Below are 100,105 nucleotides of genomic sequence, written 5' to 3' on the forward strand. Positions count from 1 at the left end.
TTGTCTACATATGCAAATTACTAATTTACAGTTTCTGTAAGCTGTGCAACGCTAGTGGGTCTGACCCCCGTGTCCCATTAACTTTCTTGAATTAGCTCTTTGATTTCATTTGTTTTGCCTTGGTGGAACAGATCGACGATTTTACTGCCTACAACGACCCCGTCACAGGCAGCACCTAATTCCCTTGCCTGTTCTGGATTGGATACACCAAATCCTGCCAAAACGGGTACGTGTGCATGTTGTTTTATTTTTTGTAAATAGGATTTGACCTCTGTTTGGTGTGAGCTTCTTGCGCCGGTAGTTCCCGTAACAGATACGGCGTATAGAAATCCCTCTGTACGTTTTGCAATTTCGGCTATACGTTCCTCTGAACTGGTTAAAGCAGCTAGTCGAATGAGTGCGATATCCTTATCCTGTAATACATCAGCAATCATAGCTTCTTCCTCAAGCGGCAGGTCTGGAACAATAACACCATCTACACCAGCCTTTACACAATCCAATGCAAACCTATCAATTCCGTAGATAAAAATCGGATTGATGTACGTCATTAAAATAATAGGTATTGCTCGTTCTTCCTTGAATTGTTCAAGTTTTTCCAAGACAGATTGAAGCGTTGTATCGTTAGCCAATGCCCGAACACCGGCATCTTGAATAGTAGGGCCATCTGCAACAGGATCAGAGAAGGGAATTCCAAGCTCAACAGCCGTTGCACCACATTCATGTAAAAACGATAAACGCTCCTCCATATTGTTCAAGCCGCCATCACCAGCCATAATATACGGCACAAATATTTTTTCGTTTGCGGAAAGCTTGTTGTTAAAAGCTTTTTCCAGGTAGTTTTTACCCATTTTTATTTCCCCCCAATGCTGCTTTGACTTGTTCAACATCCTTATCACCACGTCCAGATAAACAAATGACAAGGGATTGGTCTTCATTCATTTCTTTAGCCAGTTTCATTGCATACGCAACTGCATGGGCACTCTCTAATGCAGGAATTATTCCTTCCGTTTTCGATAAAAATTGAAATGCTGCTAATGCCTCTTGATCTGTGATCGATGTGTACATGACCCGTGATGTATCATGTAAATAGCTGTGTTCCGGACCAACGCCAGGATAATCGAGCCCTGCTGAAATGGAGAATGCTTCCTGAATTTGTCCGTGTTTATCTTGCAGCAGGTGTGTCATCGTTCCATGTAACACCCCGACTTTTCCATCTGTCAGTGTTGCTGCGTGTTTTGATGTATCAACTCCAGTTCCGCCCGCTTCAACGCCATATAACGCAACATCCTCATCCTGGATAAAGGGATAAAACATTCCCATTGCATTACTGCCGCCGCCTACGCATGCAACCACGGCATCGGGTAATGTTTCGTTCTGTTCGTAAAATTGCTTCCTCGTTTCTTCACCAATAATAGCCTGAAAGTCACGTACAATTTTCGGGAAGGGGTGTGGACCGACAACAGAGCCTATAATATAATGTGTGTCTGTCACATGACTTGCCCAGTAACGTAACGCCTCATTAACAGCATCTTTCAATGTGCCGCTTCCTTGCGATACACTTCGGACCTCAGCTCCAAGCAGCTCCATCCGAAACACATTAAGCTTTTGCCTTCTTATATCCTCTTCACCCATAAAAACAACGCAGTCTAAACCAAGTAGTGCACAGACTGTTGCAGTTGCGACGCCATGCTGCCCGGCACCGGTTTCGGCAACAACTTTGCGCTTGCCCATTCGTACAGTTAATAAAGCTTGCCCGACTGTATTGTTGATTTTATGTGCACCGGTATGATTCAGGTCCTCTCGTTTTAAATAGATTTTTGGACCGCCAAGCTGTTTTGTCAGATTCTCCGCAAAGTAAAGTGATGTTTCACGGCCAACGTATTGTTTTAAATAATAGTTTAATTGGTTACTAAATTCGGGATCCTTTATTGCCTTTTCGTAAGCTTCTTCCAGTTCAATTAAAGCGGGCATCAGTAATTCCGGAACAAACTTGCCGCCAAAATTTCCGTAACGGCCTTTTTCATCAGGCATTGTGTATGGTTTCATCGTAAATCATCCTTTCTTTTTGCGGTTCTGATAAATGCTTTTATTTTAGCTAAATCCTTTTGTCCATCCGTTTCTACTCCACTGGAAACATCGACCCCTGCTGGTCTGGCAGCAGCCATTGCTTCTTGCACATTGTCGGGATTAAGTCCACCGGCTAAAATGACTTTACCTGGATCTAGATTTGCCTCGGTTAGTAAATTCCAATCGAAAGTAGTACCATTCCCGCCTCGATTCGTTCCTGTTGGACTGTCTATTAAATAAAACGCACAAGGGAATTTCTTTATTTCATTGATTGTTTCCGAACGCATTGGAACTGCTTTGATTATTGGGTAATTTAGCATCGCAGCAAATTCAGGTGATTCATCGCCATGCAATTGAATGTAATCGAGTCTAACGTGCGTGGCAATTCGCTTAATATTTTCCAATGATTCGTTTACAAAAACGCCGACTTTCTTAGTTGAAGCGGGAATTGTCTTTGCGATAGCAGCTGCATCATTTGGAGTAATTTCCCGTTTACTAGGTGCAAAAACAAAACCGATAAAATCAGCGCCGGCGTGAACAGCTGTCTGTGCTGCTTCTGCTGTTTTAATTCCACATATTTTAACGAGCATTTGGTATCGATCCTTTCATTCGAGGCACCTGTAAATGTTGAAAGGTTACTTGAAGATCATCGGAAAGCATCAGTGTTTCACCAACTAATATCCCGCTCACATCTGCTTTTGCCAGCCTCTCAACATCAACCCTAGATTTTATACCACTTTCCCCGATCAGCAGGGGGAGCTGGGACAGGGGGTCTGACCCCCTGTCCCGTTTTTTCACCATGGGGGCTAGGGTTTCTGTTACGCTTAGGTTAACGTTAAATGTTTTTAAATTCCGGTTATTTATCCCGATGATGTCAGCACCGAGCTTCAGTGCTGATTCCATTTCTGATTCGTTATGCACCTCGCAAAGTACATCTAAATCAAAGCCTTTTGCATAGGTGTACATTTGTTTCAACTGATCTTCGGACATGGCAGCAACGATCAGCAGGATGATGTTTGCCCCGGCTGCTTTTGCTTGATCAATCTGTATCGGATCAATGAAGAAATCTTTACACAATAATGGCAGATTGCAGGCTTCCCTAACCTCATACAGATCATCCATCGATCCTTTAAAAAATGTCCGATCAGTCAAAATAGAAATAGCGCCTGCTCCTAATGCTGCATAGTTTTTCGCCTGCTCAGCCGGATTAACATCCAGATCAATTGCGCCTTTTGATGGTGAAGCGCGTTTGATTTCAGCAATGACATTCATCGCAACGGATGAAGGAAATGTTTGTTTGATAGATGGTATGTTATGCTTAATTAACGGAAATTCCTTAATTCCGTTTGTTTTTAACTGTGCTATTTCTTTTTCTTTCTCAACTAAAATTTTTTCTAAAATGGACACTTATATCACCTCACTTGGAATTTTTTTGCTATAACTTATTAACCGCTGCAGTTTTTCTATTGCTGCTCCGGAAACAACACTTTCTCTAGCCATCTCAACTCCATCCTTAACCGATGCAGCAGTACCATTTGCAAATAATCCTAGACCAGCGTTTAACAGTGCTGTGTCAAGATGGGGACCAGGGTTTCCTTTTAAAACACTTAGCAGAATTTCCGCATTCTCTTTCGCATCACCACCACGGATTTGGTCGTTTGAATAAACCGGTAAGTCAACATCAGATGGATGAATTGTGAATGCTGTGATTTTGCCTTGATCTAATAAAGAAATATGGTTATCACCTGCAAGAGATGCCTCATCCATATAGCCTGCACCGTTGATGACAATTGCACGTTTCCTGCCAAGTTTTCCTAATGATTCTGCCATCATCGGCAATACATCCCGCTTATTTACCCCAAGTAACTGGGTATTTAGTTCAACAGGGTTTGTCAGTGGTCCAATCAAATTGAAAATCGTTGGAATCCGCAAATCCTTTCTGACTTTCATGAATCGCTTTATTTTCGGATGGACATGTGGTGCAAATAAAAAGGCGATGTTGTTTTCCGCTAAGATTTCTTCTACTTGTTCTTTGGATAAAGATAACGATATTCCCAAGTGCTCCAGTACATCAGCACTTCCTGTTTTGCTGGAAATACTGCGATTGCCATGTTTTGCAACGGTAACACCAGCCCCAGCAATAATAAATGCCGCCGTTGTACTGATGTTGAAGCTATTGGAACCATCTCCTCCAGTTCCGCAATTATCCATTACATTCGGAATTTGATTCGTTGCTTGTAGAGACTCTCTTCGAATGACTTCAACTATACCAGCGATTTCATCGGCAGTTTCACCCTTCGCTCTCAAGCCGATTAAAAGTGCGGCAATTTCACTGTCTGAAACAGTATCTCGAAAGCATTGCGTTGTAGCATCTTTCATTTCATCCAATGATAAATTCTGCTTATTCATTAGCTTTTCAAGATAATTTCTCATGTCTTGACTCCTCTCTAATTTCTTGTAAAAAGTTTCGAATAATTTTCTTTCCGGTATTGGTGCCGATAGATTCAGGGTGAAATTGCACTCCGAAAACTGGAAACTTGCGATGTTTTATTGCCATAATCACGTTATCATCCAATGACCTGGCAGCAACCTCCAATTGTGCAGGTAACGTTTCTGCATCGATAATTTGCGAATGATAACGCATGACCTCAAGCGGTTGGGATAAGTAACTAAATAGCCCCAAACTATTGTGTGTAATCAAGGAAGTTTTCCCATGTTTGATGATAGTTGCCTGCTTAATTTTAGCGCCAAGTGCAGCCGCAATAATCTGATGACCGAGACAAATGCCTAAGATGGGAATTTGTTTATGAAATGCTTTTACGATATCCAGGCAATTCCCCGCTTGTTTGGGTAAACCAGGACCAGGTGAAATAATGATCGCCTCTGGGTTTAACGCCTCAATCTCTGCCAAACTTAACTGATCATTCCGGAAAACTTCTACATCGATCGTCTCCTCTGAAAAATATTGATAAAGGTTATAGGTGAAAGAATCATAGTTATCCATGAGTAACATCATATAAGGTCACCTCCATTAAACTTTTAGCCTTGTGCAGCGTTTCTTCATACTCTTTTTGCGGTATCGAATCATGGACAATTCCAGCACCTGTCTGTAAATAAGCTTTGGAATCCTTAATGACAAGGGAACGAATCGTAAGGGCCATGTTTAGGTCGTGGTTAAAATTGATATAGCCAATTCCGCCCCCATATGCCCCGCGCTTCTTTTTCTCTAAATGGTTGATAATCTGCATGGCACGAATTTTCGGTGCTCCTGAGACGGTTCCTGCTGGTAAACATGACCTTAGCGCATCAATGCTTGTAAGGCCCGTTTTCAATTTTCCGTGCACTTCGGAAACAATATGCATCACATGCTGGTACTTTTCTATTTTCATATAGGTTGGAATCGTAATACTTCCAATTTCACAGACACGACCGAGATCATTTCTGCTTAAATCAACTAACATGCGGTGTTCCGCAATTTCTTTTTCATCTGCCAGCAGTTCCCGAACAAGTGCCTCTTCTTCAGCTTCTGTTTTACCGCGGGACCTTGTTCCTGCGATTGGATTGGTTATAACGGTGCTCCCGGATGTCTGGATTAAGCTTTCCGGAGAAGCGCCAAGTATCAGGTAATCGTCAAAGTCAATGTAAAACATATAGGGTGAAGAATTTGCTTTTCTGAGCTTTCGATAAAATGAAAATGGGTCGCCATTCATTGTTGCTTGCATTCGCTGTGACAGAACCACCTGAAAAATATCCCCTTCTCGAATATGCTTCTTGGCAATTTTTACGTTTTCCTTGAATATCTCTTCTGTAGCTTCTGGCTGAAACTGAACAGGATCCATCTTTTCCATTAATGCAGGCTGATTCGTTTTTAATTGATTCTCTAAAATCTGCAGCCGTTTGTTTAATGCCTTCTCCGATTGGTTCGTTATGTTGATGGCTACCAAGAAAATCATTTCGTTCGTGTGGTCATACACAATAACATCCTTGTACAGCATAAAATGAATGTCTGGCATGTCGAGTTCGTCCGGCAAGCTTTCCCCGATGTACTCGTATTGTCTGATCGCATCATAGCCGACATAACCAATTGCCCCGCCGTAAAAAGGAAAGGGGAGGTCGGTGTCTAGCTTGGGCAGCTGTTTTTGTAAATAATGCAATGGGTCTTCTGCAACTGTTTGTGAATATCCGGTTTTATGATCAATTATGGTAGTGGTATTTTCTATTCCGATAAGCTCCTGATATGGGTCTTTGCCAATAAACGAAAATTTACCTTTTTGTTCATGCTGAAATGAACTCTCTAGCAGAAATTTCTTCTTGCCGGTTAAACGGGTGAAGATTGAAATAGGTGTTAATGTATCAGCATTTTGTTTGATGATTTTATAGGGTTTCATTTAGTAAGACTCCTTTCTTAGATAACGATTTTTGTTTTTTTGTAACGGCATGCGATTTCAATGAAATTGGCCAATAAAAAAGTCCCCTATAAACACAGAATAATGTGATTATAGAGGACGATTGTGACCGTGGTGCCACCTCTTTTTTGAAAGGCGGGATATTCCTTTCATCTTAATTCAGATACGGGATTATTTTTATAATGTAGTCCGATATCCTATCCGTGTAACGGCGGAGCACCGGGTTTCCCTACTTCATTTGTTCTGGAAACCTCTCGTAAGGCCATTCAATATTCGTCCACGTACCGGAATCCCACCAAAACCCGGCTCTCTGTAACGTTTCACGAATACCTACTCTTCTTACTCAACGATTTAGATTTATTTAATTATACGATTCTGTTTTTTGTATTGTTGTTACGCAGTTTCCCATAAAATGCGATGTAGATACTTGTGGTGATTTCACATTATTTTGATTCTCTCTTGCCCCGCATCCCGTATACACGACGCTTTCCGTTATGCTAAGATAAGTAAATTTAACGCAAAAAAGTCCCTAATCCAAAAAGGACGAGGGACCGTGGTACCACCTTTATTAGCTGAAAAACAGCTCACTATGGCACTATCAAGCTAATTCGCTGAATAGTTGTCTCTTGTAACGATGAGACGTTCGCCAAAGCCTACTGCAGTTATGGTTCGGTTTGGAAGTTCAGAAGTCCATTCACCTATTTATCAACACTGGTTTGCACCAACCACCAGCTCTCTAAAGTTTCCAAATAGATTACTACTCTTCATCATCACTTTTCGTTCCATTAAGTTATTGAAATTAATGATAGGGAAATACAGCACAAATGTCAATAGTAAAATTAATTAAATACTGAAAATTTTTCCTCCACCGGTATGCGATCCTTTTTAACGGGGCCTTCGTCAAAATATCCAAGATGCAAAAATCCAACAATTTTTTCATTTTCACCAACATTTAGGATTTCTTTCACTTTCGGATCATAAATATGCGGATTTGTTTTCCACACGACACCGAGATTTTCTTCCCATGCAAGCAGCTGAAAGTTTTGAATCATACATGCTGTTGCACCAAAGTTTTCATCCCATTGCTTTTGTAATTCAGGCTCTTGCATGATAACAACTAGAAATGCATTTGGTTCGTTCAGATATTCCTCACGATTTTGCTGTCTTTCCTCCGGATATGTTGCAGCAATTTGTTTTGCGAAGGTTTTCTTTTTGTCAGACCCTACAAAAATAAACCGCCATGGCTGTCTGACCCCATGCGTGGGTGCCCAAATGGCGTCCTCTAATAATGCTAAAACAGTTTCTTGCGTTACAGATTTATTGGTATAGTTCTTTTTTATAGAGCGACGTTCACGGATTATTTTTTTCAGGTCAGTCTGGATTTTGGTTTGTTCCATCCCGAATCATTCCCTTCGTTGTGCTTTATTCTATATCTATTCTATTAAATGATAATTATTATCAATTAAATTGTAGCGGAATACCGATTGGAAAGCAACTGGAGATTGGATAATGGTGTGATTTTGATCACGTATTTTAATTGGATAATCCGCTATACTGTAGTTGATAAAAAATCGCAAGAAGGGTGTTGCTAGTATGGAACTGATTTCTGTAACACATGAATTAACAAAGCCTGTGGAGGGGAAAAAGATATTCAGTGATGATATGAGGGAAATTATGCATATCAAACTTAAGGAAGGGGGAGTGATTAACGAACATGATTCGCCAAAGCACGTTTTGATTTTTGTAAAGAGCGGGGAAGTTGCTTTTACAGTAAATAATGAGGTGCATACCATAAATGCTGAAACAATATTGCACATGGAACCATACGAAAAACATGCATTAAAAGCGTTAAGTGATGTTTCTATTTTAGTGATGAAATGCTAATCTTAACCTAAAAGGAGGGGCAAGATGGATAAATTCATGGAACGGGCAGTGGAACTTGCAGCGGGAAATGTGCGTGATGGAGGGCAGCCGTTTGGTGCGGTGCTAGTGAAGAATGGACATGTTGTGGAAGAAGGCGTCAATGAAACACATAAACGGTTTGATGTAAGCGCCCATGCGGAATTATTGGCAATCAGGCGGGCTCAAAAGAAAATGCATACGCACGTTTTGCCAGGCTATACGATGTATGCGAGCGGGGAGCCTTGTCCAATGTGTGTAACAGCAATGCAATTTGCCGGTATTGACAGCGTATATTATTGTGCTTCCGTTGATGATGCGGCAGAAGCAGGACTGGAAAAGTCAAAAATGATCTATGAGGAACTAAAAAAATCGCGGAATGACCGCACCATCAAAATGATGCGCATGCCACTAAAGGAAGGACAAGAAAATCCGATGGAGCTGTGGAAGAATCGTTCATAGCATAGTTGACAGATAGTGTCTGCATCAGTATGATAAAAGAAACATTAGAGAAGGAGGACCTATCCTGAAATGAAGTAAGCCCACGTTTTTTCAACCATGTTTGAATCATTTCAAACGAGCGTTTCTGTCTGAATGAAGCGAATGGGATACGTGTGCACTTTTTCAGGATAGCCGCCTTTATACGTTAACTGTACTTTTCCAGAATAGGTATATCCATATCTCTATTACATTCATTCACAGGCAGAATCCTGTGTTTTTTTAATTGGCTAAAATAAATGCCTGGGGGTATGGATATGTTTATTTTTAAAGCAAAAGGACTTATGAAAGATTGGAACGGGAAAACATTATTTGAAACGATTGATATTGAGCTGAAAAAAGGGGAGCATGCTGCATTATTTGGCCGTAATGGCTCAGGGAAGACCACTCTGTTAAATGGATTGTTAGGAAGAATTAATTTTGATAGTGGAAGTGTTCAGCGTTTTGTTTCGCTTGATGAGTGGGGTGTTCTGGAGCAAGGCCCTGCCGCTGATCCTTCCATTTCAACAATGGAATATGTGCAGTCAGCTTCTGTTCAGCGGTTTAAATTAAAACAGGAGCTTGAACAGATTCAATCACAAATGAACAGTTCGAATGAAGACTTGTTAGAAAAATATAACGAAATTTATAACAAATTTTTATCCGTGGATGGCTATAGCCTGGAAGCGGATGCGGAAAAATGTCTGCGTGAAGTTAGCATGGATGAATCCGTTTGGGGAACTCCATTCAGTCAGCTAAGCGGCGGGCAGAAAACACGAGCACAGTTAGCGCGTCTTGTTATGCAAGACCCGGCTTGTATCATAATGGATGAGCCAACTAACCATTTAGATAAGGAAACGATAGAATGGCTGGAAAGCTGGATGCAAAAATATGCTGGTGCAGTCTTGTATGTATCCCATGATCGTTATTTCCTAGATAAAACCGCTCATATTATTTATGAATTGAACGCCGATGAATGCAGGCGGTATTCAGGGGGCTATTCGGAATACCGGCAGCAAAAGGAGCTTGAACAGCGGACACAGGAAACACTTTACCGAAAACAAAAGCAAAAAAAGGAAGAGCTGCTGCAAACAATTCAGCGGTATCAAAAGTGGTTTCATCAAGCACATAAGGCTGCTGGACAAAACGATTTTGCACGGTCGAAAGCGAAAAAGAATGTATCGCGTTTTAAAGCAAAAGAGAAGGAATTGGAGCGTTTGGAAGACAAACAGGTGAAAAAACCTCAAGCGGAAAAGCAGCTCAACATGCAATTGGATGAAAGTGGATTTGCTGCAAGGCGGCTTTTGCATGTTGAGCATGTTTCTTTTTCTTACCGCGACACGGAGCCACTTTTTAATGACTTTTCAACATCGGTAAACAGGGGAGATCGTCTGGCGGTTGTTGGGCCAAATGGTTCTGGGAAAACAACGCTTTTAAAATTGCTGGTTGGCAAATTACACCCAACAATCGGGGAAATCAGACTGAATCCGCAAACGAAGATCGGTTATTTCGCACAGGAGCTTGAAAATCTGAATTTAGATCAAACGATTCTGGATAGCATGCTTGAGTTGCCGGATATGACGCAATCAGAGGCAAGAACGATCCTAGGATGTTTTTTATTTTCAAAAGAAGCGGTTTACAAACGAATAAAGGATTTAAGTATGGGTGAAAAATGCCGTGTAGCGTTTCTTCATTTATATTACAGTGATGCCAATCTGCTGGTATTGGATGAACCGACAAACTTTTTGGATGTTGATACGAAGGAAATCATTGAGGATGTACTTGTATCTTACCCAGGTGCATTAATTCTTGTCTCCCATGATCGTTATCTTGTTAAACAAGTTGCCAATCGATTGATTGAATTGGGCGGAGAGGATATCGTGGAATATCAAGGTGATTACGATTCGTTTGTAGAACACAAAGATACAAGGAAACAGGATACCACTAAACAAAATAAAATTCGGGAACTTGAGCTCAAATTGACACAATTAATGACATTGGATAAGGCGGCGGATGAAGGTGGTCGGGCAGATATTCTTAAGGAAATCAAAGCAACACAACAAAAACTTAGCAATTTGAAAAATTAGACACGAATCCGTCAAAAAATATGAGGAGGAATGTGTCGAATGTCACAGCGGCCCCTTTAGGTGTATGGTGTATGATAGTAGTGAAGGTAATTGGGGGTAAGAACATGACATTTTACACGTTTCTCGTATTCATACATATTTTTTCTGCGATTTTAGGGATGGGACCGGGCTTTGTAATGATTTATATTGTTACGAAAGCATCGACAATGACTGAGCTCAGGCATGCCTATGCAATCCGGAATCGGCTTCACATATTTGTAATGGCAGGTGGAACGCTGCTGCTTATTACTGGACTTTGGATGGGTGCCCTTAATCCGGCGTTGTTCCGGGCTGGCTGGTATGTATTGAGTTTGACGCTATTTTTGATTGCGTTAGGATTTGGTCCGATTGCACTTTCACCGAGATCAAAGCCAATCAAGGAGCTATTGAAAAATCATTCCGGTGATGAAATTCCCGCAGAATATGATGCATTAGCAAAAAAACTGTTTTTTTATGAACGGATTGAGAATGTGATTTTCCTAGTAGTGATTGGGCTGATGATTACAAAGCCGTTTTAGAAGTTAATCTCTAGTAAAAGCAATCTGGTTCCAATTAATAAAGATTCGTTTGAACAGCTAGAATACAGTCCTAATCAGGCGCAGTAGCATTATGACATGCGCCTTTTGTAATTCATTCGAAACATCGCCATATTTTTATTTGGTGTTTAATTGGATGAAATTTTGGTTAATACCTATTGTAAAGCTTGCTTGAGCATGCTATTGTATTAAACAATATATTTTTATAAAGAAAATCATTAAGAAGAAAGGAGACGATTTCAGGTGAGAAAGGTAACATTGGAGCAAATTTTTACACATCCGATTGCACAAAAATATTTACAGCGATCCGGAATTGCTCATGCTGTAGCGGCTGCAGAGCATGCATTTAGGTTTGCGCAAAAATATTATGTTAATCCCGATCTTGCTGCAAAGGCGGCTTTATTGCACGATGTTGGGCATTATACGTGGTATCGTGATGGTGAATGGGATTATGATTTGTACCGGGAAAATGATATTCACGCGATTAAAGGTGCCAGCCGAGCGCACAAGCTGTTGATTCGGATTGGTGAGGATCGTCACGCTGCTAAGGAAATCGCTGTGCCAATTTTACTCCATACCGATTCGTATTTGCCTGACGGACAGCTTCATTTAAAACCACTGCAGCATGTCGTAGCGTTAGCGGATGAAGCGGATGAAGAATTCGGCGGCAAGCATCATTACCGAAAGATCGATGAACAAGAAGCGCTTGAGCGATTACGCACATTAGATCGTAAAATTGATAGAAATTACAAATATCCAGATAGAGTTGTATAACATTGGCTAGTCGTATTCTTATAAGAGGAATAGGGCTTTTTTAATGGGGAGAAATAGTGCTTCTTTCTGAAAATCAATTAGACTGGTATAGTAGAGGAAATGAGTGTACTAGATAATGAGGTGGTTAGTCATATGAAAGAATGGACGAAGGATACGGAAATAAACGCCCCGATTGAGGAAGTTTGGAAGCTTTTCGACGGATCGCTTGAAGATATGCAAAAAGTAATGCCAAATGTAATTGAAAATGAACCGATTAAGGTAACCGAAAATGGTGTTGGCAGTATTTACCGGCAAAAGTATGAAGAGCGTAATAAGGTACAATCGTATGATGTTGAAACATTGGAATACCTAAACGAGCCTGACAAAAAGCGGCTGAAAATAGGTTTTTCCTTAGCGAAAATGTTTGATATTACCGCTACGTATGAACTGGAAAGGATAGACGAAACCAAAACATATTTCCGTTATACTACTACAAACAATCCGCTTAAGTGGTACATTAAATTACTGCTGACATTTGCCAGTGATAAAATTGTCGTTGGCTTTGTGGACAAGGTGAAAAAGGTTGCGGAAGAAGAAACGCAGGATAAACCTGAAGAAGCATAATCGAAAGCCAGCTGCCCTGCAACTGGCTTGATTAATTATTTTATATTGTACTTCTCTTTGAAAACAGTACTTAACTCGCTCCAAACATCAAACTTGTTCCCGTCTCTATCGGAAAATACAAAATTCCTTCCTGCATGTCCGCGGTTTTCAATTTCGCCAACTTGCACTTCTTGCTCTTTTAAGGTTTTATGTAAAGCTTCCAATGCGGGTAGTCCATTAACCTCAAATGTAATGGAAAATCGCTCAAATCCATTGCTATCAATAAAATTGGCATTTTCATTGTGCGTGGATTTGACTAAAAAAATACTTTGATTTGCAAGATCTAAAATGGCCTTGTCGTCATCTTGATAATTGCGTATTGCCCCCAATTTGGTTACATACCAATCTGAAGACTTACTTACATCTGTTACGGGGATATAAGTCGTTCCAATTCGTACTAGTTTTTCATTCATTTTTTCAACCACTCCTTTTGACGAATTCTTATTAACAATAACCTTAGCGAAGCGACTCATCCTGATCGGATAATTCGATCATTAGTGGATAAATGCCGATCAACAATATACCGCATCCCAGTAAAATACCTAGTCCGGCAAGAGCGGAAATATCAAAAACGATAGGAAGGAGCAAGGTAAGCGGGAGAATAAATGTGCATAAACCGCTTCGCTTTCTTGATTTAGAGGTTGGATATTGTTTCTCCCCGCAGTGTGGACACTTCATCCCGGTGTCCAGCGTAAACGATTTTTTTACTGTCTGTTTCCATCTCCATCTTTGATTGCAGTTTTGACAGGTTGGCATGTCGGTACTCCTTTCGTTTGTCCTCTAATTAAAAACTGTCTTGGGAATTTCCAATTTAGTTTAAATGTAGTAGCTCACAATACAGCTGCGAATATAACAATCTATTATTTCTCCAATTCCGATTTATCCAGAATCCTCATGAAATTGATGTGGTTGTCTCCGTTACTAAAGCCACTGCCGTTCACAGAGTTTTCAGGAAATGTTGTTTCATTACTATCATTTAATGGCATCCATCCGATATATACGCTGAGGTCCTGTATAAGACTGGAATTGTACCTATTAGGATTTTGGGCTAATGCTAGTTTATTTGATTGTGTCATAAAGGAGCACCAATCATCGGGAAGCTGTATGGTACCGTATGATTTACCCTCAAAACGAACATTTTTTTCCATTTGAATTTGCGGAACATAAGTATGTTCTCCGGATGAAATATGATAGCCTCGATCCCGAATCAAATAGAAATTGGCACGACTGATCTGGTCATCTGGGTGAATGTTCCAGACGATGTGAAAAGAAGCAGGATCGTCTTTATCAGTCTTCCAAACAACCGGTTCTCCGACTGTATCGATATAGGACGGCTTCCATTTATGTTTTTCCCATACCCAGTAACTAGTACCGTAATTATCTTCACCGGATATAAAAGGCACAAATGCATGTTCTGAATCCAGTTCAATGGTGTCCTGTATGGTTTCTGCATTTGCCTTAGGAAAAAGCGTATTTATCCGCGTTGCCAATTGTTTATTTGTTGGAAAGGCAGTCGGTTTCGAGAAATAAAACCAATACGTGAAAAACAGGGATAATAAAATAAGTATACTAACTACAATGAGTACCATTCTTTTTTTAGTCATGGACTCCCTCCCTAAACAGTGAGTCATCAGAACGGAAATAATATTGACCCTTTGGTGCAGTTATGAGTAAACCTTTTCCGTCCTTTTCGACATAAATAATGGCGTCAATTCCACTCCATCGCTTAGGTAACACATCAGCTAGCAGATAGGGAAATCGTTCTTTTATATTATTTGTATCAGCAGTGTTCATCGTTATTTCCTGATACCACTGATCACTAGCAATCGTCTTTCGTTTCATACTACCAATTTGGTTTATTAAATGGTTTTTATCAAGTGTTTGTTCTTTAGCCGAGGGATGTGTTTTAATAATCGATGCGTTTTCTACATTGGCGATATACGTTGAAAGTTCATCTTTGGGATAAAAAGCCTTATTCAACGGAATCGCCAGCAGCGTCATCAAGAGGAAGATAAACAGGGAAAAGAACCCCAACCATGCGAAGCGACGATAAACCTGCCATTCCTTCCCTCTAATTCGAAAAACAATGATTACGATCCAAACCCCCAGTGGTAATATTGGTAAACGAATTACCGTGTCCCGAAAATTCCAATTATAAGAGAAAGCAATCATTCCGATAAATACGATTAAAGCAACCTTCCACAGTTTTGGTTTCTCTTGTAGTTTTTTATAGTTTAAATAGACTAACATAACAATTACAAACCATGCCAAGATATTGGCTATGACGGTAATGGTACTCGTATATCCCATATAATTACCTCTTTTTCTATGCAAGACACCATAGTATTTCTAGAATTACCTATATACAAAATTAACTATAAAAATTCTACGGTTGGATATCTTGCTTATTCTCCCCTGATATTCTCGCCAATAGTGTAATCTTTTCTATAATCAGTTTCTGAATGTGATGATTTATTCTGATTAGGATTTGAATTGACCCTATTGCTTCGTTTTTTATCTGTTATAATACCGAGCATTACAATTGGAATGATAAAGATACCTATAATCAGCCAAAACATACAGTCCACCCCTTTTTGATAATTGGAATTACGATACGTTGTTGCACCATCCTTAATGTCAATGCCCTATAAAATTGCTTGTTGTTCCAAAACAGTTGCACATTCCCAGTCATTGGGTGATTTTCAGTTCATCATCATGTTTAATATAATTAGAAGAATGATTGAATGCTAAAAACCTACGTCACTCGGAGAATTTTTAGCCATTTTATGCAGAGTCCTTTGTTAAGCTTGTTTAGAAATTGGTTTGATGGCTGAAATTTTCACTTTGTTGATCTGTCGCGATATATAATCAATGTTAGGGCATTTAAAAGTATGGTACCAATGAGAAGAACTCCTGCAAAAAATGCCACCGCACCCATTGTGTCCATAAGAGCAGACCAATCCCTCACTTTTACAAGATGGGAATTATAGAAAATCTGGAAACATAACGAAATAGCACAAGCACTGATGCTTATTATGGTAGAAGAAATCCAATTTCTATGGCCATGTTCCTTATATCGCATGAGTGCAACTACAGGAAGTATCCAAGCAATTAGTCCAAGCACAAGACTACCTAAATTAAGCAAACCAATCATTCCGTCCCGCCCCTTTTTTTTGGTTAGTTAAAATTCACTGCTAAAGGATAACCTCCGAAAAATCTCCTTTAACTATTTCTTTCCCATTCTGATTTTTACATAGAAAGGTTGCAGCAATAGCTGTTCTATTATTTTCCTGTGTTTCATACTTCTCAATCTTTGCTTTACAAACAATGGTATCCCCTGTAAATACTGGCCTTAAAAACTCAAAATTCATATTACGGGCCAATACGTTATAATCCCCGCCTATTTTCGTTGGCAATGTTGCCGTTAATAGCCCTTGCACTACAAGCCTTCCTTGCTCGTCAGGGGTTATATGGTGAGTACCCTCATCACCGGAAACCTCAGTAAATAATTTAACATCCCTTACTGTAAACGTCCGTTCAAATGTAATGATATCTCCTGCTTTTAATGGCATATAAATCTCCTCCGCGAAAATGATCGGCAATTATATTAATTTTAACACAAAATTCAATTTATTTAGTTTTAAATTGTTTAGGAGCGGGCTATTCCAGCGTTTTTTTTCAACATCTTGCTAAATAGCTTCACTACGTCACCCCGATTAAACAGGGGATAATTCTTTCATAAAGCATGCTTTTTTGTAAATAATAGGACTGTTAAATAATAATAAGGAGGATTTGTATGCACCAAGATAAACAAGGAGAAAAAAATTTGAATTCCAGCCTGAAACCAGGATTTGCCGGAACCGATCCTAAAAAGGTAAAACAAGAAATTCAGAAAGATATAAGCGAAGGACAAGGTGCGATGACTTCCCGAGAGGCAGGAGCAATGCGAGATTAAAAAACCACTTTTTGTGGTTTTTTATTTAGATATCATTAGAACAATTTTTAAAGTTACAAGGTCTTCCCCTTTTTCTTAGCATCTGCATCTAAACCTGCTCCAATTGCCACCCCAATACCCATTCCGAGTGGTAATCCCATTCCGATATTATCAAATATAAGTAGTCCAAATACAACACCTAAACTTGTGCCAAGGGACATATATATACTCAAATAATAGCCGCTGCTTACTAAATTGTGTTTTTTCTGCAGATGAGAACTGATGGTAGCTAATGTTTGTTTCTGATAGTTAAAATCATTTTCTGCAAGTTGATCTAATTTATCTTTAAGCTGTATGATATGATTTTCCAAAGTAATAAAGTGTTGATAACATACTTCACAATCGGATGAAAAGGAACTCAGTCTTTGTATGAATCGATTACACATCTCTATTTCTAGCTTTGTGACAACTTGCTTATCGGCAGTATTTCCGATTTCTTCTAGAATCGTTTTAAGTTTATCAACTCGTTGACTTTCCATAGCGCGTCCCCCTGTTTTCTTGCTCGTCACCATCAATTATTACATTTAGGATGATATTAAATTAATACGTTTTATCGTGATATAAGGTTTCATAGTGATCAGACGTAAAAAAGGGATTAGCTGTATCGCTAATCCCTTTACTATTTATTTTTCCCGAAACTGTTACAAACTTATATTACGAACGCTTTTGTTTTTTTCTTGAGGAATCTGCCTTTTTGCTTCCTGTTTCTTTTCTTGTTGTACCCTGTCCTTCTACCTCCGGGGAACTTAACCCATCTGTTAATGGATTAACTTTTCGCTTTTTCATTCTAATCACCTCCAATTATAGTGTTCCTAAAAATAATGCAGGTATGTTATTTATCACTAATTCAATAAACTTTTAAAGTTAATTTTCCACAAGAAAAAGACGATCAATTTGGTGATCGTCTTGGATTTTTGGCCACATAGTTAAACAAGCAGGTTATGCATCATCATTTTACGTACAGAAATAAACTTATTTTTATTATACTTTTAACACTCCTAAATACTCTTCAAGTGTAATTTGCTGTTCATATATTACCTTTGCAGCTTCTTTACCTACATAACGCAGGTGCCATGGTTCATATTGATATTCAGTGATTGCTTCCTTGCCTTTGGGATAACGTATGATGAAACCGAATTTGTGAGCATTCTCTCGTATCCACTTACCCTCATCAGTCTTACCAAAATCAGTGTTTAACTGAAATTTAATATCTGGGCTTGTAACATCCATCGTTAGTCCGGTTTGGTGCTCACTTTCACCAGGGCGTGCGCTAAATTTATTTGCCTCTTTCTCGCCATGCTGTTCAGAATAAGATGCGAAAAGTACTTGCTGTCGATTGTAGGAGCGGTAGCCTGATTGGGCGTATAATTCTAAACCTGCCTTTTCAGTTGCTGTAAACATTTTCTCGAGTGCCTTTGCAGCTTCTTTACGCATGTATTTTTTCGGCAGATCTTCTTTAAACGGGAATGGAACATCCGGCACAACAAGATCCTTAGGTTCAAAACCATCCGGAAGTTCATGCTGTTTATTAACAAGCACTAATTTGTCAGTTGGATTGGATACGGTTATGGTATCCGATTCTTTGACAGTTGCTTTGTTTTTAGCTATTCCTTTTCCTGGTTTTATGTTAAAAGAACCGTTCAATGCCTTTTCCAGCCATTCTTTAGTAGATTTATCGTATATACCGGTTGCAGCCAATTTTACCTGCTGTGATTGAAAGTCTTTAATAGCCCATTCAGTATCTGCATCGAACGTACCACTTGCTTTAATATCATAACCTAGTTTTTTAAGAATCGTTTGTAATTGTTGTACATCATTGCCTTTTGAATCAATTGTTAGTTTTTTATCTGGCAAGACCAGTTCATCTTTCTTTTCCTGATTAGTGCCATTGTTATTCTGAATCTCGTTATCTACTGTTTCACCATTCGTAGTTGCTGTTTGTTCGTTTGTACATGCAGACAAGACGAAAATACCCATTATCGTTAGGATGATGATAGGTAAGGACCCTCTAATCATGTTAAACTCTCCCTCATGTTGTGCGATTTCCATTTGACCATTCGGCAGAAAATAATTACCGGAACTTTTAATAGTATATCATGCTTAAAGCTTGTACCGTATTATTTTTTATAAAAGTCAACGTGAAACATCAGGGGAGAGAAGGGACATTAATGGGAGCAGCGAGATATCAACGCAAGCAGGTGAAACATCAGCCCGAGCAGCAAAACATCACCCCCCCAGGAAACAATTACCAAAAAAATTTAACCTAATTTAATCGAAAATGCCACCTTTTTGTATATCTTTTCGATAATAGTTATGACTCAAGCAGAAGGGAGGGGAAAAACATGAAAGAAAAGCCAATGACCGTAAAAGGTATGGCAGCATTTCTTGGTGTACACACGGACACAGTCTACAAGATGGTGAAGCAAAACAAACTACCGCATTTTCGAATTGGCGGCAAAATTCTTTTTTCACAAGCTACTGTGTTGGAGTGGATCCGTGAACAGGAAAATTGCAAATAAGGAAAGAAACAGTTTTTCAATAAAATGAATTCAGAGAGGAAATTACAAAAATGAATTATTTGAAAGAACTTAACGCATTCAGAAATTGGCTGTTTTTAAACGAAATGCCTACCGGCGCTATTGTACTGTGGCATGCATTAATTAGTGTTAACAATTCTGCCGGCTGGAAGAAACAATTTAATGCGCCCAATTCAGTTGTGCAGGCATTAACCGGCCTATCGAAGCAAGGTTTAATCAAGTCCCGGGGAAAGCTGATAGAGAAAAACTTTGTTCGTTATAAAAAAGGAAAACGAGGAAGTGCTCCCATTTATGAAATGGTGTCATTGATTAATATAATGGACCAATCTGGGTCCCAAACCAGTACCGAATATGATAACCAAACGAGTTCCTCTTCGTTGCCCATACCTAAACAGAAACTAAATCAAAAACAAAAAAGCAGCAGAGAAGAACAGGCGAAAAATCCATTTATCGTTTATGAACAAAATTTTGGCATCCTTCGGCCAATTGTCAGGGAGTCCATGATTGACTGGTGTAATGACCTTAGTGATCAAATCGTGATAGAGGCAATGAGGCTTACGGTGAAAAGAGGAGGGCGTACATTTGGCTATATTGAGGAGATTCTTAAAGAATGGAGCGATGCGAAGCTTGTATCCATCGATCAGGTAAGGGCATATGAAATGGAGAAGGCCGCAAAACGCCATAGGACTAATTCCATTCATAACCAAACTACAGAGAATACTAAATCTATGTTCGATGAATTAAGGCAGGAAGGGGCTCTGTCATGACACATGAAGAAGCTGTTCATATTTTAGAAATGATCAAGGATGCGTACCCGAAATTTCCAATATCCAAGGGAAAGGCTACCTTACTGATTCCGTCACTGAAAAAGATGGATTACAACGGTGTGATGGAGAAATTTTCCGATTTTGCAGCCAACCATCCTTATGCCCCGATGATTGCTGAAATTGCGTCCTATCCGCTGGAACCGAACCTGTATTTGGAAAAAATGAACAAGTGGAAAAGAGAGGCTGATAAAGTACCAGCTGAAATAAAGGAAAATTTTCGCCAGGCGATGCATGAACTCATCAAGGAGAAATCACAATCATGAATGTAGAAAACTATGAAGCAGAAGCAGCGGTACTTGGGGCGGTACTGCTTGATGGAACACTTTTTAAGGAGCTTGAGGTGGAGGAGGAATTCTTTTACCATGCCCGCCATAAACGGATTTACCGGGCAATGAAGGAGGCATTTGACAAGGGAGAATTTATTGATTGTGTTGTCACAACAACCTACCTGGGAGAGGCAATCAATCAGGTCGGTGGAACGGTGTATCTGCTGAAAATGACAGAATCTGTAGCGAGCACCGCAAGCATGAAGCATCATGAACGGTTAATTCTCGATGCCTATCGCCTTAGAAAATCTAGAGAATATACCATGAATTACAGCAAGCAGCCATCAGAGCAACAGTTGGAGCTGCTTATCTCTCAATTACAAACGATTCGAGAGGCAGGAATCGTCCATCAGGAGAAAACGACCTATGATTATTTGCTGGAAATTACCGATGAAATCGTTGCACCACCTGGGGAGGCAAAAGGATGCAGGAGCCCTTATAAACATCTTGATCAAATGACTGGCGGGATTCATCGGGGGGACCTGCTTATTGTAGCGGCAAGGCCTTCAGTAGGAAAAACAGCGTTTGCTCTGAACTTGGCAGCGGGACATTGCAAAAATGGCGGTACCTCCTCCATCTTTAGCCTGGAGATGGGAACAAAGCCATTGCTGAAAAGGATGATCTCATCAGAAGGAATAATTGATGCGCAGAAGTGGAAAAGCATGGCCTTTTCCAGTCAGGATTATGAAGAGGCAATCAAAGCAATCGGATTCATTTCGGATTGGAACTTATATATTTTTGATACCAAACGGACACTGATGGATATTCGGTCCACCATTCGGAGAAAAAAGTATGACGACCCGGATGGAAACCACCTGGTCATCATCGATTATTTACAATTAATCAGTCCAGCTGGAAAACGGGAGCGACGTGATTTGGAGGTGGGAGAAATCACAAGGGAATTAAAATTGCTTGCCATTGAGCTCGATATACCGATTGTGCTTTTGTCCCAACTGTCGCGTGGGGTAGAAGCTCGCCAGAACAAGCGACCGCTTATGTCCGATTTACGAGAATCGGGAAACATCGAACAGGATGCCGACGTTATTTTTCTTTTATACCGGGACGATTATTACAACAAAAATATCGAAAAAAACACAATGGAAGTCATCATCTCCAAGCAGCGGAATGGCCCAACAGGAACAGTGGAGCTGGCATTTTTAAAGGAGTATGGAAAATTCGCAGACAAGGAGAGATCAATGCAATGAATACATTTTACGATCAGGAGATGAAATCAATCGCGCAACAGACCTGGAAGCTGGATTATGATGACAATAGCAACACTGCAAAACTAGTAAACGAACGCGGGGAAGAGATGGATATTGCTGCATTGGGACTTTGTATCGATGCATTTAAACATACAATGTATCAAATGGAGGAAATGAAAATTGGTAAAAAAAACGTCAACCCGCTTGATGAGTTCACCAAAAAGCGCTTGGGTGTCCAGGATTACCAGTTGATCATTCATGAAACAGCTGGAGATAAGACGACGAGTGCATTTGAAGTTTACAGTGATGAATACAGGGTGTTTACGATGGACTATTATCACGTCGTGCATAATCGAAAAGTATATGACTATGGGTTTCTGGCATTTCTAAATGAATTTGACTGTAAAAAGTTGTTGAAGCCATTGAGTGATTTTGTGAATCGGTGTCAGTGAATATGTTGTTGGATGAAAGTATTGGAGTTGTAGAAACCGGAATTTTTATGGAACGTCACTCGCTTATATGGTACTATTTGGTTACAGACAATTCTAAAAATTATATAACCAATAATTATAAAATCAAGGGAATACAAACTAAATTGAACTCGCGCTTGTTTGGTTATCTTACATAAAAATCACCACCCTAATTAGATGGCTGATTTAATTAAGACCTTCCTTTGTAAAGTTAAAACCGTAAATATAGGAGGAGTTTAATGAGAAAACTCGTAAATTTAAATACGGTTTACGTTGTTGCTGCAATAGTGGCCATTGGTACTATAATCATCGTTTGGGCAAGTGAAATGAGTGGTATCTGGACAAAGGGTATCAGTCATGTAGCCAATGCAGTTGAGGAATATCATAATGCCGCATTCCCTGTTGATGGGGAATTTACGGTTGATATTGATTTAAGTGATTTAGAGAGTAATGAAGGAAAAGTGCTTTTTGATGATGGAAAAAACCAAATTTTTGTATCGAAAGTTGTTCGTAATGAATCGGATTATGAAGTGGTTTTTAGGTCAAGTGGGGATTTCAGCTTGGGCGGTGCGACTTTAGTTTCAGGTATTGAACACGTGCGTAACAGTAACGATCTTACAACTGATTTTCAGGCAGAGGCACAAGCTTCTTATATGGGCGATACGTATAAATTATCTCCCTCAGGATCTTCTGGGTTAGATTACCGTGATGGAGATGAATTTGGTTTTTATTTGTACCGACAAGACGAAACGATTGATATTGATTTAGAAAAAGAATCAATGATTGAGGTAACGGTTACAAATTTGTATATGAATTTATGGGCAGAGAAATCATAGATGGGGAGCAAAGTACTTGTGTTTAGCTGATTGTATCCTAAAAAAGAGACTGCGGCATATCTGGGACAGTTAGCAGCACTTTGTTCCACCGACGTATAGATTAAAAAAATAAGACAAGAAGTTAACGGTACTGATAACTTCTTGTTCGTCTTTTACTAATTATTAATGAAGCATCATTATTGGAGGATGAGATTATTGGTTTAATTGATGGATTTCCAAGTGAAGAAAATCAACAATACTATCTTTTAAAAAAACGGAGTTAATTGCCTTCTTCTAAAAGGTGCTTTTCTTAAATAAGGAAATTTCACTTTATTCCACCATTTTGGCTGGGTAGTAAATATTGGTATAATCTTATAATAAGAAGGGGGCTACATGATGAAAAATAATAGAAATATAGTAACAGTTATGATTACCATAGCATTGATCTTATTGGTTTCCTGTGACAACTCAACCGATGAGATAAGTGCTAAATCAAACAATCAGTCATCAACTAACAGCACAACTCAAAACGCAGACGGCGATGTAGCTAATAAAGATGTAGCAGATACAGATGAAAATACAACAGAAAAAGCTTCTGGAAGTACTGAAAACAACGAACAAAATAACCAGGAGGATATTTCTTCTGGTACATCTGCAAATGTCAATGATGGACAATCGAATTCCAGTAATAGTGACAATGAAAATAAAAAGAAAGAATATCTCCAGAAACTTAATAAAATGGAAGAATCAGATAGATATTCAGAAGCTGGAACAACAATAACAGAGTTAGAGGAACAAGAGGCAGAAAGATATAAAAATTGGGATGAGGAATTGAACGAAATCTATGGAGTGTTAAAAGAACAGCTTCCAGCAGAACAGATGGATAAATTAAGAGAAGAACAACGGAGCTGGGTAAAACACAGAGATGAAGCTGCTAAAGAAGCATCACTAAAATATAAAGGTGGTACTACGGAATCGTTAGAATATGTGGCAACACAAGCAAGTCTTACAAGAGAGAGGTGCTATACATTAGTTGCAAAATATATGAAGTAACTTTTTAATACATTCAAGTGCCGGATCTCCATTTACCATCATTTACCCTAGAAACTTGATACAGTGTACAGCCGATGACTTTCTGATTCAGAGTCGACAGATGTTTTTTAAGAGAGCATTTAAGATGCTTGTGAAGTATTGTATTATTGTACGTAAACAAACAGGTATAAAAAGTTAAATAGGAGTAATTGTTGCGGCAACTCCCGTCTAATGACCCTGGGTACTATAAGGAGGAAACGAATATGACAGAAAATAATAAAGAAAGCAAGGAACTGTCACAAGAACAACGTGAGGAATTATTCAAAGCATTAAAAGTCCGTTTTGAGAAAAACATGAACCGCCATGAAGGTCTTGAATGGGCTAACGTCCAGGCAAAACTGGAAGCTAGTCCTGAAAAACTGTGGTCGCTCAATGAAATGGAAAGAACTGGCGGTGAACCGGATGTTGTTGATCATGGTAAAAGTAAGAATGAATACATTTTCTATGATTGTTCAGCGGAAAGTCCCAAAGGCCGCAGAAGTATTTGTTACGACCGCGCCGCATTGGAGTCAAGGAAAAAGCATAAACCAGAAAATAGCGCCATGGATATGGCAACAGCGATGGGTATTGAACTATTAACGGAAGAAGAATATCGAACGTTGCAGAAACTTGGTAATTTTGATAAGAAAACGTCAAGCTGGGTGCAAACCCCCTCTGATATCAGAGAACTTGGCGGTGCTCTTTATTGCGACTTCCGCTTCGGTCACGTCTTCCTGTATCACAACGGTGCAGAGTCTTACTATGGTGCTAGAGGGTTCCGTGGCTCGCTAATAGTGTAACGAAAGCTTGGCTAATAACCAAGCTTTTTTTATAACTAAAATAAGAATATGTAAATAGCCTATCCAGTTAGGTTAGGCTATTATATATATGGTGGTAACCTGAGATTATCCAATGAACAATTAAAGCACAGTTCACCTTATCAGCTTTGATTCTCCGCAGCCATTGCCTCTGTTTTAGTGCGGTGGACTGTTCCGAATGGATGTTCTGGTGGTGCATATATGGAGTAAAGCTTCAAAGGCTCATTTCCTGTATTAATCACATTATGCCATTTTCCGGCTGGCACCATAATAGCGAAATCCTCAGTAACGTTCCGCTGAAAGGTTAAATTGCTTTCCGAATCACCCATTTTTACGACGCCCTCTCCCTCCTCAATACGTAAGAACTGATCAACGTCCGGATGAACTTCCAAACCGATATCGCCCCCAACTGGGATGCTCATCAATGTAACCTGCAGATGATTTCCTGTCCATAACGCCGTGCGGAATGTATTGTTTTGTTCGGCCGCCTCCTCAATATTCACCACAAATGGCTGCTTTCCATAATCCTTTAACGTAATCCGTTCATCCTCATATTGCGGGTACCAATATCCATTGCTTTCCCCGCGATCAAATGGGCCCGGAAAATATGGGTATACCGGCTGTCTGTCATACGCATACATGGGTGCGTTGGAGTAGTATTGATAAGGGTACATGTAAGAATAATAGTACAATCTTAGTCATTCCTTTCAATCGTTATCACATCTATCCTATGCAATGGAATGGGTAAGTGTACCATGTTTGCTGGGCTTTTGGCCAAATCATGTGAATCGTATAAATTCCAATGTGAAAATTGTGAAAATAGTGATAGAATAAAGGTTGATAAAGGGGGACGCAGAAATGTACACAAAAGAAAATTTGAATATAACGATGGATAGAACAGCGATGGATATAGATTTTGCGGGGGTAGTTAATGCATCAGATGCTGCAGGTTTAATTCATGAGTCAGCCTATGGTTTTTCAAACAGATCGGATGGGATTAAAAATACAACGGATACTAGATTTGGTATAGCTTCCGGGTGCAAATTGTTTACTGCGATAGGAATTTGTATGTTGGTCGAGCAGGGAAAGCTGACATTCGAAACCCGTTTAAAGGATTGCTTAACGGCTTCATTCCCTTTTTTTCATGAGTCCATTACGGTGCATCATTTGTTAACACACAGTTCGGGAATTCCTGATTATTTCGATGAAGCGGTGATGGATGATTTTTCAGAGCTTTGGGATGACCGTCCAATGTATAAGATGACTAGTTTACAAGACTTTCTGCCGATGTTCCAGGATAGACAAATGATGTTCAAACCAGGGGAAAGATTTCATTATAACAATGCCGGCTACATCATTTTGGGCCTTATAATCGAGCAGCAATCAGGTCTGGCATTTACAGATTTCATTGAAAAGCATGTATTCCAGAAAGCCGGTATGTCGGAATCAGGCTACTTCTCCTTGGATCAGCTTCCAGGGAAAACCGCAATTGGGTACATAGATGATGAAGAAGTGGCCGAATGGAAAACGAATATTTATTCCATCCCTATTAAGGGCGGCGCTGATGGCGGTGCCTTTGTAACAGCAGGTGATATGATCAAATGTTGGAATGCATTAGTCACATACCAACTTTTAAGTGAGGAAACAACTAATGTATTGCTGACACCACATATGCAGGAGGACAAGGATGAATTCTATGGTTATGGTATTTGGATAAAAAAACATGCTGACGAAATTGTTAAATACCATGTTATGGGCTATGACCCTGGGGTTAGTTTTCATGCAGCCTATTATCCAAACAGTGGTGTAAGGCTAGCGGTTACATCGAATAAAAGCATCGGTGCTTACTCGATGATGGAGGCATTTGAGGGTAGTGTGTAAAATCCAGCGAGTTGTCTTTTTCGCGCGTAATCCTATTAGAAATGGGGAGAAAAATATATATATAGGTTGAGGGATGCAGGTTGTTTTTTTGCAGAAGAGGAAACAAGAATACTTAATGCAGCAGCACGAAATCTTGAGGATTTAAAGAGAAAGGTGGAACTGCGGGCAGGTGGCTTACCTCTTGAATAGGAGAATAATCCAGCGATAGACTCTCTAGATAATTGTTCAAATAGATAAAATTTGGAGTGTGAATAGAAATGGTAGATTTAGGTAATAAACCCGTAATAGAGGGGGAAAAAGTTATTCTCAGACCCTTTAAAGATGAAGATTTTCCTTTCCTGGAAGAATGCCTGAAGGATAAGGAAGTTTTAAAACTGACAGGAAGCAATGCGGATTTTGATAAGGAGACCATTCTCGATTGGTATAACACACGAAATGATCAGACGGATCGCTTGGATCTTGCTATTGTTGATCAATCCCAAGGTACGCTTGTGGGAGAAGTGGTGGTCAATTTATATGATGAAAAAAATCACAGTATGAATTTTAGGATTCTTATTGGTCCAAGGGGAAGAAATCGCGGATTAGGGACGGAAGCGACACAGCTTATCATTGACTATGTATTTAAAGAGACGACAATTAATCAGCTGACATTAAGCGTTTTTGCATTCAATCCAAGAGCAAAGCATATTTATGAAAAGGTTGGCTTTGTTATGGATAGTATTGATGAAAACGATCTGGAATTTGATGGAGAGTGGATCGATTCTATCAATATGAAATTAACAAGAGAAAAATGGCTGGATATGAAATGACAGAAGATCGGCATTGCAGCCGATCTTCTGTCATGTATGATGGTTCAGATCCATTAATTACGCCTGCTCCTCAAACAGTCTGCAAATCTCAACAATCACGTTTGTTGCCTTCTCCATATTATCCACAGAAATATATTCAAATTTACCATGAAAATTTTCCCCGCCTGTGAAAATATTCGGTGTTGGCAGTCCCATGTAGGAAAGCTGTGATCCGTCTGTTCCGCCTCGAACAGGCTTGACAAGCGGCTTAATATCAAGATTCTCCATTGCCTGATAAGCGACATCAACAATTTCTTTTACAGGTTCAATCTTTTCGCGCATGTTGTAATATTGATCATTCAATTCCAATTGAACGCTCGAATCACCGTATTTCTTCTTCATTTCCATTACGTTTGCTTCCATCGTTTGTTTTCTTTTTGCAAAATTATCTTTGTCAAAGTCGCGGATAATATAGGAAACGTTTGTTTTTTCAACATCACCGTTTACAGAACTTAAGTGATAAAACCCTTCATATTTTTCGGTATGTTCCGGTGTTTCACTGGCAGGAAATTTACTGATAAATTCAGCTGCCATTGTCCCGGCATTAACCATTTTATTTTTTGCCGTACCTGGATGCACACTGTTTCCTATGAATGTAATTTTGGCAGCGGCAGCATTGAAGCTTTCATATTGTAATTCTCCAAGCGGTCCACCATCGATTGTGTACGCATATGCAGCATCGAATCGAGCAACATCAAATTTATGCGGTCCGCGCCCTATTTCCTCATCTGGTGTAAATGCTACACGAACTTTTCCATGTTTAATTTCAGGGTGGTCGATTAAATATGCCATGGCAGTCATAATTTCCGTGATTCCAGCCTTGTTGTCAGCACCGAGTAAAGTTGTTCCATCAGTTGTGATTAAGGTATGCCCTTTGTAGCTTACTAGCTCTGGGAATTCCTTGCTTGATAGAACTACGTTTAAATCTTTATTCAGAATCAAATCATTCCCATCAAAGTTCTCAACAATTTGCGGATTAACGTTCTTACCTGTAAAATCTGTCGCCGTATCAACATGCGCCAGAAATCCGATTGTTGGGATCTCCTTATCTGTATTGGCAGGCAGTGTTGCCATTACATAGCCATTGTCATCAATTGAAACGTCGACCATACCGATTTCTTTTAATTCGGCAACAAGCATATTGGCTAGTTCCAATTGCCCTGTTGTGGATGGAGTACGATCAGTGTCCTCGTTTGACTGGGTATCAACTTTTACGTATGTAGTAAACCGATTAATAAGTTCATTTTTCACTTTTGTATCATCTCCTAACATTATTAGAATAATCATATCATTTAGATTGCGCAAAAACCATACGTGAGCACGCAACTCCAACCCCCGCCCATAAGCACACAACTAAATTTCTCTTGAAAAAGGGGAAAAGCATTTTTTGTCGAATAAGATTAATAGATAGTTTAAAATCGAGGTGATAACACATTGATCAGGGAAGCACAAGCAAACGATGCAGAACAATTAGTGGAGCTGACTAAACAGGTGGATAGGGAAAGTAAGTATATGCTGTATGATATAGGAGAACGAAACATAACGATTGATAAGCAGCGCAACATGATTGCGGCCTTCCAAAATGAACAGAATTCAACGATTTTGGTAGCTGAACAAAACGATAGATTAATTGGATATCTGTTTGCGGTTGGCAGGAAAGTAAACAGGAAAAAACATGTCGCATACATAGTTATTGGTATCCTATCAGACCATCGCGGGGTTGGGTAGGTACTGCGTTGTTTTCGGAAATGGATACGTGGGCGCGGCAGCAAGGACTAAGCCGACTTGAGCTAACGGTCGTTGTGGATAATGAAGCTGGTCTTGCTTTGTACAAAAAAGCGGGCTTTGTAATTGAAGGGGTAAAAAAGCATTCGTTATTAATTAATGGAGATTTTTTAGATGAATATTACATGGGGAAATTGTTAGGATAGAGAAAGGGAGGAGAGGTTAAATGTCACATTTAGTATCTGTAAAGTGGCTGGCAGAACGTCTAAAGAAGAACCCTGAAACTGCGGTGGTTATTGATGTTCGGTTTTCTTTGACGGATGCCGAAGCTGGTAAAAAGGCGTATGAAAAGGGACATATTCCAGGCGCAATGTATTTGAATTTGAACAAGGATTTATCAAGCCCAGTCCAGGAGCATGGCGGAAATCATCCATTGCCAGATGTAGACGATTTTTCCACAAAACTAGGTGAAATTGGTGTTGATCGTGAAACGACTGTTGTGATCTATGATCAGCATAATGATATGTTTGCAGCAAGGTTGTGGTGGCTGCTCCAGTATATGGGTCATGAAAAAGCTTACGTATTGGATGGCGGTCTGGATGAATGGTCGAAGCGGGGACATGTTATCACAAATAAAATTCAGGTTCCATCGATGAAACAATTCAAGCCAAGTCCTAATGAAGATATGGTAATTGATATAGACGGGGTAAAAGAGAAAATTGGTGACAGTACTTCCATTTTAATAGATTCACGAGCAAAAGACAGATATCTAGGAAAGACAGAGCCTTTATATAAAAAAGCGGGCCATATTCCAGGCGCGAAAAATTTCTTCTGGAAGGATGTTTTAGCTGCAGACGGGTTTTGGAAAACTGATGATGAACTGCAAACCCATTTTGAAAAGCTGCCTAAAGAAAATGAAATTATCGTATCGTGCGGTTCGGGTGTTTCGGCTTGTCCAAATGTGCTGGCACTGAAGTTAGCAGGGTATGAAAATGTTAAATTGTATCCCGGCAGTTTTAGTGACTGGATTTCCTATCAAGAAAATGAAGTAGAGACGAAGGAAGAGTAGCGATGAAGAATAGATGTGACTGGGTGACAGAGGATCCAATCTATGTAGAGTACCATGACAAGGAGTGGGGAAAGCCGACACAAGATGACCAACAGCTTTTTGAAATGCTTTCTTTAGAAGGAGCACAGGCAGGGTTGAGCTGGATTACAATTCTTAAAAGGCGGAGAAATTATCGTATCGCATTTGATAATTTTGACCCACAAAAAGTGAGTAATTACGACGAGAAAAAAGTAAAAGAATTGCTGCAGGATGAAGGAATTATACGTAACAAGCTTAAAGTTCGTTCGGTCATAACGAATGCACAGGCATTTTTAAACGTGCAGCAGGAATTTGGAACGTTTGACAGGTACATATGGCAGTTTGTTGATGGAAAGCCTATCTTGAATCATTGGCAGGACCATGCCAGTGTACCTGCGCAAACACCGGAATCAGAGAACATGAGCAAGGATTTAAAAAAGCGCGGGTTTAAGTTTGTTGGGCCAACGATTTGCTATGCGTTTATGCAGGCAACAGGAATGGTAAATGACCATACGGCAGATTGTTTTTTGTATCATGGGAATTAAGGTAGGGACTGTCTCGCTGGGGACAGTCCCCACCTTAATTGATGTAATGAGTTGGTGCAATTTTTCCAGATGGACGAAAAAGAACCGTCTATTACATTATTTTTCAATCAAAAAAACAGCTGCTCCCCTACCAAGAGAAGCAGCTGTTTTTTATAGATTTATAGTTTAAACACTTTTATTTCCTCATTCAGCTGTTCAGCAAGTTTCGCAAGTTCATCTGCACTACTGGAAACCTCTTCCATTGAGCTGGACGTTTGCTGGGCTGAGGCTGCAGCTTGCTCGACACCTGCTGCGGATTCCTCAGAAACAGATGCAATTTCCTCAATCAAATTGTTCATATCATTGCTGGTGGCAGCGATGCTTTTTAAATTGGCTGAAATGACAGCAGTTCTATCAACCATTTCTGTAACAGAGCTGCTAATCGTTTCAAAGCTTTTTCCTGTCAATTCAATTTGATTTGTGCCTTCTTTGACCTCATTATATCCGGAATTCAATGAATCAACTACATGATCTGTCTCTGTCTGGATGTTCGTAACAATGGCCGTAATTTCTGTGACAGATGACGTAACCTGTTCAGCAAGTTTTCGAACTTCATCCGCAACTACGGCAAATCCTTTCCCATGTTCACCGGCTCTAGCCGCCTCAATTGCTGCGTTTAGGGAAAGCAGATTTGTCTGATCAGCAATATCTTTAATCACAAGCACTAATTTTGATATTTCGTTTGATTGCTTGTCCAGTCCTTGTACTTTGTCAACTGCTTCCGTAACAATGGTATCGATTCGTTTCATTTGATCAACCGATTTTCTCATCAGATTCGTGCCCTCGGTTGTTAAATCAATAACGCTGCTAGAGGTTTCCAGTACTTCCTGTCCACTTTGCTCCGATTCCTTCATTGACTGTACAAACTCGTTCATGTTCTCAGCAAGATCAGAAGCACTATTTGCTTGTGTTTCCGCCCCTGAAGAAATTTCCTCCATCGTTGTTGCGATTTGAGCATTTCCTTCTTTAACCTCGCCTGCAGATTGTGTTAGTTCCTCACTTCTGGAAGAAACGGATTCAGAGGCTTGAGCAACTTTAAATAGGATGTTGCGAATGTTATCTTTCATTTGGTTAACCGCACTGGATAATTGTCCAATTTCATCTTGGCCTTGATAATCCATGGATTCAACCGTTAAATTTCCTTTAGCAATTTCAGACGTTATTCCAACAATCTTGCTTAAATGTACGGTAATTCTTCTTGATATCACAATCATTAGCAAGATTCCCAATCCAATTGCTGCAATGGTCGCAATAGAAAGTGCAATTACACTGTTATTCATGCTGGACTTCGCATCTTCAACAGCCGTTTGCTGCGATTGAATCACCAAATCCATTAGTTCATTTATTCGTTCCGTGTTCACTTTCCGAAGGGTGTTGGATTGGTCCCTAAGTGATTGCGTCATATAATTCTGCCCTGAGTTAACAGACGCTGTTATTTCGTTTAAAAATAAATCGTTCACCTGCGTATCCGCTTTTTTAATTTCGGAAAATAGTGCCTTTTGCTTAGCTGTATCCATTTTAGCTTCTATTTTTTTCTCTAATGTATCAAACTCTTTGCGGTATTCTTCAAACGTCTCTACATAGATCGGCTGCTCTGTAATAATATAGTCGGCAATTTGTACATCCTTTGCCTGGACAAGCTCTGCCATTTTAGCCATGTCATTTGCCCGCTCACTTCTGCGTTCAATGGCATCGATCGAATTTTCCCCTTTATTTAATTGAACGTAGACAATTCCGCCAGCAATTAGGAATAGGACGGCCGTCAGCATAAATACAGTTAAATACTTTCTGGCAATCTTAATATTTTGCCACCGCAGCTTCCTCTTTTCTTTCACTGGTTTTACCTTCTTAGGTTTGCTATTTTGAGGCTTTGTCTTTTTTCCCAATGTTAATTTCTTTTTCTTCATTATTATGTATCCCCCAATTATAAAAAAAGCAATTTATCATTATATCGTCATTTGGTTTCTAAGTATTAAGTACTATTTGAAAATTTACATATGGAATTTTCAAAAACTTGAATTCTTGACCATGTTTCTAGTAAAATGGCAAATTGTGTGCGGATTTTAAATAGGAAGGTGAGTAAAATGGCATATACAGCTTTTTTAGAAAAGGAAAAGGAAAGGCATGAGCTGAAGGAAGAACTGGATACATTGGAAATGCAGCTGTTTCGTATGCAAAATAATCTAAAAGAGATTGCAAAGAAATGGGAAGTTGTCAGCATTGATCAGGCAAGAGATGATCAATGGGTAATCATTTATGCGGATAAAAATGAAGAATCATGTCAGTTAATGCTGCATGATTGTCAATCACCATATCGCGGAAAATGGGATTCTGCCATCCAAGCAGAATACAGAAACGAGCAAACGATTCATATTGCTGCTATTAAAGGAGAAGAAAATAAAGGCTATGGCTCCATTTTAATGAAGCATTTAAAGGAACATGCCCGAGATGAAAATGTGCCGTACATTACTGGTGATATAGTTAAGCGTGACTTTAATCATGTTGACCGGTTGGAGCACTTTTATAATAAACACTTTTTTGATGTGAATATTGATCATGAAGAGCAATGTGGTGAAATTGTTTGGAATGATGGGTGAGGGCGGGACAATTTTAATTGTAAGCATAAGGATTAATACTATAATTGTCTCTTATATTATTACTGAACTAATTAATTAATTTATGCTATATGTAAATAGTAAGCAATAAAAAAGCCAAAGGACTCCATCATCTAATATAAATATAGAGTGGAAACAAATGGCTTTCAAATAATCCTGCTTGTTTAAAATCACCCCACCTTTTACCGGATAGATTTAGTCTAATAGTGCTGGTGCCTTCCGGTGCTTTGTTGCCTGTTCATACGCATATGCGATTTCAATTAGTGCTGGCTCGGAAAATGCAAGTCCAGTGAATGTTACCCCGACTGGCTTACCTCCTTTTGTATAACCCGCAGGAACGGTTATGGATGGATATACAGCCTTAGCAGCAATCTCGCTGCCTGCGTAATTGATAAATACAAGAGCATCCAAATTATGTTCGGCCATTGCTTGGTCAATTCCCGTATCTCTTGAAAGCTTTAAATCTGATAATCTATCTGTGATGTATTCCGCTTCTGTTAATAATCCACTTTTTGTTTCGGATTCTACTAATACAGTTTGTCCGTATTTTAGTGCATCTTTTGCATGTGATTGATTGTAATTGATTACATCTAACAGTGAGCTGACAGAAACATGAGGTGATATGTTTTTCAAATAGGCGCTTAATCCGTTTTTAAATTCATGAAACATAACACTTGAATTTGGCAGCCCAGTGGGTAATTCAATTGGATCTACAAGGGTTGCTCCTGATTTCTCCATTTCGGCTAAAGCATTATTGACGAGCATTACTTCCTCATCGGTAAAACCTTTCATATAAGCACGTGAAATGCCTAATCGTTTGTTTTGTAAACCATTCGTATGTAAAAATGGCGTGTAATCGGAAATGACTTTCTTATTTGCTGCCGTGGCAGGGTCATTTTCATCAACACCGGTTAGCGCTCCTAAAAGAATTGCCGCATCTTCAACCGTTCTTGTCATTGGCCCGGCAGTGTCCTGGCTGTTGGATATTGGAATGATTCCAGTTCGGCTGACCAGACCAACAGTTGGTTTAATCCCAACGAGTGAATTGGAGCTTGCAGGGCTTAGGATTGATCCGCTCGTTTCCGTACCAATTGCACCAGCAGCAAAGTTAGCGGCAATCGCGGCACCTGAACCAGAGCTTGAACCCCCTACATCAAACTTCCCGGGTCCATATGGATTCATTACTTGTCCACCCAATGAACTATAGCCATTTGGCATATTTTTGGTCATGAAATTTGCCCATTCCGTTAGGTTCGTTTTTCCTAAAATCACTGCACCTGCATCTCGGAGCTTCTTTGTAATAAAAGCATCCTCTTTTGCATAATTGTTTTTCAAAGCGATAGATCCTGCAGTTGTATGTGTTTTGTCCCCAGTATCGATATTGTCCTTTAACAAAATTGGAATTCCGTGGAGTGGTCCCCGTATCCCATGCTGCTCGCGTTCCACGTCAAGTGCCTCTGCGATGTGTAATGCATCTGGATTAATTTCGAGAACTGCATGTATGTTCGGACCAGCATTATTGTACACAGCAATTTGTTCCAGGTACATCATGGTGAGCTCTTTGGATGTTAACTCACCTGATTTCATAGCGTTTTGCATATTATTTATGGTTGCTTCCTGTAGTGTGAAGGATTGGTTTGACATATTTTACCTCCTTGAAAAAATAGTTAAGTTATATCTATATTCTATTTTTCAGTGGTGAATTCCTTTCTAGATAATAAAACATATTGGTATCAGGATATAAATTTTGTTGACGCTCGGTCATTTTTCGAATAAACTAACTATAATAATGCAAAGGAGGTGGGTTTGATGAATCATACTGGTAATGGCATAACGAAGCTCAGAGAATATCTTTGGATGCGTTATGCGATTTTTTCCGATATTTCTGTTCAAGGGATAAGTGTGCACTTTTTTAATAGAAATATATGGAAAAAATATCAGTAAGAGACATCTGCCCGCGAACGGAAATAATGGACGGTAGAGAGCTGCTCTTTGCCGTCTTTTTGTATTTTTATAGGTATGTCTCTTCATTCGGAGGAAGAGATCATGATTATTTCAAGTTTACAAAATGTTACACAGACGTTTGGTGCGAATACCATTTTTAGTGATTTAACCTGTGAAGTAAAACAAGGTGAACGGATTGGCTTAATTGGCAGAAATGGTGAGGGTAAAACGACATTACTGCATCTGATTGCCCGTAAAACAGAACCAGCTGCCGGAACTATTACCTGGAAAAAGGGATTAACTGTTGGACTTTTGGAGCAAATACCTGATGTAGACGGCAACAAAAAAGTAGAAGCATTACTATATGATGTATTTACCTCTTTGAATACATTAAAAAAGAAAATGACAGATGCAGAAACTAAACTGTCACAAGAAACGAATCCGGAAAAACTAACACGCCTTATTGAAAAATATGGTGCATTGCAGGAGAAATTTCAAGAGGACGGCGGCTATGAAATGGATTCGCAAATTAGGCGGATTATGAGTGGACTGCAAATGGAGGAATTGGCTGACAAGGAATGGCAGTATTTAAGTGGCGGTGAACGTACAAAGGTTGGCTTAGCAAAGCTGCTATTAAAGGCACCGGATTTATTGCTGCTGGATGAACCAACAAACCATTTGGATTTGGCTGCGATTGAATGGCTTACCGATTTTATCAAGCAATACAAAGGAACAGTTATGATCGTTTCGCACGATCGCTACTTCTTAGATGAAACGGTGACATCGATTTTTGAAATGGACCAGGGTGAACTGATTCGCTATGCTACCAACTACTCTGACTATGTAAAAGAGCGGGAGGCACGTTTACTGCAAGAGTTTCAGCAATACCAGGATCAGCAAAAGAAAATAAAGAAGATGAAAGAAACGATTAAGCGGTTAAAAGAGTGGGCAAATCAGGCCAATCCGCCTAATGATGGATTGCATCGCCGTGCGAAAAGTATGGAGAAAGCTTTAGCCAGAATGGAGTTAATGAAAAGACCAATACTTGAGCAGAAAAAAATCGATCTTGATTTTCAAATGGATAAACGAAGCGGCAAAGATGTTGTGCTGCTAGAAAATGCGGCAAAAGGATATGGAACGAAACAACTATTTTCAAACTTGCATTTACATGTCCGTTTCAAGGACCGTATCGCCATTATAGGAGAAAATGGAAGTGGGAAGTCAACAATTTTAAACATGATTTTAGGAACCGAGTTAGTTGACGACGGCACGATACGTTTAGGAAGCAATTTGTCGATAGGATTTCTCTCACAGCATATGCTGGAAATGGATGAGAAGCGGACCATTTTAGATGAATTCCGTGACCAGGTCCATGTAACAGAAGGCGATGCTAGGGGAATTTTGGCGAAATTTCTATTCTACGGCAAAACGGTTTTTCAAAAGGTAAAAAGCCTTAGCGGCGGCGAGAAAATGCGGCTTAGGCTTGCGCAGCTCGTTCATCAGGACCACAACCTGCTCATTCTGGACGAACCGACGAACCATTTGGATATTGAATCAAAAGAAGTGCTGGAGGAAGCATTGGACCAGTTTACAGGAACAATCATCACAGTATCACATGACCGCTATTTTCTGGACCGGTTATTTCCAGTAACGTATTGGTTAGCTGAGGGAAACCTGTTACGTTATGAAGGTAACTATTCGTTTGCAAGAGAAAAACGCAATGTATAATTAAACTACACGGCAGCTAACATTTTGCTGCCGTGTATTTTTTAATTGGCTCTGCTCGTAATAGTGGACCTTTACTAAGCAGTTTTCGTAAAATGCGTTATTTATTTTTTTCGCCCGAGTTGTTCGAGTACGGTGGAATCTTGCTTGTGCATTAGGAAATGCTTTGCTGGAAAAATTTCTGCAATTAGAATGGATTATGGGTGTTCCTATATCGCGGCATTAGATATTACTGTTTTAGGTAAGAACGAATCACTGATAAATTTGAAGTGGAATCATTCCGCATTAATAGGCAGTAAAACCCCCACTGTATGAATTTTTACTATAAAAGTGCTGGACACTTTTTTCCTGCCAATGCATTGTGATAAACTAAATTACATTATTCAAAGAAAGGAAGTTATCAGATGCAATATGTTACATTGAATAATGGACTGAAAATGCCACAATTAGGCTATGGTGTATGGCAAGTACCGGAAGATGAAGCAACACCTGCAGTTGAAAAAGCATTAGAGGTTGGTTTTCGCTCCATTGATACTGCAAAAGTTTATGCAAATGAGCGTGGAGTTGGTGAAGCGTTAGCAAATAGAAATGTTCCACGTGAAGATCTATTTATTACGACGAAAGTGTGGAATAGTGACCAGGGGTATGAAAATACGTTAAAAGCATATGATGAGAGTCTGGAAAAATTAGGACTGGATTATGTTGATCTATATTTAATACATTGGCCGACTCCAAAATACGATGAGTATGTGGAAACATACAAAGCAATGGAAAAGTTGTATAAAGACGGACGTGTTAAAGCAATTGGTGTTTGTAATTTCAATATCGAGCATCTGCAGCGTTTGTTGGACGAATGTGATGTTGTGCCAGCAGTTAACCAGGTAGAGTGCCATCCATACCTGCAGCAAAAGGAACTGAAAGATTTCTGTGACAAGCATAACATTCATTTAGAAGCTTGGAGCCCGCTTATGCAGGGTGGAGAGGTTTTAGCGAATGATGTTGTGAAAGGAATTGCCGAAAAACATGACAAAACCTCGGCACAAGTAATTATTCGCTGGCACCTGCAATCAGACAGAATTGTTATTCCGAAATCAGTAACACCATCACGAATCGAGGAAAATTTTGATGTATTTAATTTTGAATTGAGTCCAGATGACATGGAAAAAATGACTGTACTTGATCGTGGTCAGCGTAAAGGTCCTGAACCGAGTGAAATGAATAATAAATAGAAATAGGTAAAACAGACGTGGAGTAAGCTGCGTCTGTTTTTAATGAAGAAAGGCTGTCCTATATGCTTGGGACAGCCCATTTTTTATTCGCTTTCTCGTTTCCGCTTGTTCCTTCTGTTGTCTAAATTGAGAAATTCGCTTTCATTTTCACCTGCAAACTCAACATCATGCTTAGGCTCTGTATTATATTTTTGCTGCTTGTTGGCTTGTCTGCCTTTGTCCTTGTTGCGATTTTTATTATCCTCTGACATGCATGATCCTCCTATCTATAAAATTATTTTGTGCATTTTTTATATTATTAAAAGGACTTTTTTGATGTATACCGAATAGTAAGTGGTAGAAAAGATAAGTGAGGGATACGATGTATAAACTTATAAAAGGAAAAGATATTCCAACGAAAGACGCAGCAGCATTCATAGCAAAATGGAATAAAAATAGAAAGCATCATATTGGATTTTGCGGGACGGAGGCGGATGAAATTATCGAGACAATTGATGAGGAAATGACAGATGTAACATTTGGAAATTGCTTTGCAGCAGCAATTCAAGATGGTCAGTTGGTTGGTTTAATTGGTCTTGATATTGATCTGGAAGACAAAAGTGCGGAAGTATGGGGACCATTTGTTGATCCGGCATTTGACGTTGATATGGCAATTGAAATATGGGGGCTTTTAAACGAGCAAACCCAATCACTTGAAACAATTAGTCTGTTTTTTAATAAAGAAAACAATTTGGTAAAGAAATTTGCTGATAAACTGGAATTCAAACAAAAAACGGATCAAATTATACTTACTTATTCTGAAGATCAACTGGAAAATCAGCTGATAAAGAAGAAAGAAGAATTGGCTAGTAATGATAATGATGCTTTTGCAGTGCTCCATGACAATGCTTTTCCGGGAACATATTATAGCGGGAAAGAGATTATGGAGCGGATTAATGATACGCAAAAGGTTTTTGTGCTGAAAGATAAAGGACACCTCGCAGGTTATGTATATGTTGAAGCAGATCCCGATTTTGCCGATGGATCCATTGAATTCATCGCTGTTGATCAAGCGTTCCGTGGAAAAGGATATGGAAAAAAACTTTTACTTACGGCGGTAAGCTGGCTTTTTACATTTGAATCCATTAAGGAAATTACATTATGTGTGTCTGCTGATAACAAAGGTGCCATAGGATTATATCAATCTGCAGGGTTTCATTTAATGCATGAGTTGTACTATTTTTCCAAAAATTCAGTAGCAATTGGCAGTTAAATATAGTATACTTGTTATTGTCTTGTTCAACCATTTTTAGAAGGAGTGATGTTTAATGATTTATACAAATGTAATAACAGTAAACCAAAACACACTAATCAAAGTGGGGGAACAGTCGGCATAATGAAGGCTTTTCCTCCAACCATTAAGGAGGAAAATGTAATTGAATCATATTGAAAAACTTGGATGGGACAGTTCTATCCAACACGAAGATAATAATAAACTGGCACGCGTCATTGCCGTGCAGAAAAATAGCTATCGTATTTCCGATGGTGAAATGGAGTATTTCTCCCATTTAAGCGGAAAGTTCATGAATCAAGCATATAGCTCCCTTGATTTCCCGGCAGTGGGGGATTGGGTTGAGGTTCAAAAATTAGCAGACGAACAAAAAGCGGTTATCAATCGTATTCTGCCGCGTAAAAGCAAGTTCGTAAGGCAAGCTGCTGGTACGAAAACAGAAGCGCAAATTGTTGCAGCAAATATGGATACCGTTTTTATTGTAAATTCACTTAACCATGATTTAAATGTCAGGCGAATTGAACGATATATTCTTTCAACGTACGAAAGCGGTGCATCTCCAGTTATTGTGCTAACAAAAAAGGATGAGTCGACACCGGAAGATATTATAAGAATAACGGCTGAGGTAGAAGAGGCTGCAATTGGTGTACCGATTGTATGCATCAGCAGCATTACTGGTGAAGGTATTGAAGAATTACTGACCTATTTGCCCGATCGAAAAACGGCAGCATTATTGGGTTCATCAGGTGTAGGTAAGTCAACATTGGTTAATGCGCTATTAGGCGAAAAAGTTCAGGAAACAAAAGACATTCGAGAAGCGGATAGCAAAGGGCGGCACACAACGACACACAGGGAAATGTTTACGCTGCCAAATGGTGCATTGTTAATTGATACGCCTGGAATGCGGGAATTGCAGTTATGGGATGGCGACGGCGCAATAGACACAACGTTTCAGGATGTGGAAGCACTTGCAGATGAATGCAGGTTCTCGGACTGTCAGCATGATACGGAACCAGGCTGCCGCGTACAGGAGGCAATGGATTCAGATGAGTTGTCTGAGGAACGTTTCGAAAGTTATTTAAAATTGCAACGGGAACTTGCCTATGAAAAAAGAAAACAGGATCAGAAAGTGCGCCTTGAAGAGAAAAATAAATGGAAGAAAATTTCCAAGGACATGAAAAATCGATATAAAGCCAGATAAGGAGAAACCGTTCCCCACTTTGTTGAGGAACGGTTTTTTACAATAACTCGAGAGTGTGAACATCAACTTGGGGTTGCGAACATCAACCCGAGGGCGCGAACATCAACCCGAGAGCGCGAACATCAACCCGAGGGCGCGAACGTCAACCCGAGAGGTGCGAACATCAATCCGAGAGAGCGAACATCAACCGGAGAGACCGAACATCAACCCGAGAGAGCGAACATCAACCCGAGAGGCGCGAACATCAACCGGAGAGGTGCGAACATCAACCCGAGAGAGCGAATATCAACCCGAGGGCGCGAACATCAACCCGAGAGCGCAATCATCAACCCGAGGGCGCGAACATCAACCGGAGAGCGTGAACATCAACCCGAGGGCGCGAACATCAACCGGAGAGACCGAACATCAACCCGAGAGAGCGAACATCAACCCGAGAGCGTGAACATCAACCGGAAAACCGGAACATCAACCCGAGAGGAGCGAACATCAACCCGAGAGAGCGTGAACATCAACCCGAGAGAGCGAACATCAACCGGAGAGCGTGAACATCACCCCGAGAGAGCGAACATCAACCCGAGGGGCGGGAACATCAACCCGAGGACGGGAACATCAACCCGACAGGCAGGAACATCAACCCGAGAGAGGGAACATCAACCCGAGAGAGCGAATATCAACCCGAGGGCGCGAACATCAACCCGAGAGAGCGAACATCAACCGGAGAGGTGCGAACATCAACCCAAGAGCGCGAACATCAACCGGAAAACCGGAACATCAACCGGAGAGCGTGAACATCAACCCGAGAGAGGGAACATCAACCCGAGAGAGCGAACATCAACCCGAGAGGCGCAAACATCAACCGGAGAGACCAAACATCAACCCGAAAGTGCAACCATCAACCCGAGAGAGCGAACATCAACCGGAGAGCGTGAACATCAACCCGAGAGCGTGAACATCAACCCGAGAGCGCGAACATCAACCGGAGAGACCGAACATCAACCCGAGAGAGCGAACATCAACCCGAGAGGCGCGAACATCAACCCGAGAGCGCGAACATCAACCCGAGGGTGCGAACATCAACCGGAGAGCGTGAACATCAACCCAAGAGCGCAACATCAACCCTTATCCGTGCCGAAAACCCGCTCCACCGTTTCCGCATATTCACAGAAATATCCGGGTATGTCAGCATCTGCAATTCCATCATACATATTCGAAGCAATCGCCTCGTTATACCACTTCTGCTTATCAAAGCCTGCGTTAAAATGCTTCCAAATGGCATCGCCCATTTTTTGCAAGTCTTGTTCAAGGCCCAGCAAATTATCGAGTTTATCAGCAACAATCAGATATTTCACTTCTTTATCTGCAAATTTAACGGTATCAATCGTATGCTGTTTACGCTCCTGCCAGGATTTTGACTTATCTTCAGTATGTGCTGCAACTAGCCGAGCTACGTTAGAATCAAACATTGACTCGATATCTTCCATTTCATATGGGGTATCCTCAACCACATCATGCAAATATCCTGCACACACTAATTCATCTGAATATCCTTCACGCTCCAGTCTTTCGGCAACTCGAATCGGATGTGTACTATATGCAGCATCGGAGTTTTTACGAGTCTGTCCGTAATGTGCTTTTACAGCAAAATCCTTTGCCTCTTGTTTCAATCCAGTTCCCTCCTATTTTTAAGTACATAATGATTGTAAATGATATTTAAGCGTGTCCACCGTTTTGTTGGATGATAGTTCATCGGGATAGAGAATTGAATGGAGTGCAAGACCATCTATTAAAGCATATAGCCGCTCAACTTCCAATTGCTTGTCTAAATCATCCTTTGCCAGCTGTAAATCAATTAAACTTTGAATAACGTGTTCAACAACCCCGCGCATTTCGTGATAGACTGTTTTGCCTAATGATTTAAGGTCTGGATTGACGAGTGTTTTAGCCGAAAAGACTAACCACACCTCCATTTCGATACGCTGCTCTTCATTGATTGGCAAGAATTCACTCAGAACTTCCTGCATTGCTTCCAATGGTGTTCCATCATATTTTTTCTCGTAAGCACGTTTTTTTACGCGGTCAGATACAAGCTTCATGGAGTATGCAAACAAATCAGATTGAGTTGAAAAATAGTGCCGCATTGCTCCAACAGAAAGTCCAGCTTCTTTCGCAATTTTGCGTACAGAAGCCTGCTCTAGTCCTTCCATTATTATAACTTTCCATGTTGCTTCTGCTATTTGTACTTTTCTTTTATCATGATCAACTATTTTAGGCATATTTTTATTATAGCACTGTTGTATTATTTAATAAAAGTATGCTATGCTATTTTTAGCACAATTGTACTAAAAAGGGGAATGAAGTAATGGTAGGTTGGTTTATTGTAGCATGTGAAATTGGCTTTTGGGTATTTGTAATCGCAGGGTTAGTAGCAAGATATTTGCTGAAAAAGAAAAAACTTGGTGCATTTTTATTATTTTGTACACCAGTTGTGGATCTGCTTCTTTTAATTGCAACTGTCATTGATTTAAAAAATGGGGCAACGGCAACATCAATGCATGGTGTGGCTGCTATCTATATCGGGGTCAGTGTTGCATTTGGGCACAAGATGATCAAGTGGGCGGATGAACGTTTTGCTTATAAATTCGCTAATGGACCCAAACCTGCTAAAAAGAAAAAATACGGAAAGGAATATGCAAGAAACGAACGGATTGGCTGGTATCATCATTTACTCGCGTGGATCATCGGTATGGGATTATTGGGTGCTGTTATTCTTTATATTCATAATCAAAACCAAACAGAAGCATTATTTCAAACAATGAAATTATGGAGCCTTGTATTGGTTATCGATTTTGCGATTAGTTTCAGTTACACCATTTTTCCAAAAAAGGAATCCAGCATATTTTGATGCATACCGATTGATTGGCTTTTTAGTCATTTTTTTGTTATAGTTCATGCAAAAGGGAAGGGACGCTGAGGTCTGTCCCCCTGTCCTGCTAAACGGAAGAAGGATTTCGGGTGAAAAGTGATCAATCCATTGCCATTTATTTTTTGCTGCTGTTGGTTCCGTTGTTTTGGGGTGGTGCATTTGTTGCGGCGGAGCATGTTATAACGGAAATACCACCTGTTACAGCAGCTGCTTTTCGTTTCGGAAGTGCTGGCATGCTGCTTCTTCTCTTTGTGTTATGGCAAAAGAAGCTTGATTTTACAGCAATTCGGAAACAATGGAGAGCACTTTTGTTAATGGCCATCACAGGTATATTCGGCTACAATGTTTTTTTCTTTATTGCGCTGGATATTACCACAGCAATCAACGGATCGTTAATTGTAGCTACAACCCCTGTCCTTGTTACATTGGGAGCAGTGCTGTTTTTAGGGGAAGTGTGGAATAAACAACTTGGATTTGGACTTCTTTTATCGTTAATCGGTGTCATCGTTGTCATCTCTAAAGGATCCCTAACAACCTTGGTATCCTTGGAATTTAACTTAGGCGATTTGTTATTTATTGGTGGATTATTAAGCTGGGTCGCACATGGTTTATTGGGGAAAGCTGCAATGCGTGATGTATCACCAGTCGTAACAACCACACTGACAACATTGATCGGGTCTGTCCTATTATTTATCGTATCCTTATTTGAACACTCTTGGGGTAAATTAATGGTTATGTCTAGTCAAGCATGGGGCGAGATGGTGTTTATGATAATTTGCTCCTCCGTAATCGGCTTTCTCCTGTGGAATAGTGGGATTAAACGGATTGGTGCAAGTAAATCCAGTATCTATATGAACCTAGTACCAATAAATACTGCTTGGATCGCTGTCGTATTATATGATTCCACAATTACATGGACACAAATTATTGGCATGGCAATGGTAATCGCAGGTGTTTATTTTGTCACGCTGCATCCATATTTGAAAACGAAACAGAGGGACAAGGGGTCAGACCCCTTGTCCCGCACTTTAACGAAATAATGTAAGGATGTGTAGATATGGAAGAGGGAATTAATAAGAGGAAGACAGAGCATATTCGGCTTTGTCTAAATGAAAATGTAGAAGGGGTAAATAAGACAACTGGTTTAGAAGGTATTTCGTTTATACATAATGCATTACCGGAAATTGACTTCGCTGATATCAGGCTGGATACAAGCTTTTTAAATAAAATGCTCAAGGCGCCATTCCTGGTAAGCTCCATGACGGGCGGTTCAGAACTTGCAGCGCAAATCAACCATAATCTAGCAATAGCCGCAGAGGAAAAAGGCTGGGCGATCGCACTTGGGTCAACTAGGGCACTGCTTGAAAGTGATGCACATAAGGAATCATTTTTAGTGCGTAACCACGCGCCAACAGCTCCCTTAATAGCGAACATTGGTGCTGTCCAATTAAATTACGGGTATGGTGCGGAAGAATGCCAGCGACTGATCGATATGACGGAGGCGGATTCGCTTTATTTGCATTTGAATAGTTTGCAAGAGGTCGTACAGGATGAAGGGGATTTGAATTTTAACGCATTGCTTCCTAAAATCGAACAGATATGCAAGGCTGTAGATGCACCTGTCGGGGTAAAGGAGGTTGGCTTCGGTATCGATGGTACAGTTGCCAGGAAATTATATGATGCTGGGATAACATATATCGATGTTGCAGGTGCAGGTGGAACGTCGTGGAGTCAGGTCGAAAAGCTTCGGTCACAAGATCCATTAAGAAAAGCTGCTGCGGAGGCATTTAATAACTGGGGCATTCCAACAAAAGATTGTATTGTATCTGTCCGCAGTCAGCTTCCAAATGTTCCGTTAGTTGCAAGTGGCGGGATGAAAACCGGTGTTGATGCAGCAAAAGCTATTACAATCGGTGCCGATGTCATTGGTTTTGCACGCCAATTGCTGCAGGCTGCAACGGAATCAGCAGAAAATGTCATCCAAACAATGGAACAAATCGAATTTGAATTAAAAATGACGATGTTTGGGATCGGCGTGAAAAACCTGGATGAATTAAAAAACACAAAACGCGTCTCCATTATGGGTAAATCCTTGCTGAATGAAAACAGCTAAAGCACAGTGCTTTAGCTGTTTTTTACTTACATGTGTGTTAAACGAATAGGTGACGTAATTACCCGTTTGACTGAGAATCATGAAGGGTATCGTAACTAAAAATGAAGGAGGAGTATGTTATGCCTTGGACATTAAATGACTATCCTTCATCCATGAAAAACTTGGACAAAATCGTACGGAAAAAAGCTATTGATATAGCAAATTCAATGGTAGATGAAGGATACGACGAAGGACGGGCAATACCAATAGCAACTGAGCAAGCAAAGGAATGGTACAATAATGCGGAAAAAGGTGTGGTCAAAGAATATGCGGATGAAGGCAGCCCCGCTGAACGTTCAGCAGAAGGGAGAAAATATGATGGCAATCCGGAACGCCTGTTGGAGGGTGAGCATGTAGTTGCACATGAAAATGGCTGGGCAGTAAAATCCAGTAATGCGAAGAAGCCTGCAGCAGTATTTGAAACGAAGGGGGAGGCAGTAAAACGCGCAAGGGAAATAGCGAGAAATAAAGGAACAAAATTAACTGTATTTAAATTGGATGGCTCTGTTCAGGAACAACAATCCTATTAATATTATGAGACTGGGACATAACTAAATTGTATAATCCAAAGCCGAAGATTTCACCATACTACAGTAGGAAATACACGGAGACTCCTGCGGGAAAAAAAGCCTAGGTGAGACTACGTAGGGCGATAGCTCGGAGTAGGCTCAGGGCAGCCCGCGGAAAGCGTAATGTATTTCTGTAGCGGTATGTATGCACCAACTATGTTCGGATTTTATTTTGGTTAAAACACTTTTGTCCCAGGCTCATTTTTATTCATATTTTTCAAGGCGGATTCAAATACTAGTAAAAAAAGTGAGGTAATTGCAATGGATGAACAAATGCATGAAAGTAAAGATAATAAATTTATCCCGATGACATCGATATTGAGTGGAACGGGACAAAAGGTTAGTAATGATGTTTATTATTATACGGATCAAATTGTGAACATGTGTTTTATCGGACTTCCTAATGAGGGTGAATGGGTATTAGTGGATGCAGGGTTGCCTAATGCTGCTTCCGAAATCCGCTCAGTCGCAGTGGATCGTTTTGGAAGAGAAAGCAGACCATCTGCAATTATTTTAACCCATGGACATTTTGATCATGTTGGTGGATTAATTGAGTTAGTAGAAGAATGGGAAGTGCCAGTTTATGCACACGAACTTGAACTTCCGTATTTAACAGGGGAAGAAAGCTATCCTGAACCAGATGCAACTGTGGAGGGTGGTCTTTTGGCAAAAATCTCTCCTTGGTATCCGAATCAGCCAATAAATTTAGGTGATGCAGTTAAAGCATTACCAGATGACAATAGTGTACCAGGGCTGGAAGATTGGAAATGGATACATACTCCTGGCCATTCTCCTGGGCATGTGTCATTTTTTAGGGAAAATGATAAAACACTTCTATCGGGTGATGCTGTTATTACCGTTAGGCAGGATAAGTTTTACAATGTTTTGATGCAAACGGAAGAGGTGAATGGACCTCCGCGTTATTTAACTACGGACTGGAACGCAGCTTTTGAATCAGTAAAAAAGCTGAAACAGTTACAGCCCAATGTCCTAGTATCCGGGCATGGTCATTTCATGGGGGGTGATGATTTATCAGAGGGATTGCAAAACCTTGTGGAAAACTTTGATAAACTTGCCATTCCAGACTATGGCCGTTATGTTGATGGTCAGGATAATATACATTAGAAAAGCTTTCCATTTCTGTTTTCATAAGCACATTATTGTTTTGAAAAATAGGTATTGTGCTACAATTATTACAGAAATGTGAGGTGTTTTGATGAAAATTGAAGTATGGTCAGATTTTGTTTGCCCATATTGTTATATTGGGAAACGGAGACTTGAAAACGCGTTAGATCAATTTTCCCACAAAGATCATGTAACGATTGAATATAAAAGTTATCAATTGGATCCAAATGCGAAAGAAGCTCCTGGTAAAACGATTCATGAATTATTGGCTGATAAGTATGGAATGAGCGTTGAAAAAGCTAAACATATGAATGAGGATCTTGGTAAACAGGCCGCAGAACTGGGGCTGGTGTACAATTTTGATACAATGCAGCATACAAACACGTTTGATGCACATAGGCTTGCTAAATATGCGGAAACGAAAGGCTTAGGTAAAGAAATGACAGAGCGCTTATTAAAAGCCTATTTCACGGATTCTAAGCTTTTAAGTGATTACAGCACATTAGTTGAACTTGCGGGTGAGGTTGGGTTGGATCAAGATGACGTGACATCATTGCTGCAGGTGAACAAATATGCCTCAAAGGTGCGTGATGATGAGGAACAGGCAAGACAAATTGGAGTGCAAGGTGTTCCGTTTTTCGTTTTCAATGAAAAATATGCCGTGTCAGGTACGCAACCTGTGGAAGTGTTCACAGAGGTACTGGATAAGGTATGGGAAGAAGAAAAGGATAAACCCGTTCTTCAATCGTTAAATCCTAAAAAGTCTAAAACCACGTATTGTACTGGCGATGGCTGTGAAGAGGCAGAAGAATAGAACGGTAATTAGATAAGGCTCACTTCAAGGGAGTAGAAACACTTTCCTGGAGTGAGCCTTTTTTGCTGCAGGTAAACGCCGATACAGTAGGTGCGGTAAACTAAAAGGTTGTTCACTTAATAGTAAAAATTTTTCCATTAAACGGTGTTGACGGTTTCTAGTAATGTGCTATAATCAATTATAGTCTCTAATTGATAATGAATATCATTATTAATTAGATCAGTTAAAAAGTAATAACTATTATAATGAGAAGGTTTTATATGAAGATTCGTTATCTGGTACTTATTGTGATTGTATTATCTATCAGCTCCGTTTTTATTGGTGTATCGAATATTGCTCCATGGGATATTTTCAATTTATCCGCGGACCAGCTGGAAATTCTGATGATCAGCCGTATTCCAAGACTTATCAGTATTCTGATTGCTGGAATGAGTATGAGTATTTGCGGTCTAATTATGCAGCAGCTTAGCCGGAATAAATTTGTATCCCCAACGACAGCGGGAACACTCGATTCCGCAAGGCTTGGAGTTTTAGTCGCTCTAATGGTATTTACATCAGCGAGTCCAATGCAGAAAATGCTTGTATCATTTTTATTTGCCTTAATTGGTACGTTTGTTTTCATGAAGATACTTGAAAAGATTAAACTCAAGGATGCCATTTTTATTCCGCTGGTAGGGCTGATGTTCGGAAACATTATTAGTTCTCTTGCAACCTTTTTTGCTTACAAGAATGATCTAATTCAAAACATGTCCTCATGGATGCAGGGGGATTTTTCGATGATCATGAGCGGCAATTATGAGTTAATGTATGCCAGTATTCCGATTCTCATTATTGCATACCTGTTTGCAAACAAATTTACAATTGCCGGAATGGGAGAGGATTTTTCCAAAAATTTAGGTTTAAATTATCGGCAGGTCGTTAACATTGGCTTGATTATTGTCGCATTAGTCACGGCATCCGTCGTTTTGACTGTAGGGGTTATTCCATTTCTGGGATTGATTATTCCGAATATCGTAACGATTTATCAAGGGGACCATCTAAAGAAAAGTCTTTTACATACAGCATTGCTGGGAGCTGTCTTTGTACTTGCATGTGACATGATTGGCAGGTTAATCATTTACCCATACGAAATACCAATCAGCTTGACGGTTGGTGTAATCGGAAGCGGGATTTTCATTTATTTACTGTTAAGGAGAAAGAAATATGGGCTATAAGAAAAAAACAATCATCCTGGCAGTTATTACTGTACTCCTGGCACTTTTGTACATTTGTTATGACTTAAAAGGAAATATCGGCTACATATTGCCCAGACGAATCATGAAAGTCGTTGCGATTATTTTAACCGGTTCAGCAATTGCCTTCTCAACGACCGTGTTTATGACGATTACGAATAACCGGATTTTAACACCGAGTATTTTAGGGTTAGACTCGCTCTATCTATTAATCCAGACGTTTATCATTTTCATGTTTGGTTCCCAGTCACTTGTCATGATGAGCAGTAACATCAATTATTTTGTCTCAATTGGGATTATGGTTTTATTTTCGTTAGTCCTTTACCGCTTTTTATTCAAAGGGGAAAAGAACAACATTTATTTCCTGTTGCTTATCGGAATGATATTAGGAACCTTCTTTGGAAGCTTTACAGATTTTATGCAGGTCTTAATTGATCCAAATGAATTCATGGTTGCGCGTGACCGGATGTTTGCTAGTGTCAACAATGTAAATTCTGACCTTGTTTATTTATCACTGGGTTTGATAGTTTTGGCAGCAATTTATTTCATGCGGTTTTATAAATATTTGGATGTTCTGGCATTAGGCAAACACGAGGCAATAAATCTTGGCGTTCCTTATGATTATGTTGTCAAACGGCTGCTTATCATTGTTGCCATATTAATTTCAATTGCAACAGCATTAATTGGACCGATAACATTCCTTGGATTGCTAGTTGTCAATGTAGCTTATGAATTTCTAAAGACATATCGCCATTTCTACCTAATCATTGGATCTGTATTGATAAGCATTATTGCCTTATTGGGAGGACAATTTCTTGTAGAGGAAATCTTCACGTTTGAAACAACGGTCAGTGTCATTATTAATTTTGTTGGCGGAGTTTACTTCATTTATCTTTTGTTAAAGGAGAATAAATCATGGTAGATATTAAAGGTGTATTTAAAACATATAACCAGAAGAGTGTTATAGATGGTGTGTCTTTAACAATTGAAAAAGGCACGATTACCTCTTTTATCGGGCCGAATGGTGCAGGGAAAAGCACCTTAATTTCGATGATCAGCCGTTTGATTACAAAAGATGAAGGTGTTATTACGATTGATGGCGAGGATATTACCAAGGCGAAAAATAATGAACTAGCGAAGAAAATCTCCATTTTGAAGCAATCCAACGCCATTAATCTTCGGCTGACGATAAGAGAGCTTGTTTCATTCGGACGTTTTCCATATTCTCAAGGGAAATTGAAGAAAGATGATTGGGAAAAAGTTGATGAAGCAATCGATTATATGGAGCTTCGGGAAATCCAGGATAAATACTTAGATGAACTGAGTGGCGGGCAGCGACAGCGTGCACACATTGCAATGGTTATTGCCCAGGATACAGAATACATTTTGCTTGATGAACCATTAAATAACCTTGACATGCGTCATTCGGTACAAATTATGAAAACGTTAAGACGCCTTGTCGATGAGCTTGATAAAACCATATTAATTGTCATTCACGATATTAATTTCGCATCCTGCTATTCCGATCAAATCGTTGCATTGAAAAATGGAAAGATTGTTAAGCAAGGGCCAACATGTGATGTGATTGATGAATGTGTGCTTAAAGATATTTATGACATGGATATTGATATTAAAAAAATAAATGATAACCGGATTTGTGTGTTTTACGCATAAAAAATATAGGAGTGATTCAAATGAAAAAACTTATTCTATTTATCTTTATAAGTGGTTTAGCAGTTTTTGCAGCAGCGTGTGGGACATCAGATGCAAGCGGAGATAAAGCAAATGGAGATTCCGGGAAATCGGAAACCCTTACTGTCAAACATGAGCTTGGGGAAACTGAAGTGCCGAAAAACCCCGAAAAAGTTGTTGTTTTTGATTATGGGACATTGGATACACTGGATAAACTGGGGATTGATGTAACAGGTGTTCCGCAAAGCAGCACTACTCCAGCATATTTGGAAAAATACGCAAGTGATGATTATGAAAATGTAGGTAGTTTAAAGGAGCCGGACTTTGAAAAGATTGCTGAAATTGACCCGGATTTAATTATTATTTCCGGCAGACAATCATCTGTTTATGATCAACTGCAGGAGCTTGCCCCAACGATTTACCTTGGTGTTGATACAACGAGATATATGGAATCATTTAAAGAAAACTTAGCAACAATCGGGAAAGTCTTCGATAAGCAGGATGAAATCGATAAAGAGCTGGAAGCGGTTGAACAATCCATAGCAGACTTGAAAGAAAAAGCGGAAGGAAGTAATCAAAATGGATTAATTATTCTTGCTAACGATGACAAAATCAGTGCTTATGGTCCAAGTTCCAGATTTGGGTTAATTCATGATGTATTTGGCGTACCGGCAGTTGATGAAGGAATTGAAGTCTCCACACACGGTATGAATGTTTCATTTGAATATGTTGTTGAGCAAAATCCGGAAATTCTTTATGTCATTGATCGCGGAGCAGTTGTAGGCGGTGAATCTTCTGCAAAACAGGTGGTTGAAAATGACCTCGTGAAGAAAACGGCTGCTTATAAAAATGATAACATTGTTTATTTAGATCCAAATTATTGGTACCTTTCAGGTGGTGGCCTAGTGTCGGTACAGGAAATGGTAAACGAAATTTCAAATAGTATTAAGTAAAACAGCGGAAAAAAGGAGTAATCTTCTATGGATTGCTTCTTTTTTGCTATTTCATAACTCGTGCGCCAGCACCATGAACTTTTTATTCGCAATACCCTTACCTTACGGCAGAATTTAGGATGGTATGTCATCAAAATGTTAAGTAGTAGTGTGAGTGCAGGCGTGGCATGCTATCCAGCGATATCAGCGAAATGTACCCACTTGCTAATGCCATATAAAATATGTTTCACTGTAAGCACAATGTTAGGAAATGAGGGAATAAGCAATGAAGAAGTTCATTATGTTAATTCTAGCAATAAGCCTGGCAACAATTTTAGCTGCCTGTGGCGATAAATCAGATTCTGCGAAAAAAGATGAAGAACAGAAGACAGAACAAGAGGAACAGGCTGATCAAAATAAAGGTGTGGAAATTAGTGAAGATGAAAAGGTTAAGGAAGATAAAATAGTTGTAAGCGTAAATGACACCGAAGTTAAAGGCAAAAAATATAATACGATCTATGAACAAACCAAAAACTTGTTGAATCAATACGGTCAGGATATAAGTGATAAAGCCATGATAAAGGAACAAACACTGAACACAATTATTGGACAAGAGCTGCTGAATCAGGAAGCTAAAAAACAAGATATGAAGTTAGAAGAATATGTTATGAAGCAAATTGAAGGAATTGAAGTAAAAGATCAGGAAGTAAAAGATGCATACGATAAAATAAAAGGACAAAACAAAGAGATCCCTAAATTGAAAGAGATAGAGGGGCAACTTAAGGAGAGCCTGAAGCAGCAAAAAGGCAATCAAAAACTGCAGAAAAAAATTGATGAACTGAAAAAAGATGCGGAAATTAAAAATATGATATAAAGTCAAGGACCCCTCCACAAATGGCAGGGGTCTTTATAGTGTAGTAGGCAGTTATCTAAAAGGATGTTTTTTCATAAAAGATGGATAATGCGACATAACTAATGCTTCTGGTCCTCCACTGTTGTGGTTTATTCCACATTATATTTCGAGTAAAAGATAAGCAGTAAATAAGCATATACCTTTTCACTAGCAGCCCGTATACGCGGAGACTCCTGTGGGAGATGAGGCATCGGTGAGACCCCGGAGTGACGAGCAAAACATCCACCGAATAAGCTACGAGTTGTGAGGAGTGCAGCGTCACCGAAAATGCTTGCAACACGACGAACACCCAGCGCTTTGGAGGCACATCAGCCGCCCGCGGAAAGCGAAGTGTATACGGGCTGCGGGGTCAAACAGCGTCAAAATAATGCGAAAACACCACAAGCACTTACGTCGCAGTTTACGGAAACTACGCAAAAAGCCTTTTATCAAAAGGATACTGTCTGTTCAGCAATTACCGTGTTCAGCCTTTTAAAGAAAGTATCCATATCCTCATCAGTTCCAATCGTAATGCGCAAATAATTTTTTATTGGATTTTTGTCAAAGTATCGGACAAGGACATGATTTTCCTTTAACCTTTCATACAGCCAGTTTGCCTTCAGCTTATAATGACTGGCAAAAACAAAATTGGCTTGTGAAGGGAGGACGGTAAATCCATTCTCTTTGAGCCTTGAAATAACTTGCTCACGTGTTTGGATAATCTTTTTCGTAGTTTGTAAAAAATAGGTATGATCATTGATTGCCGCTTCTGCCCCAGCAATCGCCAATCGATCCATTGTATACGAATTAAAGGAGTTCTTAACCCGCGTTAAACCTTTAATTAAATCACTGTTTCCAAGTGCAAATCCGATGCGCATTCCTGCAAGTGATCGTGATTTGGACATGGTTTGAACCACCAATAAATTGTCATACGCATCAATTAAAGTGGCGGCAGAGGCTCCGGCAAAATCGATATATGCTTCATCGATAATAACAACCTGATCAGGATTGTTTTCAATCACTTCAATAACGTACTCCAGTTCCAAGTAGACACTGGTAGGGGCATTAGGATTAGGAAAAATCACTCCGCCATCCGACTGAAAAAAAGCTTCAATTGGAAGGCTGAAATCCCTTGCCAACGGAATTTCTTCGTAAGGAATTCCAAATAGCTTCGCATAGGCAGGATAGAAGCTATACGTAACCGCTGGAAAACGAATCCTTTTATCCTGGTCAAAAAAGGCCATGAACGAAAAACCCAATACCTCATCTGATCCATTTCCGACAAATACATTCTCTTTCCTAAGCTGATGGTAGCCGGCGATTGTATCCCTTAACGAATCCATAGTTGGTGATGGATATTGCTGCAGTTTCCGGTCCATTTCAAGCCGGATTGCATCAACTGCATGCGGGGAGGGGGGATAGGGGTTTTCATTCGTATTTAACTTAATAATTCCTTTTTGGTCAATCTGTTCCCCCGGTACATACGGATCTGTCCGCTTTGCCATTTTACTCCAATATTTACTCATCACGAATCCCTTCTTTTTGCATATGCCGTTTAAACAGTTCGTCTCTAATTTCATTTACTGAAACATTTTGCATTTCCATTACGATCAGTGTGTGGTAAATCAGATCGGAAATTTCCCAGATTAGTTCCTTTGTATCTGAGTTTTTAGCACCAATGATGACTTCGCTTGCTTCTTCACCTACTTTTTTCAGAACTTTATCTATTCCTTCATTAAACAAATACGTTGTATAGGATCCTTCAACTGGTTCCTGACGCCGTTGCTTTATCGTATTGACTAGCTGTTCGAGCATGTCAAAAGTTGCTGCATCTGTTTCATATAGCTTTTGATAAAAGCAGGATTCATTTCCGGTATGGCATGCTGGCCCGAGTGGCTGCACCTGTATTAGTAGTGCGTCACCATCACAGTCATACGTGATTTGTTTAACCGATTGTTTGTTGCCGGATGTTTCGCCTTTGTTCCAAAGCTGCTGTCTTTTTCGGCTGAAAAACCATGTCTCCTGTGTTTGAATTGTTTTCAGTAGAGATGTTTCGTTCATGTATGCAAGTGTGAGTACCCTGCCAGTACTGCTGTCTTGGACAATGGCAGGGATCAGTCCGTCATCACCAAATGAAATCTGTTCCATGTTTACGTCCACGATGTTTCCCTCCTCATTGTAATTCCGTTTTCGGCTAAATATTTTTTTAGATCAGGAATTTTTATTTCGTCATAGTGAAATACGGAGGCCGCTAGTGCTGCATCGGCTTTTCCTTCTTTTAAAATGGCAGTAAAGTGTTCTTTTTTTCCTGCACCGCCACTCGCTACAACCGGAATGTTTACCGCTTCTGAAATGGATCTTGTCAAATTAAGATTGTAGCCATTTTTAACCCCGTCAACGTCAATGGCATTAACGACGATTTCACCCGCTCCAAGTTCTTCACCGCGTCTAGCCCATTCGATTGCATCTATTTCTGTATCAATTCTGCCGCCGTTCATAAAAACGGACCATTTCATATCCGAGGTTAATTTAGCATCGATTGATAACACAACACATTGACTGCCAAATTTAGATGCTGCCTCCTTTACTAGTGCAGGGTTTCTAATTGCGGCACTGTTAATCGACACTTTATCAGCCCCTGCATGAAGAACTCGGTGTATATCCATAACAGACCGTAACCCGCCGCCGACAGTAAATGGTATATTGATTTCTGTTGCAACTTTTTCCACTATGTCTACAAATATATTCCGATCTTCATTTGATGCTGTAATGTCATAAAAAACGAGCTCATCAGCACCTTCATTATTGTAGCGCTTAGCCAATTCAACTGGATCCGCAACATCGCGGATTTTCTGAAACCTTTTTCCTTTAACGACCCTTCCTCTATCTACATCAAGGCATGGGATTATGCGTTTAGCGAGCATTGCTACCAGCCTCCACTAACGATTCGAATGATAATGTGCCGTCGTATAATGCTTTACCAATGATGGCTCCATATAGGTTCAATGCTTTTAATCGATTGATGTCACCTTTGCTGGATACACCGCCAGAAGCAATAACATTAATAGAGGTCGCGGCATTAATTTTCTCAAGCTCGGAAAAATTTGGCCCATCCAGCATTCCATCTTTAAGAATATCTGTATAAATAATGGTTCTGACACCAATCTGTTCTAATTCTTTTACAAGATGTATTGCTTTTACACTGCTTGTTTCAACCCAGCCATTTGTTGCAGCAAAACCATTTCTAGCATCGATTGATACAGCGATTTTATCGCCATACGTGTTAACTGCTTTTTGCAAAAATGCTTTATCATTAATTGCGGCTGTTCCAATAATGACGCGGCTTACACCGATAGATAAGTATGCTTCAATAATTTCCATCGAACGGATTCCACCGCCAACTTGAACAGGAATGGATAGATTTTGCACAATCGATTGTATCGCGCTTTTATTAAGCGAGTTTCCAGTTTTTGCCCCATCCAGATCTACAATGTGGAGGTATTTTGCTTGTTGTTTTTCCCACTTGCTTGCCATTGCAGCGGGAGAATTGCCGTAAATATTTTCCTTTGTGTAATCGCCTTGGATTAAACGCACACATTTTCCATTCCGAATATCAATTGCTGGAAAAAGTATCATAGAACCATCTCCCCGAAATTTTTCAACAGCTGTAGCCCGTTCTTTCCGCTTTTCTCAGGATGAAATTGCATCCCGAAAATGTTGTCTTTTTGTACAATTGCAGGAACTTGAACACCATATTCACAACTGCTTATAAGCTCTTGTTTATTGAATTCATCAACATAATAGGAGTGAACAAAATAAACATATTCTTGCTCGTTGATGTTAGCCAATAGATTTGTAGATTGATGGTGAGCAAGTGTATTCCAGCCCATATGCGGAACTTTAACATTACCGTCAATCCGTTTTATGACTCCATCAAGAATAGCCAAACCATTCCATTCACCATTCTCAAAGCTTTTTTCATAAAGCAGCTGCATGCCAAGGCAAATACCAAGGATTGGTTTGCCTTTATCTGCTTCTTTTTGCAGAACTTCGGATAGACCAAGTTCATGCAGCGCGTCCATCGCATCCTTGAATGCCCCAACGCCCGGCAGAATAATAGCTTTGCTGTTTGCTATAACCTGCTTATCGCTTGTTAAGCAGGATTTCATATCAAGCCCCAACAGTGCCGATTGTAAGCTTTTAATATTACCCGCACCATAATCAATAATTGCAATCATATATGCTGTCTCCTTTGTTGGGACAAGGGGTCAGTCCCCGTGTCCCGTTCGTCTCCGGGATAGATAGGGTCTTGGGACAAGGATCAGTCCCCGTATCCCGTTCATCCCCGGGGGAGATAGAGTCTTGGGACAAGGGGACTGCCCCCCTGTCCCGGAACCTGCCCCCCTGTTCTTATTAAAGGGACCCTTTTGTTGATGGGATTCCGTTAATTTGTGGATTTTTTCTTGTTGCTTCGTTCAGGGCGCGACCGAATCCTTTAAAAACTGATTCAATCATATGGTGGCTGTTTGTGCCATATTCTAAATTGATGTGAAGTGTTAGCTTTGCATGGTTAACGAATCCTCGGAAAAATTCCTCTACAAGCTCCGTATCAAATGTGCCAACCTTTTCTTTGAGGCCGTCAACACGGTAAACAAGGTAAGGGCGTCCGCTAATATCCAATGAAAGCCGTGATAATGCTTCGTCCATGGGTGTTGTGACCGCTGCATATCGATTGATTCCTTCTTTTGTACCTATAGCATCGTCAAAGGCTTGACCCAAAACAATGCCAATATCTTCAACAGAGTGATGCTGGTCAACCTCTAAATCCCCATCACATGCAACCGTCATATCGAATAAACCATGTTTTGTCATGAGTGTTAGCATATGATCAAGAAAACCAATGCCGGTATTAATTTTTGCTATACCGGTTCCATCAAGGCACAATTCTAATTCAATAGCTGTTTCAGTTGTTTTTCGTATGATAGACCGTTGCCGCATCCTGTTCATCCTTTCTAATCTGTATCGAGTTTGCGTGTGCTGTCAGACCTTCTGCGTTTGCTAAAGTAATAATGGAATCGGAAGCGCTGAGCAAAGCATTTTTCCCATACTGGATAATGCTCGTTTTCTTCACAAAATCATAAACACCGAGAGGCGATGAAAAAATGGCAGTTCCGCTTGTTGGTAGTGTATGATTTGGCCCTGCAGCATAATCGCCTAATGGCTCGGGTGAATAATTTCCAAGAAAAATGGCACCAGCATTTTTCACCATATGCATGCTGTCTGCTGGATTCTGAATCATTAGCTGCAGATGTTCAGGTGCCATAACATTGACCAATTCAAATGCTTCATTTAAATCACCGACAATGATAATCCTTCCATTATTGGCTAACGATTTTTTGATAATCTCTCTCCGATCAAGTTTCCCTAGCTGCACCTCTATTTCCTCTTTTATGGCCCGTGCTAGACTCTCACTTGTTGTAATGCAAATAGACGATGCCTGTTCATCATGCTCTGCCTGGGAAAGCAGATCCGCTGCAGCATAACGAGGATTTGCCGTTTCATCTGCAACAATACAGATCTCACTTGGACCCGCAACCATATCAATTGCCACATCGCCAAACACCCATTTCTTAGCCCTGGCAACATAGGCATTTCCTGGACCAACGATTTTCCCTACCTTTCCAATAGACTTGGTACCATATGCCAAAGCCGCAATAGCCTGGGCACCGCCGATCTTGTAAATCATGTCAACACCTGCAGCATGAGCAGCCGCCAATACATGCGGGTTAATTTTCCCATCTGCTTGTGGCGGGGTTGCGATACTTATCTGTTTAACGCCTGCAAGTCTCGCTGGTATAACATTCATTAGCACGGTTGAAGGGTATGCAGCTTTACCGCCAGGAACATAAACACCAACCTTTTCAATTGGTGTGATTTGCTGGCCTAACAACCGGCCATCATCATGGTAAATTGACCAGGATTGTTCTTTTTGCGCTTCATGAAATCTTGTAATATTTTCTTTGGCATGATCAAGTGCTAGAATAAAGTCTTGATTTACTAGCTTACTAGCCTCGCGAAGCTCTTTCTCCGTCACGGTTAGGGTATCCAGCCGAACTCCATCAAATTTTTCAGTATAGTCATAAAGGGCATCGTCACCATTTTGTCTAACCTGTGAAATGATCTCTAAAACGGATTGATCCAGTTCTTTATCAGCAAAACCAACCTGCTGCATCAACCGTTCCCCCAAATAGTGATCCCTGGTTATAACACGCATCAATTTTTACACCTCCAATGCCTGTTCTAATTTGTTCATAAACGAGTGAATACTAGCTGATTTTGTTGCGAAGCTTGCCTTATTCACAATTAATCTTGTACTTATCGCATCAATTGTTTCCATAACCTTTAGCCCATTTTCCTTTAATGTTGTTCCGGTTTCGACAATGTCAACGATCAAATCCGAAAGTCCGATCAGCGGGGCTAATTCTACTGATCCATTTAACTTTATTGTTTCAACAGGAATGCCGCGCCGCTTAAAATATTCTCTTGTAACGGCAGGATATTTCGTTGCAATCGTTAACTTTCTCCCCTGGTTATGAAGTTCATTTGAAGTACCTGCAAGAACAAATTTACATTTTCCAAAATTCAGGTCCATCATGTCGTATATGTCCGCTTGGGCTTCTGCGATGTTATCCTTGCCGACAATTCCAATATCAGCGGCACCTTTTTCGACGTATGTGGGGACGTCAATAGCCTTTACATATACTAGTTTTATCAGCATTTCTTGATCATAGAATATTAGTTTCCTCGTTTTCTCATCAAAATCCGGAAATTGAACCCCTGCCTTTTCCAGAAGACTAATTGTTTGTTTGGCTGTCCGTCCTTTTGCCATTGCTAATGTAAGGTAATCCACTTAAAGCTCCCCCTTGTTTTGCAAAAGCTGCTTCATCAGTTCTTCCTGGTTGTAAAATAAGCGTGTATTATGCTGATCTTTAATTGTATTAACATTTTCTTTGTAACGTACAATAAAGGAGGCTTCGGATATAGTTGGCGTCGAATCCAAACTTGTGATGACACGGTATCCCAGTTCTCTTAATTCCTGAGCTGCAGTCAATGCTTCTCGCTGTTTTGCTGGTGTATACAAAATCATAATGTCAAGAGGTGATGTTTTCTTGGAGAAAAGCCCTTCTCCCTCCATTGCATCAAAAATAGCATCAACATCGCAGGCAAACCCAATTGCCGGTAAGTCCGTGTCAAATTGTTCCGCTAACGTGTCATATCTTCCGCCCATAAGAACGGGTTTTCCAAAATTTTCAACAAAGCCCTGAAAAATAATTCCCGAATAATAATCCATATGGTTAATTAATCCCAAATCAAACGAAACAAATTCCTCCAGTCCGTAAATCTTTAACAGTTCATACACTTCAATTAGATTGCTTAACGTATAATTCATTCGTTCATTCAGGATTACCGTTCCCGCACGTTTCATTACGTCTTCCGGTCTTCCGTATAAGAATGGTATTTGCTGTAAGGCGACTTTGACGTCTGTATGGATAGATAGCGTTTCAAGAAATGGTTTTAATTCCGAAAAGTTTTTTGCCTGTATCATTTGCTGCAGCTGAGAAGTGTTCTGTTCCGAAATGTTTATTTGCTTTAGCAATTCCTTGAAAAATCCTGCATGGCCAATTTCTAATTTAAATTTTTTAAATCCTAAGTCGCTTATAGTTTGTATGGCTAATGCAATGATCTCCGCATCCAGTGGAGGTGTATTTTGGCCAAAGTTTTCAATACCTGCCTGTGTATGTTCCTTTTTATCCTGCTGCTCAATGGAATTACGAAAAACATTTGAAATGTAATAGAATCGCTTTTCACCTGATGGGATTTGTTTATTTGTTGCAATGATTCGTGTAATAGGTATTGTTACATCTGGACGCAGTACTAACACTTTACCAGTCGGATCGATAACCTTTATCATTTCATCACGATTAACCGTTCCTGTGATTGTTTTGTACAAATCATACTGCTCAAATGTAGGTGTCTGAATTTGTTGATAACCATAAGTGGAAAATCGATCTTTAATTTTTGCCAATAGATGCTCTCTTCTTTGGTAATCTTCAAGACTGATGGTATTCATACTTTCAAAAACATCCAATTGCATCTAAAAATCTCCCATCTATTACTTTATTGCTTTATCACTTTATTTAATTAAAGTTTTATAGTATTCTAATATTTAACGAAGAAATTGTCAACATAGAAAGGAAGATTTTTAAATGTTTGATTACCATGTGCATAGTAATTTTTCGGCAGATTGCGAAACAGCAATGGAAAAAAGTATCGATAAAGCCATTGAATTGGGTTTAAAAGAAATTTGTTTCACGGATCATATCGATTATGATTATCCAGATCCGTCCATTACCTTTGACCTTGATTTGCCAACATATAGTAATAAGATCGAGCATTTAAAGGAAAACTATTCGAACAAAATTACGGTTAAAAAGGGAGTAGAGATTGGTGTGCAGCCCGATCTTTTGCCAAGGTATGAACAGTTAATGAACAACGACTGGTTCGATTTTGTGATCTGTTCCATGCACACGACAGAAAAGAGGGACCTGCATTCTGGGGAATTTTTTAAAGATAAATCAATTGATGAAGCATATGCTGCATATTACAATGAATTATTATACTGTGTAAAAAATTACCGAGGGTACAATATTCTTGGCCATATTGATTTAGTAAAAAGATATACGAAAGGAAAAGCAGACAGTGAGCATCATGACATAATATCGCAAATCTTTGATGAAATCATTCCTGCGGGTAAGGGTATTGAACTGAATACATCGGGGGTTAGGTACGGATTAGATGGCGGGATGCCCAGTGTCGATATATTAAAGCTTTATAAGGAAATGGGCGGAGAAATCTTGACGCTTGGATCTGACTCACATAACGAGGCATCAATTGCATTTAATTTTAAAGAATCTCTAACATTACTGCAGCAAATTGGGTTCCGGTACATTACTACCTTTGAAAAAGGGGAACCGGTATTTCATCCAATAGCAAGCCTGAAATAGTTATCGTTACACGTAATTGTCATAAAGTTTTCCTTAACATTTGCGGTATTAGAGGAGACTCGATGATATAATAAAGAGTAGAACAAATTTTAGCTATAGCTGGTGTATGCAATGAAACAAGTAAAGAAAGTGCTTTTAATCACAGGAGGATCAATCTCCTTCGTATTAGGTGTTTTAGGTATTGTTCTGCCACTTCTGCCAACAACGCCACTGCTGTTGTTGGCAGCGGCATGTTTTGTGAGAAGTTCGGATAAATTATATCAATGGCTGATAACCAATAAATACGTTGGATCATATATAAGAAATTACCGGGCAGGCAAAGGGATTCCATTAAAGGCAAAAATCAGTGGTGTCCTGGTATTATGGGTTTCAATGGGCTATACTATTTTATTTGTTGTCCCATTAGCCGTGGTCAAGGTACTGTTAGTCTTAATAGCGGCATATTTTACTTGGTTCATTTTAAAACAAAAAACATTAGAAAGAAGCTAATTTATCGGGGGAGCAAGACAGTTGACAAAGAAACATATTATACAACTATCATCTTTATTAATTATTGCAGTGAGTATCATTGCAATTACCTATATGCCGGAGCGGGCAAAGTCGGAGCCAAATAAAACACCGCCGACTGTTTTTGTCCATGGATATAAAGGAACTTATAATTCGTTCGGGAACATGCTGGAACGATTTGAAAACCACGGATGGGGAAATAAGGCATTGGTTTATTATGTATCCCAAGATGGTAAGCTTAGGGTGTATAACCTAAATAAAGGGAAGCGGGAGCCTATTCTGATTCAAGTCATTTTTCAGAACAACCGCGCAAGCTTTGAGGATACGTCTGCATGGCTTGCAAGTGTATTACGGCATATGAAAACCACATATGAAATTGATTCAGTAAATATAGTAGGGCATTCGATGGGCGGCTTAGTATCATTAAAGTATCTGGAAGATTATCATGATGCTGATCTTTATCCAATAACGGATAAGCTGGTCACGATAGGCAGTCCATTTGATGGGGTTTACAGTGATTTTTACTTTCAAATTAATCGTGACGTAGCGGCAACTGATCTCAAACCAAACTCTGCCGCGTTGAAACTGCTCAAGATTAACAATAAGGATCTTCCGGAAAATGTCCGTGTATTGAGCATTGGTAGCACTGGTGATCATGTAGCAGTGCCAGAAAGTGTGAAGGCATTACGAATGATTATACCTGGGGATCAATTGACTGAGAAAATGATAGAAAATACGCATTTGGGCCATAGCGAACTGCATGAAAGTGAACATGTAGATAAGCTGATCCATTCTTTTCTGTGGCAAGAACAGGCAGAATAACTTACAATAAGTATGAATAAGGAATATAGCGATAAAGGAATGATTTAGGTGGTAAATGATCATCATACGTACGAAAAATTAATACAACTTACATCAGCAGAAAATGTGATGGTTAATGAACACTTAAACAATCATACGTATACACATTTAGGTGGTAAGGCTGATTATTTCGTGACACCGGAAACATATGAGCAAGTCCAGAATATTGTTAAACTGGCAATCAAAGGACAATTGCCATTCACACTTTTGGGTAACGGATCGAATTTGATTGTAAAAGACGGCGGTATCCGCGGAATAGTGTTGAACCTGAAGCAATTGTCATCGATAACTACGAACGGTTCGACCATTGTTGCACAAAGCGGGGCACGTATTATTGATACTTCTCGTGAAGCATTAGCACATGAATTAGCTGGATTAGAATTTGCTTGCGGCATTCCCGGTTCTGTCGGTGGTGCCTTGTTCATGAATGCTGGTGCATATGGCGGCGAAATCAAGGACGTCCTGGAAAGTACAGTTGTAGTCGACCGGGAAGGAAACCTATTGACACTATCCGCTGATGAATTGGACTTGAAATACCGTTCAAGCAATATACCTGATAATGGCTACATTGTACTTGAAGCAACGTTTTCATTAAAGAACGGAAAGTACGATGAAATTAAAGCAATAATGGATGATTTAACGTTTAAAAGAGAGTCTAAACAGCCATTGGAATATCCTTCATGTGGCAGTGTTTTCAAACGTCCGCCAGGATACTTTGCTGGAAAGCTTATCCAGGACAGCGGTCTGCAGGGCAAGCAAATTGGCGGTGCACAGGTATCCGAGAAACACGCCGGATTCATTGTAAATAAGGAAAACGCTACTGCTGCAGAATACATTGATTTAATTCATTATGTGCAGGATACCGTTAAAAATAAGTTCGGTGTTCGTCTGGAGCGTGAAGTGAAAATTATAGGTGAGGATTTGAATAAATAAATGAATGCTGAGGACAATTAAGCTACTTTTGTTCTCAGCTTTTTTCATAATTAAAGGTAAGGTTTTCATAATGTTTTGGTATTCGCAATCATAATAGCTGTATTTATAGCTTTCCGGAATAATAGTGGACATTAAACGTAAAAAAAGAAACAATACAAACACACACATGAAAAAACATTCTAGTCAAAGTGATGAAGGAGTCCATTATGGTAAGGGAGAGCACAGAGATTTTAATAATGGCTGATTCCATTAAGTTCACTAAACCTAATTCTTCAATTTGCTTTTTGTTTCATTAGTAAAAGGTGGGTGAAAAAACGGGAGATTAAGGAATATGATTAGTGTGAGTTCGAAATAAGGTTTAATATTTTTAATGATGATTGAGCATTTTGAAAATGGCCGATATCGAACCCTAAATATATAACAGAGCGTATGTACTTAAGTTAATGGGAAAAATTCAATGATTGATCGTTTTTTGAGTCGTTTCGTAAAAGGCTCCTTGCAGAATTAACAAACAGGTAAAAAGGTAGTGATTATTTAATTTACATCTATTATAATTAACATAGAGCCAATTAATAAAAGAAATAAAAATAAATAATATCTTTAAGTAATAGGGTGCAATTATGAAACAAAGGACCTGTACTTAATACCGCCTAATCAAGTTAGATGGTTTAAGAAAAGAAAAAGGGGATTCAAATGGTTGGTACAGTAGTTGTTGGATATACTTTTATAGCTTTAGCAGGATTAATTTGTGTGTTTTTATCGGTATTATCGGCTATTTACGCCATAAGTTATAGTTTAAATCAAAAAGGTAAACAAAAGTTTAAGGGTCTGGCTTTTACTTCTGCAATATTAACAGCAATAGCTTACTTTATATTGATATTTATTTTAGATGCTTAATTGGCTATTATGATAATCAACTATACTACAATCGGCCGTTTGCTGAAGTTATATAAAAGGATCATCCATTTAGTTAGGACCAATATGGATGATCCTTTATTTCTTGTTGCTTAGGAAACTATAAAATGGAAACTTAACAATTTATATTAAATTGACAGTCAGCCAAAATATTATTTTCTAAACCTGTGTAAAAAGCTTTGCAGCCGTTCATTTTCCGAATGCTCAAGTACTTGACTAGGAGGACCCTGCTCAGCAATTACTCCATTGTCTAAAAATAGAACGCGGTCCGCAACATCTAATGCGAAATCCATTTCGTGAGTAACGAGAACCATTGCCATTTCGCCTTCTTTTGCAATATCACGAATTACCTCAAGTACTTCACCGACAAGCTCAGGGTCAAGTGCAGATGTTACCTCGTCAAACAACATGATTTTTGGCCGCATAACTAATGCGCGCGCCATCGCCACACGCTGCTTTTGTCCACCTGAAAGCTGGCTTGGATAGTTGTCTAGTTTATCCCCTAAACCAACTTTTTCAAGCATTTCAATCGAATGCTTTTTGGCGGTTGCTTTGTCTTCTTTTTTAACCTGTACAGGTGCTGTCATACAGTTTTCCAAAATCGTCATGTGCGGGAAAAGGTTGAAATGTTGAAATACCATCCCAATATCTCCGCGCACTTCACGTAAATGTTTTTCATTGGCAGGTACAAGCTGACCGCCTTTTTCCATTTGCCAAAGGTTTTTGCCATCAACGATAATGCTGCCGGAAGTTGGTTCTTCCAATGTCATCAGCATACGGATAATGGTTGTTTTACCGGATCCACTTGGGCCAATAACGGCAACCTTTTCTCCAGGTTTAATATCTAAATCTATTCCTCTTAGTACACTAACATCGCCAAACGATTTATGGACATCTTTATACATAACAATTGGTTCTGTCATTACGTCCCAGCTCCTTCTTGGATTGATCAGCTAAATGTTTACTTAGCACATTTCAAGCGTTCTACGGTCCCTTGCTTATGCGTTCATTTCTGTCTAGTTGCACGTGGGCTAGCGACTGCAGGCATAGTCAATTGGCATTCCGAGCGCTAAACCCGTGCGCTCTGCAGCCCCTTGACTATGCCCTCCGTCGCTGGGCGAGCCCGCTGCACTTTTCCCTACCCAGTCGCCTCTGCTTTTGATACATCTAGCTCCGGCTCCTAGAAGCTGCCGTCATAAGCAATGGACACTTCAAGCGCTAAAACCATGCGCTTTACGGTCCCTTGCTTATGCGTCCGCTTCTACCCAGTCGCCTCTGCTTTTGATATTGGTTTACTCCCTGTTGGTGCTTTTTTGTCGAAGCGTCGGTTCATTTTACGTTCCAGTTTATTAATTAGAATTGCTGATGGGTAGCTTAAGATTAAGAATAGGATAGCTACGATGGTTAAGGGCTCTAAATATCTCCAGTTTTCCGCCCCAAAGTTATTTGCCATCTGCAATATTCCTACGACACCAATAGTAGATGCTAGCGGAACCTCCTTAAACATGATAATTAAATAGTTTCCGAGCATTGGAATGGTAGGAGGGATCGCTTGTGGCAGAATAATTTTAGTCCATTTTTTCCCCGTTGAAAAATTTAATGCCCTGGACGCTTCCCATTGTCCTTTATCAACACTATCAATTCCTGATCGGTATACTTCACCGATATACGTACTATAATGGATGCCCAGTCCTAGAACGGCACTTGTAAAAGGGCTAAGCGTCATTCCAATTCCAGGTACCATTGGCCACGCATAATAAATAAAGAATAACTGTACAAGTGGTGGTGTAGATCGGATGAACTCCATGATCCAAAGTAATACCCATCTTATCAATTTAATAGGGATTCTTCGGACGAATGTCCAGATAAATCCAAAGACTAAAGCGAATAGGTAACAAGCAATGGTTAGTCCTATTGTAATACCAAGACCTTCTAATACGTAAGGGAAAGCTTCAAGGAATATATCCCAGCTCCAATTACTCATTGACTAGCCACCCCTTTCTTAGATGCGCTTTCCATTTTTTTCGTTAACCAAATGAATGGTAAAGCAATAATAAAGTAGAATACGAGTACTAACAGATAAACGGTTGGTGCTTGAGATAGGTCAGAGCTTCGTAAAATGTCCCCATAATATAGAATGTCTGTCATACCAATTAAAGAGACAAGGGATGTAGATTTTAACATTAAGATGAGATAGTTACCGAATTCCGGAAGCATCATACGAACCGCTTGAGGGAAAATAACGAGTCTCATGCGTTGAAAGCGTGACATATTTAGTGCCGTTGCAGCTTCCGATTGCCCTTTTGCTACAGACAAAATGGAACTGCGGACGATTTCAGACATATATGCACCATAGTTTAACGAGATTGCTAGTACGCCAGCCCAAAAATCACTGCCTATTTCGATCCCAAATAAGATTGGCAATGCATAGTAAAGCCAAAATAATTGCACGATCAATGATGTCCCGCGAAATATCTCAACATAAAAACCGGTGATTTTACGAAGAATTACATTATTTGAAAGACGACAAAATCCGGCAATAAAGGCCATTAAGTATCCAAGGACTATCGAGGCAAGCAGGACCTTAATGGTAATTTCAACCCCTTTTATCAAGACAGGAAAAACATCAACAATAGCATCCATGGTTTATCACTCCTTTTTTGATAGCTTCTTCAATAGTATGCGCAAGAATAAATAAGAAAGTTGTACATCAAAAGAAGGGTTAAAGCTCTGAAAGCAAAATGAAAGGGTCAGACCCCCTTAGGTGAGGGAGCCGGACCCTATGGAGTCTGTCGCTAATTAAATTTAATACTGTTCGCCGCTGCAAACTCCCTCAGTTGTAATATCTTTTGGAACAGAATTTCCTTCAGCACTAAAACCGTTTGCTTCTAATATTTCATTAACAGTTCCATCTTCTTTTAATTTTGCCAGCTGTTCATTATATGCCTCACGCAGTTCATCATTATCCTTATGAAATGCTGCTGCACCATAGCTTGGAATACCTTCAATATCTGGCTGTTCAAAATCCTCTACAAATTCAAGCTTGTCATTTCCAGAAGACTCTAAAGCCATTTTCACAGTCATTTCAGTACCAGTTGTTGCATCAGCACGGCCAGACTCCACAGCTGAGAATGTTGCTGGAATATCTGAGGCACTTTGGATTTGTTTATCCTCCACACCTTCATGTTTTACATATTCATTTTCTGTGGCGCCGGACATGATTGAAACTGTTGCACCCGATTCCGCGATATCTTTATAGCTGTGCAGGTCCTTAGGGTTTCCTTTTTGAACAATTAGTCCTTCACCATACATCATTTCCGGTTCACCGAAGTCTGCGTTTTCACAACGATCCGGGTTAATAGCCATCCCCGCTGTAATGACATCGAATTTTCCTGCATTTAATCCGGGAATAAGCTGGCCGAATTCAGATAGTTTTCCTTCTATCGTATCAATACCCATTTCTTTAAAAACAGCTGTTGCAATGTCTACTGCTGCACCCTTCAATTCACCATCTTCCTGATATGCATATGGTTTTTCATTTGCAAAACCGACTGTTACGGTACCTTTATCTTTCAGTTCTGCTAATTTACCCTCACCATCGCCACTAGCATCATCTGAACCACATGCCACAAGCAGGATAATGGAGAAACTAAATACCGCCATAAGTATAATTTTCTTCATTTCCAAAAAGACCTCCCTTTTATTTTGAAAAAAGCATTAAGTAAAATAATGTTTATTTAATGCATAGGTCAAAATATTCATGATTTTTTCGTAATTCGCTACTTCCATCATAGGTATTAATTTCTAGTTTTTCTATTGGGGAAAGTAGCGGAGAAACAACTTCAAGCAGACATACCTTAATACTAAAGATACTTTAACTAATACTCAAACGCAGTATTTTTAGATAATTTGGAATAAAATAGCGTATTTATTTCTGAATGAAACTAAGCTGACATATGCAAAAATATGCTTGTATATCATTGCTAATGCTCCCGTATACTCAAAATTTGCTGGAATTGGGATTACTTTCATTTCACTATCATATAATTATTGTTAGACAAATTATCTGAAAAAAGGTACGATACAAATAAAATAAGGATGCTTGTGGAGGGGATACGTTGTGGATGTTGTAGTGGTTGGCGCAGGTGCTTTAGGTGCTTACTTCGGTGGGCGTTTTGAAGAAACTGGGGCTAATGTAACGTTTTTAGTTCGGGAAAAACGTGCTGAACAATTACGGGAAAATGGCATAAAAATTTCCAGTAATCTGGGAGAATATAAAAATGAATCCCCAAACTATGTGACAGATGCGAGAAAGGTAGATCATGCGGACCTTGTTGTAGTCAGCGTTAAGGGCTATCATCTGCCGGGGACACTAGATAGTTTAAAAGTATTGGCGGAAAAAGGTGCGTACGTTCTTCCTGTTTTAAATGGGATTGAACATATTAGTTATTTACAGGATCAGCTTGGGGAAGATGTTGTTCTCGGTGGCCTTTCCTTTATTATCGCGACACTCAATGAGAAGGGACATGTTATCCACTCGGGTGATTTTCATGATCTTATTTTTGGACCGCTGACAAAAACACAAACAAACATCTGTCAGCGGATTGAAAAACTTTGTGATAAGGCGAATATGAATGGAATATACAGTGATTCCATATTACTGGAGCTTTGGAAAAAGTATACATTCATTAACGCATTCTCCGGTATTACAACAGCAGCAAATCTGTCTATCGGACAAATCCGTGAACACGATAGCACGTTTAAAATTGCGGAAACCATCTTACAGGAAATGAAAAATCTTGCTAAGGAATATCATGTTGACATAACAGGTGAAGATATTGAATCGGCAAAGAGTAAACTACTGGGATTGGATAAGGAAGCAACTTCATCGATGCACCAAGATCGCCGCAAAGGATTGACCCTTGAGGTTGATCACCTTCACGGGGGAGCACTTCGATTGGCGAAGGCTGTTGGTTTGGATCTTCCTTATATAGAAACGGTTTATGGTCTGATAAAGCCATTTGAGAATGCGTAAGGGGCAAGTAAATTGTATAAATTAAGAGAAGCTGGATATGAGGATTTTTCCGAGGTTTCCAGAATAAATAATACGAAAAAGAATAGTCATTTAACTGATACTTATTTTCAACTAGACAAGACTAGCTTTACTGCAATTATGGAAGCGGAAAATAGAAAACTCTATTTGGTTGAGAAAAATGGGAGTATTGCTGCCTTCCTATTATTTCGGATTGACCACGGTTCACGGACAATTTTTATTGAAGAGCTTTCCATTGATGCTGATTTCGAGAAAAAGGGCCTTGATGAACATCTGTATCAAAAAGTGGAGCGATTTGCCGGGAAGAAAGGAATCAGTCAACTTTTTGCAGCAATAACAACGAAGAATACGGGTGTACATCAGTTTTTTGAACAAAAAGGCTGGAAACGGGAAAAAGAAGTTTATGTATTAAACATGAATGAATAAGCAAGGAGTAAAGTTAATGTTCGCATATATTGCAATTGCAGTGGTAATTATGCTTGTGGTGTTACTATTAACGCTGGTTTCCATTTCTAAAGGGTATAATTATAAACATACCGTTGATCCAATGCCAGAAGAAACGGATGAAGCAACTGGAACGGTAAACAAGCAGTGATTCGAAAAAGACCGCACATTCTAATGCGGTCTTTTCGTATCCAATGGTTTTAATTTCGCTTCAATTTCCTCGCGGCGATCCTCGAAAAAAGGCGGCAATGCAAGAGATTCCCCTAAATGATCAATAGCTTCGTCAGTTGCAAACCCTGGTCCGTCTGTAGCTAATTCGAATAGAATGCCATTCGGTTCTCTGAAATACAATGATTTGAAATAGAAGCGGTCCACTAAACCGGAATTTGGTACGCGCTGCGTCTGTATACGTTCCCGCCATTTTGCTAATTCTGCTTCGTCTTTTACACGAAATGCAACATGGTGAACACTGCCACGTCCAGGCCGTTCTTTAGGTAAATCATTCCGTTCTTCCAAATGTATCTCTGCACCTGTCCCACCTTCACCGGTTGCAAACACAAGGATGTCCGGTTGTCCTTTTGCGGATGATGGATAGCTGTTCACCTGTTTGAATGTCAGCAATTCAGTTAATGCTGTAATCGTTGGGGCCGGGTTATTTACTGTAAGCTTCACAGGTCCTAGACCAAGAATGCCTTTATCAGCTGGAACAGTGCTGTTTGCCCATGGGTTTCCGCCTTGTACTCCAACATTTGTTTCATCCGATACAAGTGTTAATCGTTGTTTTTCAGGATCCCGAAAATGAATAACATTGCGCTCATTCTCTATTGTTATCCCATCATTGTCCACATTATATTCATTTAGCCGATTGTGCCAATACTCTAAAGCCTGATCATTAGGGACACGTAAGGAAGTATCTGAAATACTGCTAACTCCAGGATAGGTAGTGCCTGCACGAGGTATTTCAAAATAGGTTAAGTCTGTACCAGGATTTCCTTTTTCATCAGCATAAAATAAATGATATACCGATGTATCGTCCTGATTAACTGTCTTTTTCACTAGCCTCATTCCAAGTATTTCTGTATAGAAATGATAATTTTGCTTTGCATTAGCCGTTATTGCGGATACATGATGGATTCCTTTAAGCTGCTCCATTACGATATCCTCCTTATAATTTATTTTGAATTCAAGATAATTTTAGTATAAAATGCTGCAATATTGATTGTCTATTATTTTGCTTTTGGCCTTAATCCATTTTTCAGTTGACGAATACTTAGTCCAAAGTCCATCTGTAAATGGGGGTAATCTTTAAAATGATGCCAATCCCCACCCCAGGTAAAACCCATGTCTTTTGCAAGATCAGCTACCTCAAACCAGTCGGATTTATCGTTGTTGTTTCCATCATAATGAATATCCCAAATAAGTTCTCCTTCTTGATTTTCCAAGGCATAATCAAAAGCTAATCCATAATTGTGATAGGATTCTCCGCCTTTTGCGTGTGTCACAACGTCTCCCTCTTTTACACGTCCTTGTCTATATAATTCATTCTGCTGTTTAATGGAGCGGACCTTTTCAGTAATGATAACAGTAATGCCAATCTTGGATGCTTTTTTTAGCAGAATGTCTTTCTTCTCCTCAACGATAGGGTGCAGTTCTGCTGGCAATGCTGCATCTTCCCCGAAATCTGTGTATTTATTATTAACTTGATTGTAGGCAATGATGATGAGTGTAAAGAATAGAATGATGATAACCCAGGTTAGGATATCTTTATTTATCTTTTTCAATAGTTTCGTACTCCTTTAGATGAAATCATAATGAAACTGTTCGAGGTATGTTTTCGTAAATAACCATGGGTAACAGTCTATACAAAACGTGTAATGCGCTTGTCGACATAATATATTATATATAGAATGAACGAAAGGGGGAAAACGATGTATTATCTTCTAAGTATTGTTATTGGCTATTTGTTTGGAAGTATTCATGGTTCACAGTTAGTCGGAAAGTATAAAAAAATAGATATAAAAAATGCTGGCGTAAAAAATGCCGGTGCATCCAATACAACGATTTTATTAGGGTGGAAGTATGGCATTTTTGTTGCACTTATCGATATTTTTAAAGCGACTTTATCCATTATTTTATTATTATTTATTTTAAATGAATACGGGATTACTGGTGATACCCAAACACTGCTTGTATACATCAATGCACTTTTTGTAATTATTGGTCATAATTATTCGATTGCCATGAAATTTAGTGGTGGGAAGGGTACAGCGTCGTTAGTAGGCGCGCTGCTGGCTATAGATTGGAAAATTGCTGTGATTGGAATTGGTATTCTGCTCATTTTAACCTTTGCAACTGATTACCTGGTTATTGGTGTTTTGTTTATGTACATTTCATTTTTAGTTACGACGTATTATTTTTTCGGGATAGAACCTGCAGTGATTGTGATATTGCTTTCGGTTTTATCCATAATGAAACATATGGAGAATTATAAACGTATTATTGCAAAGGAAGAAAAAAAGCTATCTAGCTTTTTTCAAAAAGATGCAAAGTAAATAATTGATGGAGGTAGACATGCTGGATATTATCATATGGATTGTCATTGCGGCTCTATTTATTTTGAGTTTTGTTGGGATCGTTTTTCCGATTATCCCATCTCCGCTTGTTCTATGGGGTGGCTTTTTACTATATCATTTTGTAATCAATGCGGACGAATTAACGACAATTTTCTGGATTGCAATGGCGATATTGACAGTCATCCTTATCGTATCCGATATAATAGCAAACAGTTATTTTGTTAAGAAATTTGGTGGAAGTAAGTGGGGAGAACGCGGTGCGGCAATTGCGGTTATCATTGGATCGTTTGTCATTCCGCCATTTGGGATTCTAATTTTACCATTTATTGCTGTTTTTGTTATAGAATTGATTCAGAAGCGAACGGCAAAAGAGGCTATTCAAGCGTCCATTGGCTCGCTGATTGGATTCTTAGGTGGTGCAGTGGCAAAAGTAGTTATACAGCTGATCATGATTGTATGGTTTTTTGTTGTCGTATTTGTTTAACCAAAAGCTATTTTCGTAAATTTTGTTGCATTATTGTGCAGTATCCGTAAAATGCGACGTAAATACTTGTGGTGATTTTGCATTATTTTGGACGCTCTTTGGTCCCGCAGCCCGTATACACTTCGCTTTCCGTGGGCGGCTGATGAGCCTCCTCACGCTGACGCGCTCCGGGGTCTCACCGATGCCTCATCTCCCACAGGAGTCTCCGTGTATACGGGCTGCTAGTATGAGGGTAAATGATTTTTCTATTTCGTTCTACTCATCATTGCAATGAGATTATAATGCACTACATATGATATTGTCGGTTATTTTATAATATTCTCAAGCTAGTTTTAATTTAACGGAATATGAATTATTCCTTACGTCGCATTATATGTCTTATGTGTAAATACAACATTCTTTTAGAAAACATTCCGAGAAAGGGGGATTTTTTATGGATAAACCACCACGAGTGTTAACAATTGCAGGTTCTGCAGCTGGTGGGAGCGCTGGTATTCAAGCGGATCTTAAAACATTTCAGGAACTAGATGTGTATGGAATGAGTGTCGTTACGGCAATAGTGGCTAGACATCCTGTTACGAATAAAAATGTACACCCTCAAACCATTGAAGCAATAGAAGCGCAATACGCAACAGCTGTCGACCAGGTTGGAGTAGACGCATTAAAAACAGGAATGCTATTTTCCAAGGAAGTAATTGAGAAAACCACAGAAATTATTAGCGGGTCGGACACGCAGCATATTGTTATTGATCCAGTTATGGTAGGAAAGCTGGATTCGAAATTGTTGGAGGACGATGCTATTGAAGCGATGAGGGACAAACTCATCCCTCTAGCAACTATAATTACACCAAACATGCCTGAAGCGTCATTTTTGTTAGACGGACGTACTTTAAATAACGTTGATGATTTAAAACAAGCCGCTGTCGAATTGCATCAATTAGGTCCAAAGTATGTTTTAGTTAAAGGTGGAAGATTAAAGGGTCCGGCTATTGATATTCTTTATGATGGAAAAACGTTTACTTCTTTTGAGGCCCTAAGGATTGATACGGTTAATACAAGCGGGGCTGGATGTACATACTCTGCCGCTATTACTGCTGAGCTTGCAAAAGGGAAAACAGTGGCAGAAGCAGTAAGGTCGGCCAAAAGCTTTGTGACAACAGCAATTGAATATGGTTTTACCTATACAGATAAAGTTGGCCCAACCTATCATGCAGCATTACGAACAAAAGGAGAACGACACAAAATTATCTTAAAATAGTGGGACAGAACCCTTGTCCCAGAATAAACTTTGGAGGGATTTTGCAATGAATCATGAACATGAAGACCATCGTCACGAGACAGTAAGTGTAACGGAAAAAGAGGATTTGTTAGGCTTAATTCATATGAGGTTCGGTAGTGTTCCCGACGATATTAAAGAAAAGATAATGGCAATTGGCGATTTGGATGTATTGGATCGTTTATTTCTAATTGCTGTTAACGCTGCTAACTGGGATGTATTTGTTTCTGAATTAAATGAAGGAAAGAATTCATTTAAAATGGTAGGCGATGGATTTGACCCATTAGCAGAAATAAATAAAAGAGACGAATAAGGCCTTGCAAAGGGGGATGGATAGGATGAAACGAGCTTTAATCAACATCGATTATACCAATGATTTCGTTGCTGATAATGGGAAACTCTCGTGCGGTAAACCGGGACAGGCAATTGAGGAAAAGATTGTATCGCTGACAAAGGAGTTTATTAACACAGGGGATTATGTTGTATTTGCGATTGATGCGCATACCGATGGGGACCAGCATCATCCGGAATCTGTATTATTTCCTCCTCATAATCTTATAGGTACAAAAGGCCGCAATCTTTATGGTGAATTAGCAACCGTTTATCAGGAATATAAGGATAACAAAAATGTTTATTATTTTGATAAAACCCGCTATAGCGCCTTTGCAGGAACAGATTTAGAGATTAAACTCCGTGAGAGAGGAATTAATGAAGTTCATTTGGTTGGAGTTTGTACCGATATTTGTGTGCTGCATACTGCTGTTGATGCTTATAATAAAGGGTTTCATATTGTTGTACACAGGGATGCAGTTGCAAGCTTTAATGAAGCAGGACATGAATGGGCGTTAGGGCATTTTGCGAATACGTTGGGTGCAAAAGTTATTTAGATGAAAGGCAAAGGGATAGCCCTTGCCTTTCATTTTAAGTTTAATAGCTCTAATTGGTGCTAGCGATTTTTTCACATATTGCAGCTTTAATTTTGTTCAGATATATTCAACTGCTTGTCAGTAAAGTCCAATCCAAACGTTTCCGGTGATAATGCTTCCGCTTTTGGTAAATTACGTAATCCGGGGTGAATTAACCAAACTAATGAAACAAAGGATAGTCCAAGCCCTGTAATAGCAAAAATGATTGTGCTATTAGTAATCGTTGCAAAATATCCTCCTGCTAACGAACCGATCGGCATGGCAATTGTACTCATGCTGGCGGATACTGAATTAACCCTGCCGAGAAGTCTGTTCGGTACAACGGTTTGGATAGTTGCAGCGAATATGACATTAGTACCGCCAACCGGTATCCAGGCAATCCCATACAAAATAATAGCAGCATATGTCCAAGGCAGTAAGCTAGATATAATCCATAATATGGAGGCAATCAAAAAAGCACAGATGGTAAAGAGTCCAACGCGGAATCTTCCCATTCGAGATGCAAAAAGTGCACCAATTAAGGCACCCATTGATATTGCTGCTAAATATAACCCATATATTTCTGATCCACCACGGTTATCAGCAAATGCTGGTAAAATTGCAAGCATACCACCTATTGCAGCATTTGCAACAATGGAACCAATTAAGAAGGTAGCCATTAAAGAACCAAATACAATGGAAAAGCCCTCTTTTAACTCTGTAAGATAGGTTCCTGCAGCATGTATAATCCCTTTTTTATGTGTTATCCTTTCTTCTGCCGATGCAGGGATTTTCAATGAAGCAAACAGGATAGCTGCGATAGCGAATGTTATTGAATCCATCAGATAAAGTGTAATAGCCCCAACAAAGGCTACTAGTATGCCTGAAATTGCATTAAAAACTAAATCTATACCCTGATATGCAAAAGAGAAATATGAATTTCCCTTTACTAACTCTTTCTTAGTTAAGATTAAGGGCAATGCTTTTGTTTGTGATGGATAAGCGAATTGTTCAATGAATGACACAATTGGCATGATGATAAGAACAAGCTGAATGGTTAACACATGAAAGTAATAAGCTGCCGGGATAATTAAAATAAGTATTGCTTGAAGTATTTGCGTAATCATTAATGTCCGTTTGATTGGCCAACGATCAACAAAAGGACCAGTAATAAATTGTAAAGATGAAGGGAGAAGCGTTAAAAATCCTGCTAGCCCTGAATAAAATGCATTTCCACCTAAACTATAAACTAACCACATTGCGGCAACATAATATATACTATCACCAATATTTGTTATAATTCTTCCTATAAATAATACGAAGAAATTTTTATTTTTTAATATACTCACTTTGTCGTCTCTCCCAGCATCTTTTTATGTATAAGTTTAGCAGGATGACATAGTTATGTAACGGCTGTAAGTTTGAATTTGACTCATACTTAGGACTGATATCTTTTTATAAAATAATCCTGAATGGGGGTACAATTTTATGAGGGAACTTTTTTTAACGGATCGTTTCGACGAGTATTCGGTTAGAGTGGCAAAGGTAGACGATACAAATGATGTACTGCAGCTTTTGCGAAATGTCGCATTTTGGCTTGAGAAAAAAGGTATTCAGCAGTGGGAATATTTACGAAATGGCGGTGAAGACGGCGAAATAAGACAGGATATTACGTCGGGTACTACATATGTGGTTGAAGATAATGATAAAAACATAGTTGCCACTTTTAATCTTTCACCTAACCAAAATGAGTGGGATGTAGCAATTTGGGGTGAACGAAAGGACAATGCTTATTATTTACACCGACTTGCAGTGAGCAGAGACCATAGCGATAATCAGATTGGCAGCAAACTGTTGCATTGGATTGATGAGAATAATAGTATTAGTGAGGGATATTTACGTCTGGACTGTATTGCTAGTAATCCAGTATTAAACCGGTATTACGAGGAAGCGGGATATACTTTTATCGGATGTACTGGTGAAGGGGAAAACACGTTCTCAAGGTTTGAAAAGGTTATGAAGGAGTAGGGCTTGACATTACTTTCACATCACTATATATTTAAAAATACAATATAGGAAACGTTGATAAGGAATAGTACAATTCAGTTGTCTTTGAAAGAGAGGAAATGGCCGGTGTGAATTTCCAAAGACACGAATTGGAACCTGCCTTTAAGTTCGCTATTCTTTCGGCAAATTTGCTGTGAGATAAAGCGCGGTTTATAACCGTTATCACGCAGAGTGGCAAGATGGAAGCCAGAGACCAGATGTTAAAGGGCGACAGTTTATTTAACATTGGCTCATATAACACGGTTTTCCTTTTGCAAACAAGGGTGGTACCACCAGACCTCGGTCCCTTATTATAGGGATACGAGGTCTTTTATATATTTTAATAAATTTTCTTAAAGAGGTGTTCAGTATGGGTAAGAAAAATAAACAGTTTGTGGAAAAAATTACGGCAATGGAAGATGACTTTGCCCAATGGTATACAGATGTCGTCAAACAAGCTGAGTTGGTTGACTATGGACAAGTTCGAGGGACAATGATTATTAAGCCATATGGTTATGCCATTTGGGAAAATATTCGCGATGAATTGGATAGGAAGTTTAAAGAAACAGGGCATTCCAATGTTGCCTTTCCATTATTTATTCCAGAAAGTCTGCTCCAAAAAGAAAAGGACCATGTAGAGGGTTTTGCCCCTGAAGTTGCTTGGGTTACACATGGTGGGGATGAAGAATTAGCCGAAAGAATTGCAGTTCGTCCAACCTCGGAGGTACTTTTCTGTGACTATTATTCAAAAAATATACATTCATACCGTGACCTTCCAAAATTGTATAATCAATGGGGGAATGTGGTTCGCTGGGAAAAAACAACCCGCCCATTCCTGCGTTCATCTGAATTCCATTGGCAGGAAGGACATACGGCACATGCGACTGATGAGGATGCATCTGAAGAAACGAATAAAATGCTTGGTGTTTATGCAGACCTTGTAGAACAATATCTAGCTATTCCAGTTTATAAAGGCCGCAAAACGGATAAGGAGAAATTCGCCGGCGCTAAGTATACCTTAACAATTGAAAGCTTAATGCATGATGGAAAAGCTCTGCAATCCGGGACATCCCATCATTTTGGCTCAGGTTTTGCTGAAGCGTTTGACATTACGTATTTAGACGAGAACGGCAAAAGCCAGTTTGTCCATCAAACATCATGGGGGCTTTCCACACGGATCATGGGTGCATTAATCATGGTACATGGTGATAATCGCGGTTTGGTCATCCCGCCACGAATTGCACCAACACAGGCAATGATTGTACCAATTGCACAACACAAAGAAGGCGTATTGGATAAGGCATACGAATTACGCGATAAGTTAAAAGAAATCATTCGCGTGGATATCGACGCCAGTGATAAAATGCCGGGCTGGAAATTCAACGAATACGAAATGAAAGGTATTCCCGTCCGCGTTGAAATGGGTCCAAAAGATATTGAAAAAGAACAAGTCGTATTAGTCCGCCGTGATACCGGTGATAAAGAATTCGTTGCACTTAGTGACCTGGAGGACCGTTTACCTGCATTGTTGGAAGAAATACAGCAGGGACTATTTGATAAAGCCTTGGCACACCGCAACGAAAAAACCACCATTGCAAAGGATATGGAAGAATTTAAACAAACGCTTGATCAAAAAACAGGATTCATTAAAGCAATGTGGTGCGGAGATCAAGAATGCGAAGAAAAGATTAAAGAAGAGACAGCTGCAACATCACGCTGTATTCCATTTGAACAAGAGAAAGTGTCAGATACATGTGTATGCTGCGGCAAGGAAGCAAAAGAATTAGTTTATTGGGCAAAAGCATATTAATAATATAAACGAGCGCGTGAAGCAGCGCTCGTTTTTTTATGTTGCATCAACCGGAGAGAGGAAACATCAACCGGAGAGAGGAAACATCAACCGGAGAGAGGAAACATCAACCGGAGAGAGGAAACATCAACCGGAGAGAGGAAACATCAACCGGAGAGAGGAAACATCAACCGGAGAGAGCAAACATCAACCGGAGAGAGCAAACATCAACCGGAGAGAGCAAACATCAACCGGAGAGAGGAAACATCAACCGGAGAGAGCAAACATCAACCACAGGGAGCAAAACCCTATCCACTCAAAAATTATGTAAAAAAACTATTGCATTTCCTGATTCATTCGTGGTATAAATATACATATTAAATTATAAATATGCATAATGAAGGTGATTTTTTATGAAGCACAAATTGAGTGAGGAAATAAAGAAGATAGAACAACAGCTTTGGAATATGAGTGATCATTTATATAAAAATCCAGAACTTGGCGATCAGGAATTTGAGTCATCACAACTGCTCATAGATTTTTTACAAAAGCATCAATTTAACATACAAAAAGGTATCGTAAACAGACCGACCGCTTTTAAAGCGGAATTTAACAGCGGGAGACCTGGACCTGCCATTGCATATTTAGCTGAATATGATGCGTTACCTGGTGTGGGTCATGGATGCGGGCATAATTTAATTGGCACGATGAGTGCTGGTGCGGGTGTCATCCTTAGTAAACTAGTATCGGAAACTGGTGGAAGGATTATCGTTCTAGGGACACCGGCTGAAGAAACGAATGGCGCAAAAGTACCAATGAGCGAAGAGGGAGTTTTTGAGGACATTGACGTTGCGATGATCTTACATCCTTCTGATCAGTCATATGTAAGTGGCGATTCGCTTGCGATGGATGCAATTCAGTTCACTTATACAGGGAAGTCCTCACATGCCGCAGCTTCACCTGAGAAAGGGATTAACGCGCTTGATAGTGTTATCCAGTTATTTAACGGAATCAATGCATTACGAGAGCATGTTCCCTTAGACGTCCGTATTCATGGCATCATTTCAGAAGGCGGGCAAGCGGCAAATGTAGTGCCTGACAAAGCCGTTGCACAATTCTATGTTCGTGCCAAAGAACGTCCATTGTTAAATGAAATAGTCGAAAAGGTGAAAGCAATTGCCAATGGCGCAGCACTTATGACAGGTGCTGAACTTAAGATTTCCAATTATGAATTAAGCTATGACAACATGATTACAAATAACACACTATCTGAAGCATTTACAAAAAATCTGCAAGAAACAGATGCACAGACCATTCATCAGGCTAAAGCAAGTTACGGTTCAATAGACATGGGAAACGTCAGTCAGGTTGTTCCGGCAATTCATCCATATATAGGTTTATATAAGCCAGGGCTAATAGCACATACAAAGGAATTCGCGGATATAACCATTACAAACGTGGGACATCAAATTTTATCCAATGGGGCACTCTCATTAGCCCAAACTGGATATGATATTTTGACAGAAACTGAATTACTGGAAGAAATCAAACGCGAATTTAAAAGCAAATAATTTTTATTCGCACAAACGCATAAAAATGCAAACAATTTTATAAACATAAGGAGCGTATAACATATGAAATTCTCATTTGGTAAAATAATTGTTTTTTTAATAGTAATTAGTACACTGGCGGCTTGTGGCAGTGATAATAGTGCAAGCTCAGAAACTAGTAATTCAGAAAACGACAAGATTTTAAAAATGGCAACCTCGGCGGACTTCCCTCCATTTGAGTCCCGTGATACGGAAGGGGATTTCGAAGGCTTTGATATCGATTTAGCCAACATGATCGCAGATGAACTAGGATATGAGTTACAGATTGAAGATATGAAGTTTGATGGGTTAGTGGGGTCTTTGCAAGCGAAGCGTGTTGATATGGTAATGGCTGGGATGAGTGCAACGGAGAAGCGTAAAAAGAATGTAGATTTCTCTACCGAATATAATCGTTCAGGCGAAATGTTTATTAGTTTGCCAGATTCCAAGAATAAAACGTTAGAAGATTTAAAAGGGAAAACGGTTGGTGTTCAATTAGGCACGATTCAAGAAGAGGGTGCAGAAATATTAAGTGAAGAATATGGATTTAAGGTTAAAAAGGTTGATAATGCCAATATCCTAATCCAGGAACTAAAATCAAATCGTATTGATGTGGCCTATATGGATAAAACGGTTGCAGTCGGTTATATAAAAGAGCAAGATTTAGAAGGATTTGATGATCCTACAACAAGTTCACCAGGAATGGCAATTGCTTTTCCAAAGGATAGTGACCTAGTAAAAGACGTAAACCAAGTGCTAAAAAAATTACAGGAAAACGGAAAGCTGCAAGAATTAAAGGATAAGTGGCTGTCGGAAATACAGTAAAATTCAACTAGAGAGACGAGGTGTTAAGGCATGAATTTGGATTTCAGCCAAATCGTGCCTTATATTCCTTTTATGCTGGAAGGAATATGGGTCACATTAAAATTTGTAAGTGTATGTATAATAGCAGGATTTATTTTGGGGACGTTACTAGCTTTATGTAAAATTACGAATAATCCCTTTTTCAAGTGGTTTGCAAATGCATATACATCCATTTTTCGCGGTACACCCTTAATTTTGCAATTAATGATTATTTACTTTGCTGTTCCGCAACTAACAGGGTATGATATATCGCCATTTCTCTCCGCGGTGTTAGCATTTGGATTAAATTCGGCGGCATATGTGTCTGAAATAATCCGTGCTGGCATCTTGGCAGTTGATAAGGGTCAAACAGAGGCTGCACAAGCATTAGGCGTTCCATACAAACTAATGATGAGAAATATTATATTGCCACAAGCGTTGAAAAATATTTTACCTGCATTAATGAACGAATTTATTACATTAACGAAGGAATCCGCTATCGTTTCAGTTATAGGTTATTTAGATTTAATGAGGCGTGCACAAATTGTCGGTGCAGATACGTTTCATAATTTCGAGCCATTATTATTTGCCGGTGTTATTTATTGGGTAATGGTTTACGTATTAACCTCGGCAGGTAAGGTTGTCGAACGGAGGATGAGACTAAGTGATTAAAGTGAAGAATTTAATTAAAAACTTTGATAAAAATATTGTCCTAAAGAACATCCAGACAACGTTTAGACAGGGAGAAGTTGTTGCGATCATTGGTCCATCAGGTTCTGGTAAATCAACTTTATTACGTTGCTTAAATCTTTTGGAGCAGCCGACATCTGGAACTATTCTGGTAAACGATGAAGAGATTACCGCTTCCGAATCAGATAAGATGGAAATTAGAAAAAATATCGGTATGGTATTCCAGCACTTTCATTTATTTCCCCACATGACCGTCCTGGAAAACGTTACCTATGCCCCGCAAAAAGTGAAAAAAGTGAAAAAGGCAGAGGCGGAATCAATTGCCAAACAGTTAATCGAAAAGGTTGGTCTATCCGATAAAATGGATGCATACCCAAATCGACTGTCAGGCGGTCAAAAACAGCGTGTGGCAATAGCTAGGGCGCTTGCAATGGATCCCGCAGTCATGTTATTCGATGAACCAACCTCAGCACTCGATCCAGAAATGGTTAAGGAAGTACTGGATGTAATGAAGGATCTTGCACAAACCGGGATGACGATGATCGTCGTGACACATGAAATGAATTTTGCAAAAGAGGTTGCTGACCGAATACTGTTTTTAGATGAAGGAAAGTTAATAGAGGAAGGGGAACCTGCTCTATTTTTTAACAACCCCGGTACAGAGCGAGCAAAACAATTTTTAGATAAAATACTATAATAAAAGGACCTTTCCATCAGCCAATCAGCAATGGAAAGGTCCTTTTATTATTCATCTAATGCATTTTCAATATCTTTTTGCAGGTTTTCAGGCTTCGTCTGCGGTGCATAACGATTAATAACCTCGCCATTTCTATCAATTAAAAACTTGGTGAAATTCCATTTAATTTGTTTCGTAAGCATTCCAGGTACTTCTTTTGTAAGATAAACAAATAATGGATGTGCATTGTCTCCTTTAACATCTACTTTACTGAACATCTGGAAAGTTACACCATAATTTCGTTCGCAAAAGGCAGATATTTCCTTATCGTTACCAGGATCCTGATTGTTAAACTGGTTGCAAGGGAAACCAATAATTTCCAATCCCTGATTATTATACTGTTCGTACAGAGTCTGTAATCCTTCAAATTGTGGTGTAAAACCACATTCACTCGCTGTATTCACAATAAGAAGAACTTTTCCTTTGTAATCGTTTAATGATTTATCATCACCCATAATTGTTTTTGCTGAAAAATGATAAATGGACAAGCAAATCAGCTCCTTAAATTAAAGGATAGCAACATAATAAGAAGGTGTCAAAAATGCAGCTGATACATTTTGCAATTTTCTTAAAACTTGAAGAATGGGCGAAAAAAAGGTAAAATACATAATAAAACGTTTTCAATATGGAAAACTGTTTTGATTTTAATCATGTTGCTTTACTAGTAATATGATTTGAATAAAAAATACAAAGGGGGAGTTATTTTGAGAAAAAGAACTCTATTTTTACTTGTCCTGATTCTTGCTATTGGCATGGTTTTAAGTGCTTGCGGTGAGAGCGGCAAAGGATCCGGCGGCGATGATGCTAAGGAGAAGGAAGCTGTGACAAACCTTACCATGGGGACCGGTAGTGTCGGTGGTGTTTACTATCCGCTTGGCGCTGAAATGGCTACTCTATGGAAGAACAACATTGATGTTGATGGATTCGATGTCAGTTCGGTAGAGTCAGGTGCTTCCGTTGAAAACATAGCTAAAATACAGGGTGGGGATTTCCAGCTTGGTATCGCACAAAACACTACATTGATTGATGCTGTTGACCAAGCAGGGGAATTCGAAGGAAAAGATTCCAGCGATGTAGCTGTTATTGCTTCTCTTTATCCTGAAGCGGTTCAAGTAGCTACGTTAGAGTCAACTGGAATAGAATCAATCGCGGACTTAAAAGGTAAAAAAGTTGCAGTTGGACCTCCAGGTGGAGCGACTCGTGCAGCAGCCGAGTTAATTTTGAAGGCATATGGTATTGAAGAAGGCGACTATGAAGCATATGAAGAAGGCTTTGGTGACGCTAAAAGTAAACTGCAAAACGGAACAATCGATGCTTCTATTGAGGTTGTAGGTGTTCCATCTTCATCAACTGATGAGCTGCAGGCTGCTACAAAAGAGGTTAAGTTCCTTGATATTGAAGGAGACGCTTTACAAGAAGTAGTAGACAATAGCCAATACGAGGCATATACGGTTGAACCGGGAACATATGAGTGGCAAAAAGAGCCTGTTCAAACAGTAACCGCAATGGCTTTGCTTCTTGGATCAAAATCAGCAATTAGTGAAGATCTTGCTTATGATTTAACGAAGACATTGTTTGAAAAAGGTGGCGACATGACGATTGCCCAAGCAAAATTAATTACAGAAGATAGTGCATTAACTGGTGTCGGTGATTTGCCGCTTCACCCAGGTGCAGAGAAATATTATAAAGAAGTCGGTATTATTGAATAATAGAAAGAACCGGACACGATTGTCCGGTTCTTTCACCTCAAAATACAGACAAGCGGAATGGAGGGGAAACCATGACTGCACAGGCTACAGAACAGATTGACCAGCATGAATTGATGAAAAAGTACGATAAGGAAAGTAATTTTCGTACAAATTTAGGACCATGGGGATGGGTAACGCTCATTTTGGGTGGTGCTTTAACCATCTTCCAGCTCTATACTGCATATAAAGGTGCTTATGTTTCGTTAATTCAAGGGGCTATTCATCTAGGTGCAGCATTATGCTTGGTATATCTGTTTTATCCAATAAAATCATCGATGGTGAAAAAAAGAGGTGTACCTTGGTATGACGCATTACTAGCATTTGCGGCACTATTTACCAATTTTTATATTATTTACAGTTATGATCGCTTAATCAATGAAGCAATCATATTTGGTTTTACAGCATTTGATCAAATTGTTGCAACAGCAGGTATCTTGCTTTTATTAGAGGCAACAAGACGTGTTGTAGGTCTTCCAATTGTAATAATTGCCATTGTGGCATTACTTTATGGGTTGTTAGGTCAATATATTCCGGTTATTGGACACGCTGGGTATGATTGGCCATCACTAGCGACAGAAATGTTTTTTAGTTCAAGTTCTATATTTGGTATCCCAATACAGATTTCATCTACGTATATCTATTTATTCTTATTCTTTGGCGTGATGTTAGTAAAAACAAATATTGGGCAGTTTTTTAATGATATTGCTTTACGCTTAACCGGTAAATATACTGGTGGAACAGCAAAAGCAGCGGTAGCAGCCAGTGGTCTGCAAGGGATGGTAAGTGGAAGCTCTGTTGCGAACACAGTAGGTTCTGGATCATTTACAATTCCAATGATGAAAAACGCAGGATTTAAGCCGCACTTTGCTGCTGCAACAGAAGCATCTGCCTCGACTGGTGGACAAATCATGCCCCCAATTATGGGAGCTGCAGCATTCATTATGGCGCAATATACAGGGATTCCATATAACGAAATCATTGTAATTGCAATCATTCCTGCTATTTTATATTTCTCCGGTGTATTTTTAGGTACACATTTTGAAGCAAGGAAGCAAGGTGTTTTGGGATTAGCAGCCGATCAGCTACCAAAAATAAAAAATCTGGTAAAGCGGTTAGATTTATTCCTTCCACTCGTGATCATCATTGGCTTTCTTCTTGCTGGTTACACCCCAACGTATGCTGCGTTATTCGCTATAGGTACGGCGTTTGTAATTAGTTTCTTTAGAAAAGATACGAGAATGTCACTAAAAGAAATTATTAAAATTCTTGAGGAAGGTGCGAGGACTGCATTGCCAGTTATCGCGGCTTGTGCGACTGCAGGTATAATCGCTGGTACGGTAACGACTACAGGATTAGGACCGAAAATTGCTGGCGGAATTATTGAACTTGCACAAGGACAATTCTTCCTAGTTATGTTCTTTACAATGATTGCGTGTATCATTTTAGGAATGGGTCTGCCTACTACAGCAAACTATGTTGTAACAGCAACAATGGCTGCACCAGCATTATTGGCCTTTGATGTGCCAGTAATAGCTGTTCATATGTTTGTATTCTATTTTGGAATTGTGGCCGATATTACGCCGCCAGTTTGCTTAGCCGCTTATGCCGGCGCAGGTATAGCCGGCGCGAACCCGATGAGGGCGGGTGTGACGGCTGTAAAACTGGCTGTAGCCGCGTTTATTATTCCTTATATGTTTGTTTCGAATCCAATTCTTCTATTACAGGGAGATGCTAACGTAACAAACGTATCTATTGCTGTTATCACTGCACTGCTTGGAATGGCAAGTATTAGTGCAAGTATGATCGGGCATTTTATTAACAAAGTAAATTGGATTGAGCGGATTGTATTATTTGCAGGTGGAATATTACTGGTTTACCCAGATCCAATATTCTCTCTGATCGGATTTGTACTTGCTGGAGCGATTGCAGCACTTCAATATGTTCAAAGTAGGTCGGATAAAGCAAAACAACAAGCATCATAGTCAAAGGGACAGGTGGATAAATTCTTGCCTGTCCCATTTTTTGCAAATAAAAAGACGACCCTGAATAGGCCGTCCATACTTTATGCTTCTTGCTTCATATTTTCTCCAAGTGCTTCAAGCCTGTGCTGGATTTCTTCCTGCGATAAGTCATGTTCCTTTACGTACATGTTTCGTGGACTTACACGGCATTCATGTGTGCAGCCACGCATATATTTATGCTCATTTTCTTCAGAGCAGAGAATTTGCTTATTGCATTCAGGGTTTGCACAATTTACGAAGCGTTCACAAGGCTGACCATCAAAGTAATCAACCCCTACGATAACGTGTTCTTTATGATTAACCGGAACAGAAATACGTTCATCAAATACATAACATTGACCGTCCCATAGTTCGCCTTGCACCTCGGAATCTTTGCCATACGTAACAATTCCGCCATGAAGCTGATTTACATCTTCAATTCCCTCGTCCATTAGCCAGCCGGTAAATTTTTCACAGCGAATGCCGCCGGTGCAATAGGTTAATACTTTCTTTCCTTTGAGCTGTTCTTTGTTCTGCTGAATCCATTCAGGCAAATCACGAAAAGATTCAATATCCGGGTTGATTGCTCCGCGGAAATGGCCAAGCTCATACTCATAATCATTTCGTGTATCTAAAATAATTGCGTTTTCATCCTGCATTGCATCGTAGAATTCTTTTGGTGATAAGAATGTTCCTGTTTTTTTAATTGGGCTGACTGCATCGTCGAGTCGAAGTGTAACGAGCTCTGGGCGATGTCTTACGTGCATTTTCTTGAATGCATGCTTATCATGTTTGTCGATTTTGAATGTCATGTCTTGAAAACGTTCATCGCCATGCATGAATGTCATGTATTGTTCTGTCTGTTCAATTGTGCCGGATACTGTTCCATTAATTCCTTCTTTTGCAATCAGAATCCGTCCCTTTAATCCTAGATCATTGCAAAATTTCAAATGCTCCTCTGCAAATATTTCTGGATCCTCGATCGGTACAAATTTGTAGTACAATAAAACCTGATATTGTTCTGTATTTTCCATATTGATTTACCACCTATCATTCATATTTGCAAGATATAAATGCATGGCAGTCCTATTATATTATAATCTTGCAAGAACTTATTTTATCAATGTTGACTTATAATTTCAAGCTTATCAGGGAGTTTAAACGCATGTTTTCCAAGCCTGATTAATTAAAAGAAAATTGTGTTTTTTAATTAAATTTATTATATCATTTTGTTTAATTTGCTTGCTTTATTAAGGATGAAAGGGTAAACTTAAAAGTGCAAAAGGAAATTGGAGTTTGAATAATACTTTACGATCTCTTTATCAAAGTGGTGTAATAGTATTTATGATTCAATTACTTTGCACGATATTTGTATAAGGAGGTCATTTTAATGACTGGTAAAGTAAAATGGTTTAATGCAGAAAAAGGCTTCGGTTTCATCGAACGTGAAGACGGAGACGATGTATTCGTACATTTCTCAGCTATCCAAGCTGAAGGTTTCAAAACGCTTGAAGAAGGCCAAGACGTTGAATTTGAAATTGTTGAAGGTAACCGCGGACCACAAGCAGCTAACGTAACTCGTCTATAATAATATATAAATCCAAAAAGGCTTATCTCAACCGTGAGATATGCCTTTTTTTTGATAAATGAGACTACAGGCGCTTTCTATTTTCGTTCTTATAAAAAACTGCTAAAAGCTTTCCAACCATATAAAAATCCTCTATCATTGAAATAAGTATTTAGCGGAAAGGGTGACATAAATGGGATCCTTTGACTGGCATGAAGAGGCAAAAAAACAATGGGATAGCCGTGCCGATTTTTGGAATGAAAGAAGTGTCAATATGTGGGATAAAGGAAGCAGGAAAGATATTATCCCTTTTATCGAGAAGTACATTGCAAAAGGTAAAAAGATTCTTGATATTGGCTGTGGTGATGGATATGGTTCCTTTAAATTGCATCAATCTGGATATAACGTTATGGGAATGGATCTTTCTACGGAAATGATTAGCCGTGCCAAGAAGCGATTGCAAAGCGAAGAAATTAATTTTTTGCAAGGGGATGTTAATCATTTACCCTTTGATAATGAAAGCTTTAATGGAATGATGGCAGTGAATGTGCTGGAATGGACTGAGGTTCCTTTAAACGCTCTAAATGAATTATGGAGAGTTTTAAAGAAGGATGGGTTTTTATGTGTGGGTATACTAGGTCCAACAGCGGGACCACGTGCAAATAGTTATCCACGACTGCATGGAGAGAAAACGATTTGCAACACGATGATGCCATGGGAATTTCAGCAATTGGCAATTGAACATAAATTTGAATATATAGACGGATTTGGAGTTTATAAAGAGGGTGTAAAAGAAAAGCATTATCAGGATCTCCCAATTGAATTAAATCAGGCCCTGACATTTATGTGGGTATTTATGCTGCGAAAAGTCGGTGAGTAAAATGGACAATAAAGATATAGAAAAACAAGTTATAGAAAGCTATCAGAACGATGAAAAAATGATGATTTTAATATATGCACAGTGGTGTATAAACAATGGCCATGATCCTAGGGAACTATATCAAAAAGCTTATCCAGACCAAATGAAAAATGCTGCTTTAAATGAAGCATTAGAACTGACAGTGTCAAAAGAAGAATCAGAAGAAATACCAAATCAAACCGTAATAAATGTGCTGCAGCTTTTTGGCAATGACGATTTAGCATTCCTTGTTCAGGCAGAAATTGATCAAGCAAATAAGAATAAAAAGCTCCACAGACACTAGTCCTGAGGAGCTGATAAAGTAAAATCAGAAATAGAATTACTGAAATAGTTTTACCAAGGCTTGGGTACCACTATCATTTTCACCCTTTTCAGCAAGCTCTTTGTATAAACTTAATGAAAGAGATAACCCAGGTGTTGATAAACCCAGGTCTTGAGCTGATTCAAGCGCAATCGTCATGTCTTTTATAAAATGCTTAACAAAAAATCCTGGTGCATAATCCCCTTTAACCATTCTTGGCGCCAAATTGGATAATGACCAGCTTCCTGCAGCGCCAGTTGTAATACTGTCAAGTACACTTACTGGATTAAGTCCTGCTTTTTTAGCATATACAATTGCTTCACATACCCCGATCATATTTGAAGCGATTGTAATTTGGTTACATAATTTTGTATGTTGCCCAGCACCAGCATCGCCCTGTAAAATTATTTGTCCGCCCATAATCTCCAGAAGTGGAAAGACCTTGTCAAATGCAGCTTGATCACCACCGGCCATAATCGCAAGCGTTCCATTTTTTGCTCCAACATCGCCTCCAGAAACAGGCGCATCTAAAGCTTTTATTTCTTTTGCGGTAGCTTGTTTATAAATCTCTTCAGCTAATGAAGGCTTTGATGTTGTCATATCAATAACATATGTGCCTTTTTCTGCATTTTCAAGTATGCCGTCCTTACCAAAATAAATCTCTTCAACATCATTTGGATAGCCCACCATTGTTATGATTACCTGAGAGGATTTTGCTAATTCCGCAATTGAACTTTTCCAAACGGCACCATTATTCAGCAGGCCCTGTGCTTTGTCTTTCGTCCTTGTATAAATGGTTAAATTGTATCCCGCTTTTTGTAAATTTGCTGCCATGCTTTTCCCCATTACTCCGGTTCCGACAAAGCCTATAGTACTATCCTTTGTTATCATTATATCGTTGCTCCTTTTGTCCGTAATACTAACAATTTCGACAAAAAGGAGCTAAAATCCTTTTTAAATGTGGTATAGTATTCAAAAAAAGGATGGATTTTATGAATTGGTATATTAAATCATTTCAAGAGTTTTCCGCAGACGAATTGTACCAAATTATAAAGGCTCGTGTGGATGTTTTTGTTGTGGAGCAGGCTTGTCCGTATTATGAATTGGATAACCATGACCAGCGTTCGATTCATTACTATTTAAAGGTTGATAATGAGATTGCGGCTTATGTTCGGATTGTACCTAAAGAATCAAAATATCCTGAGGTTTCGATTGGACGGGTACTGGTTTCCGAAAAATTCCGCGGACAGGGGTATGCAAAGGAAATTATGCAGCGGGCAATTGAGTACATTTTTGAAGAATGGAACGAAAACAAAATAAAGATTCAGGCGCAGGAATATTTGAAGAAATTCTATTCATCGTTTGGATTTAGGCAAATCAGTGATTCATATTTAGAGGACAATATTCCACATATTGACATGATTTTAGAGAAGAAATAAAGAATCAACTTACTGCTTTTACACATAGTATAACTAGCAATCCCTTTCTTTTGAATGGAGGCTGGTTACAATGATTACAAACGATCAATTAAATAAATGTAAAGTAGCACTCGAGGAACGTCAAAATGAACTAATTAAACATGTACAGGATCACTTTGGCCTGAAATTTGAATTTGCGCAGGAATCGATTGGGGAATTGTCCAATTATGACAACCATCCTGCTGAACATGGAACTGCACTTTATGACCGGGAAAAGGATGTGGCATTGAATGAGCATGCCGAAGAAGAACTGGAGGAAATAAATGAGGCGCTTCATGCAATAGAAGATGGTACCTATGGAATATGTACGAAATGCGGAAGAGATATACCATATGAACGTCTGGAAGCAATTCCGACAACGGACGTATGTATTGAACATGCCTCAAACAATACTTTTGAGCGGAATCGTCCGGTTGAAGAGGAAGTATTTAGCCCGAATATTAATCCGAATGATCCCGGTGATGAAATAGAGACAGAATATGATGCAGAAGATGCATGGCAGGATGTAAGTCGCTATGGTACATCCAATACGCCATCAGATATTTACGGTGATCAGGAAAGTTATGATGAAATGTATGCAAACAGTGATGAAAATGTTGGGGCTGTAGAGGATTTAGAACAATTTTTGTCAGCAGACATTGATGGCAATTTCACCGGTGTTACGCCAAATCATAATAAATATGAAAAGGATTAAAATCAACGCACAAGCCATTTTATAGCTTGTGCGTTTTATGGGAAAAATGTAAGGATTTGGTCATATTTGAACTGTTGAAATACATATGCAATTCCCGCTGAATCCTTAGCCAAGTGGCAATCCATTAAAGAAGCATGATAGTGTCCTCAATAATAAAAAATGAAACAAATACAGCAATTATTTCGTAATACATCTAAAGGAGTGAAAAAAATGGAAGAATCTAAAGGATGTATTAAATGTGGCAGCACAGATGCTGACAAAAAAGAAGTGGCTATGACCGGGACTGGCCTATCCAAAATGTTTGATGTGCAAAATAATCAGTTCATCGTAGTATACTGCAAGAACTGTGGATACTCCGAGTTCTATAACAAAAGAAGCTCAACTGGCGGAAATATATTTGACTTTTTCTTTGGATAAATGAAAAGGAGGATGCTTTACTGTATAAGCATCCTCCTTTAACTAGCTAAAATCCACCGAACAAGCTGCCCCCCATTAAGCTGCTAAGAATGTTCTGAATGAATGACTGAATAAAGAATCCAAGTACCAACAATGAAACAACGTAAATTGCGATTAATACATAAATACGGTCAAACCCACTTGCAGGCTGTTCAAGCAGGATAAGTGTAGGTGCGATTAACAGTGTACCTAAGATACTAACCAATATAAGTAATCCTGAAAATGAAGAAAGGCCAACCAATGTAAACAAAAACCCGATTACATACAATACAAGGAAAGGTGTTAAATATCCACCATATTTTGCAAGAACGTCTGTGAATGACAATGTTTGGCCAGTTATCTTAACCCCTGCAAACGTTAAAGCTGCTACTATTATAAATAAGATGATAAATTCGATTAAAGGCAAGATAAAACTATCAAAAAATGAAAAAGACGGACCACCGAAAAATCCGGTTGACACAGAGTTAAGGGATAAATGATAGCCTAAAGCAATTAATATTGAAAAAATAACGATTGTAATGGATGCAGAGATTAAATCATTGCTGTTAGCTTTTTTTGCTTCACCTGGACTTCTTAGCAGTGTGACAAAAAAGTGGCCAAAATTCGACCCTGCTGTTTTTAATTTTTCTGCTGCTTCATTTGGTTTCTGTACATTCCCCGTTTGTTCACGTTGCCCAGATTGGTTTACCTGAGGGGCCATGTTAATCGTCGGGTCAGCAGTAGCAGCATATTCCTCATTAGGCAGCTGTGCACCACAGTTCGTACAAAATTTTCCTTCCTCTGTTTGTTGACCACAGGATGGACAATTCATAATATCACTTCCTTTAAATATTTTCCTTAATATGTATACTTTCGACAATGTTCTATTAAATCCTCTTTTTAATACGCTATTTTCTTGATGTGATTAACACAAAGGACAAATCCATTCGGGTTCACCGCACTTGGGCAGAGATCCATCGAAAGTACATATATAATAGATTATATCGATTTGAAATAAAAAAAGAAGGGAAATTCCCTCCTTTTTAATTTCAACCTGCTTTTAGTTCTCTTTTCGCTCCGCTAAAGTAAGTTCTGTTGTTTGTTTTTTTCCATCTCGATAAAATTCAACTTTAACCTTATCACCTATAGATGTTTCTGAGTACATATATTTTCTTAAGTCTAAAATGGTAGTTATTTTTTGGTCGTTTATTTTCGTTATAATGTCAAATTGCTTTAGTCCTGCATCAGCAGCAGGGGAACCAGTCTCAACGGCTGCTATAACCATACCGCCATCAACATCCTCAGGAAGCTGAATTCTGTTTTGATATTGTCTAGGTACTTGCTCTAAAGCTGCTGTACTAATGCCAATAAATGGACGTGCAACTTCACCCTTCGTTTCTAATTGTTCCATAATTGGAAGTGCGGAATCGATTGGAATTGCTAATCCGATACCTTCAACCGTTTCCTGGGCAATCTTCATCGAGTTTATACCAACAACTTCACCATCAGAATTTACTAATGCACCACCACTATTACCAGGATTGATTGCTGCATCTGTTTGAATTACTTCTGTTACCCAATCAGGTCTGTTATCACCATTTGTATCAATATCAATGGAGCGTTCAAGACCACTTACAATTCCTTTTGTGACAGATCCTGAGAAAGTCATTCCTAATGGGTTGCCTATTGCAATAACGGTTTCCCCAACTTTTAAATCCTCGGATGAACCAAGTTTCGCAACAGTTTCTATTTTACTGCCATCGATTTCTAAAACGGCAAGGTCTGTTAAAGCGTCTGATCCTAACACTTTTGCTTTGATATGCTCTTCATCATTTAATACGACTTCCACTTCTTCCGCGCCTTCAACCACATGATTATTTGTTACGACATACGCTTTGCCATCTTCCTTTTTATAAATAATTCCAGATCCTGATCCAGCTTCCTTACTTTGAGTCCAAACATTTTGCTGCTGCAGATTCAAAACACCGACAACTGCTTCAGATGTTTCATCGATACTGGAAGCTACATCACCATCACCAGAAGCGATGGTTTGCGTGATTTCCGGGTCTTTACTGTCTTGTTCCGCTGAGGCTGAGCCGTCATTACTGTCACTTGAGCTGATTGGAATAATGTTGGATGTAAATAAAAACACGACAACAACAGCTGAAATTAATCCGCCAATTATGCCACTTAAAAAGGAATGTGACCTCGAGTGAGACTTGAACTTTTTACCTCTGTTTTCCTTAGCGTATTGTGCTAAACCTTGGTTTTTTTCAATATGACTCTGTGTGCTTTCAGTATTGCTGTATTCCTCCTGTTGAGCTGGGTTATTGTCTACTGAATGCTCAGATGAACTTTGATTATTCATGTGTTCCTGTTGATTATCGTTGTGTTCCATCTAATCACCCTTTATGTTTTTTAGTATAGCTTTATTGTACAAATGCTATTTGGGAGGATTTTGGTAAAAATGTAGAAAAAGTGTGTAATTTGCTTTTCCGTGTGTACATGGACTATCTTGTGTACAATAGAATTAAATAGATTTGGAATGATTGGGGGCAGGCAGATGCAATACCATATTGGAGTTGTAGAAGATGATGAAAATATCCAAAATATCGTGAATGCCTATTTGAAAAAAGAAGGCTTTATAGTTAGTATACTTGGATCGGCCGAGGAAGGATTTGAAATGTGGGAAAAGCAGCCCCCGGATATGTGGATACTGGATATCATGCTTCCAGGTATGGACGGATATGATTTTTGTAAAAAGATACGGCAGGAAAGTGATGTACCGATCATTATTATTTCTGCAAAAGATGATGAGATTGATAAAATACTTGGATTGGAGCTTGGCGGAGATGATTATTTAACAAAGCCATTTAGCCCAAGGGAGTTAATAGCAAGGGTCAAGCGGCTATTTAAACGTTCACGAACAATGAATGAAATGAACGAATCCTCTCAAGAAAAGGTGAGAGTGGATCAATTATTAATTTATAAAAGTGATCGTCGTATTTTCTGGAAGGGAGCGGAGCACGAGGTTACAACGAAAGAATTCGATATGCTTCTATTATTCGCAGAGAATGTTAATCGCGCGTTTTCAAGGGAGGAATTATTGATTCAGGTTTGGGGAGAAGATTATTTTGGAAGCGACCGAGCAGTTGATGATTTAGTAAAACGTATACGAAAAAAACTAGACGGTATTCAGCTCGAAACGGTATGGGGCTTTGGGTATCGGTTTCGAAGCGAAGAGGAATAACGATGAAACTTCATTATCAACTGAATGCAGCATTTACAACATTACTGCTAGTGATATTGTCTGTTACAGGATTTGTCATATACTCTTTAATTTTAAATTTATTAGTTCAGGATGAGCAGCGGCAATTGAAACAAAATGGTGAGTTAATTGTTTCATTTTTGAACGAAGAATTTGGTACAATTCAAAACTTTCAGCAGTTCAGTGATTTCTTAGAGGAGCAGGATTTGCAATTATTTGTATATGACAAACAATTAAATCGCGTTCTCGATTCAACAATGTCTAAAAATGTGGAAAATGGATTTTTTATAAATAACAATTTTACTGATGAGAAAGAGTCCTTGTGGGAATATGGCAATGATAAATATGTAACATCGAGAATTGCATTTTATCCTGAAAGCAGAGGGCTTGAGCTTATTTTGCTGACCCCGCTAAATGACCTTCAGGCAGTACAGCATAACTTTTTTGTACGGCTGTTAATTGTGTTTATTGTAGGAACGGGTGCAGCTGTTTTGCTTAGTTATTTTTTAACAAACAAGTTGGTTACTCCCCTTTCAAGACTGAAATTGCAATTGAAAAAGATAGAGAAGAGGCAATTTGATCAGATTGAACGTATCAATGCTACTGGTGAGATAAAAGAGGTTGAACAAAGTGTAGTTGAAATGGCTGAGGAGCTGCAGCGATATATGAAATCACAGCAAGCTTTTTTCCAAAATGCAAGCCATGAGCTTAAAACACCATTAATGACTATTCAAGGCTATGCAGAGGGTATTCGGGATCATATTTTTGATAAGGAAGATGAAGAAAAAGGCTTGGAAGTGATGGTTACAGAGGTGAAGCGTTTAAAAACAATCATTAATGAAATGATATTGTTAGCAAAACTGGACAGTGAGCAAGCAGTTTATCAGCCTGAGGAAATTCGGGTAAGTGAATTAATTGATCAGGTTGTAGACCGTGCATTGCCATTAGTAAATGAAAAAGGAATTTCCTTTGTTCGTGACATAGACGCAGATTTAATGCTACATGCCGATCAAGAAAAACTGCTGCGGGCATTATTGAATATAACATTCAATGGTATTCGCCATGCAAATTCACAAGTGAAAATCGAAGCCAAGAAAATAGATCGTACTGTTTTCATCGTAATCGCTGACGATGGGGAAGGGGTTCCAAAGGATTTAGTGCAGCATATTTTCCATCGTTTTGTTAAAGGTAAAAACGGGGAAACAGGGTTAGGACTAGCAATTGCCAGGGCTATAGTCGAACAGTCCGGTGGAAAGATAGCTGTTGAACAATCGGAACTTGGCGGTGCTAAATTTGTGCTGCGATTTTCCCGGCAATAACGGGATAGGTATTAATTTTTTAGCAAAAAATATAATATGATGTCGATAAATATGATATAATAGTATGGTTTGAGTTATTCGTAACGAAAGAGGAGCGTACGTCTATGCAATTAAGAGAAGATATTCGAAATATCGCGATTATCGCCCATGTTGACCACGGGAAAACAACACTTGTGGATCAGCTGTTAAAATACTCAGGAACTTTCCGTGAAAATGAACACGTTGATGAACGTGCGATGGATTCTAATGATATTGAACGTGAACGCGGAATCACGATTCTTGCGAAGAACACGGCAATTAAATATAACGATACAACAATCAATATTTTAGATACACCAGGTCACGCTGACTTCGGTGGTGAAGTGGAACGCATTATGAAAATGGTTGACGGTGTACTATTAGTTGTGGATGCATATGAAGGCTGTATGCCACAAACACGATTTGTGTTAAAAAAAGCATTAGAACAAAAACTGACTCCGGCTGTTGTTTTAAATAAAATTGATCGCCCGGGTGCACGGCCGAATGAAGTTATCGATGAAGTTCTGGACTTATTTATCGAACTTGGCGCAGATGATGAACAGTTGGAATTCCCTGTAGTATATGCATCTGCATTAAACGGTACATCTGGGGAAGAACCTGATGATCAGCAGGAAACAATGGATCCCATTTTTAAAACAATTATGAATCATATCCCAGCACCTGTTGATTCAACCGGGGAGCCTTTGCAATTCCAGGTAACATTGCTTGATTACAATGATTATGTAGGCAGAATTGGAATTGGACGTGTATTCCGCGGAAAAATCAGTGTCGGCCAGCAAGTTACTGTTATGAAAATGGACGGGTCCCAAAAACAATTCCGTATTACAAAATTGTTTGGTTTTATTGGTTTAAAACGGATTGAAATAGAAGAAGCCAAAGCCGGGGACATTGTTGCAATTTCAGGGATGGAAGACATTAATATTGGAGAGACAATTTGTCCGGTGGAACATCCTGAGGCATTGCCAATGCTGCGTATCGATGAACCTACACTGCAAATGACATTCCTTGTAAACAATAGTCCGTTTGCAGGGAAAGAAGGTAAATATATAACATCGAGAAAAATTGAAGAACGATTAATGAAACAACTAGAAACTGATGTTAGCCTTCGTGTAGATCCAACAGAATCACCTGATGCGTGGGTTGTGTCTGGCCGTGGTGAATTACACTTATCCATTTTAATTGAAAATATGCGAAGAGAAGGCTATGAATTACAGCTTTCCAAGCCACAGGTTATTATAAAAGAAATCGATGGTCAGCAATGTGAGCCTTATGAACGTGTACAAGTAGACGTTCCTGAAGAGTATACGGGGGCAGTCATGGAATCACTCGGTGCACGTAAAGGTGAAATGATCGATATGGTGAACCATGGTAATGGCCAAGTTCGTATCGAGTTTAAGGTACCTTCACGTGGATTAATTGGTTATACAACTGAATTTATGTCTCAAACACGCGGGTATGGGATTCTAAACCACACATTTGATGCATATGAGCCACTTTTTAAAGGCCAAGTCGGCGGAAGAACGAGAGGGGTTCTAGTTGGACTCGAAAATGGTAAAGCATCCACATATGGTATTATGAAACTGGAAGACCGTGGCGTAATCTTTGTTGAACCCGGTACTGAAATTTATGCTGGTATGATCGTTGGAGAACATAACCGTGACAATGATCTGACTGTAAACATTACTGTTGAAAAGCATTTAACAAACGTCCGTTCAGCAACCAAGGATCAAACTGCGACAATCAGAAAAACAAAAAGTATGTCATTAGAGGAAGCGATCGAATATTTAGGTGATGACGAGTATTGTGAAGTAACACCAGAATCGATTCGCCTACGTAAGAAGATCTTAAATAAAAACGAACGTGAAAAAGCAGCAAAAAGAACGAAATTAGGGTAAAAACAATCCAGTAAAAGTGTATGTTATCACACTTTTACTGGATTTTTTAAAAGGTTTTTTATAAATATTTTGCTTTTGCTACGCAGTTTCCGTAAAATGCGACGTAAATACTTGTGGTGATTTTGCATTATTTTGGACGCTCTTTGGTCCCGCAGCCCGTATACACTTCGCTTTCCGTGGGCGGCTGATGAGCCTCCTCACGCTGGGTGTTCGTCGTGTTGCAAGCATTTTCGGCGATGCTGCACTCCTCACAACTCGTAGCTTATTCGGTGGATGTTTTGCTCGTCGCTCCGGGGTCTCACC

115 protein-coding genes and 3 other annotated features are annotated in these 100,105 nt (G+C 39.3%); of the genes, 69 read left to right on the top strand and 46 right to left on the bottom strand.

Features of this window, described 5'->3' with window-relative positions; all coding sequences use genetic code 11:
• Positions 1-77 precede the first annotated feature (77 nt).
• From trpA to IEV74_RS14075, 8 genes are all read right to left on the bottom strand, one after another.
• Positions 78-848: a tryptophan synthase subunit alpha gene (gene trpA / locus IEV74_RS14040; protein WP_188456009.1), complete on the bottom strand. Its 771-nt coding sequence runs from the start codon at positions 846-848 to the stop codon at positions 78-80.
• Positions 841-2,046 carry a tryptophan synthase subunit beta gene (gene trpB, locus IEV74_RS14045; RefSeq protein ID WP_188456010.1) on the bottom strand — a complete coding sequence of 402 codons (1,206 nt, stop codon included), beginning with the start codon at positions 2,044-2,046 and terminating at the stop codon, positions 841-843. The genes trpA and trpB overlap by 8 nt, the downstream gene beginning before the upstream one ends.
• Positions 2,043-2,657 carry a phosphoribosylanthranilate isomerase gene (locus IEV74_RS14050; RefSeq protein ID WP_188456011.1) on the bottom strand — a complete coding sequence of 205 codons (615 nt, stop codon included), beginning with the start codon at positions 2,655-2,657 and terminating at the stop codon, positions 2,043-2,045. Before IEV74_RS14050 ends, trpB begins: the two co-directional genes overlap by 4 nt.
• Positions 2,647-3,474 carry an indole-3-glycerol phosphate synthase TrpC gene (gene trpC / locus IEV74_RS14055; protein ID WP_188456012.1) on the bottom strand — a complete coding sequence of 276 codons (828 nt, stop codon included), beginning with the start codon at positions 3,472-3,474 and terminating at the stop codon, positions 2,647-2,649. Before trpC ends, IEV74_RS14050 begins: the two co-directional genes overlap by 11 nt.
• A complete protein-coding gene (trpD, locus tag IEV74_RS14060) occupies positions 3,475-4,500 on the bottom strand; it encodes an anthranilate phosphoribosyltransferase (protein WP_188456013.1) in 1,026 nt (341 codons plus the stop codon).
• Positions 4,484-5,083: an anthranilate synthase component II gene (locus IEV74_RS14065; protein WP_188456014.1), complete on the bottom strand. Its 600-nt coding sequence runs from the start codon at positions 5,081-5,083 to the stop codon at positions 4,484-4,486. The genes trpD and IEV74_RS14065 overlap by 17 nt, the downstream gene beginning before the upstream one ends.
• Positions 5,064-6,455, bottom strand: coding sequence for an anthranilate synthase component I (gene trpE, locus IEV74_RS14070; RefSeq protein WP_188456015.1), 1,392 nt, complete (start codon positions 6,453-6,455; stop codon positions 5,064-5,066). Before trpE ends, IEV74_RS14065 begins: the two co-directional genes overlap by 20 nt.
• A 110-nt stretch (positions 6,456-6,565) precedes the next feature.
• Positions 6,566-6,829 (bottom strand) — a binding site (T-box leader).
• Between the two features lie 180 nt (positions 6,830-7,009).
• Positions 7,010-7,253, bottom strand: a binding site (T-box leader).
• 59 nt (positions 7,254-7,312) lie between these two features.
• Positions 7,313-7,870 (bottom strand): nitroreductase family protein, encoded by a 558-nt coding sequence (locus IEV74_RS14075; protein ID WP_188456016.1) that lies wholly within the window; start codon positions 7,868-7,870, stop codon positions 7,313-7,315.
• A 196-nt stretch (positions 7,871-8,066) separates the two neighbouring features.
• On the opposite strand from IEV74_RS14075, the gene IEV74_RS14080 reads away from it, so the two are divergent.
• The 6 genes from IEV74_RS14080 to IEV74_RS14105 all read left to right on the top strand — a co-directional run bounded on the left by IEV74_RS14080 (position 8,067) and on the right by IEV74_RS14105 (position 12,888).
• The gene (locus IEV74_RS14080; protein ID WP_188456017.1) at positions 8,067-8,357 is read left to right on the top strand and encodes a cupin domain-containing protein; all 291 of its coding nucleotides are present in this window, start codon (positions 8,067-8,069) and stop codon (positions 8,355-8,357) included.
• Positions 8,358-8,381: 24 nt separating this feature from the next.
• A complete protein-coding gene (locus IEV74_RS14085; RefSeq protein ID WP_188456018.1) occupies positions 8,382-8,834 on the top strand; it encodes a nucleoside deaminase in 453 nt (150 codons plus the stop codon).
• 293 nt (positions 8,835-9,127) lie between these two features.
• Positions 9,128-10,936, top strand: a complete 1,809-nt coding sequence (gene abc-f / locus IEV74_RS14090; protein ID WP_188456019.1) for a ribosomal protection-like ABC-F family protein — start codon at positions 9,128-9,130, stop codon at positions 10,934-10,936.
• A gap of 104 nt (positions 10,937-11,040) precedes the next feature.
• Entirely contained in the window at positions 11,041-11,493 is a 453-nt protein-coding gene (locus IEV74_RS14095) for a DUF2269 family protein (RefSeq protein ID WP_188456020.1), read from the top strand.
• 261 nt (positions 11,494-11,754) lie between these two features.
• Complete coding sequence (locus IEV74_RS14100) at positions 11,755-12,285, top strand: HD domain-containing protein (protein WP_188456021.1); 531 nt, start codon at positions 11,755-11,757, stop codon at positions 12,283-12,285.
• A gap of 132 nt (positions 12,286-12,417) precedes the next feature.
• A complete protein-coding gene (locus tag IEV74_RS14105) occupies positions 12,418-12,888 on the top strand; it encodes an SRPBCC family protein (protein WP_188456022.1) in 471 nt (156 codons plus the stop codon).
• Between the two features lie 35 nt (positions 12,889-12,923).
• Here the strand turns inward: IEV74_RS14105 and IEV74_RS14110 are convergent, their stop codons facing one another.
• The 7 genes from IEV74_RS14110 to IEV74_RS14140 all read right to left on the bottom strand — a co-directional run bounded on the left by IEV74_RS14110 (position 12,924) and on the right by IEV74_RS14140 (position 16,499).
• Complete coding sequence (locus IEV74_RS14110; protein WP_188456023.1) at positions 12,924-13,340, bottom strand: VOC family protein; 417 nt, start codon at positions 13,338-13,340, stop codon at positions 12,924-12,926.
• Positions 13,341-13,383: 43 nt separating this feature from the next.
• Positions 13,384-13,683, bottom strand: a complete 300-nt coding sequence (locus IEV74_RS14115) for a TIGR04104 family putative zinc finger protein (protein WP_188456024.1) — start codon at positions 13,681-13,683, stop codon at positions 13,384-13,386.
• A gap of 104 nt (positions 13,684-13,787) precedes the next feature.
• Complete coding sequence (locus IEV74_RS14120) at positions 13,788-14,531, bottom strand: hypothetical protein (protein ID WP_188456025.1); 744 nt, start codon at positions 14,529-14,531, stop codon at positions 13,788-13,790.
• Entirely contained in the window at positions 14,524-15,237 is a 714-nt protein-coding gene (locus IEV74_RS14125) for a hypothetical protein (protein ID WP_188456026.1), read from the bottom strand. The genes IEV74_RS14120 and IEV74_RS14125 overlap by 8 nt, the downstream gene beginning before the upstream one ends.
• Before the next feature lie 95 nt (positions 15,238-15,332).
• The gene (locus IEV74_RS14130) at positions 15,333-15,506 is read right to left on the bottom strand and encodes a hypothetical protein (protein ID WP_188456027.1); all 174 of its coding nucleotides are present in this window, start codon (positions 15,504-15,506) and stop codon (positions 15,333-15,335) included.
• Between the two features lie 260 nt (positions 15,507-15,766).
• The gene (locus tag IEV74_RS14135; RefSeq protein WP_188456028.1) at positions 15,767-16,081 is read right to left on the bottom strand and encodes a hypothetical protein; all 315 of its coding nucleotides are present in this window, start codon (positions 16,079-16,081) and stop codon (positions 15,767-15,769) included.
• 40 nt (positions 16,082-16,121) lie between these two features.
• Positions 16,122-16,499: an FAS1-like dehydratase domain-containing protein gene (locus tag IEV74_RS14140; protein ID WP_188456029.1), complete on the bottom strand. Its 378-nt coding sequence runs from the start codon at positions 16,497-16,499 to the stop codon at positions 16,122-16,124.
• A gap of 224 nt (positions 16,500-16,723) precedes the next feature.
• Between IEV74_RS14140 and IEV74_RS14145 the strand changes: the two genes are divergently transcribed.
• Complete coding sequence (locus tag IEV74_RS14145; protein ID WP_188456030.1) at positions 16,724-16,882, top strand: hypothetical protein; 159 nt, start codon at positions 16,724-16,726, stop codon at positions 16,880-16,882.
• 53 nt (positions 16,883-16,935) lie between these two features.
• Here IEV74_RS14145 and IEV74_RS19765 read toward each other — a convergent pair whose 3' ends face one another.
• The 3 genes from IEV74_RS19765 to IEV74_RS14160 all read right to left on the bottom strand — a co-directional run bounded on the left by IEV74_RS19765 (position 16,936) and on the right by IEV74_RS14160 (position 18,937).
• Complete coding sequence (locus IEV74_RS19765) at positions 16,936-17,400, bottom strand: glycine zipper domain-containing protein (protein ID WP_229683204.1); 465 nt, start codon at positions 17,398-17,400, stop codon at positions 16,936-16,938.
• 175 nt (positions 17,401-17,575) lie between these two features.
• A complete protein-coding gene (locus IEV74_RS14155; RefSeq protein ID WP_188456031.1) occupies positions 17,576-17,707 on the bottom strand; it encodes a YuzL family protein in 132 nt (43 codons plus the stop codon).
• Between the two features lie 195 nt (positions 17,708-17,902).
• Positions 17,903-18,937: a D-alanyl-D-alanine carboxypeptidase family protein gene (locus tag IEV74_RS14160; RefSeq protein ID WP_188456032.1), complete on the bottom strand. Its 1,035-nt coding sequence runs from the start codon at positions 18,935-18,937 to the stop codon at positions 17,903-17,905.
• 326 nt (positions 18,938-19,263) lie between these two features.
• Between IEV74_RS14160 and IEV74_RS14165 the strand changes: the two genes are divergently transcribed.
• The 8 genes from IEV74_RS14165 to IEV74_RS14200 all read left to right on the top strand — a co-directional run bounded on the left by IEV74_RS14165 (position 19,264) and on the right by IEV74_RS14200 (position 24,972).
• A complete protein-coding gene (locus IEV74_RS14165; RefSeq protein WP_188456033.1) occupies positions 19,264-19,440 on the top strand; it encodes a helix-turn-helix domain-containing protein in 177 nt (58 codons plus the stop codon).
• Positions 19,441-19,490: 50 nt separating this feature from the next.
• On the top strand, positions 19,491-20,225 hold the full coding sequence (locus tag IEV74_RS14170; RefSeq protein WP_188456034.1) for a DnaD domain-containing protein: 735 nt from the start codon (positions 19,491-19,493) through the stop codon (positions 20,223-20,225).
• A complete protein-coding gene (locus tag IEV74_RS14175; RefSeq protein WP_188456035.1) occupies positions 20,222-20,548 on the top strand; it encodes a replicative helicase loader/inhibitor in 327 nt (108 codons plus the stop codon). Before IEV74_RS14170 ends, IEV74_RS14175 begins: the two co-directional genes overlap by 4 nt.
• Positions 20,545-21,816 (top strand): replicative DNA helicase, encoded by a 1,272-nt coding sequence (gene dnaB, locus IEV74_RS14180; protein WP_188456036.1) that lies wholly within the window; start codon positions 20,545-20,547, stop codon positions 21,814-21,816. The genes IEV74_RS14175 and dnaB overlap by 4 nt, the downstream gene beginning before the upstream one ends.
• Positions 21,813-22,268, top strand: a complete 456-nt coding sequence (locus IEV74_RS14185) for a hypothetical protein (RefSeq protein WP_188456037.1) — start codon at positions 21,813-21,815, stop codon at positions 22,266-22,268. The genes dnaB and IEV74_RS14185 overlap by 4 nt, the downstream gene beginning before the upstream one ends.
• Before the next feature lie 257 nt (positions 22,269-22,525).
• A complete protein-coding gene (locus IEV74_RS14190; RefSeq protein WP_188456038.1) occupies positions 22,526-23,122 on the top strand; it encodes a hypothetical protein in 597 nt (198 codons plus the stop codon).
• A gap of 375 nt (positions 23,123-23,497) precedes the next feature.
• The gene (locus IEV74_RS14195; RefSeq protein WP_188456039.1) at positions 23,498-24,154 is read left to right on the top strand and encodes a lysozyme inhibitor LprI family protein; all 657 of its coding nucleotides are present in this window, start codon (positions 23,498-23,500) and stop codon (positions 24,152-24,154) included.
• A 242-nt stretch (positions 24,155-24,396) separates the two neighbouring features.
• Positions 24,397-24,972 (top strand): DUF4256 domain-containing protein, encoded by a 576-nt coding sequence (locus IEV74_RS14200; RefSeq protein ID WP_188456040.1) that lies wholly within the window; start codon positions 24,397-24,399, stop codon positions 24,970-24,972.
• 140 nt (positions 24,973-25,112) lie between these two features.
• On the opposite strand, the gene IEV74_RS14205 is transcribed toward IEV74_RS14200, so the two are convergent.
• Positions 25,113-25,682 carry a cupin domain-containing protein gene (locus IEV74_RS14205; protein WP_188456041.1) on the bottom strand — a complete coding sequence of 190 codons (570 nt, stop codon included), beginning with the start codon at positions 25,680-25,682 and terminating at the stop codon, positions 25,113-25,115.
• 166 nt (positions 25,683-25,848) lie between these two features.
• Here IEV74_RS14205 and IEV74_RS14210 point away from each other — a divergent pair, with 166 nt between their 5' ends.
• The 3 genes from IEV74_RS14210 to IEV74_RS14215 all read left to right on the top strand — a co-directional run bounded on the left by IEV74_RS14210 (position 25,849) and on the right by IEV74_RS14215 (position 27,680).
• Positions 25,849-26,871, top strand: coding sequence for a serine hydrolase domain-containing protein (locus IEV74_RS14210; RefSeq protein ID WP_188456042.1), 1,023 nt, complete (start codon positions 25,849-25,851; stop codon positions 26,869-26,871).
• Between the two features lie 66 nt (positions 26,872-26,937).
• The gene (locus IEV74_RS19770) at positions 26,938-27,060 is read left to right on the top strand and encodes a hypothetical protein (RefSeq protein WP_373284359.1); all 123 of its coding nucleotides are present in this window, start codon (positions 26,938-26,940) and stop codon (positions 27,058-27,060) included.
• A 68-nt stretch (positions 27,061-27,128) separates the two neighbouring features.
• Entirely contained in the window at positions 27,129-27,680 is a 552-nt protein-coding gene (locus tag IEV74_RS14215) for a GNAT family N-acetyltransferase (RefSeq protein WP_188456043.1), read from the top strand.
• 57 nt (positions 27,681-27,737) lie between these two features.
• Here IEV74_RS14215 and pepT read toward each other — a convergent pair whose 3' ends face one another.
• Positions 27,738-28,970, bottom strand: coding sequence for a peptidase T (gene pepT / locus IEV74_RS14220; protein ID WP_188456110.1), 1,233 nt, complete (start codon positions 28,968-28,970; stop codon positions 27,738-27,740).
• 183 nt (positions 28,971-29,153) lie between these two features.
• On the opposite strand from pepT, the gene IEV74_RS19940 reads away from it, so the two are divergent.
• The 4 genes from IEV74_RS19940 to IEV74_RS14235 are packed head-to-tail and all read left to right on the top strand — an operon-like array spanning position 29,154 to position 31,076.
• A complete protein-coding gene (locus tag IEV74_RS19940) occupies positions 29,154-29,447 on the top strand; it encodes a GNAT family N-acetyltransferase (RefSeq protein ID WP_308419000.1) in 294 nt (97 codons plus the stop codon).
• 20 nt (positions 29,448-29,467) lie between these two features.
• Positions 29,468-29,650, top strand: coding sequence for a GNAT family N-acetyltransferase (locus IEV74_RS19945; protein ID WP_308419001.1), 183 nt, complete (start codon positions 29,468-29,470; stop codon positions 29,648-29,650).
• 20 nt (positions 29,651-29,670) lie between these two features.
• Positions 29,671-30,513, top strand: coding sequence for a sulfurtransferase (locus IEV74_RS14230; RefSeq protein ID WP_188456044.1), 843 nt, complete (start codon positions 29,671-29,673; stop codon positions 30,511-30,513).
• Positions 30,514-30,515: 2 nt separating this feature from the next.
• Positions 30,516-31,076: a DNA-3-methyladenine glycosylase I gene (locus IEV74_RS14235; protein ID WP_188456045.1), complete on the top strand. Its 561-nt coding sequence runs from the start codon at positions 30,516-30,518 to the stop codon at positions 31,074-31,076.
• 158 nt (positions 31,077-31,234) lie between these two features.
• On the opposite strand, the gene IEV74_RS14240 is transcribed toward IEV74_RS14235, so the two are convergent.
• On the bottom strand, positions 31,235-33,022 hold the full coding sequence (locus tag IEV74_RS14240; protein WP_188456046.1) for a methyl-accepting chemotaxis protein: 1,788 nt from the start codon (positions 33,020-33,022) through the stop codon (positions 31,235-31,237).
• A gap of 177 nt (positions 33,023-33,199) precedes the next feature.
• On the opposite strand from IEV74_RS14240, the gene IEV74_RS14245 reads away from it, so the two are divergent.
• Positions 33,200-33,712: a hypothetical protein gene (locus IEV74_RS14245; protein ID WP_188456047.1), complete on the top strand. Its 513-nt coding sequence runs from the start codon at positions 33,200-33,202 to the stop codon at positions 33,710-33,712.
• A 213-nt stretch (positions 33,713-33,925) separates the two neighbouring features.
• Here IEV74_RS14245 and IEV74_RS14250 read toward each other — a convergent pair whose 3' ends face one another.
• Complete coding sequence (locus IEV74_RS14250; RefSeq protein WP_188456048.1) at positions 33,926-35,374, bottom strand: amidase family protein; 1,449 nt, start codon at positions 35,372-35,374, stop codon at positions 33,926-33,928.
• A gap of 165 nt (positions 35,375-35,539) precedes the next feature.
• Here IEV74_RS14250 and IEV74_RS19890 point away from each other — a divergent pair, with 165 nt between their 5' ends.
• From IEV74_RS19890 to IEV74_RS14260, 3 genes are all read left to right on the top strand, one after another.
• A complete protein-coding gene (locus IEV74_RS19890; protein WP_268233842.1) occupies positions 35,540-35,674 on the top strand; it encodes an RAxF-45 family protein in 135 nt (44 codons plus the stop codon).
• A gap of 102 nt (positions 35,675-35,776) precedes the next feature.
• Positions 35,777-37,402, top strand: a complete 1,626-nt coding sequence (gene abc-f / locus IEV74_RS14255) for a ribosomal protection-like ABC-F family protein (protein ID WP_188456049.1) — start codon at positions 35,777-35,779, stop codon at positions 37,400-37,402.
• Positions 37,403-37,803: 401 nt separating this feature from the next.
• On the top strand, positions 37,804-38,628 hold the full coding sequence (locus IEV74_RS14260) for an aldo/keto reductase (RefSeq protein WP_188456050.1): 825 nt from the start codon (positions 37,804-37,806) through the stop codon (positions 38,626-38,628).
• 83 nt (positions 38,629-38,711) lie between these two features.
• Here IEV74_RS14260 and IEV74_RS14265 read toward each other — a convergent pair whose 3' ends face one another.
• Positions 38,712-38,879 (bottom strand): hypothetical protein, encoded by a 168-nt coding sequence (locus IEV74_RS14265; protein ID WP_188456051.1) that lies wholly within the window; start codon positions 38,877-38,879, stop codon positions 38,712-38,714.
• 110 nt (positions 38,880-38,989) lie between these two features.
• Here IEV74_RS14265 and IEV74_RS14270 point away from each other — a divergent pair, with 110 nt between their 5' ends.
• Complete coding sequence (locus tag IEV74_RS14270) at positions 38,990-39,880, top strand: GNAT family N-acetyltransferase (protein ID WP_188456052.1); 891 nt, start codon at positions 38,990-38,992, stop codon at positions 39,878-39,880.
• Positions 39,881-40,043: 163 nt separating this feature from the next.
• Positions 40,044-41,099, top strand: a complete 1,056-nt coding sequence (gene rsgA, locus IEV74_RS14275) for a ribosome small subunit-dependent GTPase A (RefSeq protein ID WP_188456053.1) — start codon at positions 40,044-40,046, stop codon at positions 41,097-41,099.
• A 1,112-nt stretch (positions 41,100-42,211) separates the two neighbouring features.
• On the opposite strand, the gene IEV74_RS14280 is transcribed toward rsgA, so the two are convergent.
• Both IEV74_RS14280 and IEV74_RS14285 read right to left on the bottom strand, forming a co-directional pair.
• Positions 42,212-42,763, bottom strand: a complete 552-nt coding sequence (locus IEV74_RS14280) for an HD domain-containing protein (protein ID WP_188456054.1) — start codon at positions 42,761-42,763, stop codon at positions 42,212-42,214.
• A gap of 18 nt (positions 42,764-42,781) precedes the next feature.
• Positions 42,782-43,372: a TetR/AcrR family transcriptional regulator gene (locus tag IEV74_RS14285; protein ID WP_188456055.1), complete on the bottom strand. Its 591-nt coding sequence runs from the start codon at positions 43,370-43,372 to the stop codon at positions 42,782-42,784.
• A gap of 86 nt (positions 43,373-43,458) precedes the next feature.
• On the opposite strand from IEV74_RS14285, the gene IEV74_RS14290 reads away from it, so the two are divergent.
• The 11 genes from IEV74_RS14290 to IEV74_RS14340 all read left to right on the top strand — a co-directional run bounded on the left by IEV74_RS14290 (position 43,459) and on the right by IEV74_RS14340 (position 53,412).
• A complete protein-coding gene (locus IEV74_RS14290; protein WP_188456056.1) occupies positions 43,459-44,001 on the top strand; it encodes a hypothetical protein in 543 nt (180 codons plus the stop codon).
• Positions 44,002-44,111: 110 nt separating this feature from the next.
• Positions 44,112-45,062, top strand: a complete 951-nt coding sequence (locus IEV74_RS14295) for a DMT family transporter (protein WP_188456057.1) — start codon at positions 44,112-44,114, stop codon at positions 45,060-45,062.
• Between the two features lie 17 nt (positions 45,063-45,079).
• Positions 45,080-46,135 (top strand): type 2 isopentenyl-diphosphate Delta-isomerase, encoded by a 1,056-nt coding sequence (gene fni / locus IEV74_RS14300; protein WP_188456058.1) that lies wholly within the window; start codon positions 45,080-45,082, stop codon positions 46,133-46,135.
• Positions 46,136-46,254: 119 nt separating this feature from the next.
• Positions 46,255-46,704: a DUF2188 domain-containing protein gene (locus IEV74_RS14305; protein WP_188456059.1), complete on the top strand. Its 450-nt coding sequence runs from the start codon at positions 46,255-46,257 to the stop codon at positions 46,702-46,704.
• 300 nt (positions 46,705-47,004) lie between these two features.
• Positions 47,005-47,868, top strand: a complete 864-nt coding sequence (locus IEV74_RS14310; protein WP_188456060.1) for an MBL fold metallo-hydrolase — start codon at positions 47,005-47,007, stop codon at positions 47,866-47,868.
• A gap of 91 nt (positions 47,869-47,959) precedes the next feature.
• On the top strand, positions 47,960-48,682 hold the full coding sequence (locus tag IEV74_RS14315) for a DsbA family oxidoreductase (RefSeq protein ID WP_188456061.1): 723 nt from the start codon (positions 47,960-47,962) through the stop codon (positions 48,680-48,682).
• Positions 48,683-48,942: 260 nt separating this feature from the next.
• A complete protein-coding gene (locus tag IEV74_RS14320) occupies positions 48,943-49,896 on the top strand; it encodes an ABC transporter permease (RefSeq protein WP_188456062.1) in 954 nt (317 codons plus the stop codon).
• A complete protein-coding gene (locus IEV74_RS14325) occupies positions 49,886-50,836 on the top strand; it encodes an iron chelate uptake ABC transporter family permease subunit (RefSeq protein ID WP_188456063.1) in 951 nt (316 codons plus the stop codon). The genes IEV74_RS14320 and IEV74_RS14325 overlap by 11 nt, the downstream gene beginning before the upstream one ends.
• Positions 50,830-51,588, top strand: a complete 759-nt coding sequence (locus IEV74_RS14330; protein ID WP_188456064.1) for an iron ABC transporter ATP-binding protein — start codon at positions 50,830-50,832, stop codon at positions 51,586-51,588. Before IEV74_RS14325 ends, IEV74_RS14330 begins: the two co-directional genes overlap by 7 nt.
• Positions 51,589-51,608: 20 nt before the next feature.
• The gene (locus IEV74_RS14335) at positions 51,609-52,559 is read left to right on the top strand and encodes a siderophore ABC transporter substrate-binding protein (protein ID WP_188456065.1); all 951 of its coding nucleotides are present in this window, start codon (positions 51,609-51,611) and stop codon (positions 52,557-52,559) included.
• Between the two features lie 265 nt (positions 52,560-52,824).
• Positions 52,825-53,412 (top strand): SurA N-terminal domain-containing protein, encoded by a 588-nt coding sequence (locus tag IEV74_RS14340; protein WP_188456066.1) that lies wholly within the window; start codon positions 52,825-52,827, stop codon positions 53,410-53,412.
• A gap of 467 nt (positions 53,413-53,879) precedes the next feature.
• On the opposite strand, the gene hisC is transcribed toward IEV74_RS14340, so the two are convergent.
• From hisC to hisZ, 9 genes are all read right to left on the bottom strand, one after another.
• Entirely contained in the window at positions 53,880-54,956 is a 1,077-nt protein-coding gene (gene hisC, locus IEV74_RS14345; protein WP_188456067.1) for a histidinol-phosphate transaminase, read from the bottom strand.
• On the bottom strand, positions 54,949-55,578 hold the full coding sequence (gene hisIE / locus IEV74_RS14350; protein WP_188456111.1) for a bifunctional phosphoribosyl-AMP cyclohydrolase/phosphoribosyl-ATP diphosphatase HisIE: 630 nt from the start codon (positions 55,576-55,578) through the stop codon (positions 54,949-54,951). The genes hisC and hisIE overlap by 8 nt, the downstream gene beginning before the upstream one ends.
• Before the next feature lie 2 nt (positions 55,579-55,580).
• Positions 55,581-56,354, bottom strand: coding sequence for an imidazole glycerol phosphate synthase subunit HisF (gene hisF / locus IEV74_RS14355; RefSeq protein ID WP_188456068.1), 774 nt, complete (start codon positions 56,352-56,354; stop codon positions 55,581-55,583).
• A complete protein-coding gene (hisA, locus tag IEV74_RS14360; RefSeq protein WP_188456069.1) occupies positions 56,344-57,066 on the bottom strand; it encodes a 1-(5-phosphoribosyl)-5-[(5-phosphoribosylamino)methylideneamino]imidazole-4-carboxamide isomerase in 723 nt (240 codons plus the stop codon). Before hisA ends, hisF begins: the two co-directional genes overlap by 11 nt.
• Positions 57,063-57,668, bottom strand: coding sequence for an imidazole glycerol phosphate synthase subunit HisH (gene hisH / locus IEV74_RS14365; protein ID WP_188456070.1), 606 nt, complete (start codon positions 57,666-57,668; stop codon positions 57,063-57,065). Before hisH ends, hisA begins: the two co-directional genes overlap by 4 nt.
• A 175-nt stretch (positions 57,669-57,843) precedes the next feature.
• Positions 57,844-58,428, bottom strand: a complete 585-nt coding sequence (gene hisB, locus IEV74_RS14370; RefSeq protein ID WP_188456071.1) for an imidazoleglycerol-phosphate dehydratase HisB — start codon at positions 58,426-58,428, stop codon at positions 57,844-57,846.
• Complete coding sequence (gene hisD, locus IEV74_RS14375; protein WP_188456112.1) at positions 58,394-59,704, bottom strand: histidinol dehydrogenase; 1,311 nt, start codon at positions 59,702-59,704, stop codon at positions 58,394-58,396. Before hisD ends, hisB begins: the two co-directional genes overlap by 35 nt.
• A 6-nt stretch (positions 59,705-59,710) precedes the next feature.
• Positions 59,711-60,340 (bottom strand): ATP phosphoribosyltransferase, encoded by a 630-nt coding sequence (hisG, locus tag IEV74_RS14380; protein ID WP_188456072.1) that lies wholly within the window; start codon positions 60,338-60,340, stop codon positions 59,711-59,713.
• On the bottom strand, positions 60,341-61,585 hold the full coding sequence (gene hisZ / locus IEV74_RS14385) for an ATP phosphoribosyltransferase regulatory subunit (protein WP_188456073.1): 1,245 nt from the start codon (positions 61,583-61,585) through the stop codon (positions 60,341-60,343).
• Positions 61,586-61,697: 112 nt separating this feature from the next.
• Between hisZ and IEV74_RS14390 the strand changes: the two genes are divergently transcribed.
• From IEV74_RS14390 to IEV74_RS14410, 5 genes are all read left to right on the top strand, one after another.
• A complete protein-coding gene (locus tag IEV74_RS14390; protein ID WP_188456074.1) occupies positions 61,698-62,495 on the top strand; it encodes a histidinol-phosphatase HisJ family protein in 798 nt (265 codons plus the stop codon).
• 111 nt (positions 62,496-62,606) lie between these two features.
• Positions 62,607-62,984, top strand: a complete 378-nt coding sequence (locus IEV74_RS14395; protein ID WP_188456075.1) for a YbaN family protein — start codon at positions 62,607-62,609, stop codon at positions 62,982-62,984.
• A 21-nt stretch (positions 62,985-63,005) separates the two neighbouring features.
• The gene (locus IEV74_RS14400) at positions 63,006-63,824 is read left to right on the top strand and encodes an alpha/beta hydrolase (protein WP_188456076.1); all 819 of its coding nucleotides are present in this window, start codon (positions 63,006-63,008) and stop codon (positions 63,822-63,824) included.
• A gap of 48 nt (positions 63,825-63,872) precedes the next feature.
• A complete protein-coding gene (gene murB, locus IEV74_RS14405; protein WP_188456077.1) occupies positions 63,873-64,796 on the top strand; it encodes a UDP-N-acetylmuramate dehydrogenase in 924 nt (307 codons plus the stop codon).
• Positions 64,797-65,489: 693 nt separating this feature from the next.
• Positions 65,490-65,693: a hypothetical protein gene (locus IEV74_RS14410; RefSeq protein WP_188456078.1), complete on the top strand. Its 204-nt coding sequence runs from the start codon at positions 65,490-65,492 to the stop codon at positions 65,691-65,693.
• A gap of 170 nt (positions 65,694-65,863) precedes the next feature.
• Here the strand turns inward: IEV74_RS14410 and ehuA are convergent, their stop codons facing one another.
• The 4 genes from ehuA to ehuB all read right to left on the bottom strand — a co-directional run bounded on the left by ehuA (position 65,864) and on the right by ehuB (position 69,392).
• Positions 65,864-66,634, bottom strand: a complete 771-nt coding sequence (gene ehuA / locus IEV74_RS14415; RefSeq protein WP_308419002.1) for an ectoine/hydroxyectoine ABC transporter ATP-binding protein EhuA — start codon at positions 66,632-66,634, stop codon at positions 65,864-65,866.
• Between the two features lie 338 nt (positions 66,635-66,972).
• Positions 66,973-67,695, bottom strand: coding sequence for an ectoine/hydroxyectoine ABC transporter permease subunit EhuD (ehuD, locus tag IEV74_RS14420; protein ID WP_188456079.1), 723 nt, complete (start codon positions 67,693-67,695; stop codon positions 66,973-66,975).
• Positions 67,692-68,354 (bottom strand): amino acid ABC transporter permease, encoded by a 663-nt coding sequence (locus IEV74_RS14425; protein WP_188456080.1) that lies wholly within the window; start codon positions 68,352-68,354, stop codon positions 67,692-67,694. The genes ehuD and IEV74_RS14425 overlap by 4 nt, the downstream gene beginning before the upstream one ends.
• Positions 68,355-68,516: 162 nt before the next feature.
• Positions 68,517-69,392, bottom strand: a complete 876-nt coding sequence (gene ehuB / locus IEV74_RS14430; RefSeq protein ID WP_188456081.1) for an ectoine/hydroxyectoine ABC transporter substrate-binding protein EhuB — start codon at positions 69,390-69,392, stop codon at positions 68,517-68,519.
• Between the two features lie 439 nt (positions 69,393-69,831).
• Here ehuB and IEV74_RS14435 point away from each other — a divergent pair, with 439 nt between their 5' ends.
• The 3 genes from IEV74_RS14435 to ytzI are packed head-to-tail and all read left to right on the top strand — an operon-like array spanning position 69,832 to position 71,359.
• The gene (locus IEV74_RS14435) at positions 69,832-70,746 is read left to right on the top strand and encodes a ketopantoate reductase family protein (RefSeq protein WP_188456082.1); all 915 of its coding nucleotides are present in this window, start codon (positions 69,832-69,834) and stop codon (positions 70,744-70,746) included.
• Between the two features lie 12 nt (positions 70,747-70,758).
• The gene (locus tag IEV74_RS14440) at positions 70,759-71,190 is read left to right on the top strand and encodes a GNAT family N-acetyltransferase (protein ID WP_188456083.1); all 432 of its coding nucleotides are present in this window, start codon (positions 70,759-70,761) and stop codon (positions 71,188-71,190) included.
• Positions 71,183-71,359 carry a YtzI protein gene (ytzI, locus tag IEV74_RS14445; RefSeq protein WP_229683205.1) on the top strand — a complete coding sequence of 59 codons (177 nt, stop codon included), beginning with the start codon at positions 71,183-71,185 and terminating at the stop codon, positions 71,357-71,359. Before IEV74_RS14440 ends, ytzI begins: the two co-directional genes overlap by 8 nt.
• A 20-nt stretch (positions 71,360-71,379) precedes the next feature.
• Here the strand turns inward: ytzI and IEV74_RS14450 are convergent, their stop codons facing one another.
• Both IEV74_RS14450 and IEV74_RS14455 read right to left on the bottom strand, forming a co-directional pair.
• A complete protein-coding gene (locus IEV74_RS14450) occupies positions 71,380-72,360 on the bottom strand; it encodes a ring-cleaving dioxygenase (protein WP_188456084.1) in 981 nt (326 codons plus the stop codon).
• Positions 72,361-72,434: 74 nt separating this feature from the next.
• On the bottom strand, positions 72,435-72,989 hold the full coding sequence (locus IEV74_RS14455; protein ID WP_188456085.1) for a M15 family metallopeptidase: 555 nt from the start codon (positions 72,987-72,989) through the stop codon (positions 72,435-72,437).
• A gap of 147 nt (positions 72,990-73,136) precedes the next feature.
• Here IEV74_RS14455 and IEV74_RS14460 point away from each other — a divergent pair, with 147 nt between their 5' ends.
• The 5 genes from IEV74_RS14460 to IEV74_RS14480 all read left to right on the top strand — a co-directional run bounded on the left by IEV74_RS14460 (position 73,137) and on the right by IEV74_RS14480 (position 76,428).
• A complete protein-coding gene (locus IEV74_RS14460) occupies positions 73,137-73,760 on the top strand; it encodes a glycerol-3-phosphate acyltransferase (protein ID WP_188456086.1) in 624 nt (207 codons plus the stop codon).
• Positions 73,761-73,779: 19 nt separating this feature from the next.
• Positions 73,780-74,265 carry a DUF456 domain-containing protein gene (locus IEV74_RS14465; protein WP_188456087.1) on the top strand — a complete coding sequence of 162 codons (486 nt, stop codon included), beginning with the start codon at positions 73,780-73,782 and terminating at the stop codon, positions 74,263-74,265.
• 433 nt (positions 74,266-74,698) lie between these two features.
• Entirely contained in the window at positions 74,699-75,523 is an 825-nt protein-coding gene (gene thiD / locus IEV74_RS14470; protein ID WP_188456088.1) for a bifunctional hydroxymethylpyrimidine kinase/phosphomethylpyrimidine kinase, read from the top strand.
• A gap of 46 nt (positions 75,524-75,569) precedes the next feature.
• On the top strand, positions 75,570-75,854 hold the full coding sequence (locus IEV74_RS14475; RefSeq protein WP_188456089.1) for a hypothetical protein: 285 nt from the start codon (positions 75,570-75,572) through the stop codon (positions 75,852-75,854).
• A gap of 25 nt (positions 75,855-75,879) precedes the next feature.
• The gene (locus IEV74_RS14480) at positions 75,880-76,428 is read left to right on the top strand and encodes a cysteine hydrolase family protein (RefSeq protein ID WP_188456090.1); all 549 of its coding nucleotides are present in this window, start codon (positions 75,880-75,882) and stop codon (positions 76,426-76,428) included.
• Positions 76,429-76,514: 86 nt separating this feature from the next.
• Here IEV74_RS14480 and IEV74_RS14485 read toward each other — a convergent pair whose 3' ends face one another.
• Positions 76,515-77,795, bottom strand: coding sequence for an MFS transporter (locus tag IEV74_RS14485; RefSeq protein ID WP_188456091.1), 1,281 nt, complete (start codon positions 77,793-77,795; stop codon positions 76,515-76,517).
• Positions 77,796-77,934: 139 nt separating this feature from the next.
• Here IEV74_RS14485 and IEV74_RS14490 point away from each other — a divergent pair, with 139 nt between their 5' ends.
• The 6 genes from IEV74_RS14490 to IEV74_RS14515 all read left to right on the top strand — a co-directional run bounded on the left by IEV74_RS14490 (position 77,935) and on the right by IEV74_RS14515 (position 84,100).
• On the top strand, positions 77,935-78,474 hold the full coding sequence (locus IEV74_RS14490) for a GNAT family N-acetyltransferase (RefSeq protein ID WP_188456092.1): 540 nt from the start codon (positions 77,935-77,937) through the stop codon (positions 78,472-78,474).
• 45 nt (positions 78,475-78,519) lie between these two features.
• Positions 78,520-78,804: a binding site (T-box leader), on the top strand.
• Between the two features lie 58 nt (positions 78,805-78,862).
• Positions 78,863-80,302: a proline--tRNA ligase gene (gene proS / locus IEV74_RS14495; protein WP_188456093.1), complete on the top strand. Its 1,440-nt coding sequence runs from the start codon at positions 78,863-78,865 to the stop codon at positions 80,300-80,302.
• A 392-nt stretch (positions 80,303-80,694) separates the two neighbouring features.
• Positions 80,695-81,852: a M20 family metallopeptidase gene (locus IEV74_RS14500; RefSeq protein ID WP_188456094.1), complete on the top strand. Its 1,158-nt coding sequence runs from the start codon at positions 80,695-80,697 to the stop codon at positions 81,850-81,852.
• Between the two features lie 63 nt (positions 81,853-81,915).
• Positions 81,916-82,695 carry a transporter substrate-binding domain-containing protein gene (locus IEV74_RS14505; RefSeq protein ID WP_188456095.1) on the top strand — a complete coding sequence of 260 codons (780 nt, stop codon included), beginning with the start codon at positions 81,916-81,918 and terminating at the stop codon, positions 82,693-82,695.
• A gap of 30 nt (positions 82,696-82,725) precedes the next feature.
• Positions 82,726-83,385, top strand: a complete 660-nt coding sequence (locus IEV74_RS14510; RefSeq protein WP_188456096.1) for an amino acid ABC transporter permease — start codon at positions 82,726-82,728, stop codon at positions 83,383-83,385.
• On the top strand, positions 83,378-84,100 hold the full coding sequence (locus tag IEV74_RS14515; RefSeq protein ID WP_188456097.1) for an amino acid ABC transporter ATP-binding protein: 723 nt from the start codon (positions 83,378-83,380) through the stop codon (positions 84,098-84,100). Before IEV74_RS14510 ends, IEV74_RS14515 begins: the two co-directional genes overlap by 8 nt.
• A 47-nt stretch (positions 84,101-84,147) precedes the next feature.
• Here IEV74_RS14515 and IEV74_RS14520 read toward each other — a convergent pair whose 3' ends face one another.
• A complete protein-coding gene (locus IEV74_RS14520; protein WP_188456098.1) occupies positions 84,148-84,627 on the bottom strand; it encodes a glutathione peroxidase in 480 nt (159 codons plus the stop codon).
• Positions 84,628-84,843: 216 nt separating this feature from the next.
• On the opposite strand from IEV74_RS14520, the gene IEV74_RS14525 reads away from it, so the two are divergent.
• Both IEV74_RS14525 and IEV74_RS14530 read left to right on the top strand, forming a co-directional pair.
• Positions 84,844-85,848: a TAXI family TRAP transporter solute-binding subunit gene (locus tag IEV74_RS14525; protein WP_229683206.1), complete on the top strand. Its 1,005-nt coding sequence runs from the start codon at positions 84,844-84,846 to the stop codon at positions 85,846-85,848.
• Positions 85,849-85,919: 71 nt separating this feature from the next.
• Entirely contained in the window at positions 85,920-87,869 is a 1,950-nt protein-coding gene (locus IEV74_RS14530; RefSeq protein ID WP_188456099.1) for a TRAP transporter permease, read from the top strand.
• Positions 87,870-87,949: 80 nt separating this feature from the next.
• On the opposite strand, the gene trhO is transcribed toward IEV74_RS14530, so the two are convergent.
• A complete protein-coding gene (trhO, locus tag IEV74_RS14535; RefSeq protein WP_188456100.1) occupies positions 87,950-88,921 on the bottom strand; it encodes an oxygen-dependent tRNA uridine(34) hydroxylase TrhO in 972 nt (323 codons plus the stop codon).
• Between the two features lie 356 nt (positions 88,922-89,277).
• On the opposite strand from trhO, the gene IEV74_RS14540 reads away from it, so the two are divergent.
• From IEV74_RS14540 to yxiS, 3 genes are all read left to right on the top strand, one after another.
• Positions 89,278-89,475, top strand: a complete 198-nt coding sequence (locus IEV74_RS14540) for a cold shock domain-containing protein (RefSeq protein WP_021288643.1) — start codon at positions 89,278-89,280, stop codon at positions 89,473-89,475.
• Between the two features lie 172 nt (positions 89,476-89,647).
• Positions 89,648-90,334, top strand: a complete 687-nt coding sequence (locus tag IEV74_RS14545) for a class I SAM-dependent methyltransferase (RefSeq protein ID WP_188456101.1) — start codon at positions 89,648-89,650, stop codon at positions 90,332-90,334.
• Position 90,335: 1 nt separating this feature from the next.
• Positions 90,336-90,656 (top strand): protein YxiS, encoded by a 321-nt coding sequence (gene yxiS / locus IEV74_RS14550; protein ID WP_188456116.1) that lies wholly within the window; start codon positions 90,336-90,338, stop codon positions 90,654-90,656.
• Between the two features lie 36 nt (positions 90,657-90,692).
• Here yxiS and IEV74_RS14555 read toward each other — a convergent pair whose 3' ends face one another.
• Positions 90,693-91,565 (bottom strand): NAD(P)-dependent oxidoreductase, encoded by an 873-nt coding sequence (locus IEV74_RS14555; protein WP_188456102.1) that lies wholly within the window; start codon positions 91,563-91,565, stop codon positions 90,693-90,695.
• A gap of 101 nt (positions 91,566-91,666) precedes the next feature.
• Here IEV74_RS14555 and IEV74_RS14560 point away from each other — a divergent pair, with 101 nt between their 5' ends.
• The 3 genes from IEV74_RS14560 (at position 91,667) to IEV74_RS14570 (ending at position 93,263) form a co-directional block, all read left to right on the top strand.
• Positions 91,667-92,113: a GNAT family N-acetyltransferase gene (locus tag IEV74_RS14560; protein WP_188456103.1), complete on the top strand. Its 447-nt coding sequence runs from the start codon at positions 91,667-91,669 to the stop codon at positions 92,111-92,113.
• A 70-nt stretch (positions 92,114-92,183) separates the two neighbouring features.
• Positions 92,184-92,846 (top strand): TraR/DksA C4-type zinc finger protein, encoded by a 663-nt coding sequence (locus IEV74_RS14565; RefSeq protein ID WP_188456104.1) that lies wholly within the window; start codon positions 92,184-92,186, stop codon positions 92,844-92,846.
• 210 nt (positions 92,847-93,056) lie between these two features.
• Positions 93,057-93,263: a zinc ribbon domain-containing protein gene (locus IEV74_RS14570; protein ID WP_188456117.1), complete on the top strand. Its 207-nt coding sequence runs from the start codon at positions 93,057-93,059 to the stop codon at positions 93,261-93,263.
• Between the two features lie 46 nt (positions 93,264-93,309).
• On the opposite strand, the gene IEV74_RS14575 is transcribed toward IEV74_RS14570, so the two are convergent.
• Positions 93,310-94,113, bottom strand: a complete 804-nt coding sequence (locus tag IEV74_RS14575) for a zinc ribbon domain-containing protein (protein ID WP_188456105.1) — start codon at positions 94,111-94,113, stop codon at positions 93,310-93,312.
• Between the two features lie 228 nt (positions 94,114-94,341).
• Positions 94,342-95,679 carry a S1C family serine protease gene (locus IEV74_RS14580; protein WP_229683207.1) on the bottom strand — a complete coding sequence of 446 codons (1,338 nt, stop codon included), beginning with the start codon at positions 95,677-95,679 and terminating at the stop codon, positions 94,342-94,344.
• Between the two features lie 165 nt (positions 95,680-95,844).
• Here IEV74_RS14580 and IEV74_RS14585 point away from each other — a divergent pair, with 165 nt between their 5' ends.
• The 3 genes from IEV74_RS14585 (at position 95,845) to typA (ending at position 99,802) form a co-directional block, all read left to right on the top strand.
• A complete protein-coding gene (locus tag IEV74_RS14585) occupies positions 95,845-96,531 on the top strand; it encodes a response regulator transcription factor (RefSeq protein ID WP_188456106.1) in 687 nt (228 codons plus the stop codon).
• Positions 96,532-96,533: 2 nt separating this feature from the next.
• The gene (locus IEV74_RS14590; protein WP_188456107.1) at positions 96,534-97,868 is read left to right on the top strand and encodes a sensor histidine kinase; all 1,335 of its coding nucleotides are present in this window, start codon (positions 96,534-96,536) and stop codon (positions 97,866-97,868) included.
• A 104-nt stretch (positions 97,869-97,972) separates the two neighbouring features.
• Entirely contained in the window at positions 97,973-99,802 is a 1,830-nt protein-coding gene (typA, locus tag IEV74_RS14595; RefSeq protein WP_188456108.1) for a translational GTPase TypA, read from the top strand.
• Positions 99,803-100,105 lie beyond the last annotated feature (303 nt).

The organism is Virgibacillus oceani (assembly GCF_014638995.1).
GTDB classification, from domain to species: domain Bacteria; phylum Bacillota; class Bacilli; order Bacillales; family Amphibacillaceae; genus Virgibacillus_E; species Virgibacillus_E oceani.

Excerpts from the sequence above, each read along its gene's own strand:
- trpA (WP_188456009.1), bottom strand. The coding sequence starts at position 848 with ATGGGTAAAAACTACCTGGAAAAAGCTTTTAACAACAAGCTTTCCGCA.
- trpB (WP_188456010.1), bottom strand. The coding sequence starts at position 2,046 with ATGAAACCATACACAATGCCTGATGAAAAAGGCCGTTACGGAAATTTT.
- IEV74_RS14050 (WP_188456011.1), bottom strand. The coding sequence starts at position 2,657 with ATGCTCGTTAAAATATGTGGAATTAAAACAGCAGAAGCAGCACAGACA.
- trpD (WP_188456013.1), bottom strand. The coding sequence starts at position 4,500 with ATGAGAAATTATCTTGAAAAGCTAATGAATAAGCAGAATTTATCATTG.
- IEV74_RS14065 (WP_188456014.1), bottom strand. The coding sequence starts at position 5,083 with ATGATGTTACTCATGGATAACTATGATTCTTTCACCTATAACCTTTAT.
- trpE (WP_188456015.1), bottom strand. The coding sequence starts at position 6,455 with ATGAAACCCTATAAAATCATCAAACAAAATGCTGATACATTAACACCT.
- IEV74_RS14075 (WP_188456016.1), bottom strand. The coding sequence starts at position 7,870 with ATGGAACAAACCAAAATCCAGACTGACCTGAAAAAAATAATCCGTGAA.
- IEV74_RS14080 (WP_188456017.1), top strand. The coding sequence starts at position 8,067 with ATGGAACTGATTTCTGTAACACATGAATTAACAAAGCCTGTGGAGGGG.
- IEV74_RS14085 (WP_188456018.1), top strand. The coding sequence starts at position 8,382 with ATGGATAAATTCATGGAACGGGCAGTGGAACTTGCAGCGGGAAATGTG.
- abc-f (WP_188456019.1), top strand. The coding sequence starts at position 9,128 with ATGTTTATTTTTAAAGCAAAAGGACTTATGAAAGATTGGAACGGGAAA.
- IEV74_RS14095 (WP_188456020.1), top strand. The coding sequence starts at position 11,041 with ATGACATTTTACACGTTTCTCGTATTCATACATATTTTTTCTGCGATT.
- IEV74_RS14105 (WP_188456022.1), top strand. The coding sequence starts at position 12,418 with ATGAAAGAATGGACGAAGGATACGGAAATAAACGCCCCGATTGAGGAA.
- IEV74_RS14110 (WP_188456023.1), bottom strand. The coding sequence starts at position 13,340 with ATGAATGAAAAACTAGTACGAATTGGAACGACTTATATCCCCGTAACA.
- IEV74_RS14115 (WP_188456024.1), bottom strand. The coding sequence starts at position 13,683 with ATGCCAACCTGTCAAAACTGCAATCAAAGATGGAGATGGAAACAGACA.
- IEV74_RS14120 (WP_188456025.1), bottom strand. The coding sequence starts at position 14,531 with ATGACTAAAAAAAGAATGGTACTCATTGTAGTTAGTATACTTATTTTA.
- IEV74_RS14125 (WP_188456026.1), bottom strand. The coding sequence starts at position 15,237 with ATGGGATATACGAGTACCATTACCGTCATAGCCAATATCTTGGCATGG.
- IEV74_RS14130 (WP_188456027.1), bottom strand. The coding sequence starts at position 15,506 with ATGTTTTGGCTGATTATAGGTATCTTTATCATTCCAATTGTAATGCTC.
- IEV74_RS14135 (WP_188456028.1), bottom strand. The coding sequence starts at position 16,081 with ATGATTGGTTTGCTTAATTTAGGTAGTCTTGTGCTTGGACTAATTGCT.
- IEV74_RS14140 (WP_188456029.1), bottom strand. The coding sequence starts at position 16,499 with ATGCCATTAAAAGCAGGAGATATCATTACATTTGAACGGACGTTTACA.
- IEV74_RS14145 (WP_188456030.1), top strand. The coding sequence starts at position 16,724 with ATGCACCAAGATAAACAAGGAGAAAAAAATTTGAATTCCAGCCTGAAA.
- IEV74_RS19765 (WP_229683204.1), bottom strand. The coding sequence starts at position 17,400 with ATGGAAAGTCAACGAGTTGATAAACTTAAAACGATTCTAGAAGAAATC.
- IEV74_RS14155 (WP_188456031.1), bottom strand. The coding sequence starts at position 17,707 with ATGAAAAAGCGAAAAGTTAATCCATTAACAGATGGGTTAAGTTCCCCG.
- IEV74_RS14160 (WP_188456032.1), bottom strand. The coding sequence starts at position 18,937 with ATGATTAGAGGGTCCTTACCTATCATCATCCTAACGATAATGGGTATT.
- IEV74_RS14165 (WP_188456033.1), top strand. The coding sequence starts at position 19,264 with ATGAAAGAAAAGCCAATGACCGTAAAAGGTATGGCAGCATTTCTTGGT.
- IEV74_RS14170 (WP_188456034.1), top strand. The coding sequence starts at position 19,491 with ATGAATTATTTGAAAGAACTTAACGCATTCAGAAATTGGCTGTTTTTA.
- IEV74_RS14175 (WP_188456035.1), top strand. The coding sequence starts at position 20,222 with ATGACACATGAAGAAGCTGTTCATATTTTAGAAATGATCAAGGATGCG.
- dnaB (WP_188456036.1), top strand. The coding sequence starts at position 20,545 with ATGAATGTAGAAAACTATGAAGCAGAAGCAGCGGTACTTGGGGCGGTA.
- IEV74_RS14185 (WP_188456037.1), top strand. The coding sequence starts at position 21,813 with ATGAATACATTTTACGATCAGGAGATGAAATCAATCGCGCAACAGACC.
- IEV74_RS14190 (WP_188456038.1), top strand. The coding sequence starts at position 22,526 with ATGAGAAAACTCGTAAATTTAAATACGGTTTACGTTGTTGCTGCAATA.
- IEV74_RS14195 (WP_188456039.1), top strand. The coding sequence starts at position 23,498 with ATGAAAAATAATAGAAATATAGTAACAGTTATGATTACCATAGCATTG.
- IEV74_RS14200 (WP_188456040.1), top strand. The coding sequence starts at position 24,397 with ATGACAGAAAATAATAAAGAAAGCAAGGAACTGTCACAAGAACAACGT.
- IEV74_RS14210 (WP_188456042.1), top strand. The coding sequence starts at position 25,849 with ATGTACACAAAAGAAAATTTGAATATAACGATGGATAGAACAGCGATG.
- IEV74_RS14215 (WP_188456043.1), top strand. The coding sequence starts at position 27,129 with ATGGTAGATTTAGGTAATAAACCCGTAATAGAGGGGGAAAAAGTTATT.
- IEV74_RS19945 (WP_308419001.1), top strand. The coding sequence starts at position 29,468 with ATGGATACGTGGGCGCGGCAGCAAGGACTAAGCCGACTTGAGCTAACG.
- IEV74_RS14230 (WP_188456044.1), top strand. The coding sequence starts at position 29,671 with ATGTCACATTTAGTATCTGTAAAGTGGCTGGCAGAACGTCTAAAGAAG.
- IEV74_RS14235 (WP_188456045.1), top strand. The coding sequence starts at position 30,516 with ATGAAGAATAGATGTGACTGGGTGACAGAGGATCCAATCTATGTAGAG.
- IEV74_RS14240 (WP_188456046.1), bottom strand. The coding sequence starts at position 33,022 with ATGAAGAAAAAGAAATTAACATTGGGAAAAAAGACAAAGCCTCAAAAT.
- IEV74_RS14245 (WP_188456047.1), top strand. The coding sequence starts at position 33,200 with ATGGCATATACAGCTTTTTTAGAAAAGGAAAAGGAAAGGCATGAGCTG.
- IEV74_RS14250 (WP_188456048.1), bottom strand. The coding sequence starts at position 35,374 with ATGTCAAACCAATCCTTCACACTACAGGAAGCAACCATAAATAATATG.
- IEV74_RS19890 (WP_268233842.1), top strand. The coding sequence starts at position 35,540 with ATGAATCATACTGGTAATGGCATAACGAAGCTCAGAGAATATCTTTGG.
- abc-f (WP_188456049.1), top strand. The coding sequence starts at position 35,777 with ATGATTATTTCAAGTTTACAAAATGTTACACAGACGTTTGGTGCGAAT.
- IEV74_RS14260 (WP_188456050.1), top strand. The coding sequence starts at position 37,804 with ATGCAATATGTTACATTGAATAATGGACTGAAAATGCCACAATTAGGC.
- IEV74_RS14265 (WP_188456051.1), bottom strand. The coding sequence starts at position 38,879 with ATGTCAGAGGATAATAAAAATCGCAACAAGGACAAAGGCAGACAAGCC.
- IEV74_RS14270 (WP_188456052.1), top strand. The coding sequence starts at position 38,990 with ATGTATAAACTTATAAAAGGAAAAGATATTCCAACGAAAGACGCAGCA.
- IEV74_RS14285 (WP_188456055.1), bottom strand. The coding sequence starts at position 43,372 with ATGCCTAAAATAGTTGATCATGATAAAAGAAAAGTACAAATAGCAGAA.
- IEV74_RS14290 (WP_188456056.1), top strand. The coding sequence starts at position 43,459 with ATGGTAGGTTGGTTTATTGTAGCATGTGAAATTGGCTTTTGGGTATTT.
- fni (WP_188456058.1), top strand. The coding sequence starts at position 45,080 with ATGGAAGAGGGAATTAATAAGAGGAAGACAGAGCATATTCGGCTTTGT.
- IEV74_RS14305 (WP_188456059.1), top strand. The coding sequence starts at position 46,255 with ATGCCTTGGACATTAAATGACTATCCTTCATCCATGAAAAACTTGGAC.
- IEV74_RS14310 (WP_188456060.1), top strand. The coding sequence starts at position 47,005 with ATGGATGAACAAATGCATGAAAGTAAAGATAATAAATTTATCCCGATG.
- IEV74_RS14315 (WP_188456061.1), top strand. The coding sequence starts at position 47,960 with ATGAAAATTGAAGTATGGTCAGATTTTGTTTGCCCATATTGTTATATT.
- IEV74_RS14320 (WP_188456062.1), top strand. The coding sequence starts at position 48,943 with ATGAAGATTCGTTATCTGGTACTTATTGTGATTGTATTATCTATCAGC.
- IEV74_RS14325 (WP_188456063.1), top strand. The coding sequence starts at position 49,886 with ATGGGCTATAAGAAAAAAACAATCATCCTGGCAGTTATTACTGTACTC.
- IEV74_RS14330 (WP_188456064.1), top strand. The coding sequence starts at position 50,830 with ATGGTAGATATTAAAGGTGTATTTAAAACATATAACCAGAAGAGTGTT.
- IEV74_RS14335 (WP_188456065.1), top strand. The coding sequence starts at position 51,609 with ATGAAAAAACTTATTCTATTTATCTTTATAAGTGGTTTAGCAGTTTTT.
- IEV74_RS14340 (WP_188456066.1), top strand. The coding sequence starts at position 52,825 with ATGAAGAAGTTCATTATGTTAATTCTAGCAATAAGCCTGGCAACAATT.
- hisC (WP_188456067.1), bottom strand. The coding sequence starts at position 54,956 with ATGAGTAAATATTGGAGTAAAATGGCAAAGCGGACAGATCCGTATGTA.
- hisIE (WP_188456111.1), bottom strand. The coding sequence starts at position 55,578 with ATGGAACAGATTTCATTTGGTGATGACGGACTGATCCCTGCCATTGTC.
- hisF (WP_188456068.1), bottom strand. The coding sequence starts at position 56,354 with ATGCTCGCTAAACGCATAATCCCATGCCTTGATGTAGATAGAGGAAGG.
- hisA (WP_188456069.1), bottom strand. The coding sequence starts at position 57,066 with ATGATACTTTTTCCAGCAATTGATATTCGGAATGGAAAATGTGTGCGT.
- hisH (WP_188456070.1), bottom strand. The coding sequence starts at position 57,668 with ATGATTGCAATTATTGATTATGGTGCGGGTAATATTAAAAGCTTACAA.
- hisB (WP_188456071.1), bottom strand. The coding sequence starts at position 58,428 with ATGCGGCAACGGTCTATCATACGAAAAACAACTGAAACAGCTATTGAA.
- hisD (WP_188456112.1), bottom strand. The coding sequence starts at position 59,704 with ATGCGTGTTATAACCAGGGATCACTATTTGGGGGAACGGTTGATGCAG.
- hisZ (WP_188456073.1), bottom strand. The coding sequence starts at position 61,585 with ATGCAATTGGATGTTTTTGAAAGTATGAATACCATCAGTCTTGAAGAT.
- IEV74_RS14390 (WP_188456074.1), top strand. The coding sequence starts at position 61,698 with ATGTTTGATTACCATGTGCATAGTAATTTTTCGGCAGATTGCGAAACA.
- IEV74_RS14395 (WP_188456075.1), top strand. The coding sequence starts at position 62,607 with ATGAAACAAGTAAAGAAAGTGCTTTTAATCACAGGAGGATCAATCTCC.
- IEV74_RS14410 (WP_188456078.1), top strand. The coding sequence starts at position 65,490 with ATGGTTGGTACAGTAGTTGTTGGATATACTTTTATAGCTTTAGCAGGA.
- ehuA (WP_308419002.1), bottom strand. The coding sequence starts at position 66,634 with ATGACAGAACCAATTGTTATGTATAAAGATGTCCATAAATCGTTTGGC.
- ehuD (WP_188456079.1), bottom strand. The coding sequence starts at position 67,695 with ATGAGTAATTGGAGCTGGGATATATTCCTTGAAGCTTTCCCTTACGTA.
- IEV74_RS14425 (WP_188456080.1), bottom strand. The coding sequence starts at position 68,354 with ATGGATGCTATTGTTGATGTTTTTCCTGTCTTGATAAAAGGGGTTGAA.
- ehuB (WP_188456081.1), bottom strand. The coding sequence starts at position 69,392 with ATGAAGAAAATTATACTTATGGCGGTATTTAGTTTCTCCATTATCCTG.
- ytzI (WP_229683205.1), top strand. The coding sequence starts at position 71,183 with ATGAATAAGCAAGGAGTAAAGTTAATGTTCGCATATATTGCAATTGCA.
- IEV74_RS14450 (WP_188456084.1), bottom strand. The coding sequence starts at position 72,360 with ATGGAGCAGCTTAAAGGAATCCATCATGTATCCGCAATAACGGCTAAT.
- IEV74_RS14460 (WP_188456086.1), top strand. The coding sequence starts at position 73,137 with ATGTATTATCTTCTAAGTATTGTTATTGGCTATTTGTTTGGAAGTATT.
- IEV74_RS14465 (WP_188456087.1), top strand. The coding sequence starts at position 73,780 with ATGCTGGATATTATCATATGGATTGTCATTGCGGCTCTATTTATTTTG.
- thiD (WP_188456088.1), top strand. The coding sequence starts at position 74,699 with ATGGATAAACCACCACGAGTGTTAACAATTGCAGGTTCTGCAGCTGGT.
- IEV74_RS14475 (WP_188456089.1), top strand. The coding sequence starts at position 75,570 with ATGAATCATGAACATGAAGACCATCGTCACGAGACAGTAAGTGTAACG.
- IEV74_RS14480 (WP_188456090.1), top strand. The coding sequence starts at position 75,880 with ATGAAACGAGCTTTAATCAACATCGATTATACCAATGATTTCGTTGCT.
- IEV74_RS14490 (WP_188456092.1), top strand. The coding sequence starts at position 77,935 with ATGAGGGAACTTTTTTTAACGGATCGTTTCGACGAGTATTCGGTTAGA.
- proS (WP_188456093.1), top strand. The coding sequence starts at position 78,863 with ATGGGTAAGAAAAATAAACAGTTTGTGGAAAAAATTACGGCAATGGAA.
- IEV74_RS14500 (WP_188456094.1), top strand. The coding sequence starts at position 80,695 with ATGAAGCACAAATTGAGTGAGGAAATAAAGAAGATAGAACAACAGCTT.
- IEV74_RS14505 (WP_188456095.1), top strand. The coding sequence starts at position 81,916 with ATGAAATTCTCATTTGGTAAAATAATTGTTTTTTTAATAGTAATTAGT.
- IEV74_RS14510 (WP_188456096.1), top strand. The coding sequence starts at position 82,726 with ATGAATTTGGATTTCAGCCAAATCGTGCCTTATATTCCTTTTATGCTG.
- IEV74_RS14530 (WP_188456099.1), top strand. The coding sequence starts at position 85,920 with ATGACTGCACAGGCTACAGAACAGATTGACCAGCATGAATTGATGAAA.
- trhO (WP_188456100.1), bottom strand. The coding sequence starts at position 88,921 with ATGGAAAATACAGAACAATATCAGGTTTTATTGTACTACAAATTTGTA.
- IEV74_RS14540 (WP_021288643.1), top strand. The coding sequence starts at position 89,278 with ATGACTGGTAAAGTAAAATGGTTTAATGCAGAAAAAGGCTTCGGTTTC.
- IEV74_RS14545 (WP_188456101.1), top strand. The coding sequence starts at position 89,648 with ATGGGATCCTTTGACTGGCATGAAGAGGCAAAAAAACAATGGGATAGC.
- yxiS (WP_188456116.1), top strand. The coding sequence starts at position 90,336 with ATGGACAATAAAGATATAGAAAAACAAGTTATAGAAAGCTATCAGAAC.
- IEV74_RS14555 (WP_188456102.1), bottom strand. The coding sequence starts at position 91,565 with ATGATAACAAAGGATAGTACTATAGGCTTTGTCGGAACCGGAGTAATG.
- IEV74_RS14560 (WP_188456103.1), top strand. The coding sequence starts at position 91,667 with ATGAATTGGTATATTAAATCATTTCAAGAGTTTTCCGCAGACGAATTG.
- IEV74_RS14565 (WP_188456104.1), top strand. The coding sequence starts at position 92,184 with ATGATTACAAACGATCAATTAAATAAATGTAAAGTAGCACTCGAGGAA.
- IEV74_RS14570 (WP_188456117.1), top strand. The coding sequence starts at position 93,057 with ATGGAAGAATCTAAAGGATGTATTAAATGTGGCAGCACAGATGCTGAC.
- IEV74_RS14575 (WP_188456105.1), bottom strand. The coding sequence starts at position 94,113 with ATGAATTGTCCATCCTGTGGTCAACAAACAGAGGAAGGAAAATTTTGT.
- IEV74_RS14580 (WP_229683207.1), bottom strand. The coding sequence starts at position 95,679 with ATGGAACACAACGATAATCAACAGGAACACATGAATAATCAAAGTTCA.
- IEV74_RS14585 (WP_188456106.1), top strand. The coding sequence starts at position 95,845 with ATGCAATACCATATTGGAGTTGTAGAAGATGATGAAAATATCCAAAAT.
- IEV74_RS14590 (WP_188456107.1), top strand. The coding sequence starts at position 96,534 with ATGAAACTTCATTATCAACTGAATGCAGCATTTACAACATTACTGCTA.
- typA (WP_188456108.1), top strand. The coding sequence starts at position 97,973 with ATGCAATTAAGAGAAGATATTCGAAATATCGCGATTATCGCCCATGTT.